This window comes from Pseudomonas sp. Irchel 3A7 (genome assembly GCF_900187565.1).
In the GTDB taxonomy this organism is placed as follows: Bacteria; Pseudomonadota; Gammaproteobacteria; order Pseudomonadales; family Pseudomonadaceae; genus Aquipseudomonas.
On the sequence record NZ_FYED01000021.1, the window covers coordinates 55,877 to 149,739 of the forward strand.

The 93,863-nt window shown below is 61.0% G+C and carries 89 protein-coding genes (1 of these 89 cut by a window edge); 46 read left to right on the forward strand and 43 right to left on the reverse strand.

Annotation, left to right across the window (positions count from 1 at the left end):
* Positions 1-2,597, reverse strand: the 5' portion of a protein-coding gene (locus CKW21_RS28690; protein WP_095197264.1) for a DEAD/DEAH box helicase. 1,708 nt of this gene lie to the left of the window's left edge; 2,597 of the gene's 4,305 nt are visible here — the first part of the coding sequence; its start codon is at positions 2,595-2,597; its stop codon lies off the left edge, out of view.
* A 309-nt stretch (positions 2,598-2,906) separates the two neighbouring features.
* Here CKW21_RS28690 and CKW21_RS28695 point away from each other — a divergent pair, with 309 nt between their 5' ends.
* Both CKW21_RS28695 and CKW21_RS28700 read left to right on the forward strand, forming a co-directional pair.
* Positions 2,907-3,791, forward strand: a complete 885-nt coding sequence (locus CKW21_RS28695; protein WP_095197187.1) for a sugar nucleotide-binding protein — start codon at positions 2,907-2,909, stop codon at positions 3,789-3,791.
* A complete protein-coding gene (locus tag CKW21_RS28700; protein ID WP_095197188.1) occupies positions 3,784-4,713 on the forward strand; it encodes an NAD-dependent epimerase/dehydratase family protein in 930 nt (309 codons plus the stop codon). Before CKW21_RS28695 ends, CKW21_RS28700 begins: the two co-directional genes overlap by 8 nt.
* Before the next feature lie 232 nt (positions 4,714-4,945).
* Here CKW21_RS28700 and CKW21_RS28705 read toward each other — a convergent pair whose 3' ends face one another.
* The 5 genes from CKW21_RS28705 to CKW21_RS28725 all read right to left on the reverse strand — a co-directional run bounded on the left by CKW21_RS28705 (position 4,946) and on the right by CKW21_RS28725 (position 9,101).
* The gene (locus CKW21_RS28705; RefSeq protein WP_095197189.1) at positions 4,946-5,644 is read right to left on the reverse strand and encodes an OmpW family protein; all 699 of its coding nucleotides are present in this window, start codon (positions 5,642-5,644) and stop codon (positions 4,946-4,948) included.
* Positions 5,645-5,867: 223 nt separating this feature from the next.
* A complete protein-coding gene (locus CKW21_RS28710; protein WP_095197190.1) occupies positions 5,868-6,386 on the reverse strand; it encodes a DUF3299 domain-containing protein in 519 nt (172 codons plus the stop codon).
* 11 nt (positions 6,387-6,397) lie between these two features.
* Complete coding sequence (locus tag CKW21_RS28715; protein ID WP_095197191.1) at positions 6,398-7,663, reverse strand: ABC transporter permease; 1,266 nt, start codon at positions 7,661-7,663, stop codon at positions 6,398-6,400.
* 1 nt (position 7,664) lies between these two features.
* Positions 7,665-8,375, reverse strand: coding sequence for an ABC transporter ATP-binding protein (locus tag CKW21_RS28720; protein ID WP_095197192.1), 711 nt, complete (start codon positions 8,373-8,375; stop codon positions 7,665-7,667).
* Positions 8,376-8,510: 135 nt separating this feature from the next.
* Complete coding sequence (locus CKW21_RS28725) at positions 8,511-9,101, reverse strand: DUF2796 domain-containing protein (RefSeq protein WP_095197193.1); 591 nt, start codon at positions 9,099-9,101, stop codon at positions 8,511-8,513.
* Positions 9,102-9,238: 137 nt separating this feature from the next.
* On the opposite strand from CKW21_RS28725, the gene CKW21_RS28730 reads away from it, so the two are divergent.
* Positions 9,239-9,586, forward strand: a complete 348-nt coding sequence (locus tag CKW21_RS28730) for a hypothetical protein (protein WP_095197194.1) — start codon at positions 9,239-9,241, stop codon at positions 9,584-9,586.
* On the opposite strand, the gene trxA is transcribed toward CKW21_RS28730, so the two are convergent.
* From trxA to CKW21_RS28745, 3 genes are all read right to left on the reverse strand, one after another.
* Complete coding sequence (gene trxA / locus CKW21_RS28735) at positions 9,583-10,455, reverse strand: thioredoxin (RefSeq protein WP_095197195.1); 873 nt, start codon at positions 10,453-10,455, stop codon at positions 9,583-9,585. The genes CKW21_RS28730 and trxA overlap by 4 nt on opposite strands.
* A gap of 183 nt (positions 10,456-10,638) precedes the next feature.
* Positions 10,639-11,292: a methyltransferase gene (locus CKW21_RS28740; protein WP_095197196.1), complete on the reverse strand. Its 654-nt coding sequence runs from the start codon at positions 11,290-11,292 to the stop codon at positions 10,639-10,641.
* On the reverse strand, positions 11,289-11,753 hold the full coding sequence (locus CKW21_RS28745) for a YbaY family lipoprotein (protein ID WP_095197197.1): 465 nt from the start codon (positions 11,751-11,753) through the stop codon (positions 11,289-11,291). Before CKW21_RS28745 ends, CKW21_RS28740 begins: the two co-directional genes overlap by 4 nt.
* 117 nt (positions 11,754-11,870) lie before the next feature.
* On the opposite strand from CKW21_RS28745, the gene nrdR reads away from it, so the two are divergent.
* The 12 genes from nrdR to CKW21_RS28805 all read left to right on the forward strand — a co-directional run bounded on the left by nrdR (position 11,871) and on the right by CKW21_RS28805 (position 20,826).
* Positions 11,871-12,335, forward strand: coding sequence for a transcriptional regulator NrdR (nrdR, locus tag CKW21_RS28750; RefSeq protein WP_003228656.1), 465 nt, complete (start codon positions 11,871-11,873; stop codon positions 12,333-12,335).
* A complete protein-coding gene (gene ribD / locus CKW21_RS28755; RefSeq protein ID WP_095197198.1) occupies positions 12,332-13,465 on the forward strand; it encodes a bifunctional diaminohydroxyphosphoribosylaminopyrimidine deaminase/5-amino-6-(5-phosphoribosylamino)uracil reductase RibD in 1,134 nt (377 codons plus the stop codon). Before nrdR ends, ribD begins: the two co-directional genes overlap by 4 nt.
* 47 nt (positions 13,466-13,512) lie before the next feature.
* Positions 13,513-14,178 carry a riboflavin synthase gene (locus CKW21_RS28760; protein ID WP_008059524.1) on the forward strand — a complete coding sequence of 222 codons (666 nt, stop codon included), beginning with the start codon at positions 13,513-13,515 and terminating at the stop codon, positions 14,176-14,178.
* A gap of 31 nt (positions 14,179-14,209) precedes the next feature.
* Positions 14,210-15,301, forward strand: coding sequence for a bifunctional 3,4-dihydroxy-2-butanone-4-phosphate synthase/GTP cyclohydrolase II (ribBA, locus tag CKW21_RS28765; protein WP_095197199.1), 1,092 nt, complete (start codon positions 14,210-14,212; stop codon positions 15,299-15,301).
* A gap of 233 nt (positions 15,302-15,534) precedes the next feature.
* Positions 15,535-16,011 (forward strand): 6,7-dimethyl-8-ribityllumazine synthase, encoded by a 477-nt coding sequence (gene ribE, locus CKW21_RS28770; RefSeq protein ID WP_003228649.1) that lies wholly within the window; start codon positions 15,535-15,537, stop codon positions 16,009-16,011.
* Positions 16,008-16,508 carry a transcription antitermination factor NusB gene (nusB, locus tag CKW21_RS28775; protein ID WP_095197200.1) on the forward strand — a complete coding sequence of 167 codons (501 nt, stop codon included), beginning with the start codon at positions 16,008-16,010 and terminating at the stop codon, positions 16,506-16,508. Before ribE ends, nusB begins: the two co-directional genes overlap by 4 nt.
* 28 nt (positions 16,509-16,536) lie before the next feature.
* Entirely contained in the window at positions 16,537-17,502 is a 966-nt protein-coding gene (gene thiL, locus CKW21_RS28780; protein ID WP_095197201.1) for a thiamine-phosphate kinase, read from the forward strand.
* A complete protein-coding gene (locus CKW21_RS28785; RefSeq protein WP_095197202.1) occupies positions 17,499-18,002 on the forward strand; it encodes a phosphatidylglycerophosphatase A in 504 nt (167 codons plus the stop codon). The genes thiL and CKW21_RS28785 overlap by 4 nt, the downstream gene beginning before the upstream one ends.
* Before the next feature lie 35 nt (positions 18,003-18,037).
* Positions 18,038-18,769 (forward strand): ABC transporter substrate-binding protein, encoded by a 732-nt coding sequence (locus CKW21_RS28790; protein ID WP_095197203.1) that lies wholly within the window; start codon positions 18,038-18,040, stop codon positions 18,767-18,769.
* A gap of 223 nt (positions 18,770-18,992) precedes the next feature.
* Positions 18,993-19,610 (forward strand): GTP cyclohydrolase II, encoded by a 618-nt coding sequence (gene ribA / locus CKW21_RS28795; RefSeq protein ID WP_044465292.1) that lies wholly within the window; start codon positions 18,993-18,995, stop codon positions 19,608-19,610.
* The gene (locus tag CKW21_RS28800) at positions 19,607-20,026 is read left to right on the forward strand and encodes an MFS transporter (protein WP_095197204.1); all 420 of its coding nucleotides are present in this window, start codon (positions 19,607-19,609) and stop codon (positions 20,024-20,026) included. The genes ribA and CKW21_RS28800 overlap by 4 nt, the downstream gene beginning before the upstream one ends.
* Complete coding sequence (locus tag CKW21_RS28805) at positions 20,026-20,826, forward strand: cobalamin-binding protein (RefSeq protein ID WP_095197205.1); 801 nt, start codon at positions 20,026-20,028, stop codon at positions 20,824-20,826. The genes CKW21_RS28800 and CKW21_RS28805 overlap by 1 nt, the downstream gene beginning before the upstream one ends.
* A 110-nt stretch (positions 20,827-20,936) precedes the next feature.
* Here the strand turns inward: CKW21_RS28805 and CKW21_RS28810 are convergent, their stop codons facing one another.
* From CKW21_RS28810 to CKW21_RS28825, 4 genes are all read right to left on the reverse strand, one after another.
* Complete coding sequence (locus CKW21_RS28810; RefSeq protein ID WP_095197206.1) at positions 20,937-22,820, reverse strand: TonB-dependent receptor domain-containing protein; 1,884 nt, start codon at positions 22,818-22,820, stop codon at positions 20,937-20,939.
* Positions 22,821-22,985: 165 nt separating this feature from the next.
* Positions 22,986-24,884, reverse strand: a complete 1,899-nt coding sequence (dxs, locus tag CKW21_RS28815) for a 1-deoxy-D-xylulose-5-phosphate synthase (RefSeq protein ID WP_095197207.1) — start codon at positions 24,882-24,884, stop codon at positions 22,986-22,988.
* 91 nt (positions 24,885-24,975) lie between these two features.
* Positions 24,976-25,863 carry a (2E,6E)-farnesyl diphosphate synthase gene (gene ispA / locus CKW21_RS28820; RefSeq protein ID WP_095197208.1) on the reverse strand — a complete coding sequence of 296 codons (888 nt, stop codon included), beginning with the start codon at positions 25,861-25,863 and terminating at the stop codon, positions 24,976-24,978.
* Positions 25,860-26,102: an exodeoxyribonuclease VII small subunit gene (locus CKW21_RS28825; protein WP_007894317.1), complete on the reverse strand. Its 243-nt coding sequence runs from the start codon at positions 26,100-26,102 to the stop codon at positions 25,860-25,862. The genes ispA and CKW21_RS28825 overlap by 4 nt, the downstream gene beginning before the upstream one ends.
* Positions 26,103-26,584: 482 nt before the next feature.
* Between CKW21_RS28825 and CKW21_RS28830 the strand changes: the two genes are divergently transcribed.
* The 6 genes from CKW21_RS28830 to CKW21_RS28855 are packed head-to-tail and all read left to right on the forward strand — an operon-like array spanning position 26,585 to position 36,752.
* Complete coding sequence (locus tag CKW21_RS28830) at positions 26,585-27,373, forward strand: YfaP family protein (RefSeq protein ID WP_095197209.1); 789 nt, start codon at positions 26,585-26,587, stop codon at positions 27,371-27,373.
* Positions 27,374-27,408: 35 nt separating this feature from the next.
* Complete coding sequence (locus CKW21_RS28835; RefSeq protein WP_095197210.1) at positions 27,409-29,133, forward strand: DUF2138 domain-containing protein; 1,725 nt, start codon at positions 27,409-27,411, stop codon at positions 29,131-29,133.
* Positions 29,103-29,768 carry a DUF1175 domain-containing protein gene (locus tag CKW21_RS28840; protein WP_095197211.1) on the forward strand — a complete coding sequence of 222 codons (666 nt, stop codon included), beginning with the start codon at positions 29,103-29,105 and terminating at the stop codon, positions 29,766-29,768. Before CKW21_RS28835 ends, CKW21_RS28840 begins: the two co-directional genes overlap by 31 nt.
* On the forward strand, positions 29,765-34,321 hold the full coding sequence (locus CKW21_RS28845; RefSeq protein WP_095197212.1) for an alpha-2-macroglobulin: 4,557 nt from the start codon (positions 29,765-29,767) through the stop codon (positions 34,319-34,321). Before CKW21_RS28840 ends, CKW21_RS28845 begins: the two co-directional genes overlap by 4 nt.
* Before the next feature lies 1 nt (position 34,322).
* The gene (locus CKW21_RS28850; protein ID WP_095197213.1) at positions 34,323-35,939 is read left to right on the forward strand and encodes a DUF2300 domain-containing protein; all 1,617 of its coding nucleotides are present in this window, start codon (positions 34,323-34,325) and stop codon (positions 35,937-35,939) included.
* A gap of 3 nt (positions 35,940-35,942) precedes the next feature.
* Entirely contained in the window at positions 35,943-36,752 is an 810-nt protein-coding gene (locus CKW21_RS28855; RefSeq protein WP_095197214.1) for a YfaP family protein, read from the forward strand.
* Between the two features lie 19 nt (positions 36,753-36,771).
* On the opposite strand, the gene CKW21_RS28860 is transcribed toward CKW21_RS28855, so the two are convergent.
* From CKW21_RS28860 to CKW21_RS28915, 11 genes are all read right to left on the reverse strand, one after another.
* Entirely contained in the window at positions 36,772-37,074 is a 303-nt protein-coding gene (locus CKW21_RS28860) for a type II toxin-antitoxin system RelE/ParE family toxin (protein WP_095197215.1), read from the reverse strand.
* Positions 37,064-37,303: a type II toxin-antitoxin system RelB/DinJ family antitoxin gene (locus tag CKW21_RS28865; protein ID WP_095197216.1), complete on the reverse strand. Its 240-nt coding sequence runs from the start codon at positions 37,301-37,303 to the stop codon at positions 37,064-37,066. The genes CKW21_RS28860 and CKW21_RS28865 overlap by 11 nt, the downstream gene beginning before the upstream one ends.
* A 444-nt stretch (positions 37,304-37,747) precedes the next feature.
* Positions 37,748-38,494 carry a S24 family peptidase gene (locus tag CKW21_RS28870; RefSeq protein ID WP_095197217.1) on the reverse strand — a complete coding sequence of 249 codons (747 nt, stop codon included), beginning with the start codon at positions 38,492-38,494 and terminating at the stop codon, positions 37,748-37,750.
* A gap of 222 nt (positions 38,495-38,716) precedes the next feature.
* Entirely contained in the window at positions 38,717-39,244 is a 528-nt protein-coding gene (gene ppa, locus CKW21_RS28875) for an inorganic diphosphatase (RefSeq protein WP_007933577.1), read from the reverse strand.
* A gap of 113 nt (positions 39,245-39,357) precedes the next feature.
* Positions 39,358-40,170, reverse strand: a complete 813-nt coding sequence (locus CKW21_RS28880; protein WP_095197218.1) for a zinc-dependent peptidase — start codon at positions 40,168-40,170, stop codon at positions 39,358-39,360.
* Positions 40,171-40,176: 6 nt separating this feature from the next.
* Positions 40,177-40,833 carry a DedA family protein gene (locus tag CKW21_RS28885; protein WP_095197219.1) on the reverse strand — a complete coding sequence of 219 codons (657 nt, stop codon included), beginning with the start codon at positions 40,831-40,833 and terminating at the stop codon, positions 40,177-40,179.
* Positions 40,834-41,132: 299 nt separating this feature from the next.
* Positions 41,133-41,594 carry an N-acetyltransferase gene (locus CKW21_RS28895; protein ID WP_095197221.1) on the reverse strand — a complete coding sequence of 154 codons (462 nt, stop codon included), beginning with the start codon at positions 41,592-41,594 and terminating at the stop codon, positions 41,133-41,135.
* Between the two features lie 114 nt (positions 41,595-41,708).
* The gene (gene eutC, locus CKW21_RS28900) at positions 41,709-42,533 is read right to left on the reverse strand and encodes an ethanolamine ammonia-lyase subunit EutC (RefSeq protein ID WP_095197222.1); all 825 of its coding nucleotides are present in this window, start codon (positions 42,531-42,533) and stop codon (positions 41,709-41,711) included.
* Between the two features lie 8 nt (positions 42,534-42,541).
* Entirely contained in the window at positions 42,542-43,936 is a 1,395-nt protein-coding gene (locus CKW21_RS28905; RefSeq protein ID WP_095197223.1) for an ethanolamine ammonia-lyase subunit EutB, read from the reverse strand.
* A 198-nt stretch (positions 43,937-44,134) separates the two neighbouring features.
* Positions 44,135-45,505, reverse strand: coding sequence for an ethanolamine permease (gene eat / locus CKW21_RS28910; RefSeq protein WP_095197224.1), 1,371 nt, complete (start codon positions 45,503-45,505; stop codon positions 44,135-44,137).
* Between the two features lie 221 nt (positions 45,506-45,726).
* Entirely contained in the window at positions 45,727-47,247 is a 1,521-nt protein-coding gene (locus CKW21_RS28915) for an aldehyde dehydrogenase family protein (RefSeq protein WP_095197225.1), read from the reverse strand.
* A gap of 300 nt (positions 47,248-47,547) precedes the next feature.
* On the opposite strand from CKW21_RS28915, the gene CKW21_RS28920 reads away from it, so the two are divergent.
* The 4 genes from CKW21_RS28920 to CKW21_RS28935 all read left to right on the forward strand — a co-directional run bounded on the left by CKW21_RS28920 (position 47,548) and on the right by CKW21_RS28935 (position 51,920).
* The gene (locus tag CKW21_RS28920; RefSeq protein WP_095197226.1) at positions 47,548-49,458 is read left to right on the forward strand and encodes a sigma-54-dependent Fis family transcriptional regulator; all 1,911 of its coding nucleotides are present in this window, start codon (positions 47,548-47,550) and stop codon (positions 49,456-49,458) included.
* A gap of 206 nt (positions 49,459-49,664) precedes the next feature.
* A complete protein-coding gene (mpl, locus tag CKW21_RS28925; RefSeq protein ID WP_095197227.1) occupies positions 49,665-51,014 on the forward strand; it encodes a UDP-N-acetylmuramate:L-alanyl-gamma-D-glutamyl-meso-diaminopimelate ligase in 1,350 nt (449 codons plus the stop codon).
* A complete protein-coding gene (ubiX, locus tag CKW21_RS28930) occupies positions 51,011-51,643 on the forward strand; it encodes a flavin prenyltransferase UbiX (protein ID WP_095197228.1) in 633 nt (210 codons plus the stop codon). Before mpl ends, ubiX begins: the two co-directional genes overlap by 4 nt.
* On the forward strand, positions 51,636-51,920 hold the full coding sequence (locus tag CKW21_RS28935; RefSeq protein WP_095197229.1) for a YceK/YidQ family lipoprotein: 285 nt from the start codon (positions 51,636-51,638) through the stop codon (positions 51,918-51,920). The genes ubiX and CKW21_RS28935 overlap by 8 nt, the downstream gene beginning before the upstream one ends.
* Before the next feature lie 47 nt (positions 51,921-51,967).
* Here CKW21_RS28935 and CKW21_RS28940 read toward each other — a convergent pair whose 3' ends face one another.
* The 3 genes from CKW21_RS28940 to CKW21_RS28950 all read right to left on the reverse strand — a co-directional run bounded on the left by CKW21_RS28940 (position 51,968) and on the right by CKW21_RS28950 (position 54,925).
* Positions 51,968-52,609: an oxidoreductase gene (locus tag CKW21_RS28940; protein WP_095197230.1), complete on the reverse strand. Its 642-nt coding sequence runs from the start codon at positions 52,607-52,609 to the stop codon at positions 51,968-51,970.
* A gap of 26 nt (positions 52,610-52,635) precedes the next feature.
* A complete protein-coding gene (locus tag CKW21_RS28945; RefSeq protein ID WP_095197231.1) occupies positions 52,636-54,354 on the reverse strand; it encodes a C13 family peptidase in 1,719 nt (572 codons plus the stop codon).
* 115 nt (positions 54,355-54,469) lie between these two features.
* A complete protein-coding gene (locus tag CKW21_RS28950) occupies positions 54,470-54,925 on the reverse strand; it encodes a MaoC family dehydratase (protein ID WP_095197232.1) in 456 nt (151 codons plus the stop codon).
* Positions 54,926-55,118: 193 nt separating this feature from the next.
* On the opposite strand from CKW21_RS28950, the gene CKW21_RS28955 reads away from it, so the two are divergent.
* The 3 genes from CKW21_RS28955 to CKW21_RS28965 are packed head-to-tail and all read left to right on the forward strand — an operon-like array spanning position 55,119 to position 56,799.
* On the forward strand, positions 55,119-55,484 hold the full coding sequence (locus tag CKW21_RS28955) for a CidA/LrgA family protein (RefSeq protein ID WP_095197233.1): 366 nt from the start codon (positions 55,119-55,121) through the stop codon (positions 55,482-55,484).
* Entirely contained in the window at positions 55,481-56,197 is a 717-nt protein-coding gene (locus CKW21_RS28960) for an LrgB family protein (protein ID WP_095197234.1), read from the forward strand. The genes CKW21_RS28955 and CKW21_RS28960 overlap by 4 nt, the downstream gene beginning before the upstream one ends.
* 11 nt (positions 56,198-56,208) lie before the next feature.
* Positions 56,209-56,799, forward strand: a complete 591-nt coding sequence (locus CKW21_RS28965; RefSeq protein WP_095197235.1) for an LON peptidase substrate-binding domain-containing protein — start codon at positions 56,209-56,211, stop codon at positions 56,797-56,799.
* Positions 56,800-56,834: 35 nt separating this feature from the next.
* Here the strand turns inward: CKW21_RS28965 and CKW21_RS28970 are convergent, their stop codons facing one another.
* Both CKW21_RS28970 and CKW21_RS28975 read right to left on the reverse strand, forming a co-directional pair.
* Entirely contained in the window at positions 56,835-58,151 is a 1,317-nt protein-coding gene (locus CKW21_RS28970; protein ID WP_095197236.1) for a bifunctional DedA family/phosphatase PAP2 family protein, read from the reverse strand.
* A 158-nt stretch (positions 58,152-58,309) separates the two neighbouring features.
* Positions 58,310-59,008 carry a DNA-3-methyladenine glycosylase gene (locus tag CKW21_RS28975; RefSeq protein WP_095197237.1) on the reverse strand — a complete coding sequence of 233 codons (699 nt, stop codon included), beginning with the start codon at positions 59,006-59,008 and terminating at the stop codon, positions 58,310-58,312.
* Between the two features lie 189 nt (positions 59,009-59,197).
* On the opposite strand from CKW21_RS28975, the gene CKW21_RS28980 reads away from it, so the two are divergent.
* From CKW21_RS28980 to CKW21_RS29040, 13 genes are all read left to right on the forward strand, one after another.
* Positions 59,198-60,469 (forward strand): glutamate-5-semialdehyde dehydrogenase, encoded by a 1,272-nt coding sequence (locus CKW21_RS28980; protein ID WP_095197238.1) that lies wholly within the window; start codon positions 59,198-59,200, stop codon positions 60,467-60,469.
* Positions 60,438-61,160: a nicotinate-nucleotide adenylyltransferase gene (gene nadD / locus CKW21_RS28985; RefSeq protein ID WP_095197239.1), complete on the forward strand. Its 723-nt coding sequence runs from the start codon at positions 60,438-60,440 to the stop codon at positions 61,158-61,160. The genes CKW21_RS28980 and nadD overlap by 32 nt, the downstream gene beginning before the upstream one ends.
* 73 nt (positions 61,161-61,233) lie before the next feature.
* Positions 61,234-61,728, forward strand: coding sequence for a ribosome silencing factor (gene rsfS / locus CKW21_RS28990; protein WP_008022922.1), 495 nt, complete (start codon positions 61,234-61,236; stop codon positions 61,726-61,728).
* A gap of 9 nt (positions 61,729-61,737) precedes the next feature.
* The gene (gene rlmH / locus CKW21_RS28995) at positions 61,738-62,205 is read left to right on the forward strand and encodes a 23S rRNA (pseudouridine(1915)-N(3))-methyltransferase RlmH (RefSeq protein ID WP_007937439.1); all 468 of its coding nucleotides are present in this window, start codon (positions 61,738-61,740) and stop codon (positions 62,203-62,205) included.
* Between the two features lie 10 nt (positions 62,206-62,215).
* Positions 62,216-64,111, forward strand: coding sequence for a penicillin-binding protein 2 (gene mrdA / locus CKW21_RS29000; RefSeq protein ID WP_095197240.1), 1,896 nt, complete (start codon positions 62,216-62,218; stop codon positions 64,109-64,111).
* Positions 64,112-64,142: 31 nt separating this feature from the next.
* Positions 64,143-65,246 (forward strand): rod shape-determining protein RodA, encoded by a 1,104-nt coding sequence (gene rodA, locus CKW21_RS29005; protein ID WP_170948762.1) that lies wholly within the window; start codon positions 64,143-64,145, stop codon positions 65,244-65,246.
* Between the two features lie 17 nt (positions 65,247-65,263).
* Positions 65,264-66,274 (forward strand): lytic murein transglycosylase B, encoded by a 1,011-nt coding sequence (gene mltB / locus CKW21_RS29010; protein ID WP_095197242.1) that lies wholly within the window; start codon positions 65,264-65,266, stop codon positions 66,272-66,274.
* Positions 66,274-67,284 carry a septal ring lytic transglycosylase RlpA family protein gene (locus CKW21_RS29015; protein ID WP_095197243.1) on the forward strand — a complete coding sequence of 337 codons (1,011 nt, stop codon included), beginning with the start codon at positions 66,274-66,276 and terminating at the stop codon, positions 67,282-67,284. Before mltB ends, CKW21_RS29015 begins: the two co-directional genes overlap by 1 nt.
* A 184-nt stretch (positions 67,285-67,468) precedes the next feature.
* Entirely contained in the window at positions 67,469-68,626 is a 1,158-nt protein-coding gene (locus tag CKW21_RS29020) for a D-alanyl-D-alanine carboxypeptidase family protein (protein WP_095197244.1), read from the forward strand.
* A gap of 84 nt (positions 68,627-68,710) precedes the next feature.
* The gene (locus tag CKW21_RS29025; RefSeq protein WP_077045559.1) at positions 68,711-68,986 is read left to right on the forward strand and encodes a DUF493 domain-containing protein; all 276 of its coding nucleotides are present in this window, start codon (positions 68,711-68,713) and stop codon (positions 68,984-68,986) included.
* Positions 68,986-69,633, forward strand: a complete 648-nt coding sequence (lipB, locus tag CKW21_RS29030) for a lipoyl(octanoyl) transferase LipB (RefSeq protein WP_095197245.1) — start codon at positions 68,986-68,988, stop codon at positions 69,631-69,633. Before CKW21_RS29025 ends, lipB begins: the two co-directional genes overlap by 1 nt.
* Position 69,634: 1 nt before the next feature.
* The gene (lipA, locus tag CKW21_RS29035; RefSeq protein WP_095197246.1) at positions 69,635-70,657 is read left to right on the forward strand and encodes a lipoyl synthase; all 1,023 of its coding nucleotides are present in this window, start codon (positions 69,635-69,637) and stop codon (positions 70,655-70,657) included.
* Positions 70,658-70,832: 175 nt separating this feature from the next.
* The gene (locus CKW21_RS29040; protein WP_095197247.1) at positions 70,833-71,783 is read left to right on the forward strand and encodes an LD-carboxypeptidase; all 951 of its coding nucleotides are present in this window, start codon (positions 70,833-70,835) and stop codon (positions 71,781-71,783) included.
* Between the two features lie 93 nt (positions 71,784-71,876).
* Here the strand turns inward: CKW21_RS29040 and CKW21_RS29045 are convergent, their stop codons facing one another.
* From CKW21_RS29045 to leuS, 5 genes are all read right to left on the reverse strand, one after another.
* On the reverse strand, positions 71,877-73,199 hold the full coding sequence (locus CKW21_RS29045) for a lytic murein transglycosylase (protein ID WP_095197248.1): 1,323 nt from the start codon (positions 73,197-73,199) through the stop codon (positions 71,877-71,879).
* Between the two features lie 62 nt (positions 73,200-73,261).
* A complete protein-coding gene (gene arfA, locus CKW21_RS29050; RefSeq protein ID WP_065908951.1) occupies positions 73,262-73,426 on the reverse strand; it encodes an alternative ribosome rescue factor ArfA in 165 nt (54 codons plus the stop codon).
* Between the two features lie 209 nt (positions 73,427-73,635).
* The gene (gene holA / locus CKW21_RS29055; RefSeq protein ID WP_095197249.1) at positions 73,636-74,673 is read right to left on the reverse strand and encodes a DNA polymerase III subunit delta; all 1,038 of its coding nucleotides are present in this window, start codon (positions 74,671-74,673) and stop codon (positions 73,636-73,638) included.
* Positions 74,674-74,712: 39 nt separating this feature from the next.
* Positions 74,713-75,318 (reverse strand): LPS assembly lipoprotein LptE, encoded by a 606-nt coding sequence (lptE, locus tag CKW21_RS29060; protein ID WP_095197250.1) that lies wholly within the window; start codon positions 75,316-75,318, stop codon positions 74,713-74,715.
* An 88-nt stretch (positions 75,319-75,406) separates the two neighbouring features.
* Positions 75,407-78,013 carry a leucine--tRNA ligase gene (gene leuS / locus CKW21_RS29065; RefSeq protein WP_095197251.1) on the reverse strand — a complete coding sequence of 869 codons (2,607 nt, stop codon included), beginning with the start codon at positions 78,011-78,013 and terminating at the stop codon, positions 75,407-75,409.
* A 280-nt stretch (positions 78,014-78,293) separates the two neighbouring features.
* Here leuS and CKW21_RS29070 point away from each other — a divergent pair, with 280 nt between their 5' ends.
* Positions 78,294-78,614 carry a hypothetical protein gene (locus CKW21_RS29070; protein ID WP_095197252.1) on the forward strand — a complete coding sequence of 107 codons (321 nt, stop codon included), beginning with the start codon at positions 78,294-78,296 and terminating at the stop codon, positions 78,612-78,614.
* Positions 78,615-78,720: 106 nt separating this feature from the next.
* Positions 78,721-79,482 carry a YdcF family protein gene (locus tag CKW21_RS29075; protein WP_095197253.1) on the forward strand — a complete coding sequence of 254 codons (762 nt, stop codon included), beginning with the start codon at positions 78,721-78,723 and terminating at the stop codon, positions 79,480-79,482.
* Positions 79,483-79,649: 167 nt separating this feature from the next.
* On the opposite strand, the gene lnt is transcribed toward CKW21_RS29075, so the two are convergent.
* From lnt to miaB, 5 genes are all read right to left on the reverse strand, one after another.
* Positions 79,650-81,173, reverse strand: a complete 1,524-nt coding sequence (gene lnt, locus CKW21_RS29080) for an apolipoprotein N-acyltransferase (protein ID WP_095197254.1) — start codon at positions 81,171-81,173, stop codon at positions 79,650-79,652.
* 15 nt (positions 81,174-81,188) lie between these two features.
* Positions 81,189-82,028, reverse strand: a complete 840-nt coding sequence (locus CKW21_RS29085) for an HlyC/CorC family transporter (RefSeq protein WP_095197255.1) — start codon at positions 82,026-82,028, stop codon at positions 81,189-81,191.
* A gap of 5 nt (positions 82,029-82,033) precedes the next feature.
* A complete protein-coding gene (gene ybeY / locus CKW21_RS29090; RefSeq protein WP_095197256.1) occupies positions 82,034-82,528 on the reverse strand; it encodes an rRNA maturation RNase YbeY in 495 nt (164 codons plus the stop codon).
* Complete coding sequence (locus tag CKW21_RS29095; RefSeq protein ID WP_095197265.1) at positions 82,521-83,525, reverse strand: PhoH family protein; 1,005 nt, start codon at positions 83,523-83,525, stop codon at positions 82,521-82,523. Before CKW21_RS29095 ends, ybeY begins: the two co-directional genes overlap by 8 nt.
* A gap of 206 nt (positions 83,526-83,731) precedes the next feature.
* Complete coding sequence (gene miaB / locus CKW21_RS29100) at positions 83,732-85,060, reverse strand: tRNA (N6-isopentenyl adenosine(37)-C2)-methylthiotransferase MiaB (protein WP_095197257.1); 1,329 nt, start codon at positions 85,058-85,060, stop codon at positions 83,732-83,734.
* A gap of 135 nt (positions 85,061-85,195) precedes the next feature.
* Between miaB and CKW21_RS29105 the strand changes: the two genes are divergently transcribed.
* Complete coding sequence (locus CKW21_RS29105) at positions 85,196-85,525, forward strand: DUF1820 family protein (protein WP_003185742.1); 330 nt, start codon at positions 85,196-85,198, stop codon at positions 85,523-85,525.
* A gap of 140 nt (positions 85,526-85,665) precedes the next feature.
* Here the strand turns inward: CKW21_RS29105 and CKW21_RS29110 are convergent, their stop codons facing one another.
* The 4 genes from CKW21_RS29110 to CKW21_RS29125 all read right to left on the reverse strand — a co-directional run bounded on the left by CKW21_RS29110 (position 85,666) and on the right by CKW21_RS29125 (position 89,195).
* Positions 85,666-86,220, reverse strand: a complete 555-nt coding sequence (locus tag CKW21_RS29110) for a tetratricopeptide repeat protein (RefSeq protein ID WP_095197258.1) — start codon at positions 86,218-86,220, stop codon at positions 85,666-85,668.
* Between the two features lie 226 nt (positions 86,221-86,446).
* Positions 86,447-87,730 carry a glutamate-1-semialdehyde 2,1-aminomutase gene (gene hemL, locus CKW21_RS29115; RefSeq protein ID WP_095197259.1) on the reverse strand — a complete coding sequence of 428 codons (1,284 nt, stop codon included), beginning with the start codon at positions 87,728-87,730 and terminating at the stop codon, positions 86,447-86,449.
* A 22-nt stretch (positions 87,731-87,752) separates the two neighbouring features.
* A complete protein-coding gene (thiE, locus tag CKW21_RS29120; protein WP_095197260.1) occupies positions 87,753-88,379 on the reverse strand; it encodes a thiamine phosphate synthase in 627 nt (208 codons plus the stop codon).
* A gap of 18 nt (positions 88,380-88,397) precedes the next feature.
* A complete protein-coding gene (locus tag CKW21_RS29125) occupies positions 88,398-89,195 on the reverse strand; it encodes a hydroxymethylpyrimidine/phosphomethylpyrimidine kinase (RefSeq protein WP_095197261.1) in 798 nt (265 codons plus the stop codon).
* Between the two features lie 417 nt (positions 89,196-89,612).
* Here CKW21_RS29125 and CKW21_RS29135 point away from each other — a divergent pair, with 417 nt between their 5' ends.
* Positions 89,613-91,997, forward strand: a complete 2,385-nt coding sequence (locus tag CKW21_RS29135) for a hybrid sensor histidine kinase/response regulator (RefSeq protein WP_095197262.1) — start codon at positions 89,613-89,615, stop codon at positions 91,995-91,997.
* Between the two features lie 74 nt (positions 91,998-92,071).
* Positions 92,072-93,721: an acyl-CoA dehydrogenase family protein gene (locus tag CKW21_RS29140; protein WP_095197263.1), complete on the forward strand. Its 1,650-nt coding sequence runs from the start codon at positions 92,072-92,074 to the stop codon at positions 93,719-93,721.
* Positions 93,722-93,863 lie beyond the last annotated feature (142 nt).

A 93,863-nucleotide genomic window follows, 5' to 3' on the forward strand; every position in this document is an offset into this window, starting at 1 on the left:
CGATTGAGCACGGCTTGGGTTCGACGCTCTTCCAGCGGTGCATCATCGAGAAAGGTGTAGGGCCTGGCGCTGAGAATTTCCGCAGCCAGGGGCGAAGGCGCGGGCAAGTCGCGGCTGATCAGGCGGATTTCGCCGCGTTCCATGCGCCGCAACAACGCCAGCCAGCCTTCGCTGTCCATGGCCTCATGCAGGCAATCGTCGAGGGTTTGCTCCACCAGCGGATGGTCGGGAATGTCCCGTTCACCGACGAGGTTTTCCACACAGGCGATCTGGTCAGGAAACACACTGGCGATCAGGTCTTCGCTTTTCATCCGCTGGATCTGCGGCGGGACCTTGCGCCCTGCGCTGTAGCTCGGCAACGCCAGGGCCACTGCGGCATTCCAGCGCCAGCGCACACCGAACAACGGCGCATCGAGCACGGCCTGGATCAGCGTGTGTTCGGCACTGTTGCTGTGCAGGTAACGCCAGACGTCGTCCAGTTCAAAACTGTGGCTGGTGGACAATGACAGCACGATGGCGTCTTCACTGGCGGCAGCCTGCAATTCGAAGTTGAAGGTGCGGCAAAAACGCTTGCGCAGAGCCAGACCCCAGGCACGGTTGATGCGGCTGCCGAACGGCGTATGAATGATCAGTTGGGTGCCGCCGGACTCGTCGAAAAATCGCTCCATCAGCAGCGTGTCCTGGGACGGCAGGGCGCCGAGGGTCTGGCGGGCGCGGGCAAGGTATTCGAGCAGTTGCTCGGCGCTGGCGAGATTGAGGTCAAGGGTCTCGGTCAGCCAGTCGAGGGCCGGTTGCAGGTTGCCCGGTGTGGCAGCCAGCAGCTCATCGAGCTGTGCTTGCAGGCGCGCGACGGCCAACGACAGCTCCGCACTGCGTCCCGGCGCTTCACCGAGCCAGAACGGAATCGTCGGCGGTTGCCCCTGGGCATCTTCGACCCGGACCTTGCCGGTTTCGACCCGCAGGATCCGGTACGAGGTATTGCCCAGCTGGAACACGTCGCCGGCGATGCTTTCCACGGCAAAGTCTTCGTTGACGCTGCCGATGTTCAGCCCCTGGGGTTCCAGCAATACGCTGTAGTCGGCGTTGTCGGGAATGGTCCCGCCGCTGGTCACGGCCGTCAGTTTGGCGCCGCGGCGCCCGCGCAGGGTACGGCTCACGGCATCGCGGTGCAGGTAGGCGCTGCGGATGCCCTGACGCCCGTTGTAGCCCTCGGCGAGCATGTGCAGCAGCGCTTGATAGTGTTTTTCGTCGAACGCGGCGTAGGGCCAGGCCAGGCGGAACATTGCCAGCAAAGCGTCCTCTGGCCATTCCTGGCAGCTGACCTCGGCGATGATCTGCTGCGCCAGTACGTCCAGCGGCGCCAAGGGGATTTGCAAGGTGTCCAGTTCACCGCGGCGTACACAATCGAGCAGGGCAGCGCATTCGATCAGGTCGTCACGGGTGGTGGCGAACAAGCGGCCCTTGGGTGTGCCTCCGACCTGGTGTCCGGAGCGGCCGACCCGTTGCAGGAATCCGGCGATCGAGCGTGGCGAAGCAATCTGGCACACCAGGTCGACATCGCCGATGTCGATGCCCAATTCCAGCGAGGCCGTGGCGATCAGCACTTGCAACTCGCCGCGTTTGAGTCGCTGCTCCGCGTCCAGGCGAAACTCCTTGGCCAGGCTGCCATGGTGGGCGGCCACGGCGTCCTTGCCCAGGCGTTCGCTCAGGTGCCGGCTCAAGCGTTCGGCCAGCCGACGGGTGTTGACGAAAATCAGCGTGGTGCGGTGTTCGCGGGCGAGGGCGGCAAGTCGGTCGTAGACCAGTTCCCAGACATCATTGGCCATCACCGCCGACAACGGCACGGGCGGCACTTCGATGTCCAGGTCCCGTGGGCGGGCATGGCCGATGTCGACGATTTCGCAGCCCCGATCGCGGCCGACCAGAAAGCGCGAGACGGCTTCGATAGGTTTTTGCGTGGCCGACAGGCCGATGCGCACCAGCGGTTCGCCACAGAGCGCCTGCAGACGCTCCAGGCTCAGGGCCAGGTGGCTGCCGCGTTTACTGGCGGCGATGGCGTGTATTTCGTCGACGATCACCGTACGCGTGGTGCCGAGCATTTTTCGGCCCGAGTCGGAACCAAGCAGCACGTAGAGCGACTCCGGGGTGGTGACCAGAATATGCGGTGCGCTCTTGCGCATCGCCGAGCGGTCTTTTTGCGGGGTGTCGCCGGTGCGAACGGCGGTGGTGATCTGCAATGGGGGCAGGCCCATCACACGCAGTTGTTCGGTGATGCCGGCCAGTGGCGTTTGCAGGTTGATGCGGATGTCGTTGGACAGCGCCTTGAGCGGCGAGACGTAGACCACCAGGGTTTCGTCAGGCAGGCCGCTGTCGGTGTCCAGCCCACGGTGGACAAGATCGTCGATGACCGCGAGGAACGCGGTCAGGGTTTTGCCGGAGCCGGTGGGCGCGGCGACCAGGGTCGAGCGGCGCTGACGGATCAGCGGCCACGCCCGGGCCTGGGCGGCGGTCACCGTCGCGAAGGTGTTGCTGAACCAGGCGCTAACGGCGGGGTGGAAGCCGTCCAGGGCACTGTCTGCGGGGATGGGCAGGTTCATGGTCTGATTTATGCGGGTGAGACGGGGAAGATGCAAGTACCGCTCAAGATCTTCGTTGGCCATTAAGGCCTCTTCGCGAGCAGGCTCGCTCCCACAGTGAATTGGTGTACGCCGCAGCCCCTTTGTGGGAGCGAGCCTGCTCGCGAAGAGGCCGGCACAGGCGATGCAAATCCCGGGCATCTACACTTTACGGATGACGGTTGCGCACTAAACCCGCAAAATGCAACGATTCCGGCAACTATCGACGGCATCGCCCGCGAGTGCTGTCGATAAAACCATTGTTTCAATCAGACTGGGCCTGCTGACTCTATGCGAATGCGCCTTATGTTACTGGGCGGCGGAAATGCCCTTGGGCAGGCGCTGATTCGCCTCGGTGCGGAGGAAGACATCGGTTTCCTCGCCCCCCGCCCACCACAAGATGGCTGGGACGCCGCGAGCCTGACGCAATTGCTCGACGACACCCGTCCGGACGCGTTGATCAACCTCGCCTACTACTTCGACTGGTTCCAGGCGGAGACGGTCAGCGAGCAGCGTCTGGCCGGGCAGGAGCGGGCGGTCGAGCGCCTGGCCGAACTGTGCCAGCATCACAACATCGTTCTCTTGCAGCCTTCGAGCTATCGCGTGTTCGATGGCTCGCGCGCCACCGCCTACAGCGAAAAAGACGAACCGGTGCCGCTCGGCCTGCGTGGTCAGGCCTTGTGGCGGATCGAACAGAGCGTGCGCGCCACTTGCCCGCAACACGTATTGTTGCGCTTCGGCTGGCTGCTCGATGATAGCCCCGAAGGCACCCTCGGGCGGTTCCTCGACCGGGCCGAACACCCGGAAGAGCTGCTGATGGCCGATGATCGCCGAGGCAATCCAACGCCGGTGGATGACGCCGCCCGTGTGATCATTTCAGTCCTCAAGCAACTCGACTGCGCGGCGCCGCTGTGGGGCACCTACCACTACGCCGGGCACGAAGCGACCACGCCGCTGGCGCTGGGACAAGCTATCCTCAGCGAAGCACGCGCCTTGCACCCGCTGGCCATCGAAGCGCCGACCGCCCAGGCCCACGCCGCGCGGCCGGACGCTGCCGAAGAACCGCAACACGCGGTGCTGGCCTGCAAGAAAATTCTGCACACGTTCGGGATCAAGCCACGCGCCTGGCGCGCCGCTCTCCCGGGCCTACTGGACAGGTTCTATCGCCATGGCTGACGCTCCCGTTCTGATCACCGGCGGTGCCGGTTTCATCGGTTCGCACCTGACTGACGCCTTGCTCGCCAAGGGGTATTCGGTGCGGATTCTCGACGACCTGTCCACCGGCAAGCGCAGCAACCTGCCGCTGGACAATCCCAAGGTCGAACTGATCGTTGGCGACGTCGCCGATGCCGCGCTGGTGGCACGGTCGATGGCCGGTTGCAGTGCAGTCGCGCATCTGGCGGCGGTGGCCTCGGTACAGGCCTCGGTGGACGATCCGGTAAAGACTCACCAGAGTAATTTCATCGGCTCGCTGAATGTCTGCGAAGCCATGCGCCAGTCCGGCGTCAAGCGTGTGCTGTTTGCTTCCAGCGCAGCGGTATATGGCAACAATGGCGAAGGCGAGTCTATCGATGAAGACACGCCCAAGGCGCCGCTGACGCCCTACGCCTCGGACAAATTGGCCAGCGAGCATTACTTCGATTTCTACCGGCGCGAACATGCCCTGGAACCCGTGATTTTCCGCTTCTTCAACATCTTCGGTCCGCGCCAGGATCCATCCTCGCCGTACTCCGGGGTGATCAGCATTTTCAGCGAACGCTCGCAGAAAGGCCTGCCGATCACCGTGTTTGGTGACGGTGAGCAGACGCGGGATTTCGTGTACGTCGAGGATCTGGTCGATCTGCTGGTGCAAGCCATCGAAAAACCGCAGGTGGAAGTCGGTGCGGTCAACGTCGGCTGGAACCAGGCAACCACCCTCAAGCAACTGCTCGAAGCACTGAAAGCGGTGGTCGGTGATTTGCCACCGGTGAACTATGGCCCGGCACGTTCCGGCGATATCCGCCATTCACGGGCTGATAACCGGCGTTTGCTCGAACGTTTTACCCGCCCGCAGCAGACCGCGATGAGCGTCGGACTGGCTCGGTTGCTGGGGCGCTGAGCTGTTCAAACCCACAAAAAAGGCGCCCTTGAGAGGCGCCTTTTTCATGGGCATCGCTTAGAAAATCTGTGGCGAGGGAGCTTGCTCCCGCTCGGCTGCGCAGCAGCCGTAAATCCGGTAAATACGGTTTGTTTGAATCACCGCTGTCGCCGATCCTGGGGCCGCTTCGCAGCCCAGCGGGAGCAAGCTCCCTCGCCACAATTGCCCGCAGTCACCACCACGTGATTGCTCGTTAGAACTTGTAGCCCAGGCCCACCATGTAGACGAACGGATCCGCATCCACGTTCACCCGTGCCCGGGTGCCCGGTGCGACGGCGTTGTTTTCCACGGTCGCGCGGGTGTCGATGTCGATGTAGCGCAACTGGGCGTTGAGCAGGATGTTGTCGGTCAGCATGTAGTCGGCACCGACCTGCCAGGCCACGCCCCAGGAGTTTTTGGTGTTGAAGTTGCTGAAACCATTGGCGCGCGCTTCGCTGCTCAGGTGTTCATCGTACATCCAGGTGTAGTTGACGCCAGCACCGACATAGGGCTGGAACGCGGACTTGGAGTCGAGCGGGTAATACACCAGGCTCAAGGTCGGCGGCAGTTGATTGAAACTGCCGAGCTTGCCGTTGGCTGCACTCAGGGCTGTGCCCTTGAGTTTTACATCATGCTCGAACGGCGTGGCCGCCAGCAATTCGATGCCCAGGTGATCGGTGATCATGTAGGCGAAGTTCAGGCCTAGTTGCGTGTCGCTGCTCAGCGTCGCCTTGCCGCCCAGATCGGCGCCGCTCAATGGGCCCTGATCGACCTTGACGGTGGAACTGTCGGTATTGGGGTCGACGGTGATCGCGCCGGCACGCAAGAGGATGTCACCTTTTTCGTGGGCGTGGGTGAGCGGGGCTGCGAGCGCGAGGGCAAACAGCGTGGCGCCGAGCAGGGGCTTGTTCATGGGGGCTCCAAAGGACGTTAAAAATCTTTGATGTCCAATGGTAAGGCGCCTAACGATTTGGTCTTTTGACTCAGCTCAAAGGAAACGGTGATGGGGTTGGTTTTTGCGGAGGCTTCGATGGCCTCTTCGCGAGCAGGCTCGCTCCCACATTTGGAATGCGTTCCCTGTGGGAGCGAGCCTGCTCGCGAAGACTATTTTTCAGGCGACGGTTAATTGCCGGGATTCACTCCGGCAGTTCATACAGGTAAATCTTGTCTGCCTCCATCTGATACCCGGCATCCGCCAACTCGCTGGAGGACGGTTTGACCTGCATCGCGCCTTCGATCCAGTACGGCTGGTACAACTCGTCGAGCTTCACGCCCACTTCGCTTTTGACGTGCACGATCTGGTTCGATGGCGGTGGCGGTACGTGGATGCAGGCGCCGAAGTACGGCACCAGCAGAAAGTCCGTGGTGCGACCTTCCTCACTCACTTCCAGCGGCACGATGTACCCCGGCAAACGAATGTTCTGGCCATCGAGGGCTTTGACCACCGGTGCGTTGGGCATGTCCTGTTTGGCCGCTGGCGCGGATTCGGCGGACAGCGTATCGCTCATCTTCGACAGATCGTGCAGCGGCGTCATGTTCGGCACTTCCGGCGGGGCGTCCGGCGGGATCATTTCCGACCAGGTGAGCTCTTTCGGCTCGGCCGCCCACAGCGGCAGGGCGACCAGCATCAACAGCGCAAAAACAGCGCGGGGCATTTTCAAGGTCCTCACAAGCGGATCGACAGGCCATCGGCCAAGGATTGGCGATAAGCGCGCCAGGCCGGCACGCTGCCCATCAGCAGCGCGGCGATCAGGATGCCAGCAAGCAGCGTCCATTCATATTCGCTGGGCCATGCCAGTGGCAGAAACAGGCCGTAATTGGCTTGCACGTAACCTTGGGCGGCGGCGATGCCCACATACAGCAGCGCCACGCCGGCGATCACGCCTGCCAGCGCCAGGGCAAACGCTTCCAGCACCAGCAACGTCGCGACGTGCCACGGGCGCGCGCCCACCGAACGCAGAATCGCCATCTCGCGGCGGCGTTCGTTGAGGCTGGTGAGAATCGCCGTGAGCATGCCGATCAGCCCGGTCAGCACCACAAACAGCGAGACCACGAACAGGGCTTTTTCCGCGGTGCTCATCAGGCTCCACAACTCTTGCAGCGCAACGCCGGGGAGGATCGCCAGCATCGGTTCGCCACGGAATTCGTTGATTTCGCGCTGCAAGGCAAAGGTCGAAATCTTGCTGTTCAGGCCCAGCATGAAGGCGGTGATCGCTTGTGGCGTCAGGTCCATGTTACGCGCCTGATCGGCACTGATTCGCCCCTCGCCCCGGGCCGGCACGCCGTTGTGCCAGTCGATGTGAATCGCTTCCATGCCGCCGAGGCTGATGTGCAGCGTGCGGTCCACCGGTGTGCCGGTGCGTTTGAGAATGCCGACCACGGTGAACGGCTTGTCTTCATGTTTGACCAGGCTGATCGCCGCCACGCCGTGGGCCAGCACCAGTTTGTCGCCGAGTTTGTAGTGCAGCGCATCCGCCACTTCGGCACCGAGCACCACTTCGAACGGATCCGTGGCGAAGGCGCGGCCATCGGCCAGTTCCAGGTGTTGCTGACGGCCGTACTGATAATGCTCGAAGTAGGCCTCGGTAGTGCCCATCACCCGATAACCGCGATGGGAATCGCCAAGGGACATCGGGATCGCCCACTTTACTTTCGGGTTGTTGGCGAAGTGTTCGAAGCTGTCCCAACGGATGTTGTTGGTGGCGTTGCCGATGCGGAACACCGAATACAACAACAGGTTCACCGAGCCTGAGCGCGCGCCGACAATCAAATCGGTGCCGCTGATGGTGCTGGCGAAACTGGCCTTGGCCTCGGTGCGCACTCGCTCCACGGCCAGCAGCAGGCACACCGACAGGGCGATGGCGAACGCGGTGAGGATCGCAGTGAAGCGGCGGTTAGCCAGGCTGGTCATGGCTAGACGAAACAAATACATCTCAGACCTCGAAAGACGTGGCGGCGCGATTGAGTTCGGCCAGCGACAGGTGGCGATCGAACAGCGGCGCGAGGCTCTGGTCATGACTGACAAACAACAGGCTCGACCCGGCTTCGCGGCATTCAGCGAACAGCAGGCGAATGAAGTGCTCGCGGGCGTCGTAGTCCAGGGCGGAAGTCGGTTCGTCGGCGATCACCAGTTCCGGTTGGCCGATCAAGGCGCGCGCGGCGGCGACCCGTTGTTGTTGGCCGATGGACAGCGAGTCGGCGCGGCGACTGAGGATGTGTTCATCCTTCAGGCCCAAGTGGGCGAGCAAGGTCGCTGCCGCGTTGTCGACGCTGCCATGGCGCTGTTTCGCCCGTTCGGCGCGCAGCTTCGAGAAATGGCAGGGCAGTTCGACGTTCTCGCGCACCGACAGGAATGGCAGCAGGTTGAACTGCTGGAAAATGTAGCCGGTGTGATCGACACGGAAATGGTCGCGGGCACCGGCCGACAGTTCAGTCAGCTCCTGGCCGAGCAGGCGGATGCTGCCGCGATCAGGCTTTTGCACGCCGCCGAGCAGGCCGAGCAGGGTGGTCTTGCCGCTGCCGCTGGGGCCCTTGAGAAACAGGGTTTCCCCAGGCTCCAGGCGAAACGCCGGGATATCCAGCAGCGGCGGGTGTCCGGGCCAGCTGAAGCCCAGGTCGGACAGTTCGATGAGTGCTTGGGTCATGTGCAACCGGTCAGGTAATGGGTGAACCCTGTGGGAGCGAGCCTGCTCGCGAAGGGGGCGTCAGTCTCAACATCACAGGGACTGTCGCACCGCATTCGCGAGCAGGCTCGCTCTCACAGAAAGAGCTTCGGTGAATCAGAATTTGAGGGCGGCAGTCTTGGCCGTCACTTCAACCCCTTGCTGCCCGCTCGGGCCGATCAGTTGTACCTGAATTTTCTGGGTGGCCGGGAATGTGTTGAAAATATTCGCCAGGTCCAGGGTCTTCAGCGCGCCGGGCGTGGCGCAAGTGAACGTGTAGTGGGCGTGGATTTCGCTGTGGTCGTGGTGATGTTCGTCCTTGGCGTCTTCGTCGTGATTGTCATCGGCATCCGGTTTGTCACCGAACAGCGGGCTTTCCAGTTCCTGACTGGCCACCACGCAACCGGCGGCTTTCGCCAGGTTGAACAGCGGCAAAGGCTTCTCGAGTTGAGCGCGGGCTGCGGCGACCCTGGCTTTGTCAGCATCGGTAGTGGCGGCATGTTCGAAACCCACCAGGTTCATCGCCGGGCTTTGCAGTTCCAGTTCCAGGGTTTGGCCATCCAGCACCGCGTTCAAGCGACCTACGCCGTGTTCGTGGGCGCCGAGGCTACCGTGCTCATGGTCGTGATCATGGTCATGTTCGTCAGCGGCCTGGGCAACAGCCAGTGGCAACAAGGCAAACGGCAAAGCGAGCAGCAGACGGCGCATGGACGGGTCTCCGACAAGTAAAATGAAAAATATGTTATGTAATCTTATAACGTAATTTAGCAGAGTTTGACTGCCTGCTTGGCGTTGCACAAGTCCCATGGGAGCATGCAAGTGAAGAAATGTGCAGGAGCGGACTTATGTTGCGAATTCGCGGAAGCATCGGCGACTGGCCGGTGGATTTGACGCTGGAGATGGATGACGCCGACTGGGCACGGCTTGGTGCGCAGTTGCAGGTGGAAAAAGCTCCGGTCAGTGCAGCGCCGGCCAAACCGTTGAATCAGGATGATGCGTTATGGCAGGTCGCCAGGGACTTGCTGCGAAAGGCGGGGCAGTTGAGCGGGCCGGATCTGTTGGAGCAGTTGGAGGGTTTGACCGGCAGTGCGGCGTCGGGCAAGCGTCTGTTGGTGCGGTTGCGCCATAGCCCGGACGTGAAGGTGGAGAGCGGTGCCGATACACCGCTCTACCGGTGGATCGAGGCGACTTAGTACAACGCAGCAAACAACTTGCGACGGTACGTGGTCACCAGCGGGTGATCGTTGCCCAGCAGTTCGAACACCTGCAGCAAGGTCTTGTGCGGCAAGCCTTCGCTGTAGCTGCGGTTGCGGATGAACAGCTTGAGCAAGCCATCCAGCGCCGCGTCGTACTGCTGGCGGGCCAGTTGCTGAATTGCAAGCTGATAGACCGCTTCATCGTCCTGCGGGTTTTTCGCCAGCCTGGCTTTCAGGTCGGCGGTATCCGGCAGGTCCTTGGCCTGGCCGAGGAACTTGATCTGCGCCTTGGCGCCGGCCAGGGCAGCCTTGTGTTCATCGCTCTTGACTGCGTCGAGTACGGCTTGCGCTTCACCCAGTTCACCGCGCTCGGTGAGGCAGCGGGCATACAGGATCAGTGCCTTGGCATTGGTGTTGTCTTCGCCCAACAGCACCTTGAGGATGGCTTCGGCGTCGGCAAAACGGCTGTCGTCGAACAGCGCCTGGGCCTGGTCGAACGGATCGGCAGCGGCGGGTGGCGGCATCTTCACATGAGGTTCGAGCAGGGTACGAACAGCCGACTCCGGCTGTGCTCCGGCAAAACCATCGACGGGTTGGCCATCCTTGAACAGCACCACGGTCGGCAGGCTGCGGATACCGAAACGAGCGACGATGTCTTGCTCGATGTCGCAGTTGACCTTGGCCAGCAGCAATTCACCCTGATAGCTCTCGGCGATGGTTTCGAGCATCGGCATCAGCACTTTGCACGGCGCACACCATTCGGCCCAGAAATCCACCAGCACCGGTTTGTGGAAAGAGTTCTCGATCACCGACTGGTCGAAATCGGCGGTCGTGGCGTCGAAGATGTACGGCGTTTGCTGACTCATGAGGGATCTCTTGGAAGCGTGAATGGAGCAACTATACGGCTTGGTGGGGGTGGCCGGAAGCGGGGTAGTCTTTGAGAGGTGTATTGCCTGACAGGGCGCTTTCGCGAGCAGGCTCGCTCCCACAGTGGTTTTGCGGCGTTCACAAACTCCCTGTGGGAGCGAGCCTGCTCGCGAAGCTTTTAACTAGCGCCGCGCGTGGTACAGGCTCACATGGCGAAACTCTTCGGGCTCACACAGATCCGGCAAGGTCATGGCTTCGAGCATTTCGATACGCCGATACAACGGATGCCGGAAATCCCGCACCCGCGAATCCGCCACCAGGGCTTCTCGCCCGCGACTGAGAAACTCATCGAGTAGCGGCAGATTCGCCCGGTCGTACAACACATCCGCCACCAGGATCAGATCAAAGCGATCGGCCTCGGCGAAGAAATCCGTCGAGTAAGTGAGCTGTACGTCATTGAGCTGGGCATTCGCCCGACAGGCCGCAATCGCCAGTGGATCGAGGTCGCAGGCCACCACTTCCAGCGCCCCGGCCTTCACCGCGGCAATTCCCGCCACGCCGGAGCCGGCACCAAAATCCAGCACCCGTTTGCCTTTGACCCATTCGGGGAATTGCGCGAGGTAGCGAGCCACGGCCAGGCCGCTGGCCCAGCAGAAACTCCAGTAGGGCGGCTCATGCAGAATGCGTCGGGTCTCTTCCGGACTGAAGGCGCGGTCCATGTTGTCGCCGTCGATCAGCCACAGCTTCAGTTCGGTTTCCGGCAAGTCACAGGCGACCAGGCGTGCATCGCCAAGCAGTTCACCCAATGCCTGTTGCAGGTCAAGCGGTGCATTCATGGTGCTTTGACGAATTGCAGTTGGCCCAGCACCTGGGTGGTGGGTTGCGTGATCCGTTGCGACGGCAGGTGCAGGATCAATTGCCCGGACTGACTGGCGCGGCCCCGCAGTTCAACCCGTGCACCGACCGGAAAGGCATCCGGGTTGAAGCGCAGGTGAAACGGCAGCACCTGGTTGGTGCCGATCAGGCTTGAACTGGCGAGCAATTGTTGCGGGCGGTCTTTTTCGTCGATGACCAGCAACGCCAGTTCGACTTCGGCGCCGGCTGGTACACCTTGCAAGGTGCCGCTCAATTCGCGCTGATACGCTGGCAGCGGGCCGAGCGGGACCGATTCCCTGGCTTTCTTCTGTGCCTGTTCCGGCGCGGGGCCGGGTGTCGGCGGCTGGGGCTTGGGCGCATCGCTGCTGCAGGCCACCAACAGGCTGAAAAGACTGAGTAAAACGAGCGGTCTCAGGGACATTTGTGGCTCCAGCAGGTGTAGTCCATATATAACCAGTCTGTATACCGCAAACCCTATGGCTTGTCTTGCCACGGGGATGCGCTACCATGGCCCTCCCTTTTTTTGTTGCCTGCCACCATGCACTGTCCCTTCTGCGGTGCCAACGACACCAAGGTCATCGACTCGCGTCTGGTCGCCGAGGGCGAACAGGTGCGCCGCCGGCGTGAATGCCTGGCCTGCGGCGAACGTTTCACGACGTTCGAAACCGCTGAACTGGTGTTGCCGCGCCTGATCAAAACCGACGGCAGTCGCCAGCCGTTCGACGAAGAAAAACTCCGCGCCGGCATGCAGCGTGCGCTGGAGAAGCGCCCGGTGAGTGTCGAGCGCCTCGAATCGTCGCTGGTGCACATCAAACACAAACTGCGCGCCACCGGCGAGCGCGAGGTCAAATCCCTCGTGGTCGGTGAGCTGGTGATGGCCGAGCTGCAAAAACTCGACGAAGTCGCCTATATCCGCTTCGCTTCGGTGTATCGCCGTTTCCAGGACCTCAACGAGTTCCGCGAAGAGATCGATCGCCTGGCCCGTGAACCGGTGAAAGAATGACCACGCCCGCCGAACAGGCCATCCTCGACGCCCACTACATGGCCCGCGCGCTGGAACTGGCACGCAAAGGTCATTACACGACGCACCCCAACCCGCGGGTCGGTTGCGTGGTCGTGCGCGACGGGCAAATCGTCGGCGAAGGCTGGCACGAGCGCGCCGGCGAACCCCACGCCGAAGTCCATGCGTTGCGCGCCGCCGGTGAACGGGCCCGGGGCGCTACGGCTTACGTGACCCTCGAACCTTGCAGCCACCACGGTCGCACGCCGCCTTGCGCCGATGCCCTGGTGAATGCCGGGGTAGCGCGGGTCGTGGCAGCGATGCAGGACCCGAACCCGGAAGTCGCCGGTCGTGGCCTGCTACGCCTGGAGCAGGCCGGCATCGCCACTGAAAGCGGTGTGCTGGAAGGCGAGGCGCGCAAGCTCAATCCGGGTTTTCTCAAGCGCATGGAGCACGGCTTGCCGTTCGTACGGGTCAAGCTGGCCATGAGCCTGGACGGTCGCACGGCGATGGAAAGTGGCGAGAGCCAATGGATTACCGGCCCGGCGGCGCGTTCGGCGGTTCAGCGCTTGCGCGCCCAGGCCAGCGTGGTGCTGACCGGCGCCGATACGGTGCTGGCAGACAATGCCCGCTTGACGGTGCGCGCCGATGAGCTGGGGCTGGATGCCGGACAAACCGCACTGGCCATGAGCCGACCGCCGCTGCGGGTACTGGTCGACGGTCGCCTGCGCGTGCCGCTGGATGCGCCGTTCTTCAAGGCCGGCCCGGCGTTGGTCGCCACCTGCGTGGCGGTGGAAGAGCAATACGCCAACGGCCCGGAATGCCTGATCGTGCCCGGCTACGATGGTCAGGTCGATCTGCGCCAGTTGCTGGTCGAGCTTGCCCAACGTGGCGTCAACGAGGTGTTGGTCGAGGCCGGTCCACGGCTGGCCGGTGCTTTCGCTCAACTCGGTTTGGTGGATGAGTTCCAGATTTTCATTGCCGGCAAGTTTTTGGGCTCTTCGGCACGGCCGCTGCTGGATTGGCCGCTCGCGCAAATGAAGGATGCACCCGAGCTTAAAATCACCGAAATTCGCGCGGTGGGCGATGACTGGCGAGTCACCGCCATTCCTTCGCCAGCGGCGAGCGTATAATTCCCGGCCATCGCTATAGCGCTGGCTCTGTTCTCGAGGAGAACCCCATGTTCACCGGCATCATCGAATCCATCGGCAGTATTCGTGCATTGACCCCAAAAGGCGGAGATGTGCGGGTCCATGTAGAAACCGGCAAGCTCGACTTGAGCGACGTCAAACTGGGCGACAGCATCGCGGTCAACGGCGTGTGCCTGACGGCAGTTGAATTGCCGGGCAACGGCTTCGCGGCGGACGTCAGTCGCGAAACCCTCGACTGCACCGCCATGAACGACCTGAAAAGCGGCAGCCCGGTCAACCTGGAAAAAGCCCTGACCCCGACTACACGCCTGGGTGGGCATCTGGTCAGCGGCCACGTCGATGGCGTGGGTGAAGTGGTTGCCCGTACCGAAAACGCGCGCGCCGTGGAATTCCGCATCCGCGCGCCCAAAGAACTGGCCAAGTACATCGCCCATAAAGGTTCGATCACCGTCGACGGCACCAGCCTGACCGTGAACGCGGTCGATGGCGCCGAGTTCCTGCTGACCATCATTCCGCACACCCTGAGCGAAACCATCATGGCGTCCTACCAACCAGGTCGCCGGGTCAATCTGGAAGTCGACTTGCTGGCCCGCTACCTGGAGCGCCTGTTGCTGGGCGACAAGGCCGCAGAGCCAACTGCCGGCAGCACCATTACTGAAAGCTTTCTGGCCGCCAACGGCTATCTCAAATCCTGAAGCTCAAATTTCGAAAAAAAGGGGGTGCCTTGTGGCGCTCAATAGCATCGAAGAACTGGTTGAAGACATCCGCCAAGGCAAGATGGTCATCCTCATGGATGACGAAGACCGCGAGAACGAAGGCGACCTGATCATGGCCGCCGAGTGCTGCCAGGCCGAACACATCAATTTCATGGCCAAGCACGCCCGCGGCCTGATCTGCATGCCGATGAGCCGCGAACGCTGCGAATTGCTCAAGCTGCCGCTGATGGCGCCACGCAACGGTTCCGGTTTCGGCACCAAGTTCACCGTGTCCATCGAAGCGGCCACCGGTGTGACCACCGGCATTTCCGCCGCCGACCGTGCGCGCACCGTGCAAGCGGCCGCTGCCCGTGATGCCAAGGCTGAAGACATCGTCAGTCCGGGCCACATCTTCCCGCTGATGGCCCAGGCCGGCGGCACCCTGGCCCGTGCCGGCCACACCGAAGCGGCCTGCGACCTGGCGCGCATGGCCGGTTTCGAGCCGAGCGGCGTGATCTGCGAAGTGATGAACGACGACGGCACCATGTCCCGTCGCGCCGAACTGGAAGCTTTCGCCGCCGAACACAACATCAAGATCGGCACCATCGCCGACCTGATTCACTACCGGATGATCCACGAACGTACCGTTCAGCGGATTGCCGAGCAGCCGCTGGACAGCGAACTGGGCCAATTCAACCTGGTGACCTATCGTGATTCCGTGGAAGGCGACGTGCACATGGCCCTGACCCTGGGCAATGTCTGCGCCGAAGAACCGACCCTGGTGCGCGTGCACAACATGGACCCGTTGCGCGACCTGCTGATGGTCAAGCAGCCGGGCCGCTGGAGCCTGCGCGCCGCCATGGCCGCGGTGGCCGAGGCCGGCAGCGGTGTGGTGTTGTTGCTCGGTCACCCGCTTGATGGCGATGTGCTGCTGGCGCATATCCGCGAAACCGCCGATCACGCCGTGGCGAAAAAACCGACCACCTACAGCATTGTCGGTGCCGGTTCGCAGATCCTGCGTGACCTTGGCGTGCGCAAAATGCGCCTGATGTCGGCGCCGATGAAATTTAATGCGATATCCGGTTTCGATCTGGAAGTTGTAGAATACGTGCCCTCCGAATAATGACCGGGGATTTCGTATTGCTGGCGTAGATCCATTGTGGCGAGGGGATTTATCCCCGTTGGACTGCGAAGCAGTCCCAAAATAGGGGCCGCTGTGCGGCCCAACGGGGATGAATCCCCTCGCCACTGGGGTGTAATCAACCGGCAATGCGGTTTTTCCGGACATGTATTCGTGGCTAATATCACTGAGGGGCGCGTAGAAGACGCGTCCCGGCTCTTTAAGAGATCTATCGAATGACCCTGAAGACCATCGAAGGTACCTTCATCGCCCCTAAAGGCCGCTACGCTCTGGTAGTGGGCCGTTTCAACAGCTTCGTCGTTGAAAGCCTGGTCAGCGGTGCAGTTGATGCCCTGGTTCGCCATGGCGTGAGCGAAAGCGACATCACCATCATCCGTGCGCCTGGCGCCTTCGAAATCCCGCTGGTTGCGCAGAAAGTCGCTCAGAAGGGCGAGTTCGCGGCAATCATCGCCCTGGGCGCGGTCATTCGTGGCGGTACTCCGCATTTCGAATACGTGGCGGGCGAATGCACCAAGGGCCTGGCCCAGGTGTCCATGGAGTTCGGCGTTCCGGTCGCTTTCGGCGTCCTGACCGTTGATTCCATCGAGCAAGCCATCGAACGTTCCGGCACCAAGGCCGGTAACAAAGGTGCCGAAGCTGCCTTGTCCGCTCTGGAAATGGTCAGCCTGCTGGCGCAGTTGGAGGCCAAGTGATTAGCGACGAAAGCGATCGTTTCAACCCGCGCGATCCAAAGCCTGCGGATGCCGGCAAGCCATCGAAAAGCGCCAAGCGTCGCGAAGCCCGTCAGCTCGCGACCCAGGCACTGTACCAATGGCACATGGCCAAGCAGTCGCTGAACGAGATCGAAGCGCAGTTCCGGGTCGATAACGATTTCACCGATGTCGATGGCGCGTACTTCCGCGAAATCCTGCACGGGGTTCCGCAGTTCAAGACCGAGATCGACACCGCCCTCAAGCCTTGCCTGGACTTGACCATCGAAGAGCTCGACCCGGTTGAACTGGCGGTTTTGCGCCTGTCCACCTGGGAACTGCTCAAGCGTGTCGACGTGCCTTACCGCGTTGTGATCAACGAAGGTATCGAACTGGCCAAGGTCTTCGGTTCCACCGATGGCCACAAGTTCGTCAACGGCGTGCTCGACAAGCTGGCTCCGCGTCTGCGTGAAGCTGAAGTGAAGGCGTTCAAGCGCTGATCGGCGCTTGTAACGTCGGCACGAAGCCATGGGCGAGTTTGAGCTGATCCGCAATTTCTTCGCCGCCGCGCCTTGTGCGCAGGGCGGCGAAGGCGTTGCCCTCGGCATTGGCGATGACTGCGCCTTGCTGGCTGTTCCCCCCGGGGAGCAGTTGGCGATTTCCACCGACACCCTCGTGGCCGGTGTGCATTTCGCAGATCCCTGCGATCCGTTTCTGCTCGGTCAGCGCTCGCTGGCTGTTGCGGTCAGCGACCTGGCCGCCATGGGCGCCACCCCCGTTGCCTTTACCCTTGCCTTGACCTTGCCGGCGGTGACCACCGATTGGCTGCAAGCCTATGCCCGTGGTTTGAACCTCATGGCGCAAAGCTGCGGCGTGGCGCTGGTGGGCGGCGACACCACCCGTGGGCCGCTGAGCCTGACCATGACCGTGTTCGGTCGGGTGCCGGGCGGGTTGGCCTTGACCCGCAGCGGCGCGCAAGCGGGCGACCTGCTGTGCGTGGGGGGCGAATTGGGCAATGCCGCCGGGGCATTGCCGCTGGTGCTGGGCCAGCGCAGCGCCGAGGCGGTCATCGCCGACCCGCTGCTGGCGCATTACTGGTCGCCGCAACCGCAGCTTGGATTGGGCATGGCACTGCGTGGCAAGGCGACTTCGGCGCTGGATATCTCCGATGGCCTGCTCGCCGATTGCGGGCACATCGCCCTGGCGTCGAACGTCGGTCTGCAGCTCGAACGCGAACGGTTGCCGCTGTCGGCGGCGCTGCTCGCTTTCCTTGGTCGATCAGGCGCGGAACGTGCCGCCCTCAGTGGCGGTGACGATTACGTACTGGCCTTCACTCTACCGTCCGTCGAATTGCCTGCCTTGCTGGCCGACGGCTGGCCGATCCATGTGATCGGGCGCGTGGTGAATGGTCAGGGCGTGATGCTGCTGGACGCCGATGGGCAAGACATCACCCCGCAAACCCGGGGTTATCAACATTTTCGGGAGACACCGTGACAGATCATCCCAAACAGGTCCCGGCGGAATTCGTACCGCCATCGGTCTGGCGCAATCCCTGGCATTTCCTGGCGTTCGGCTTCGGCTCGGGCACCCTGCCAAAGGCACCGGGCACCTGGGGGTCGTTGGTTGCGCTACCCTTTATCCCGTTATGGCAAATGTTGCCCGATTGGGGCTACTGGCTGATGTTGGGCATCACCATGCTGTTCGGCTTCTGGCTGTGCGGCAAGGTCGCCGATGATTTGCGGGTGCACGATCACGAAGGCATCGTCTGGGACGAGATGGTCGGAATGTGGATCACCCTGTGGCTGGTGCCGGAAGGCTGGCAGTGGCTGCTGGCGGGTTTTCTGATGTTCCGCTTCTTCGATATCCTCAAACCGTGGCCGATTCACTGGATCGACCGGCATGTTCACGGCGGTGTCGGGATCATGCTCGATGATGTCCTGGCCGGGGTATTCGCATGGTTGGCGATGCAGGGGCTGGTATGGATTTTCGCCTGACCTGAGAGGTTATGAGGCGATTGGGAGAACTAAGGATGGCTCGACGCGGGTTGATGGTGCTGGTGTTCGCCTTGTTTTGCTCACTCGCCCACGCGGGGGAGGCCGCAACGACGCCGTCCGTGATTCACCTGGCCAGCGAAGAGTGGGAAGACTACACCGCCGCCGATGGCCACGGGCTTGGCTGGGACGTGCTGCGGCAGGTCTTTGAACCAGCGGGGGTCAAACTGGACATCCGCACCGAACCTTACCTGCGCTCCATGGGCCTGGCCCAACGCGGCGAAGTGGACGCCTGTGTCGGTTCCTACCGCGACGAGTCGGACGAACTGCTCTATCCGCAGTGGAATTTCGACACCGATCACATCTATGCCCTGGGGCTGGCCAGCAGCCCTGTGCCGACCCCGGAAACCCTGGGCAATTATCGACTGGCCTGGGTCCGCGGTTACGATTATCAGGACTACCTGCCCAACGTACGCCGCTACGATGAAGTGATCCGGCGCACAGGCATCGTCTCGATGCTGACCCACAACCGTGCTGATTTCTACATAGATGCGCTGACTGAGGTCGATTACGTCCTCAATCGGGCCAAGGATCCGTCCCAGTTCCGCCGCACCCATATCGCGGAGTTGCCGTTGTATCTGTGCTTTGCCAAGACGCCACAGGCTCGTACATTAATGGCCCTGTTCGACCAGCGTATGGAAGCGTTGGTAAAAAGCGGCGAACTGAAACCGATCTTCGAGCGCTGGAAGCAGCCTTATCCGTTTGATTAAACCTGTGGGAGCGAGCCTGCTCGCGAAAGCGATCTGTCAGTCACATTTTTCTCGCCTGACAGTCCGCTTGCGCGAGCAGGCTCGCTCCCACAAGGGAACGTGGCAGTCCGGATATCAAACTTTTTGATTGTTATGGCCGATAATTCAGCCTAAGCGTCTGTCGGAACCTGCTGTTACAATGCCGGCCTGCGAATCTTCAGACTTTTAGATCAGGAGCACACCGGTGCCTGTCGTTTTTGTCGCCGCTTCCAAGCTGCCAACGCCTTTTGCGCAATTCACCATGCACGGTTTTCTCGATGAAGCTACCGGGCGCGAGCACGTTGTGCTGAGCCTGGGTGAGATCGCCGACGGTGCTCCGGTACTCGGCCGGTTGCATTCCGAATGCCTGACTGGCGATGCCTTGTTCAGCCAGCGTTGCGACTGCGGCTCGCAACTTGAAGCAGCGCTGCAGGCCATCGCCCGTGAAGGCCGTGGCGTGCTGCTGTACCTGCGGCAGGAAGGCCGCGGCATTGGCTTGCTGAATAAAATCCGCGCCTACGAATTGCAGGATGGCGGTGCCGATACCGTTGAAGCCAACGAGCGCCTGGGCTTCGCGGCCGACCAGCGTGATTACGCCATGTGCCTGCCGATGCTGGAGCACCTGGGGGTGAAATCCCTGCGTCTGATGACCAACAACCCACGCAAGGTCAAAGCCCTGACCGACATGGGCATCGTGGTCGCCGAGCGCGTGCCGCTGCACACCGGCCATAACCCGCACAACAAACTCTACCTGGCGACCAAGGCCAGCAAACTCGACCACATGATGGGTAACGAGCATCAGGGCGAGGTAGACCGGGCGTGACCCGCGGTCAGGTGCGGCGGCGATTGTCCGTCAACTGGTGGCAATACTTTGCGCTGGCCTTGTTGCCGCTGTTGGTGATCAACGGCGTGTTCGGCCAGGGTGAGGCTATCTTGCCGGTGCTGACGATGCCGTTGTTCATCGCCGGTGTCGCTTCGATGTTTGTCAGCCTGAAGTTCTTTGGCAGCTACAAACACGCGTTGATCGCCACCCAGAAAGCCCTCGATACCCCGGATGAACCTGCTGCGTGGATCAGCCTGGCCGCCACGCGGCGCACGGCGTTCCTCGCCGCCAGCCTGCCGGCGTGGATCGCGGCATTGGCGGTATTTGTCGGTCTTGAAGCGGTGCCGCTGATGTTGTTGGCGCTGTCGACCACGGTGCTGTTCTACCTCTACCGTATTCCGCGTCAGCTGGGTTGATGCGTCCTGTCTGGCTGGCATTTCTGTTGCTGGCCGTCAGCGGTTCGTCGATGGCGGCCGAACGGGTGGTCAGTCTGGCGCCGTCGCTCTCGGAAATCGTTGTCGAACTGGGTTCCGCCGACCTGCTGGTGGGTGTGCTGGATGCCGGTGAGCGTCCCGCTGAACTCAAGAACCTGCCTTCCGTTGGCCGCTACGGCCAGTTGGACATGGAGCGGCTGCTCAGCCTGAAGCCCGATTTGCTGCTGCTCTGGCCCGGCAGCGTCGGCCCGGCGCAGCGCGAACAACTCAAGCGCTTGAACATCCCGACCTACGTCGCCGAACCGCACAGCCTTGAGCAGCTCACTGCACAGATCGAGGCAATAGCCACTCAGCTCGGGCGACCTGAGCGTGGAACTGCATGGGCCGCCGATCTGCGTGAGCGGCTCAAGGAACTGCGTCAGCGCTATCGGCGGGATCAACCATTGCGGGTGTTCTACCAGGTCTGGGATCGGCCGCTGTACACCGTGGGCGGCGGGCAGATCATCAGCGATGCGCTTGATGTCTGCGGTGTCCGGAACGTATTTGCCGACCTGACGCTGCCGGCACCGCAAGTCAGCGTCGAGGCGGTGTTGCAGCGCAATCCCGAGGTGATTCTGGCCGCTGATCAGGCTCAGCTGGAGGCGTGGAAGGCGTGGCCACAGGTAGCGGCAGTGGTGAATGGGCAATTGTTGCGGGTGACCGATAAAGGCCTGGAGCGGCCCAGCGGGCAAATGGTCGAAGCGACGGCCAAACTTTGCCAATTGATCGCGCCCGAGCGCTGAGATCGAGGTGCTGCCTTCGCGAGCAGGCTCGCTCCCACATTGGAGCTGTGCCCCCCTGTGGGAGCGAGCCTGCTCGCGAAGAGGTCAATCCAATCACCGCGAATTTCGGTTTAGATCTCCGGCGTCCAGGTCACCCCAAACATCCACGCCCGACCTTCTTCGCGATACCCATACTGGCTGCCTTCATGGCTGTACAACACTCGGCTGTAACCCTTGTCCAGCAGGTTATCCACCTTCAGCTCCAGCTTGATCTCGCGATTGAGTTCCCAGCTACTGCGTAACCCCAGCAAGGCATAGCCGCCCAATGGCTGTTGATTGTTCAAGTCGTCATAGCTGCTGCTGACCGCCTGCCAACTGGCGCCGAGGCCCAATCGATCGAACTGCCGATCCAGGTCCAGGCTCAAGGTGCGTCGCGCACGACGGGCCAGGGTATGTCCGCTATCGCGGTCCCGCGGGTCGATGATTGCCACGCCAAGGTTGCTCTGCCAGCCGAACAGTTCCTGCTTCAACGCCGCCTCAAAGCCGTTGATCCGCGCCGACGCAACGTTTTCCGGTCGTGAGTTGCTGCCGAAGATGATCGCGTCTTTCAGGTCCGTTCGGTACAGCGAGGCTTCCAGGCGACTGTTCTCGGTCAATTGACTGCGCCATTGCAACTCATAGCTTTTCGAGGTTTCGGGCTTGAGGTCCGGGTTGCTGAAGTCCGGGTAATACAGGTCGTTGAAGGTCGGCGCGCGGAAACCTTCGCTGTAGGTCAGCAGCACATCGTTGGCCGGGTTCAACGGCAGGGTAAAGGTACCGCTCCAGCTGTTCTGGCCGCCGAACTGCTGGTTCTGGTCGCGGCGCAGACCCAGTTCGGTGGAGAAGCTGTCGGTGCGGTAGCGATGCTGAATAAACGCAGCACGGTTCCAGCGGCTGTCCTCGTCGAAGGCTGTGCTGCTGTTGATCCGGTCTTCGTACCAGTCGCCGCCGAGGATCAGACTGTTGCGCTCGTTGAGTGTCAGGTCGTTCTGCCAGCTCACCGAGTCTCGGTAAGTGTTGAACACACTGCGCTCATCGCTGAGCTTGTCGAGGGTCTGCTCGCGGTTTTCGCTGTGGCCGAATTCGATACGGGTTTTCCAGCGATCGTTGACCCTCGCGTCGACGTAGCTGCTGACACTGCTCACGTCGAATTCGCTGTAGGGCTGTTGCTGGACCGACTCGAAAGTCTCCAGGTCGAAGCGTCCGAACGGGTTGTCGAATTCACTTTTGCCCCGGTTATCCAGCACATTGGCGCCGATTTCGATGTCGTCGCTGAGGGCATGGCTCAGGCTCAGGCTGAACGCCTGGTTGCGGTACGCGTCATGGTCGCCATCGCTGGGATAGGACTCATGGGTGCGGTTGATCCCGGCGGTTTCATCGAGGCTGGCGCCGAGGTTGAAGCGGGTTTTTTCGTCACCACCGGATAGGCCAACGCTACGTTCCCAGGTTTGATTGCTGCCAACGCCCACATGCATTTGTGGGCGCAAACCGGGTTCGCTGCCACGACGGGTGAAGATCTGGATCACCCCTCCGATCGCGTCGCTGCCATAAATCACCGAGCGGGAGCCGCGCAGCACTTCCACGCGCTCAACCTGTTCGATGTTGATGTGTTGCAGGTTGCTGTCGCCGGACGTCGAGTTGCCGATCCGTTGGCCGTCCACCAGCACCAGGCTTTGCGCCGATTGCGTGCCGCGAATGTAAACCCCCGGCAGGCTGCCGCGTCCGCCGGTTTGTGCGATTTGCACACCGGGTACGCGGCGCAGCAGATCCGTCACGCTGTTTGGCTGCAGGCGATCGATGTCTTCGCGAGTAAATACGGTATTGGCGGCGCTGCTGTCGTTGCGAGCTTCGACCTGGCGGTTGGCGCTGATCAGCACGTCGGGCAGTTTCAAGGCTTGATCGCGCTCGAAGTTATCGGCCAGCAGCGGGGTGGCCGGTAGCAGGGTCAGCGTCAGGGCGAGGGGGGAGAGTTTCATGGCAGTCCGTTGGTGCTTTGGAGCAAACACTGGTTTGAAAGGTACATAAGCAATGTGGGAGCGAGCCTGCTCGCGAAGGCGGTATGTCAGTCAGTTACCAAGTCGACTGACACTCCGCTTTCGCGAGCAGGCTCGCTCCCACAGGTTTTGCATGCATCCAGAGATTTACAGGTTGAGCAGTTGCAGGCGCTCGCGAATCGAAGCTTCGATCCCGGCTTCATCCAGTCCACACTCAGCCAGCATTTGCGCAGGCTTGGCGTGTTCGACGTAGATATCCGGCAAGCCCAGGTGCAGCACCGATTTGAGGATGTTTTCCCGGGCGAGGAATTCGCTGACCGCTCCACCGGCGCCACCCATGATCGCGTTCTCTTCGACGGTCACCAGCAGCTCGTGGCTGGCGGCGATTTCACGCACCAGTGCTTCGTCGAGGGGTTTGACGAAGCGCATGTCGACCACGGTGGCGTCCAGCTTCTCGGCGACTTTCAGCGCCTCGGCCAGTTGCACGCCGAACACCAGCAGGGCGACCCTGCTGCCCTGGCGGCGAACCACGCCTTTGCCGATTTCGATCGGTTCGAGGTCTTTCTCGATGGCCGCGTTCGGGCCATTGCCGCGCGGATAGCGCACCGCCGCCGGGCCTTCGTACAAGTGGCCGGTGGTGAGCATTTTGCGCAGCTCGTTTTCGTCGCTCGGGGTCATCACCAGCATGCCGGGGATGCAACGCAGGAACGACAGGTCGAAACTACCGGCATGGGTCGGGCCGTCCTCGCCCACCAGACCGGCGCGGTCGATGGCGAACAGCACGTCGAGGTTTTGCACCGCCACATCGTGGACAAGCTGGTCGTAACCGCGCTGCAGGAACGTCGAGTAGATCGCCACAACCGGTTTCGCGCCTTCGCAGGCCATGCCGGCGGCGAGGGTCACGGCGTGTTGCTCGGCAATCGCCACGTCGAAGTAGCGCAGCGGGAAGCGTTCGCTGAAGGCCACCAGGTCGGAGCCTTCCTTCATCGCCGGCGTGATCCCGACCAGACGTGGGTCGGCCGCTGCCATGTCGCACAGCCATTCACCGAATACACCGGAGTACTTTGGTCCACTGGCTTTTTTCGGCGCGGCGGCCGGTGCATCCAGCGGCTCAAGTTTGGTGATGGCGTGGTAACCGATCGGGTCGACTTCGGCCGGGGCGAAACCTTTGCCTTTTTTGGTGACGATGTGCAGGAACTGCGGGCCTTTGAGATCGCGCATGTTGCGCAGGGTGGCGATCAGGGTCGGCAGGTCGTGGCCATCGATCGGGCCGATGTAATTCCAGCCCAATTCTTCGAATAGTGTGCCGGGAACCAGCATGCCTTTTGCGTATTCTTCGGTGCGACGGGCAATCTCCCAGGCACCGGGCAGGCGCGACAGCACTTTTTTGCTGCCTTCGCGCATGCTGGCGTAAGTGCGGCTGGAAAGGATCTTCGCCAGATAGTTCGACAAGCCGCCGACGTTGCGCGAGATCGACATGTCATTGTCGTTGAGGATCACCAGCATGTTGGCGTCCACTTCCGGCGCATGGTTCAGCGCTTCGAACGCCATGCCGGCGGTCAGGGCGCCGTCGCCGATCACGGCAATCGCCTTGCGATCACTGTTCTGCAGCCGGGCGGCAATCGCCATGCCCAGCGCGGCACTGATCGAGGTGCTGGAGTGGCCGACGCCAAAGGTGTCGTACTCGCTCTCGGAGCGGCGCGGGAACGCGGCAATGCCGTCCTTCTGGCGCAGGGTGCCCATGCGCTCGCGGCGACCGGTGAGGATCTTGTGCGGATAAGCCTGATGACCCACGTCCCACACCAACCGGTCGTCCGGGGTGTCGAAAACGTAATGCAACGCGATGGTCAGCTCGATCACGCCCAGGCCGGCACCGAAATGCCCGCCGGTCTGACCGACCGTGTAGAGCAATTCCAGGCGCAACTCATCGGCCAGGGTTTCCAGCTCGGCTTCGCCTAACCGGCGCAGGCCGTCCGGCGTGTCGGCACGGTCGAGCAGGGGCGTGGTCGGGCGCTTGCGGGGAATCTCATGAAACGTCGTGGGCATCAGGCGAATCGTTATAGGTATAAAAGATGCGGCAGTTTACCTGATGCATCGGTCCCTGCCCACGCGTTGGTCTTTTTTGGCGGATACGCCGTCAGTTGCGGCGTTCGACGATATAACGGGCCAGGTCGCGCAAGGGCTCGGCTGCCGCGTCAAACGGTCGCAGGGCATGCAGGGCCTGATCGCGCAGTTCCAGGGCGTAGGCCTTGGCGGCGTCGAGACCGAGCAGGGACGGGTAGGTCGGCTTGTCGCGGGCAATGTCGGCGCCCTGGCGTTTGCCCAGGGTTTCGGTATCGCTTTCGACATCGAGGATGTCGTCCTGGACCTGGAACGCCAGGCCGATGGCCTGTGCATAAGTCTGCAGGGATTTGAGTTCGTCCTTCTCGGCACGGCCACTGGCCAGGGCACCGAGTTTGACGCTGACCTCGATCAGCGCGCCGGTCTTGTGCCGGTGCATGTATTCGAGGGCCTTCTGATCGAGTTTCAGGCCGACCGAGCCGAGGTCGATGGCTTGACCGCCGACCATGCCCGCCGGGCCTGCGGCCTGCGCCAGGGCACTGACCATTTGCAGGCGAATCTCGGCGTCGGCGTCGCTCAGGCGCGGGTCGAGCAGGGCGCTGAAGGCCAGGCTCTGCAAACCGTCGCCGGCGAGGATCGCGCAGGCTTCATCGAATTTCTTGTGAGTGGTTGGCTGACCGCGACGCAAATCATCATCGTCCATCGCCGGCAAATCGTCATGCACCAACGAGTAAGCGTGGATCAACTCCACTGCACAGGCCGCGCCATTGGCTTGCTCGGCCTTGCCGCCCAGCGCCTCGCACGCGGCGTAGGCCAACAGTGGACGCACGCGCTTGCCGCCGTTCATCACGCTGTAGCGCATGGCTTCGTACAAACGCGCCAGCTCCGGGCCCGGCGCGGTGAACAGGGTTTCCAGGGCCGCGTTGACACGGGTCTGGCTGGTCGCCGAATACGCTGCAATCATTCCGGTTGATCCGCGTCGAAGGGTTCCTCGGCCAACTCGCCATCGCGCTCGAGCAGCACCTGAACCTTTTGCTCGGCCTGGGCCAGCGCCGCCTGGCAATCGCGGGTCAGCCCGATGCCTTGCTCGAAAGCGGTCAACGAGTCTTCCAGCGACAATTCACCGTTCTCCAGACGCTCCACCAGCGTTTGCAGGTCGGCGAGGGACTGTTCGAAATCCAGTGCAGCTTTTTTGCGGGCCATGGCGGCGATTTCCGGTTGACGTTAAACCGGCGCGACACTAGCAGATAGGGGGTTTATGGGCAAATGAACGGGGGATTTCGGCACTACTGTTTTTGGGGTGGAGCCAATCCTGTGGCGAGGGGATTTATCCCCGTTCGACTGCGCATCAGTCGTAAATCCGGACAACGCATACTGTCGGATCTGACGTTAGGGGCCGCTTCGCAGTCCAACGGGGATAAATCCCCTCGCCACAAACTGAGTGGCGACTCGACTCTACGGTTATTCGGCTCATTTTGTGAGCCGAATAGGAGCCCTAATCGGCTCACCGTGATTCCTCCCGCAAATCCAGACGCATCCGATTGTTAAAAAACACCCGCCCGTCTAACCTTCGTGCCATATCAGACCCTCTATTCCCGGGTCTTTCAGACGAAACGCAGTATTCGCCTCTGTAACGCGCCGAGGATCAGGCGCAAGGTTTCGTCATGCATGGCAGGAGGCGTCACATGCGTTCATTCCTTTTGCTGCTGATCGGGCTGGCCTGCACGCCGGCCTTGGCCGCACCGGGTGCCGAGTTGTCGGAGCCGGTGGGCGGCTGGCGCTTCAATGGCTTGCTGGATCGTACGGAAAACCCGCAAGTCGCCTATCCCACGCCACCCATTGACCGGGGCGTGCAGCGTAACCGCACGATGATCGAAGGCCAGCTCAAGGCCATCGGCACGCAACGCGGTCCCCATACTCTGGCGGTCAATGGCAACCCACTGAATCTGTACACCGACGATCAGGGGCGTTTCGCCCGGCCGTACGCGTTCGGTGCCGGTTCCAACAGCGTCGAAGTGCGTAGCGCCGAAGGCCAGTCGCTCAAGCGCGTTCAATTCTATGAAGCCAACAACCTGCGCACGCCAGCGCGGATTCGCGTGGTGCTGGGTTGGGACGATCCGAAAGCCGAACTCGACCTGCACATCGTTACCCCCGATGGTCAGCATGCGTTCTGGGCTCGTCCGGCGATGAGCAACGGCGGTGGCCTCGACCCGGATGGCGTCGATGGGCCCGGCCCGGAAATGTTCACCATGACCGCGCCGCTGCATGGCACCTATCTGGTTTACGTGAACTATTGGGGCAACTTCGGCAGCGGCGGCTATAACTTCGATGAGGCCGGCAACCAGAACGAGGTGATCACCTCGCAGATCAATCTGGTGCTCAACGAAAACACCGTCGACGAGAAACGCGAGACCTTCATCGTGCCCTTGCGTGCGATCGGTGACCTGCTGCTGGTCAAGACATTCAACTATTGAGCATCCCGCACCACGGATGAATTGGGTTTGTATTCATGAGCGACAGCAATGATTCACCGGCAGCCCCCCCGGCCGCCGAAACACCGAGCGTCAAACCGTCACGCCGTTGGCCGGCCATTGTGGTCGGTGCGTGCCTGGTCGCGGGCGTGGCCGCCGGCATGGGTTGGTTGATGCAAAAAAGCAAAGCCCCGGCCCCGCAACTGGCGGCTGAAAAACTCGGCATGAGCCGCCCTGATGGCTTGCTGGAAACCCGTTCCCTGAGCCAGTTGCCCAAGGACTTGCTGGCAGTGCCGTTCCTCAAGGCAACCCTGACCGAAGATTTCGTCTTCTATTACGAAACCCACGCCGACCGCCTCGGGCTGATCGGCAGTCTGCGGCGGATCATTTACGAACACGACCTGAAGTTGCAGGACACGTTGGTCGAGCAGCTCTTCGATCAGCCGGCCGATGTGGCGCTGTGGCGTGGGGCGGACGGGCGGCTCAGGGATTTCCTGTTGGTGATGGATCGCGGCGGCCTGGCCAAGGTGCTCGAGCCCCTGGCGAAGGTGGCGCTGGATGATTCGCAACTGAGCAAGATCGCTGACGTGAAAGTCGGCGCCGATGACGTAGCGCTTTATCAGCTCACCTACAACGCCAGCAAGGCGCTGCTGTTTGCCTCCCATGGCGACAAACTGGTGGTGATGTCGAATCCGACCAAGCTCTACGATCCACAAAGCGGGGTCACGCAAGAGTCGGGCAGTGTGTCGACCCAAGCCATTGCCGCGCTGCTCAACGGCGACAAATTGTTCCCTGAAGCCTTCGGTCTGCAACGCCGTGCACCGGAGGTCAAGCAGCGGCTATCGGTCAATGCCAGTGTGTTGGCCATGGGCTACCAGCGTTTTATCCCGAACTTTGCCGGCCTGCGGTTCGACATGGACGACAAAGGCTGGCACAGCTTCCTCGCCATGGACGAACTGGACAACCAGCCGGATTTCGATTTCAAACCGATCTGGCAAGCCATGCCCATGGGCGCCAGCGCTTGCGTGGCCTTGCCGCTCGCTGTCGAACACCAGAAGCCGTTGCTGGTGAAACTTGGCGCCGAAGAGAACACAGCCCAGGCGTTGATCGAGCACATGGCGGGTGCCGCGGGCCTGTGCTGGTACGCCGATTCGCGGCTGTACACGCCGTTGCTGGTGGCCAGCCTCAAGGATGAAGGCAGCGCCAGACTCGATGGTGATCTGGGCAAGCTGTTCGGTTCGATGGTGGGCGCTTATGAAGGCAAGGTCGAAGAACATGCGTTCCCGGTCGTCGAGAAACAGGAAGGCACAACCCACCAATGGCAGCGCCAGGTCAGTTCCAATTTCGGCCCGTATGCCGCCAAGGACGCCGAGCAGCCAGACGCAATCAGCGGTAAGGCGTTTATGCGCGTGAGCCTGGCGCGGCATGGTTCGACGTTGCTGTTTTCCCTCGACGACAAGCTGGTGGGCAAGGCGCTCGGCACCCTCGACAAACGCTTCCCGCCCATGGCGGATGTGGTGCCGAAAGACCTGCTGATGCCGGTTTACTTCGGCCCGGATTCCATGGCGCAACTGATGCAGCAGGAAACCCTCGATAGCCTGCCCCAGGACATGGAGCCGGTGTTCTATAACGCCGCGAAAACCTACCTGATCCCCAAACTGCGCACGCTCGGCGGCTACGGCAAGTACGCCCTGACCCTGCCCGAAGGCAGCGAACCCGACGGCCACTGGCAATGGCTGCCGCTGGAGTGGAAAGCGCTGTGACTGGACTGATCCGAAGCTTCGGCCTGTTGGCGCTATTGCTCACGGGGCAGGTATTGGCCACCGAAACGCCGGTGCTGGATGTGCAGCAATCCCAGGTGTTCCGCGCCTGGTTCGTGCGCATCGCTCAGGAGCAACTGACTCAAGGCCCGAGCCCGCGCTGGTATCAGCAAGACTGCGCCGGGCTGGTGCGCTTCGCCGCCAATGAAGCCTTGAAGGTCCACGACGACAAATGGCTGCGCAGCAACGGTCTTTCCAATCGCTACCTGCCGCCGGAGTTGCAACTGAGCGATGCCCAGCGCGGCCTCGCCCAGCAATGGCAACAGGGCGGCGGCAAGGTCGGGCCGTACGTTAACGCGATCAAGCTGATTCAGTTCAACAGTCATCTGGTCGGTCGTGACGTAGCCCAGGCGCGGCCCGGTGACCTGATGTTTTTCGATCAGGGTGACGACCAGCACCTGATGATCTGGATGGGCCGCTACATCGCCTATCACACCGGCACCACGACTCCCACCGATAACGGCATGCGTTCGGCAAGCCTGCAACAACTCATGACATGGAAGGACACCCGATGGATACCCGATGCCGCCAACCCCAACTTCATCGGTGTCTATCGACTGAATTTTCTCTCCCAATGATCGGTGCGCGCATGCTGCGTTTTCTGCCTCTGCTGTTGGTTATGGCGCTGCCTTTTTCGGCGGTGCAGGCCGAAGACACCGTCGAGCCGAGCGGTTATACGCCGGTGGCCGGTGAAAGTTTTTTCCTGCTGGCCGACAGCAGTTTTGCCAGTGACGAACAGGCGATGGTGCGCCTCGAAGCGCCCGGTCGCGACTATCGCCGCTTCCGCATGGAGCCTTACGGCGGTGCGGACATTCGGGTGTACCGGATCGACAAGCCGCTGGACTTCCTCAAGCGCCAGAAGAACCTGCACCGTGTGGTCAGCGATGGCCAGTTCAAGGGCGAAGGCCTGTCGAACACTCTGGCGTACCTGTGGGACAACTGGTATCGCAAATCCCGTCGGGTGATGCAGCGGGCGTTTTCCTACGAGTCGCGGAAACAAGTCACCGAGGAAGTGCCGGAGCTGAAAATGGGCGGCGCCATGGCCGCGCCAACGCCCTACGACGCGCAGCCGCAATTCGCGTTGATTCCTGGCCTGCCGGTGGTCAGTCAATTTCGTTATCCCTTGTGGCAAGCCAAGCCGATCCAGCCTCCGGCCGGTGTGAATCTGGCCGGGTCCTCCAGTGAGTTCGTCAGCGTCGCGCCCGGCAACGTCTATATCCCGCTGGGCAACCTGAAACCGGGTCTGTACCTGGTGGAAGCGCTGATCGGCAAGTACCGCGCGACCACCATGGTCTTCGTCTCCAACACCGTGGCGGTGAGCAAGATTGCCGGCGATGAATTGCTGGTGTGGGCCGCGCGCAAACACGAAGGCAGTTCGGTGCCCAAGGTCAATGTGCTGTGGACCGACGGCCTGGGCGTGATGAGCAGCGGCACCACCGATACCGAGGGATTGTTGCGCCTGAAACACATCAGCCCCGAACGTTCGTTCGTGATCGGTGAGGACGAGGAGGGCGGTGTTTTTGTCTCGGAAAACTTCTACTACGACAGTGAGATCTACGACACCAAACTCTATGCATTCACTGACCGACCGCTGTATCGGCCGGGGGACTGGGTGTCGCTGAAAATCGTCGGCCGCGAGTTCAAGAATGCCCGGGATTCGGTGCAGCCAGCGGCCGCCGACGTCAACTTGACCGTGCTGGATGCGACCGGTACCGCACTGCAAAGCCTGGACTTGAAACTCGATTCCAAGGCCGGCACCCAAGGCCGTTTCCAGTTGCCCGACAATGCCGTGGCCGGTGGATATGAGTTGCGGTTCAACTACAAGGACCAGGCCTACAGCAGCGCCTTCCGCGTGGCGGAATACATCAAGCCGCATTTCGAGATTTCGCTGAACCTGGCCAAGCAGGATTACCGCACCGGCGAACCGGTCAAGGGCAACCTGGTGCTGCTGTACCCGGACGGCAAACCGGTGGCCAGCGCCAAGCTCAGCCTGAGCCTGCGCGCCCAGCAATTGTCGATGGTCGATAACGAACTGCAATACCTGGGGCAATTTCCGGTGGAGCTGACCAGCACCGAATTGACCACCGATGCCAAGGGCAACGCCACCCTCGACCTGCCGGCCGCCGAGAAACCGAGCCGCTACATGCTCACCGTGTTCGCCAGCGATGGCGCGGCGTATCGGGTCAAGACCACGAAGGAAATCCTCATCGATCGCGGTGCAGCGAATTTCCGCTTGAGCGCACCACAGCGCTTCAGTGCAGTGGGCGACAAGGTGGCGTTCAGTTACGCCAATGAAAGTGAGCAAGCCCAATCGGTTGCGCCGAGCAGTTACGGCTGGGTACGACTGGAAGATCAGAGCACCGGCGACGGCAAACTGACGGCCACCGATAAAGGCTTCATCCTGGCCTTCGAGCGTCCGGGCACTTACAACCTGACCCTCAGGGATGACCACGGCCGAACCCTCGGCGCTACCGGGCATTCAGTCACCGGCGACGGTGTCAAAGCGGTACCCGGCACCGTGGAAATCGTCCTCGACAAGCCTGAGTACAAGGCGGGCGATGAAGCGTTGGCGCTGATCACCTTCCCCGAGCCGATCAGCGATGCACTGCTGTCGCTGGAGCGCGACAAGGTCGAGGCCACCGCGTTGCTCTCCAAGGGCGGTGACTGGCTGCAGATGGAAAAACTCAGCGACACCCAATACCGCGCCCGCATCCTGGTGAAGGACAGCTTCACGCCGAACCTGACGTTCTCGGTGCTGTACACCAAGGGCGGTCAGTACAGCTTCCAGAACGCGGGCATCAAGGTGATCGCGCCGCAGATCGACGTGGCCATCGCTACCGACAAGGACACCTATCGGCCCGGCGACACCGTGTCGGTGGATCTGACCACGCAGTTTGCCGGCAAGCCGATCCCGGCGCATTTGACCGTCAGCGTAGTCGACGAAATGGTCTACGCGCTGCAACCGGAAGTGGCGCCGAGCATTGACCAGTTTTTCTACCATCCACGGCGTAACAACGTGCGTACCAGCGCCAGCCTGTCGTTCATCAGCTACGACGTCGCGCTGCCGGGCAGCCCAGGTGCACCGGGCAAGGCCAACCGCAGTGAGCGCGGGGTGAAAGTGCTGGAGCGGCCGCGTCGTGAAGACGTCGATACCGCTGCGTGGCAACCCGAGCTGGTGACCGATGCCAACGGCAAGACCCGGATCACCTTCAAGATGCCCGACTCCCTGACCCGCTGGCGCATCACCGCCCGGGCCATCGCCGATGACGGTCAGGTCGGGCAGAAAAAGCAGTTCGTGCGTTCGGAGAAACCGCTGTACCTGAAGTGGAGCGGGCCGAGTAAATTCCGTACGGGCGACAAGCCGGATCTTGGTGTGTTCGCCTTCAGTCAGGCCGAAAACCCGGTCAAGGCTGAGCTGGTGACTCATTATGCGGGCAGCGAACAACGCGTTCCGGTCACGCTCAATAGCGGCATCAACTACATTGCGCTGCCGGCGTTCGAATGGGCCAGTGGCGAGTGGACCGCCGAACTTGTGCAGGACGGTAAAACCGCCGATGCCCTGGCCGTGCGCCTGACCGCGAGTGGCGAAGGTTGGCAGGTCACGCAAAGCCAAAGCCTGGACGTCGCCAGTGGTGACACACCGCTGATCCTGCCGGCGGATGCCACGGATATCCGCTTGCGTCTGGATGACAGTCCGCAAGCGCTGTTCCGTTCGGCCCTTGATGATCTGCTGAGCTATCCGTACGGCGGCGTCGAGCAGACCGCCAGTCGCCTGCTGCCGCTGAGCATCGCTTATCCAGCCCTGTCGTCGAATCCGCAGATTCGTGATCGCCTGCGCCTGATCATGCAGAACAGCCGCTTGCGACTGGTGCAAATGGCCGGGCCGTCGGCGAGCTTCACCTGGTGGGGCATGGACGGCGAGCCGGACGCGTTCCTCACTGCCTACGCCTATTACGCCGACTGGCACGCCAGCCAAGTGCTGGAACTGAATCTGCCGCCGGAACATTGGCAGCGGGTGCTGGAGGTCTACGCCAAGCAGGCGAAAAACACGCCGCTGTTGCAGCGTGCCTTGATCCTGTCGTTCGCCAGACAAATGCAGTTACCGGTGAGCACCTTGCTCGCCGGCTTGATGGAGGAGCTGGCGCAAGCCGGCGAGGGCAACGCCGCGAACATGATGGATGCGGGAGACGACAGCCTCGTCATGAGCGATCCGGATTCGGCGCTTGGTCTGGCGGCTGCCCGGGTAATGACGGCCTCGCTGGCCAAGCAATCGAAGGTCGCTCTGCCGGACGCTTTCAACCGACAACTGGGCGACGCACAACAGCGATTGGCCGTCAGCTCCCTGCCGTTTGCCGAAGCCTTGAACCTGTCGCTGCAAGCCTTCGATCAGGTCCGCGCGACAGCGTTGCTGCAACGTTTGTTGCCGCAACAATCAACTCTGGAACGGGCACTGGCCCTGACCTGGCTGCAACGTAGCATCGAACAGACTGCACCCGCCGTGGCACTCACTCCGGGTGAAAGCTGGAAGCAGGCGCGAGGTGTGACCGGCGAGGTGTACTGGCAGTGGCAGGGCGCTCAGATACCCACCCTGTTGTCACTGACCGGTGCGCAAGAACGTCCGCTGCGCGCTGCCTTGAGTTTCCGGACCCGGCAACCGCAAGTTGATCCAATGGCCGTGAGCATCACCCGACGCCTGTCGCGACTGGTGCCGGGGGACGAGGCCTTCACCTTCAAGCTCGAACCGGTTGGCACCGCGCCGTTGTCCAGCGACAGCCTGTACCTGGACGAAGTGATCCTCACCAGCAAGGCCGCGAAACCGTTGCGCTATGGCTTGCTCGAAGTGCCGCTGCCACCGGGTGCGGATGTCGAGCGTACGACATGGGGCATCAAACTCATGGGCAAGGCCGGCACCGAACCGACGGCGCTGGAAAAAGCCCGTTTCGAACCGGGGCAGCTGGCCTATGCGGTGCCGGTGGATGCGTTGAGTGGGGAACTGCGTCTGCGGCATTTGGTGCGATTTTCGCAAAAGGGGCAGTTCAACCTGCCGCCCGTGCGTTTCACCCAGGTGTATGCACCGCAGCATCAGGCCCAGGAACAGAAACCGGCGCTCGGTCAGGTCACGGTCCACTGACATGCTCCGGCTTCTGGTCTGTTGGGTGTGTTTGATTCCTGCGCTGACCCTGGCGCAGGACGAACCTTTGCGTCTGGCGTTCAAGGGCGAATTGTTGTCGTTGAACAGGACTCAGCTGCTGTCGCGCGAGCCGTTACCCGATACGTTGCAGACGCCATTGGGCAGTGTTTGGAAGCTGTTTGTGTACGGCTGGCTGGTGGACACCGGCGCACATGAACCGGCGTATGAATGTCGCGGGCAATCCAAAGAGGAAGTGTATTGCTGCACTGCGGGCGGCACGATCGAGCGTGATCAGGCGCTGGTGAAATCCTGTGGCTTGTATTTCGAGCCGGGGCGATTGGGTATTTCTGGCCCGGACTGGCGAGCGTATTGGCAAGCGCAACAGGCACCAGAGTGGCTGCTGAACTTGTCGTTATTACAGCCGGCCACCCGGGTGTCGGTTGCGGAATTGCTGCGCGTGTTGGCGGTGATGCCGGCGCAGGAACAGGCGCGACGAGTGCTGCTCGATGTGGTCTTGAATGCCGCCGACGGCAACGTCGTGGGCGAACTCGGCAGCCGCTTGCGGGTGAAGACCTGGAGCTGGCTGGGGGATCAGGATGCTGCCTCGCGCCAGGGTGGATTCGCTGGCTGGACAACGGACGGCGCGCCGATCTGGGCCGGTGGGCGCGGAACCAGTCAGCGTGTATTGCGTGATTACGCGGAGGCGTTGTCGGCAGTCGTGCCTGTTGGGTGGCCCTCCGATGCGGGGCGTTGCGTTGAAGTCGGCCTGTTCTCCCGCTATCCACTTGAACGGGTACTGTCGGGCAACAGTGAAGTGCGCTCGGGGCAGCTGCTAGGGGATTACCGCGTCGAATTCACCAATGGCAATCAACTCGCTATCCACAGCGACGGCGAGCTGTTTTTACTCAAGGACAAGCTTGTCGCCCGCCTGGACCGCGAAGAGTACGTCGCCCGCGTGCTTCAGCGCGAAGCCACACCCGAACCCGTCGAAGCCGCCAAAGCCCTGGCCGTGGCCATCCGCACCTACCTGCTGCAAAACGCTGCGCGCCATGGCGATTGCCTGAGCATCGACGACAGCAGCCAGCGCCAGCGGGTCGCCCCGCGTCCGGCCTCCGTCGAGTCGCGCAAAATCGCCGCATGGACCAGCGATCTGGTATTGGCCGGGAGTACCGTTACCTACCACTCCGACCAACCCGCCCCGGACAAGTTGTCCTGGCAGCAAGCCGTCGAACAGGCCAACGCCGGCCAGCGTTACGACGCCATCCTTCTGCACGCCTACCCGCGCGCCAGCCTCAGCCGTTGGGACAATCCGGTCGCCTCCTGCGAAGCGTTGCCCGCCGCACAGGACTGGCTGCAGAAGCAGCGGCGCGGCTGGCGCCCGAAACTGGAAAGCGAAACCGGCTACAACGAAGTCAGCACCTTTGCCGTCTGCCGCCTGACCTTCGGCCGGCCTTACGTCGACCGCGAACGCCAGCGTATTTACGTGCGCGGTGTGCTCTCGCTGCAGGACCGCCTCGATCTGACCCACGAATACCTGCACCTGGCCTTCGAAGCACACCCCAATGGCCAGGATGAAACCTACATCGAAGGGCTCGCCCGCCACCTTTTGCTGGAATAGACCATGACACTCCGCTTTCCACAGCTCTTGCTGTTGCTCTGTTCATTGTCGGTTTTGCCGCTGGCAGTGGCGCAAGGCGTCAAACTCGATACCCCTGCAGGTGGCTGGCGAACCGGCGCCCCTGAAGGTGAAGGCGAAAGCTTCCGCCAGGCCGTCAACTATCCGGCCTCTTTAGTCAATACGCCGGCTGGGCAAGCCAACACCGCACGCATCAGTGGCCAGATCAATGCCACACCCAAGAACAACGAACCCGGCCGGCTGATCGTCAACGGCGTCAGCATGCCACTGAAAATCGATCCCGCCGGCCGCTTCGATCGCCCGTTCTCGTTCCCCAACGGCAGCAACAGCGTCGAAGTCCGCAGCCCCGACGGCCAACATCGCCAGCGCACGCAGTTCCTCAACGTCAGTGGCGGGGCGACACCTGCCAAATTGCGCGTGTTGCTGGCCTGGGACAGCGACGGCACCGACCTCGACCTGCACCTCATCACCCCCGACGGCGCCCACATCTGGTACGGCGACCGCGTCGTAGCCAACGGCGCGGCACTCGATGTCGACGTCACCACCGGCTACGGCCCGGAAATCTTCGCCATGCCGGCGCCGATCAAGGGGCAGTATCTGGTGTATGTGAACTACTTCGGTGGAGGCTATCGCAGTGATGAAGAAGGGCGGGAGGATGCGGTGCAACCGCTGACGACCGCTCAGGTGACGGTGATTACTGAAGAAGGGACGCCGAGCGAAAAGATGGAAACGTTCCTGGTGCCGATGCGGGCGGTGGGGGAGTTGACGTTGGTTAAGGGGTTTAGTTATCCGTGAGGGGGGTGATGGAATGCAATCAGTCAGCACCCTGCTGACCGATTCGATCCTGTGCATCTTGGTATGCAGTCTCTCGTTCGCGTTTTCCAATTGCAATCACAAATACCACAACCTCTTGATCAAGCACTTGATAGATCAATCGATAGCCGGCACTGCGCAGCTTTAACTTGTAGCAATCAGGCAAATTACGAAGTCGGTTGGCCTCGATGCGTGGGTTCTCCAACACCTCAGCGAGTTTCTTTTTGAACTGTTGGCGCAGGGAATCGCCCAGTTTGTTCCACTCTTTTAGCGCGCGACGATCAAATTCAAGGCTATAGGTCATCCAGGCTTACTTTCACTCGCTGGGGGGCGGCAAGGCGTTCTGTGACGACTGCAATAAGCGCTTCATCTTCTTCGCTAAGCAATGCAGCTTTGAAAGGCAGTTTTCCTCGCTCCGCGACGTACTGAAGGGTTTGGCGCAAAAGCTCGGAGGGGGTAACACCGAGTTTTTCCAGTTCAGCAAAGGAGCGCTGTTTCAGCTCATCGTCGATGCGGATATTGATAGATGCCATGGTGAAATACCTGTAATGACGTTTGTCGTTACGTTAGCAATTGCTTACCGCTCCGACAACCCTCAAGCAGTGATTTCAGACGATGGGTCTACTTTATTTCGGACATTAAAAAGCCGGCTTGTGGCCGGCTTCTCGGGGACTGGCTTGGTTCATTTTTGGTAAACCGCGCCAGCCTTCAAAACGTACACCCGGATCTTGCGTCCGGCTGTGGGACTTGGCGAGAAAGTCATCTGCCTTGTCGGTGCGATCTGGGCCTCAAGAAAGGGTCGATGCGCAAATGTGGGGCGCAGCATACTGATTTTTTTGAGGAATTCCCAGCTTGGTATGCGGATTAGAGCGTTGGGATTGCTCAGGTCTGACAATCGGATTGGCATTGTCCGGTGAATGTTCCATCGCATTCGCGGGCAAGCCTCGCTCCTACAGCGCGTGGCTTGCTGCTCAGCATCACAGAAACGGCACCGGTGGCCTGCGTTTGTTCAGTGTCGACCACCAGAACACCCAGCCCAATACCCTGATGTTCTGCTCTTCGATTTGCGCCGGCCTGAAGATTTCATCCGGGTGCTCGGCGCGGTTATGGCTGCGCAATCGCAGCGCGTTCCCCGGCATTCGGTGCAAGTATCGGATTCGCAGCATGCCGTCGTGTTCGATGGCATAGATCTCGCCATCCACAATCTGGGTCAGGCCGCGGTCGATGGCCAGGGTCGAGCCGTCTTCTATGCGTTCGGCCATGCTGTTGCCAATCATGTGGATGCAGATCGCATCGACGTGGTTGATTTCCAGGGAGTCGAGGTGGCTGCGGGGCAATCGGATGGATTGGCCAGGGTCTTCGACGACGTGGGTTTTGCTGGAGCCAGGGGCTGTGGGGGTTTCCTTGTAGAGGGGGAGTTCGACGTCGGTGGGCTCGATAACCGTGTAGACGCCGCGAATGGCCTGTGCGTCGAAGGTATTGCCGGAGTCGTCGTGCAGGCGCAGGTGCGCGGCGTCTTTCGGGCCATCGCCTGTTTTCAGCCATTCGCTGTTGACGGACAGCTTTCTGGCGACTTCTTCCATGCAGTGGGCGGGCACACCGCGGGTGTACCAGTTATGGACATTTTGCGGGGCCGTGTTCAGGAATTCGGCAAACCCGGTTGTCGTGATGTTGGCTAATCCAAGGAGTGCTTTGAAGCGAGGGCCGCTAGTGTTCTTTTTCATAAACACGAGTCTACTGGCGCGGCATAAGGCTTTGAATAAACGAGCTGTTCAAATTTCGAGGGAAATTTACGACCGGATGTAAGACGTTCTTGAGGAAAATTAAACAAAAAAACACCAAGGGAAGTCGTTTTAAACGAACCGTTTAAGCGGTGCTTTTCAAGCGCCCACAAAAAACCCCGGATCACCGGGGTTTTTCTTGAGGCGTGAAGCGGGAAGCCGCTCTTAGCCTTTGTAGGCAGCAACCGACTTGGTGATCGCGGCGCGGGCGGCGTCTGCGCCGTCCCAGCCTTCGATCTTCACCCATTTGCCTTTTTCGAGATCTTTGTAGTTCGCGAAGAAGTGCTCGATCTGCTGAATCAGCAGGGCTGGCAGATCGGTGTATTCCTTCACGTCCACGTACAGCTGGGACAGCTTGTCGTGTGGAACAGCGATGACTTTGGCATCGCCGCCGCCGTCGTCGGTCATGTTCAGGATGCCGACCGGACGAGCGCGGATCACGGAACCTGGAGCAACCGGGTAAGGGGTCACGACCAGCACGTCCAGGGGATCACCGTCGTCAGCCAGGGTGTTCGGGATGTAACCGTAGTTGGCCGGGTAGAACATTGGGGTGGCCATGAAACGGTCAACGAACAGGCAATCGCTGTCTTTGTCGATTTCGTATTTGATCGGCGCGTGGTTGGCCGGGATCTCGATCGCGACGTAGATGTCGTTCGGCAGGTCTTTGCCAGCCGGAATCTTGCTGTAGCTCATTGGGCGTTGCCCCCGTTAGTTGACCAAAAACACTTGGCCGGATTGACCAAAAAGTGGCGGCGATTATAGGCATATTCCTGGGTCGACGCCACGTACCAGAGAGGGTGTAGACCTTAGTCGTGTGCCTGATAGACAGGGTTCGTGGCCTGAAGTTGCCTCAGTCGGCCCAACGGATCTTGCCGGTAGAAAAGCTTCAGCTGCGCATACACCTGTGGATAAGCCTCGTGCAGCAAATCCGGGGCGCTGAAAAAATATTCGCTGGTGACGGCAAAGAACTCGGCGGGATTTTCGGCGGCATACGGATCGATGGCGGTTTCGGCGTCCGGATTGCGCTCCAGATGCCGGTCGAGGTCGTCGTAGGCCTCTTGCATGACCTTGGCCCACTCGCTGACGCGCATGTCGGCGTGCAGCGGCGGCAAGCCGTTGGCGTTGCCGTTGAGCATGTCGAGTTTGTGTGCCAGCTCGTGGATCACCAGGTTGTAACCTTCCCAGCCGCCGCTGGCCATGACGCCGGGCCACGCGAGGATAACCGGCCCTTGCTGCCAGGCTTCGCCGCTGTGTTCGCCGTCCCATTCGTGCTCGACACCGCTGGCGTCACGATGACGCTGAGGGCTGAGAAAGTCGTCGGGGTAGAGAATGATTTCGTGAAAACCCTGATACCAGTTCAGATCGCCCAGGTGCAGCAGCGGCAGTTGGGCCTGGGCGGCAAGCAGCAGGCGTTGCTCCTGATGCAGTTCGACACCGGGCAACGCGGTCAGATGTTTGTCTTGCAGGAATAGCACGCAGGCTTCGCGCAGCCACTGGTCTTCGGCGGCGCTGATGCCGTCAAGAAAACTCAGGTGATGGCGCACCCGTTGCCACATATCGTCGGCAATCGGGTGCCGGGCCAGGATGCGCCGGCGACGCCAGGCGCTCAGGGACCACATCGTGAATCAGCGCGGATGGGCTTTTGACGCAGCGTTGCCGAAGCGGCTGCGGATCACGCCGATGATCATCGGCACCAGCGATAGCAGGATGATCCCGACCACCAGCAACGACAGGTTGGATTTGATAAACGGTACGTTACCGAAGAAAAAACCGAGGGTAACCAGGCCACCGACCCAAAGAATCGTGCCCAACACGCTGAAGGCGAAAAACCGTGGGTAAGGCATTTTGGCGACACCCGCGACGAATGGTGCAAAGGTGCGGATGATCGGCAGGAAACGCGCCAGGGTCACGGTTTTACCACCGTGCTTGTCATAGAAATCGTGGGTTTGTTGCAAGTAGTCGCGACGGAAGATCTTCGAGTTCGGATTACTGAACAATCGCTCGCCGGCCGTTCGGCCGATGATGTAGTTGGTGCTGTCGCCGAGAATCGCCGCGAGCATCAGTAAACCGCCGAGCAGTACAGGGTCCATGCCGCCGCCGGCCGCTACGGCGCCAGCGATGAACAACAGCGAGTCGCCCGGCAGGAAGGGCATGACCACCAGGCCGGTTTCACAAAAAATCACCATAAACAGAATGGCGTAGATCCATGGCCCGTAGTTGGTGACCAGCAAATCGAGGTAAACATCGAGATGCAGGACTAGATCGAGCGGGTTGAAATCCATGGAGGGCACCTGTGATGACGGCCCGACTCGGCAGGCCTGTGCGGATGACTGCGCGCAAGGCTACAGACGGGAGTAATTTTTCTTACAAGGAGGAAAGGTCGGCATTATACGATTTGGCAGGTGAAAAGCGCGTCGAGATTGTAGCGGGGGATTTCGAGGGGGGCGACTGTAGGAGCAGCCGGCCGAGGCTCGATTGCTCGCGAAAATAACCAATGGTGCGACTGGGCATCTGATTTGACGCGTTATCGTCCACATTCATCGCGAACAGGCTTGCTCCTACAGTGTTATTAATTGTCGCCCTACAGCTCGTCGCTGATAGGCAATATGTAGTTCTTGAACTCGGTGTCTTCCTTGAATCCGATGGATTCGTAGGTTTTCTGCGCGACTTCGTTGTTGCTGCTGGTGGAGACACGCATGCGCACGGCATTGGTGTCCTTGGCCATTTTCTTCGCGGTGCGAATCAAGTGGTCGGCCACCAATTGGCGACGGGCGTCTTCGGCGACGTAAATGTCGTTGAGGATCCACACGCGTTTTAGCGACAGCGAAGAAAAGCTTGGATAGAGCTGGCAAAAGCCCATCAGTTTGTTGTCGTCCTCATCGGACAGCGCCAGGTAGATCACCGACTCCTTGCGACGCAGGCGTTTCTCGAGAAACGCCCGGGACGAGTCCGGATACGGCAGGGAACCATAAAACTCGCGATATTTGACGAACAACGGGGTCAGCAAATCCAGGTGTTCGAGGGTCGCTTGAATAATCCGCATGGTAGGTCTCGTCTTCAAGTGGCTGTCTTGCTTGCTTTGACGGCGACGGGAAACCCTGGCGGCCGTGCGTCGATCCTGCCTGAAACCGGAACGATAGTGCAATGCGGAAGCGGTTCAGGCATCCGGCGGACCCAGCAGGAAATTTCCTTTCATGTCCGCTCCCGCGTCCGACTCCAGCGTCTGAATCTGCGCTTCGTCCTTCAGATTGACCCCTGAGAGCTGTCGTTTGCAGGCTTCGCGCATCAGATAAAGCAATCGGTGTGCCGCCATACCGTAACTCAAGCCTTCAAGGCGCACGTTGGAGATGCAGTTGCGGTAGGCATCCGTCAGGCCGACCTTTGGATTGTAGGTGAAATATAACCCCAGGCTGTCTGGCGAGCTGAGGCCAGGGCGTTCGCCGATCAGGATCACCGTCATTTTGGCACCCAGCAGCTCGCCGATTTCGTCGGCCACTGCGACACGACCCTGTTCCACCAGGACCACTGGCGCCACCGACCAGTTTTCATTGCGGATCTGTTCTTCCAGTCGCGCCAGCAATGGCAGCGTATGGCGGTGGACAGCCAATGCTGACAAACCATCGGCGACCACAATGACCAGATCGACACCCCCTGGATGGGCCGAGGCATAATCGCGTAACGCATGTGCCGACTCGGTGCTCAACTTTCGCCCCAGATCAGGGCGTTGCAAGTAACTGTTCCGGTCTATCGCCGCGCTATGCAATAAAACACTGTCATGCCCGCGTTCAGCCAATTGCGAGCGCAAAGTCCCATGATCGAATGGCAAATGCACCGCATCGCGCGCCTGGGCGTGAGCGTATTGGAAGTCCAGCTGTGCACGGGTGGGCATGCTGGTGCCGGTACGGCCCAAGGCAATCCGCGCCGGGGTCAGGCGCCTCAGTTCCAGCCATGGGTTGTGCGGATCGAAGGGTAGTTTTTCCATATCAACACTCATCCCAATTGCGCCAGGGCCTGGCGAAAGGCCGGTGGCAGGCTGTTGCCGAAGAGAACCTTGCCGTCCGCCTGGGTAAAGATGCCCATTTTTGCCAGCCACTGTTCGAATTCCGGTGCCGGCTTGAGCCCCAGCGTCTGCCGGGCATAGAGCGCATCGTGGAACGAAGTGGTCTGGTAGTTGAGCATGATGTCGTCGGAGCCGGGAATGCCCATGATGAAGTTGATCCCGGCCACGCTCAGCAGGGTCAGCAAGGTGTCCATGTCGTCCTGGTCGGCCTCGGCATGGTTGGTGTAACAGATGTCGCAGCCCATCGGCACGCCCAGCAGCTTGCCGCAAAAGTGGTCTTCGAGGCCGGCGCGAATGATCTGTTTGCCGTTGTAGAGGTATTCCGGTCCGATGAAGCCTACGACGGTGTTCACCAGGAATGGGTTGAAATGTCGCGCGACGGCGTAGGCCCGGGTTTCGCAGGTCTGTTGGTCGACGCCATGGTGGGCATTGGCCGATAGAGCGCTTCCCTGGCCGGTTTCGAAGTACATCAGGTTCTGTCCGAGTGTGCCGCGATTGAGGCTCAATCCGGCGTCGTATCCCTCTTTGAGTACGTTCAGATTGATACCGAAGCTGGCGTTGGCCGCCTCGGTGCCGGCGATCGACTGGAACACCAGGTCCAGTGGCACACCGCGATTGACCGCTTCAATCGAGGTGGTGACATGGGTCAGCACGCAAGCCTGGGTCGGAATCTCGTAGCGCTGGATGATCGCGTCGAGCATTTCCAGCATGGCGCAGATCGACGCGATGCTGTCGGTGGCCGGATTGATACCGATCATGGCATCGCCGTTACCGTGCAGCAGGCCGTCGAGAATGCTTGCGGCGATACCGGCCGGTTCGTCGGTGGGGTGGTTGGGTTGCAGGCGGGTGGACAGGCGGCCGCGCAGGCCGAGGGTGCCGCGAAACTGCGTGACCACACGAACTTTCTGCGCCACCAGGACCAGATCCTGCACGCGCATGATTTTCGACACGGCGGCCACCATTTCCGGGGTCAGACCGGGGGCGAGCGCGCGCAGGACCTGCTCGTCGGCGGCATCGCTCAACAGCCAGTCGCGAAACCCGCCGACCGTGAGGTGACTGACGACCGCGAAGGCCTGCTTGTCGTGGGTGTCGATGATCAGGCGAGTGACTTCATCGGCTTCATAGGGAATCAGTGCTTCCTGCAGGAAATAGCTCAGGGGAATGTCAGCCAAGGCCATTTGTGCAGCGACGCGCTCGCCATCGTTAAGGGCGGCGACACCGGCCAGAAAATCCCCGGAACGCGCCGGGCTGGCCTTGGCCATCACTTCCTTGAGGCTGTCGAAGCGATAGGTCTGGGCGCCGACGGAATGGGCAAATACGGCCACGCTGTCCTCCTGAATCAATCAATGATTTAAATACGTCGCTGAACCCATGTGGGAGCGAGCCTGCTCGCGAATTCAGTATTTCATTCAATACAGGTGTTGAATGTCAGTCCGTTTTCGCGAGCAGGCTCGCTCCCACATGGGGGCTGCGTGCACTTCAATAAAGCAGGCGCCAGGCTTTCGGCCCGGCGCCGGTGCAACTCATGCACCTTCGAGCATAGCGTCCGCTGGCGCCTCGGAGCGTTGCCGGGCGGTTAATTGGAAATACAGGTAACCGGCGACCATGAAACCGAGGAAGATCAGGCCGATCAAGGTGTTGAACCAGGCCATCGCCACCAGGCACACCAAGGCCAGAAACAGCGCGATCCCCGGCACGATCGGATAGCCCGGGGCGCGGAAGGTGCGTTCCAGGTTCGGCTCGGTCTTACGCAGCTTGAACAGGCTCAGCATACTGATGATGTACATCACGATGGCGCCGAACACCGACATGGTGATCATCGCTGCGGTCAGGCTCATGCCTTGCAGGTTGATCAGGCCATCGCTGTAGATCGCCGCGATGCCAATTACGCCACCCGCCAGAATGGCCCGGTGCGGGGTCTGGAAACGCGAGAGTTTTGCCAGGCCGCGCGGCAGGTAACCGGCGCGGGCCAGGGCGAAGAACTGTCGTGAATAGCCCAGGATGATCCCGTGGAAACTGGCCACCAGGCCGAACAGGCCGATCCAGACCAGCATGTGCATCCAGGTCGAATTGTCACCCACGACCGATTTCATGGCCTGGGGCAGCGGGTCGTTGATGTTGGAGAGCTGACGCCAGTCGCCCACGCCGCCGGCCATCACCATCACGCCAATGGCCAGAAACACCAGGGTCAGAATGCCGCTGACATAGGCCTTGGGAATCGTACGTTTCGGGTCCTTGGCTTCTTCCGCCGCCATGGCCGCGCCTTCAATGGCGAGAAAGAACCAGATCGCGAAGGGAATGGCGGCGAAAATACCGGGAATAGAGCCCATCGTGAATTCGTTGGAACCTGACCAACCGTTGAGTACGAAATTACTGAAGCTGAAGCCCGGCGCCACCACACCCATGAACACCAGCAGTTCGGCGACCGCCAGCACGGTGACCACCAGTTCGAAGGTGGCAGCGATGCTGACCCCCAGAATATTGAGGGTCATGAACACGAAATAGGCGCCTACCGCAGCGATTTTCGGGTCCAGTTCCGGGTATTGCACGTTGAGGTAGGCGCCGATGGCCATGGCGATTGCCGGTGGCGCAAAGACAAATTCGATCAGTGTGGCGATGCCGGCGATCAATCCACCTTTCTCGCCAAAGGCCCGCCGACTGTAGGCAAAGGGCCCGCCAGCGTGGGGAATGGCAGTGGTCAATTCGGTGAAACTGAAGATGAAACAGGTGTACATCGTCGCCACCATCAAGGCGGTGACAAGGAAACCCAGGGTCCCTGCGGTGCCCCAGCCGTAACTCCAGCCAAAGTATTCGCCGGAAATCACCAGGCCGACGGCAATGCCCCATAAATGCAGGGTGCCGAGGGTGGGTTTGAGCTGTGTGGTAGTTGTCATAAGTCCTCGCTGTCTTTTTTATTGTTCGATCTTTTGGACTTTCGGGAACTGCATTTGCGTTTGATGCGGGTACGCAAAGCCCGTGCCAGAGCGGCCAGGCGATGTTGGGTGTGTCATTGAGGATACCTTCGCGAGCAGGGGGCGCGGTGTGAATGTGGGAGCGAGCCTGCTCGCGAAAGCGATGTGAGGGGCGATGCAAAAATATGCATCGCCCCCGGTATTTAGAAGAAGCCCAGCGGATTGATGTCGTAGCTCACCAGCAGGTTTTTGGTCTGCTGATAGTGATCGAGCATCATTTTGTGGGTTTCACGGCCGACACCGGACTTTTTGTAACCGCCGAACGCGGCATGCGCCGGGTACAGGTGGTAGCAGTTGGTCCACACACGACCGGCCTTGATGGCGCGGCCCATGCGGTAGGCGCGGTTGATGTCGCGGGTCCAGAGGCCGGCACCCAGGCCGAACTCGGTGTCGTTGGCGATGGCCAGGGCTTCGGCTTCGTCCTTGAAGGTGGTGATGCTCACCACCGGGCCAAAGATCTCTTCCTGGAACACGCGCATTTTGTTGGTGCCCTTGAGCAAGGTCGGCTGGATGTAATACCCGCTTGCCAGATTGCCTTCGAGTTTTTCCACCTTGCCGCCGGTCAGCAGCTCGGCGCCTTCGCCCTTGGCGATTTCCAGGTACGAAAGGATTTTGTCGAATTGCTGCTCGGATGCCTGGGCGCCGACCATGGTGTCAGTGTCCAGCGGGTCGCCGCGCTTGATCGACAGGACTTTTTTCATCACCTCTATCATGAAGTCGTCGTAGATCGATTCCTGCACCAATGCGCGGGAAGGGCAGGTGCAGACTTCGCCCTGGTTGAAGAATGCCAGCACCAGGCCTTCCGCGGCTTTTTCGATGAAGGACGGTTCGGCTTGCATGATGTCTTCAAAGAAAATGTTCGGCGATTTGCCACCCAGCTCCACGGTGGACGGAATGATGTTTTCGGCCGCGCATTTCATGATGTGCGAGCCAACCGGGGTCGAGCCGGTAAAGGCGATTTTGGCGATGCGCTTGCTGGTGGCCAGGGCTTCGCCGGCTTCTTTACCGAAGCCTTGCACGATGTTCAGCACGCCAGGTGGCAGCAGGTCGCCGATCAGTTCGACCAGGACGGTAATGCCCAGCGGGGTTTGCTCGGCAGGCTTGAGCACCACGCAGTTACCGGCAGCCAGGGCCGGGGCAAGTTTCCAGGCGGCCATCAGGATCGGGAAGTTCCACGGGATGATCTGCCCGACCACGCCCAGCGGTTCATGGATGTGATAGGCCACGGTGTTGCCGTCGATTTCGGCAGCGCTGCCTTCCTGGGCGCGGATGCAACCGGCGAAGTAGCGGAAGTGGTCGGCGGCCAGCGGGATATCGGCGTTGAGGGTTTCCCGCACGGCTTTGCCGTTGTCCCAGGATTCGGTGATTGCCAGCAGTTCGAGGTTTTCTTCGATGCGGTCGGCGATTTTCAGCAGCACCAGCGAGCGAGCCTGGGCGGACGTGGCGCCCCAGGCATCGGCCGCCGCGTGGGCAGCGTCCAGGGCCTTGTCGATGTCTTCGGCCGTGGAACGGGGGAATTCGGCAATCGGTTGGCCATTCACTGGCGAGGTATTGGTGAAGTACTGACCTTTGACAGGCGCGACGAACTCGCCGCCGATGTAGTTACCGTACTTGCTCTTGAACGAAACGATAGCGCCTTCAGTACCGGGGTGAGCGTAACGCATGATGGTTCTCTCCTTGCTTTTGTGCTTATAGGGAGTCGCGCATGTGCGCTTGCTATAAGCGTAGAGCAAAGGCTGGGCCATCGCCCTGCAGGTCAGGCAAATCAAGGCCTTGCGTTATTTTTGTCAGACGGGCGGGCTGCGACTGTGACGCTTTCGGTACAGGCCCCGTGACACTTTGTACCGTTCATGGCACAGGCTGTGACTACCCGGTCTTGCCAGCATTGCATTGCAGGCTAGGCTGGAGGATGCTCGGCATCACCTCATGCACGGGTCGCCGAGCCCCGGGGAGAACAATAAGAAATGCACGACAATCATTTGAGTCGCCATGCCCAACAAGTATTGACCGTGACGCAGGGCAAAACCCACCTGCACGGTCCGGGCAGTGATCCGTCCATCGCCCGCTCGTGGCTGCGCTGTCTTGAGGACTATCACCTGGACCCGGCCCTGACCATCGCACCGACGGTACTGGAGCATGGGCGCGTGCTTGAAAGCCGCGAACGCCTGCAGCAAGTGCTGCACATTGCCGGCAACGAAATGACCAGTCTGCATCAACAGCTCTCCGGTTCCGGGCACGCGGTGCTGCTGACCGACGCGCGTGGCGTGATCCTCAACTGCGTGACGGCCCCTGCCGAGCGGAAGATTTTCGAACGCGCCGGGCTTTGGCTTGGCGCTGACTGGAGCGAGGCCTGCGAAGGCACCAACGGCATCGGTACCTGCCTGGTGGAGCGTCAGGCGCTGACGATCCATCAGGACGAACATTTTCGCGGCCGCCATACCGGCCTGACGTGCTCGGCGAGCCCGGTGTTTGACCCTCATGGTGAGCTGCTGGCGGTGCTTGATGTGTCTTCGGCGCGCCACGACGTATCGCGCCAGAGCCAGTTTCACACCATGGCCCTGGTCAATCTTTCGGCGAAGATGATCGAGAGCTGCTATTTCCTGCGTTATTTCGACAACCAATGGCTGCTGCGTTTTCATCTGCAGGCCGAGTCCGTCGGGCTGTTCAGTGAAGGCTTGTTGGCGTTCGACGGGGAAGGGCGGATCTGCGCGGTCAATCAGAGCGCACTGAACCTTTTGGGGCATGTGCGCGGTGGTTTGCTGGGCAAGCCGGTGGAAGCGTTTTTCGACTGTGCACTCGATGATCTGCTCGGCCGCGCGAGCGTCAATGCCAGTGCCAGTTGGCCGCTGCGTACCCGCGACGGGCGCAGCCTGTTTGCCGTGTTGCGCGGCCAGCCGCGCCGTGTGCCGGTGCCGCTGGTCCCCAGCCCGGTCATTGAAGAGCGTGCACCGCTGTCGGGCATCTGTCTGGGCGATGCCGCGTTGCAAGCGGATTTCCGCAAGGCTCTGCGTGTGTACGAACGCGATGTGCCGCTGCTGATCAACGGTGAAACCGGGTCGGGCAAAGAGGCCTTTGCCAAAGCCGTCCATCAGGCCAGCCAACGGGCTGCGAAAGCCTTCGTCGCCCTCAACTGCGCGGCCATTCCCGAAAGCCTGATCGAGAGCGAACTGTTCGGTTATCGCGGCGGCAGTTTTACCGGTGCGCGCAAGGAAGGCATGCGCGGCAAGTTGCAGCAGGCCGATGGCGGAACCTTGTTCCTCGATGAAATCGGGGACATGCCCCTGGCCTTGCAGACGCGGCTATTGAGGGTGCTCGAAGATCGTCAGGTAGTGCCGATCGGTGGCGAGCCCCAGGCGATCAACGTGCGGATCATCAGCGCCACGCACCGTAACTTGCTGGAGCGGGTGCAGGACGGCAGTTTTCGCGAGGACCTGTATTACCGACTCAACGGCCTGGAAGTGGCGCTGCCGGCATTACGCGATCGCAGTGACAAGTCGCAGTTGCTCGACTTTTTACTGGCCGAAGAGGCGGGCGGGGAAGCGGTGCAGATCGATGGAACGGCCAGGGAGGCGTTGCTCGGGTTTGCCTGGCCGGGCAACGTTCGGCAGTTGCGCAATGTGCTGCGCACGTTGGCGGCGTTGTGTGACGGCGGGCGGATCGGTTTGGAGGATTTGCCGGCGATGATCCGACAGGCACGACCGATGGTCGCGCAGTCAGCTGAAGAGTCCGACCATCCGCTGGAGGATGCCGAGCGGCTGGCGTTGTTGAATGCGCTGGAGCAGACGCGTTGGCATATGACGCATACGGCGCAACAGCTGGGCGTCAGTCGTAACACGCTCTATAGAAAGCTGCGCAAGCACGGGATAGCCCGTTAAACGCGTTTTGTGGCGAGGGAGCTTGCTCCCGTTCGGCTGCAAGGCAGCCGCCTTCAAATGATTCGGTTTGTCAGAACCTTCGTGATTGCAGGTTTTGGGGCCGCTGCGCGACCCAGCGGGAGCAAGCTCCCTCGCCACAGAAAAGCTAAAGGGTGCGATTTTCCCCTCCCTACGCTAACCTGCGGCCATGTTTTACGAGGTCGACTATGCACATTCATATTCTTGGTATCTGCGGCACTTTCATGGGTTCGATGGCGGTTCTGGCCAAAGAGCTGGGCCATCACGTGACGGGCTCCGATGCCAACGTCTACCCGCCCATGAGCACTCAGCTTGAGGCTCAGGGCATCGAGTTGACCCAAGGCTACGACCCGGCCCAACTCGATCCGGCCCCCGACCTGGTGGTGATCGGCAACGCCATGTCGCGCGGCAACCCGGCAGTGGAGTATGTGCTGAACAAAGGCCTGCCTTATGTCTCCGGCCCGCAATGGCTGGCCGACCACGTACTGCAAGGTCGCTGGGTGCTGGCGGTTGCCGGTACACACGGCAAGACCACCACCAGCAGCATGCTTGCCTGGGTACTGGAGCACGCGGGCATGAGCCCGGGCTTCCTGATTGGTGGCGTGCCCCAGAACTTCTCGGTGTCGGCGCGTCTGGGCGGCACACCGTTTTTCGTGATCGAAGCCGACGAATACGACAGCGCCTTTTTCGACAAACGCTCCAAGTTCGTTCACTACCGCCCGCGCACGGCGATCCTGAACAACCTGGAATTCGACCACGCCGATATCTTCCCGGACCTGCCCGCCATCGAGCGCCAATTCCACCATCTGGTGCGGACCATCCCGAGCGAAGGCCTGGTGATTCATCCGACCACCGAACCGGCGTTGCAGCGTGTCATCGAAATGGGTTGCTGGACCCCGGTGCAAACCACCGGTGCTGGCGGTCAGTGGCAGGTCAAGTTGCTCAGTGAAGATGGATCGGCCTTTGAAGTGATGTTCGAAGGGGTTTCCCAAGGCGTGGTCGAGTGGGACATGACTGGCCAGCACAACGTTGCCAACGCACTGGCCACCCTGGCAGCCGCGCGGCATGTCGGCGTGGTGCCGTCCATGGGCATCGCGGCATTGAGTGCTTTCAAAAGCGTGAAGCGGCGGATGGAGAAAGTCGGGGAGGTGCGTGGCATCACCATTTATGACGACTTCGCGCATCACCCGACCGCCATCGCCACCACGCTTGATGGCCTGCGCAAGCGTATCGGCGATGCGCCGTTGATCGCGATCATCGAGCCGCGCTCCAACTCCATGAAGCTCGGCGCGCACCGCGACGGCTTGCCGGAAAGTGTGGTCGATGCCGATCAGGTGATCTGGTACGCACCGGCCAATCTCGGTTGGGACCTGGCAGCCACCGCCGCGCTGTGCACCGTGCCGTCGATTGTCAGCGACTCGCTGGAGGGCATCATCGAGCGCGTGAAAAGCCAGGCGCAACCGGGCACCCACGTGGTGATCATGAGCAACGGCGGTTTCGGCGGCCTGCACGGTAAACTCGCCGAGGCGCTCAAATGAGCAATGGTCCGGATCGCATCACGCTGGCGATGACCGGCGCTTCTGGCGCCCAGTACGGCTTGCGCCTGCTCGACTGCCTGGTGCGCGAAGACCGCGAAGTGCACTTCCTGATTTCCAAGGCCGCGCAACTGGTAATGGCCACTGAAACCGATGTCACGCTGCCGGCCAAACCGCAAATGATGCAGGCCTTCCTCACCGAATACACCGGCGCCGCCGCCGGGCAGATCCGCGTGTATGGCAAGGAAGACTGGATGTCACCGGTGGCCTCGGGCTCCGGTGCGCCGGCGGCGATGGTGGTGGTACCGTGTTCCACCGGGACGCTGTCGGCCATCGCGACCGGTGCCTGCAACAACCTGATCGAACGCGCTGCCGACGTGACATTGAAGGAGCGCCGTCAGCTGATTCTGGTGCCGCGCGAGGCGCCGTATTCGAGCATTCACCTGGAGCACATGCTCAAGTTGTCGAACATGGGCGTGACGATTCTGCCGGCATCGCCGGGCTTCTATCATCAGCCGCAAACCATCGACGATCTGATCGATTTCGTGGTGGCGCGGATTCTCAATCTGCTGGGTATTCCCCAGGACATGCTGCCACGTTGGGGCGAGCACCATCTGAGCAGTGATGAATAAGCTGCTGATTATGTTGCTGGCGTTGCAATTGGTCGGCTGCGCCACGGCCCGTACGCTGGATGCCGCGAAACCGGGGGCGCCGGTGGTGTATGCGGGGACACGGCTGGATCTGTATGCGATGAAGGGTGGCTGTTGCGCGAAGGATCGTTTCGGTGCTGAAGCTCCGAGTTATCCCGGGGTTGATCTGCCGGCCAGTGCGTTGCTCGACACGTTGCTGTTGCCGTTGTCGTTGTTGACGGTGTTGGGTGTGAGCTTTCAGGCGACGGGCGGGTTGTAAGGACATTTGTGGCGAGGGAGCAAGCTCCCTCGCCACAAGTCCGCAGATTACTTGCCCAGCTTTCTCAGCTCATCCGACTCGACAATCCTGATCCCATCCTGCTCTTCCAGCGCCAGGCGCCACATGGCACGGGCCAGTTGGCAGGCTTCGATGCCGCGGTACTTGCCAGGGATCAATCGGGACAACGGTCCGACGAATTGCTCGGCCGCCCGTCGTTCGAGGCGCTCGCCCAGCAGCAGCGAAGGTCGGCAAATGGTCAGCTGTGGCCAGTTCTGTGCCCGCAATGCGTACTCCATCTCGCCTTTAACCCGGTTGTAGAAAATCGGAGATCTGCGGTCGGCCCCCAATGCGCTGATCACGATCAGGTGCCGGGCGCCCATCTCCCTCGCACGTTTGGCGAATGCCACCACCATGTCCAGGTCCACCGCGCGAAATGCCTCCTCCGAGCCGGCTTGCTTGATGGTGGTGCCGAGGCAGCAATAGGCGATGTCGACGCGACCGTTCAACTGCGACAGAAACACCGCCGGGTCGCCGACCGGGTTTTCAAGATGAGGGTGCTCGGCCAGGGGGCGGCGTGAGGGTGCCAGTACCCGTGAAATCGTTGGCTCATTGAGCAGACGATCGAGCAAATGTTCACCGGTCAAACCAGTGGCTCCGGCAAGCAATACGTGCTGAGGCGTCAAGTACATAGTGTTTCTCCCTTGATACTGTCAGCTTAGTTGTTCTTTGTATCCTTGCTGTCAATCGAGACATTTTGCAGCGCTTTGCGTGCCTGCTGTTTACGCAACAATTGCCAGTGTGACAGTACGGTTTTCGGTGCCCAGATCTGCGGCTCGGAGGCCTCGTAGTTATCGGCCAGTTCGCGCTCGGCGACGGTGGCCTTGGCCAGTTTGAAGGCTTGCTCCAGATCGTCTGTCTGGTTCAAGGCCTGGGCAAACAGGGCGTCGCCGAAGTAGGTGAAATTGGCTTCTTCCGAGCAGCCGAACGATACGCGGTCGGCCCGCGAAGCGGTCATGATCAGCGTCCGTTCGTCCTTGAGGGCGGGAATGAAACCGCCGGAGTAGCAGGCTGAAATCACGATGACCTTGTCGCGGTTTTTCAGGGGGGCGAGCACCGCGGCCAGTTCGTCGGCCGGCAGGTCGGCCAGCTCCATGCGTGGCTGGTCGAGTACCAGTTCGTGCTCGCTGGTGCCGTGGCTGGTCAGGTAGATGAATATCAGATCTTCCGGGCCGCTGCGTTCGGCCAGGGTCACGGATGCGCGGCGCAGGTTTTCCCGGGTGGCCATCGGCCGGTCGCCGAGGTGATCGCGATGGTTCACCAGGCGGATCTGGCCAAAGGCACCGAAACGGCTGGTGAGCATGTTGGCCACGTAGTCGGATTCTCGCAGGAACACACTCTGCTTGCCGTCGCCGCCCAGGGTCAGGGTGTACAGCTCGACCGCCGGGGTCGAGGCCGGTACGTTGCTTAATGCATCTTCGAGCAGCCGCCCCTGGGCCAGCAGTCCGAGTTCGAGGGTGTCGGGCAGCAACTTGCCATCGGCGTCGCGCACGCGCTGGCCGTTGATCCAGGTACCGCTGAGCACCGAGCCATCCGTCAGCACCAAGGTGCCGCGACCGGAATAGGTGTCGCTGTCGAACTGGCCGATGTAGAAACTGCCGTCGGCCAGGTTCAAGCGGCCCTGGCCGCTGAAACGCCAGTCGTTGAAGTTACCGATGTAATGGCTGCCGTCGGCGCCGATCAGCTCGCCTTTGCCGTTGAGTGAGCCTTCCTTGAATTGACCCAGCCAGACATCGCCGTCCGCGTTTTCGTAGCGACCCTTGCCGTGCAGTTGATTGTTCTTGAAGCCACCGACGTAGATGTCACCGTCAGCGCTGTTGAATGTCCCGTTGCCTTCCAGTTGGCCGTCGACGAAATGCCCGGTGAACTGATTGCCATTACCGTCGCCGCGCTGGCCTTCGCCGTTGGGTTTACCGTGGGCGAACTGACCCTGGTACGCGCTGCCGTCTTCGAGTTCCAGGCGACCGAGCCCTGAATACTGATCGGCCTTGAACTCGCCACGATAAGTCATGCCGTTTTCTTTGAGGGTGCCTTCGCCGTCGCGCCGGCCTAGCTTGAAACCACCGTTGTAGCTGCTGCCATTCGTTCTCAGGCTACCCTGGCCATCGAACAGGCCTTTGTTGAATTGCCCGCGATAGACCTCGCCGTTGCTGCCGTGCCATTCGCCCTGGCCATGCCATTGTCCCTTGTCAAACTCGCCGGCATACCAGCTGCCGTTCGGGTAATCGATGCGGCCCTGGCCTTGCAACAATCCATCGACCAGGTCACCGCGATAGCGTCCGCCGTCCGGCAGGCGAGCGTCGGGAGGCAGCGGCGATTCGCCGTCGCCGCAAGCGGTGAGCATCAGGGTCAGGGCAAGGAGTGCAAGTAGGCGCATAGCGGGTTCCGGGCAATTAGGCGACCGAGTATGCCGCAGCTATGTGTCCATATACAGGCGGTAGAAAAAAGCAGCAGGTGCGAAACAGCATGAGCTGCTTCGCATCCGGGAAGGTTTACACGAAGCAGAGCGACAAGGATTCAGCGATGTACGCCGGTTTGTCCGAACCTTCGATTTCCAGGGTGGCGATGGCCTTGAGCAGCCATTGGCCAGGTTTCTTCTCGGTGACTTCGGACAGATCGACCTTGAGCCGCACTTTCGAATCGACCTTGACCGGTTGAATGAAACGCACGCTGTCCAGGCCATAATTGACCACCATCTTCACACCTTCTGGAAGGATGAGGATGTCTTCCATCAGTTTCGGGATCAACGACAGCGACAGGAATCCGTGGGCAATGGTGCCGCCAAATGGCGTCTGTGCCGCTTTGACAGGATCGACGTGGATGAACTGATAGTCCCCTGTGGCTTCGGCGAACAGGTTGATGCGCTCCTGATCGATCGTGAGCCATTCGGAACGTCCAAGTTCCTTGCCGACATAATCATTGAGCTCTGCAACTGGAACATAGGGCATTGAGACTCTCCTTGGTGTTCATCGGTTTTATAGTTTTGAGGTGGGGGGATTTGACCTCCCGGATTACCACTTTAGATCAACATGGCAAATTGCTCCGGTCAACCGACCATGCTTTTGGCGAATGCCGATGTATACGGCAGGCGTGCTTATAATGCTCGGCCCGTCATTGCGGGTGGTTTGCGGGAGATGAGGGATGTTGTTACGAGGTTTGACCTGGCTGGTGCTGTTCCAATTGCTTGGCACAGCCATCAACCATTTGTTTTTACCGGTGTTGCCGGGGCCGATCATTGGCCTGCTGCTTCTGCTGGTGTACCTGATCAGCCGGGGTCAGGTGGGTGAGCCCCTGAACCAGGCGGCCGGCAGCCTGCTGCGTTATCTGCCCTTGCTGCTGGTGCCGCCGGCGGTGGGGGTGATGGTGTACGCCAAAGACATCGCCGCCGATTTCTGGGCCATTGTCGGGGCGCTGGTGTTGTCGCTGGTGCTGTCCATGGCGTTCGCGGGTGTGCTGATGCAGCGCCTGATCAAGCGCCACAGCCACCCGCGTGAGGACAACCCATGATCCTTGACTGGGAGGGTGCCTGGACATCGGTGATCCATCATCCGTTGTTCGGCATCGGCATTACCCTTGGCGCCTACCAGCTGGTTCTGGCAGCTTTCGAGAAAACCCGCTGGATCTTTTTGCAGCCTGTGCTGGTCTCCATGTTGCTGGTGATCGGTGTGTTGGTAGGCTGCGGGCTGACGTATGCCGAGTACCGCAAGAGCACCGAGATCCTCAGTATCCTGCTCGGCCCGGCCACCGTCGCACTGGCCGTGCCGCTATACCTCAACCTGCGACGGATTCGGCAGTTGTTCTGGCCGATATTTACTACGCTGGTGGTAGGCGGTGTGGTTGCCACAGGCATGGGCGTATTGCTGGGCTGGTGGTTCGGGGCTGAACATATGATCCTGATGACCATGGCGCCGAAGTCGGTGACTTCGCCTATTGCGATGCTGGTGGCCGAGCAGATCGGTGGTGTTGCGGCGCTGGCGGCGGTGTTCGTATTGATCACTGGCGTGATTGGCGCGATCTTCGGCCCGAGCCTGTTGACCCGGCTCGGGGTTCGCAGCCCCGAGGCCCGAGGCATGGCGTTGGGCATGACGGCCCACGCGGTAGGCACGGCGGTGGCGATGCAGGAAAATGACGAGTGCGGCGCCTTTGCGGCGCTGGCAATGAGTTTGATGGGCGTGGCCACGGCGGTGTTGCTGCCGTTGGCGGTGTCGATGGTGGTGTGAAGGAAATGTCTATGAGTCTGCCGCTTTTTCCGCTGAACACGGTGCTGTTTCCAGGCTGCATCCTCGATCTGCAGATTTTCGAGGCGCGTTACCTGGACATGATCGGTCGCTGCATGAAACAGGGTGGCGGCTTCGGCGTGGTGTGCATTCTTGACGGCGAAGAGGTCGGCATCGCCCCGGCGGGTTACGCATTGGTCGGGTGCGAAGCGCTGATCACCGATTTCAAGCAACAGGACAACGGCCTGCTGGGCATTCGGGTGCAGGGCGGTCGGCGCTTCCATGTGTTGCGCACCGACGTGCAACGCGATCAGTTGATCGTGGCCGAAGTCGAGTGGCTGGACGAAGAGCCCGAGCAACCGTTGCAGGATGAAGACGCTGATCTGGTGGCCCTGCTCAAGGCCCTGGCCGAACACCCGATGGTCGAAGCGTTGAACATGGGCACCGAAGCGACCGGGCAACAGTCGCTGGCCAATCAGTTGGCGTACCTGTTGCCGTTCGCCGAACTGGACAAGATCGACCTGCTGCAACTCGATGATCCGCAGCAGCGGCTGGATGCGATTCAGGCGCTGCTGGATGAGTTGCAGGGTGAGTTGTTTGCTTGACGGTCAAAAGATCGCAGCCGGCGATCTTTTGATCTTCAATAGGCATACCGCAACATCGTATGCGGCAAATGCCGCAATACGAAGAATCCGAACAGCGCCACCAGCGAAGGCAACACCAGCCACCAGATCCTGGGCGGCATGGCGTTGAGTGACGTGCGGCGCTGAATCAGCCACAGGCTTGCTGCGCAGACGCAGGCCGCGAGCATCGCGCCGGCCAGCACATCGGTCGGCCAATGCGCCCCGAGGTACACCCGCGACAGGGCGATCGCCAGTGCCGGCAAGCAACCTACCAGCAGCCAGGTCAAGCGCATCCGTGGCGGTTGTCCACGGCCGGCGAGGACGGCGAGGGTCAGGAACAGTGCGAAGGCGCCCGAGGCATGACCGCTGGGCATGCTGTAACTGGTCAGCGGGTCGCTCAGCACTTCCGGGCGCATACGGGCGAAAAAGTGTTTGGTCGCGGTGTTGCCCAGCGCAGTGAACAACAGCGTGCTGCAAGCGAAGATCGCCTGGCGCCATTGTCGGGCGATCAGCAGCAGCACGACCAGCAAGGCACTGAAGATCAGCATGTTGCGGAATTCACCGATCAGCGTGAAGACCACCGCCACTTCATCGAGCGTCGGGCTGCGATGCTCCTGCACCAGGGTCATCATCCCCTGATCGAGGGCAGTCAGGTGCGCGAAGCCGATAAACAGCCCCGCCAGAATCAGAAAGCTCATCCCGGTAATGAACATCGTCGCCTTGCGGTGCTTGCGCAGGCTGCTGGTAGCGCTCAGTCCGACCATCAGCGCAATGCTGCCGGCGACGATCCCGGCCTGCGGCCAGAAGCCCTCAGGCAATGGCAGGCGAATGGCTGCGCCGGTGGCCCAGCCGGGCAGCAGGTACGCGACTGACCACCCTGCGCCGGCCAGCAGGCTGACGGCAAAAAAACGCGGGAACGGCATGTCGAACATCCCGGCCACCATGGGCAGCATGGGACGCAAAGGGCCGATAAAGCGCCCGACCAGCAAGCTGGCGATGCCATACCGCTGAAAGTACGCCTCGGCCCCGGCGATCCATTCCGGGTGATGGCGCAGGCCTGGCAGGCGCCGGATGTTCTGATGGAAATGACGCCCCAGAAAATAAGAAACCACATCGCCGAGTACGCCGGCGAGGAAACCCAGCAATAACGTTTCGCTCAGTGACAGGGCACCGCTACCTGCCAGTACCGCCACGGCGAACAGCAAAACCGTGCCGGGAACGATCAACCCGGCAATCGCCAGGCATTCGACGAAGGCCACGATGAACACCGCTGCCGCCAGCCATTGCGGGTTGACCGTCAGCCAACCAGTCACGCTATCGAGCCATGGGCCCATAAATACAACTCCATTGAATGTTCAAATGCCTTTTTTGTGGGAGCGAGCCTGCTCGCGAATGCGCACTATCAGTCAACAAAGATGGTGCGTGTGCTGGCCTCTTCGCGAGCAGGCTCGCTCCCACAGGGGATTTCTTTTGCTTCAAGTCCAGGTCAAGGTCAGGACAGCACAAAATAATCGCGACCTTCGACCTGCCCCCTTCGCAGCGGGTTCCGCGTGCACCAGGCCGCGTAGGAGGCGTCGACGAAGCGGTACATCAGGTGTTCGTCGCGCCCATGGGGAATGCCCAGTCGCGTGGCCTGGATGACGTGGGCGGGCGTCTGGCCGACGTCTTCTACCAGCAACACCTCATGATCGAAGCGCTTGGCATCCCACGCCGGTACCTTCAAACCTAGAGATTTGCACAGCAGAGTCTGCCCGGCACACAACTTTTGCGACGGGCGAGGGCGGCCCTGGGCGTCGGGGTTGTTCAACAGCATTTGTGCCAGGCTCGCCGGTCCGCTCAGTTCGTCGACCCACGGATAGGCAGACTTGATCAGTACCGCGTTGCCCGGCCCCTGGGCGCTGAAATTTAGAGAGTCGCCGCCGCGGGCGTAATACATATAGATGTGGCCACCGTCCAGAAACAAAGCCTTACGCTTTTCTGTATAGCCCAGGGAGGCGTGGCTGCCTTTTTCGGCGCAGTAATAGGCTTCGGTCTCGATGATTCGGGCACTGAGCCAGAGGTCGCCGACCCGATGGCGGATGACTTTGCCCAGTAGATCCCGGGCCAGAACTTGCGCGTCGCGGTCGAAAAACGCGTCCGGAAGGCCCTTGGGCAGGCTCGCGGCGGACGCTCGAACAGTCAGGTTGGACATGATGAACGGCGTTTATCAGGGCTGATTGAGTCGTGATGATAACAATTTGCAGCTTAATCCCGGCTGAACGTCGGCAAATTGCCCTCCATTTCGACCATCCGCCCGTCACCGCTGTTAGTCGGGAGACACGACAGCTATAATCTGCCGCTTTACTCTTTACCAAGACCTTATCAAAGACCACTCCAGACCATGACTGAGTCCGTTCTTGACTACATGACCCGCCTGGGTCGCGCTGCCCGCGAAGCTTCCCGCGTCATCGGCCGTGCCAGCACTGCGCAGAAGAACCGCGCACTGCAGGCCGCCGCCAACGCGCTGGACGCTGCCCGCGCCGAGCTGACCGCCGCCAATGAGCTGGACCTGGCAGCCGGCCGCGCCAATGGTCTGGAACCGGCGCTGATTGAACGCCTGGCGCTGACCCCGGCCCGTATCGACGGCATGATCGTGGGGCTGCGTCAGGTAGCTGCGCTGCCGGACCCTGTCGGCGCCATCCGGGACATGAGCTATCGGCCGTCCGGGATTCAGGTCGGCAAGGTGCGCGTGCCGCTGGGTGTGATCGGCATCATCTACGAATCGCGGCCGAACGTGACCATCGACGCCGCCAGCCTGTGCCTGAAGTCCGGCAACGCGACCATCCTGCGCGGCGGCTCCGAAGCCATTCATTCCAACCGTGCCATCGCCGCCTGCATCCAGCGCGGCCTGGCTGAAGCCGATCTGCCGGCTGCCGTGGTGCAAGTGGTCGAAACAACCGACCGTGCCGCCGTTGGTGCGCTGATCAGCATGCCTGAATACGTCGACGTCATCGTGCCCCGGGGCGGTCGCGGTCTGATCGAACGAGTCAGTCGCGATGCCCGGGTGCCCGTGATCAAGCATCTGGACGGCATCTGCCACGTTTACGTCAGTGCCCACGCCGACCTGCCGAAAGCCCAGCGCATTGCGTTCAATGCCAAGACTTACCGCTATGGCATCTGCGGTGCGATGGAAACGCTGCTGGTCGATCAAGTCGTTGCCAAAGATTTCCTGCCGTCGATGGCTGCCCAGTTCCGCGAAAAAGGCGTCGAACTGCGCGGCTGCGAACGCACCCGGGCAATCATCGATGCGCTGCCGGCCACCGAGGAAGACTGGAGCACCGAATACCTGGCGCCGATCCTGTCTATCCGTGTGGTCGACGGACTGGAGCAGGCCATCGAGCACATCAACCATTACGGCTCTCACCACACCGATTCGATCGTCAGCGAACACCAGGGCGACACCCGGCGTTTTGTAGCTGAAGTCGACTCGTCGTCGGTGATGATCAATACCCCGACATGCTTTGCCGATGGCTTTGAATACGGATTGGGTGCCGAGATCGGCATTTCTACTGATAAGCTGCACGCCCGTGGCCCGGTCGGCCTCGAAGGTTTGACCTGCGAGAAGTACGTCGTGGTCGGTGATGGCCAGTTGCGCGGACAGGAGCCGGTCTGACTTGGGCGACCTCGACCCGTCAGCCCCGGTAACCGCCAGCGTGCCTCGACCTCGCCGCATTGGTGTACTGGGCGGGACCTTCGACCCGGTGCACGTCGGCCATTTGCGCGGCGCGCTGGAAGTCGCCGAATCGCTGGCGCTCGATGAGCTGCGTCTGGTGCCCAGTGCCAGGCCGCCCCATCGGGACACGCCGCAAGTTTCGGCAAAGGACCGTTTGGCGATGGTCAAGTGCGCGGTGGCCGGTGTGGCGCCGTTGATGGTGGATGCCCGCGAATTGCAGCGGGACAAACCGTCCTACACCATCGATACCCTGGAACTGATGCGTGCCGAACTGGCCGCGGATGACCAGGTTTTTCTGCTTTTGGGCTGGGACGCGTTTTGCGGCCTGCCCACTTGGCATCGCTGGGAAGAGTTGCTCCAGCATTGCCACATCCTGGTGCTGCAACGCCCGGATGCCGACAGCGAACCGCCGGATGCCTTGCGCAACCTGCTGGCAGCGCGCTCGGTGAGCGACCCGCTGGCCCTCAAGGGGCCGAGCGGACAGATTGCATTCGTCTGGCAGACACCGCTCGCGGTATCCGCCACCCAGATCCGTCAACTGCTGGCCAGCGGTAAGTCGGTACGTTTCCTGGTGCCCGACGCGGTCCTGGCCTACATCGATGCGCACGGACTTTACCGTGCGTCGAACTGAAGAGGAGTGCCTCAAGGCACGTGGCAACAACGTGTATTGAAGCACCCGAACATACGAGCAAAACGAGTTTTATATGACGAACAACGACGTAAACAAAGTTAAGCGCAAAGGCACGTTCAAGAGTGCCCCGCTGCCTGAGAAAGTCCTCGCTGCCGAGCCGCCAAAAGGCGACGAACTGGTCAAGATTGCCGTCGCGGCCCTGGAAGACGTCAAGGCCCAGGACGTGCTGGTCATCGACGTTCGCGACAAGCAGAGCATCACCGACTACATGATCATCGCCACCGGTACCTCCAACCGCCAGATCGGCGCGATGCTGGACAAGGTCCGCGAAGCCGTCAAAGCCCTGGGTATCAAGCCGCTGGGTGAAGAAGGCAAGGGCGACAGCGACTGGGTGTTGCTGGACATGGACGACGTGATCGTTCACATGATGACCTCCAACGCCCGCCAGTTCTACGACCTGGAGCGCCTGTGGAAAGGTGCCGAGCAGAGCCGTGCCGCCGATGGCAAACACCACAGCCCTGAAGTTGGTCACGAGCATTTCAACAAGCTCAACAAAGACCAGGAATAAGGAACGGCTGTGCGACTGCGACTGATCGCCGTCGGTTCACGCATGCCCAAATGGGTGGAAGAAGGCTGGCATGAATATGCCAAGCGTCTTCCGTCCGAGCTGGCGCTGGAACTGGTGGAAATACCGCTCAACACCCGTGGCAAGAATGCCGACGTGGCACGCTTCATCCGTCAGGAAGGCGAAGCCATGCTGGCCAAGGTCGGGCCGAACGAGCGCGTTGTCACCCTCGAAGTCCACGGCAAGCCCTGGAGTACCGAGCAACTGGCGGTCGAGCTCGATCGCTGGCGGCTGGACTCGCGCACAGTGAATTTCATGGTCGGTGGCCCCGAAGGGCTGGCGCCGGAAGTCTGTGCACGCGCCGATCAGCGCTGGTCGCTCTCGCCATTGACGTTGCCGCACCCGCTGGTGCGCATTCTGATCGGCGAACAGCTGTATCGTGCCTGGACCGTGTTGTCCGGCCACCCTTACCACAAGTAATTCTGCCCTCATGTCCCAGCCGATCCGAATCAAGGACCACGAAAAAGACGCCCGTCTGGTGCGTGGCCGCGTCGTGTTCGGGGCAATCGCGGTGGTGGCACTGATCGGGGTGCTGATCGCGCGCCTGTATTATCTGCAGGTGATCCAGTACGAGTACCACTCGACCCTGTCGGAAAACAATCGCGTCCATGTGCAGCCGATTCCGCCGACTCGCGGGTTGATTTTCGACCGTAACGGCGTGGTGATTGCCGACAACCGGCCGAGCTTCAGCCTGAGCATGACCCGCGAGCGTTCCGGCAACTGGCAACAGGTGCTCGACGTGATCGTCGAGGTGCTGGAGCTGACGCCCGAGGACCGGGTGATATTCGAGAAGCGTATGCGTCAGGGACGCCGGCCGTTCGAGCCGGTGCCGATCCTGTTCGAGCTGACCGAAGAGCAGATCGCCCGGATCGCCGTGAACCAGTTCCGGTTGCCGGGGGTGGAAGTGGTCGCGCAACTGGTTCGTCACTATCCACAGGGCGCGCACTTTGCGCACTCGGTGGGGTACATGGGGCGGATCAACGAGAAAGAGCTGAAGTCCCTCGATCCGGTCAATTACAGCGGCACCCACCACATCGGCAAAACCGGCATCGAGCGGTTCTACGAACCGGAGCTGCACGGCCAGGTGGGTTACGAGGAAGTCGAAACCAACGCCCGGGGCCGCGTGCTGCGCGTACTCAAGCGTACCGATCCGATCCCCGGCAAGGACATTGTCCTGAGCCTGGACATCAAATTGCAGGAAGCCGCCGAAGCCGCACTGGGTGGTCGCCGCGGCGCGGTGGTGGCACTGGACCCGAAAACCGGTGAGGTACTGGCGATGGTCAGCCAGCCGAGTTTCGACCCGAACCTGTTTGTCACCGGCATCAGCTTCAAGGCCTATTCCGAACTGCGCGATTCCATCGACCGGCCGCTGTTCAACCGCGTGCTGCGTGGTTTGTACCCGCCGGGCTCGACGATCAAGCCGGCGGTGGCGATTGCCGGACTGGACGCGGGCGTGGTGACAGCCTCGTCCCGGGTGTTCGATCCGGGCTATTACATGCTGCCCAACTACGATCACAAATACCGCAACTGGAACCGTACCGGTGACGGTTTCGTTGATCTCGATACGGCGATCATGCGTTCCAACGATACCTACTTCTATGACCTGGCGCACAAGCTGGGGATCGATCGGTTGTCGGCCTACATGACCAAGTTCGGTATCGGTCAGAAAGTCTCCCTGGACATGTTCGAAGAATCGCCGGGGTTGATGCCGACCCGGGAATGGAAGCGCGCGACGCGTCGTCAGGCGTGGTTCCCGGGGGAGACACTGATTCTCGGGATTGGTCAGGGCTACATGCAGTCAACGCCGTTGCAGTTGGCCCAGGCCACGGCACTGGTGGCCAACAAAGGTATCTGGAATCGTCCGCATCTGGCCAAGACCATTGAAGGCGAGAAACCGGTGGATCAGAACCCGATGCCGGACATCATCCTGCGCGATCCGGCGGACTGGACCCGGGTCAACCATGGCATGCAGCAGGTGATGCATGGCGCCCGTGGTACTGCGCGCAAAGCCTCGATCGGTGCGCAATACCGGATCGCCGGCAAGAGTGGTACGGCCCAGGTGGTCGCGATCAAGCAGGGTGAGAAGTACGACCGCTCCAAGGTGCAGGAACGCCATCGCGACCACGCCTTGTTCGTCGGCTTCGCACCGGCTGATGACCCGAAGATCGTGGTCTCGGTGATGGTCGAGAACGGCGAGTCCGGCTCCGGCGTGGCCGCACCGGTGGTGCGTCAGGTCATGGACGCCTGGTTGCTGGACCAGGATGGCCACCTCAAGGCCGAGTACGCCAACCCTATCAGCGCGGAGGCTACGGCCCGTGAAGAATAATTTCGATCGCATGCTCTCCAGCGAGGATGTGATGCGGCGTCGCGCGACGCTGTTGCAACGAATGCATATCGACGGTGTGTTGCTGATCCTGCTTCTGACACTGGCTGCCGGCAGCCTGTTTGTCTTGTATTCCGCCAGTGGCAAAAGCTGGGATCTGTTGGCCAAACAGGCCACTTCATTCGGCATCGGCCTGGTGTCGATGATCGTCATTGCCCAGTTCGAGCCGCGCTTCATGGCGCGCTGGGTGCCGGTCGGCTATGTCATTGGCGTGCTGTTGCTGGTGGTGGTGGACGTCATGGGCCACAACGCCATGGGCGCCACGCGCTGGATCAACATCCCCGGTGTCATCCGCTTCCAGCCATCGGAGTTCATGAAGATCCTGATGCCGGCGACCATTGCCTGGTACCTCTCCAAGCGTACCTTGCCGCCACAGCTCAAGCATGTGGGCATCAGCCTTATGTTGATTGGCGTGCCGTTCATTCTTATCGTGCGTCAACCGGACCTCGGCACTTCGCTGCTGATCCTGGCCGGGGGCGCGTTCGTGCTGTTCATGGGGGGCCTGCGCTGGCGCTGGATTCTCAGCGTGCTGGCGGCAACGGTCCCGGTGGCGATCGCCATGTGGTATTTCGTCATGCATGACTACCAGAAGCAGCGAGTGCTGACGTTCCTCGACCCTGAAAGCGATCCATTGGGCACCGGCTGGAACATCATTCAGTCCAAGGCTGCCATCGGGTCCGGCGGCGTATTTGGCAAAGGATGGCTGCTGGGTACCCAGTCACACCTGGATTTCCTCCCGGAAAGCCACACCGACTTCATTATTGCGGTCATGGGCGAAGAGTTCGGCCTGGTAGGCATCTGCGCGCTGTTGCTGATCTACCTGCTGTTGATCGGTCGTGGCCTGGTGATTACCGCCCAGGCCCAGACCTTGTTCGGCAAGTTGCTGGCGGGCGCCCTGACCATGACGTTTTTTGTATATGTTTTCGTCAACATCGGTATGGTCAGTGGCCTGTTGCCGGTGGTGGGGGTGCCGTTGCCGTTCATTAGCTACGGAGGAACTTCGCTGGTGACGCTGCTGTCAGCGTTTGGGGTTTTGATGTCGATCCATACCCATCGCAAGTGGATCGCGCAGGTTTGAATAAGGTGAAGAGTTCAATGCAAGTAATGCGTGGCTGGGCGACTCGATACGCGCCGTGGGTCGGCCTGGTAAGCATCCTTGGCACTGCGCAGCAAGCGTTGGCCGGCGATTACGAAGGCTCGCCCCAGGTGGCTGAGTTCGTCGGTGAAATGACCCGCGACTACGGTTTCGCCGGCGAACAGCTGATGGGGGTGTTCCGCGAGGCCGAGCGCAAGCAATCGATTCTGGACGCGATTTCGAAACCCGCCGAACGGGTCAAGCAGTGGAATGAATATCGCCCGATGTTCATCACCGATGCGCGCATCGCCCGTGGCGTGGACTTCTGGCGTCAGCACGAGGCCGTACTGGCCCGCGCCGAGCAGGACTATGGCGTTCCGGCGCAGGTCATCGTCTCGATCATCGGTGTTGAGACCTTTTTCGGCCGAAATACCGGTAATTTCCGTGTGATCGATGCGTTGTCGACCCTCGGTTTCGACTATCCTCCCCGTGCCGAATTTTTCCGCAAGGAGTTGCGCGAGTTCCTGTTGCTGGCCAGGGAAGAGCAGGTCGATCCGTTGACCCTCAAGGGGTCCTACGCCGGCGCCATGGGCTTGCCGCAGTTCATGCCCAGCAGCTTTCGCGCCTATGCGGTGGATTTCGACGGTGACGGCCACATCAATATCTGGAACAACCCGGACGATGCGATCGGAAGCGTTGCCAGTTACTTCAAGCGTCATGGCTGGGTTGCCGGGGAACCGGTGGTCAGCCGCGCCGATGTGCGGGGCGACCAGGTGGATGAAGGTTTGACCACGGGTATCGAGCCGGTCAAGACCGTCGGAGAGTTGCGGGCCTTGGGCTGGTCAAGTCATGATGCGCTGCGCGATGATATGCCGGTTACTGCTTTTCGCCTGGAAGGCGACAATGGCCCCGAGTACTGGATGGGCCTGAAGAATTTTTACGCAATCACGCGTTATAACCGCAGCGTGATGTACGCCATGGCCGTACATCAACTGTCTGAACAGCTGGTCCAAGCACGGGGCGTCAAGTAATGCGGGCATTGCCTATCAATAAACCCCTGAAGCTGATGGCATTTGCCGCGCTGGCAGTGCTGCTCGCCAGTTGTTCGACCAGCCGCGCACCAACACAAAAGTCCTCCACCGCTGTGCGCGCGACGCCGGGGCTGGACATCAACCGTGCCCACAAGGATGGCGCGCCCTGGTGGGACGTCGACGTTTCACGCATCCCGGACGCCACACCAACCCTGCACACCGGCCCGTACAAGGCCGCCCCTTACTCGGTGCTGGGTAAAACCTATTTTCCGTTGCAAGAGTCCAAGACCTACGTGCAGTCGGGCACGGCGTCCTGGTACGGCACCAAGTTCCATGGCCAGAACACCGCCAACGGCGAGGTCTATGACTTGTATGGCATGAGTGCCGCGCACAAGACCTTGCCGCTGCCGAGTTACGTCCGGGTGACCAACCTGGACAACAACAAGACTGTGATCCTGCGGGTAAACGACCGCGGGCCGTTCTATTCGGACCGGATCATCGACCTGTCCTACGCGGCCGCCAAGAAACTCGGCTATGCCGAAACCGGCACCGCGCGCGTCAAGGTCGAAGGTATCGACCCGCAACAGTGGTGGGCCGCCAAAGGCCGTCCGGCGCCTTTAATGCTCAACGAGCCGCAAGTCGCGCAGAATAGCGCGCCGGTGATTACGGCTTCGGCCGGTACCGTCGAGCAATGGACGCCACCGCCGCAGCAACACGCCGCCGCCGTTATTCCCGTACAACTTGCCGATGCAAAAAAAAACGCTTCTGCACCAGCCTCTGGCCAGTATCTGCAGGTGGGCGCGTTCGCCAACCCGGACGCTGCAGAACTCCTGAGGTCGAAGCTCAGCGGGATGGTGAGCGCTCCGGTGTTCATCAGCTCGATCGTGCGCAATCAACAGACGCTGCATCGGGTTCGCCTGGGGCCGATCGGTTCGCCGCGTGAAATCCAGCAAGTGCAGAACAGTGTGCGCCTGGCCAATCTGGGTTCGCCGAGCGTTGTGACTGAGTAATACGTAGGACTTGATTGACGGTTCATCTGCGGTTTTGGGGGATGAACCAGGTTGTTGGCTCGTCTAAGAACAAAAACCCGGCAAGGGTTACAGAGTGAGCAGCTGAACACGCGACAGCCCTTAAGAAGCTGTCTGATTAGTTTTTGCCTTCGGGCAAGTTTCCATTAGCGATTTCGAGAGACGGATGAACATCACCACCTTTGCCAAACGCCTGTGCCTTTTAGTCCCGCTGCTCCTCTCACCTGCCGCGTTCGCGGTCGAGATGATGCCGTCGCCACCGCAACTGGCCGCCAAGGCCTACGTGCTCATGGACGCCAGCAGCGGCAACGTGCTGGTCGAAAACAATGGTGACCAGCGTCTGCCGCCAGCCAGCCTGACCAAGCTGATGACAGCGTACATCGCGACCCTGGAAATCCGTCGTGGCCAGATCGGTGAAAACGATCCGGTGACCGTCAGCGAAAACGCCTGGCGTACCGGCGGTTCGCGGATGTTCATCAAGGTCGGCTCGCAGGTGACTGTCAGCGACTTGCTGCACGGCATCATCATCCAGTCGGGCAACGACGCCAGTGTTGCGCTCGCCGAGCACATCGCCGGCAGCGAAGACGCGTTCGCCGACGTGATGAACAAAACCGTTGCCGACCTGGGCATGACCAACACCCACTTCATGAACCCGACCGGTCTGCCGAACCCTGAGCACTACTCGTCGGCTCACGACATGGCGGTACTGGCACGCGCAATCATCCACGAAGACCCGGCTCACTACGCGATCTACTCGCAGAAAGAGTTCTTCTGGAACGGTATCAAGCAACCGAACCGCAACCTGCTGCTGTGGCGCGACAAGACCGTCGACGGTCTGAAAACCGGTCACACCGACGAAGCGGGCTACTGCATGGTGTCTTCGGCCGTGCGTGATGGCATGCGTCTGATCGCCGTGGTGTTCGGCACCAACAGCGAAGTGGCTCGCGCCGCCGAAACCCAGAAACTGCTGACTTACGGTTTCCGTTTCTTCGAAACCCAGACCTTCTATCAGAAGGGCACCGAACTGGCCCAGGCGCCTGTCTGGAAAGGTTCCACCAACCAGATCAAGGCGGGTCTGGCTCAAGACCTGACCATGACCCTGCCTAAAGGTCAGCTGAAAAAGCTCGCCGCCAGCATGACCATGAACCCGCAACTGATTGCGCCAATCGCCAAGGGCGATGTGATCGGTAAAGTCGAAGTCAAACTGGAGGACAAGGTGGTGCACAGCGCCGACCTGATCGCTCTGGATGGCGTCGAAGAGGGTGGTATCTTCCGTCGCATGTGGGATAGCATCCGTCTATTCTTCTACGGCTTGTTCAACTGATAGTGTGCACCTGCATGGCCCCGCGCTGATCCGGCTCGGGGCTATGCCCGTCGCCACGGCTTACGCTTACGAGGCCGTTACGCCATGACCGATACCGAAGTAAAGGCGCCTAAGATCGAATTCCCTGCCAATGATTACCCGGTTAAGGTGATCAGCGACACGGGTGTGGGCAACAAGGACAAGATCATCGACATCGTCAGAAAACACGCAAAGATCAATGATGAGCGTGTGGACGAGCGTCAAAGCAGTAACGGTAAATACACCACGATTCAGTTGCACATCGTCGCCACCGACCAGGACCAGCTGTACAACATCAACAGCGAACTGCGGGCTACCGGCTTCGTGCATATGGTGCTGTGATGTCTCGCACGCTGGGCTTTCGCGAGCTCGGCCAGATGGCTTACGAGCCGGTCTGGCATGCCATGCAACGTTTCACCAACGAACGCGGCAGCGATGCCGCCGACGAGATCTGGCTGGTCGAACATCCACCGGTCTTCACCCAGGGCCAGGCCGGCAAGGCCGAACACTTGCTGTTGCCGGGAGATATCCCGGTGGTGCAGGTCGATCGCGGTGGCCAGGTGACGTATCACGGCCCCGGGCAACTGGTGGCTTACCTGTTGCTGGACGTGCGCAAGCTGGGTTTTGGCGTGCGTGACCTGGTGACTCGCATGGAGTCGTGCCTGATCGAGCTGCTCGCCAGCTACGGTGTGACGGCGGCGGCCAAGCCCGATGCACCGGGTGTCTATGTCAACGGCGCGAAAATCGCGTCCCTGGGTCTGCGGATCCGCCACGGTTGTTCCTTTCATGGCCTGGCCTTGAACGTGGACATGAACCTGGAACCGTTTCGACGGATTAATCCCTGCGGCTACGCCGGGCTGGCGATGACCCAGCTGAGCGATCACGCAGGATCGATTGAATTTGCCGAGGTAAGTGCCCGGCTGCGCGCGCAGCTCGTCAAACACCTCGACTATGCTGAGCAGACGACCCTGACGGGCGGAATCGACTGATATGACTACTGATGCAGTGCAAACCATGATCCCGACGCTGGATGTCACCGAGCGTCCGGCCCCGCGTGCCAAGGTAGAAGCCGGCGTAAAGCTGCGCGGCGCCGAGAAGGTTGCACGCATCCCGGTAAAGATCATCCCGACCACCGAGCTGCCGAAAAAGCCTGACTGGATTCGTGTGCGCATTCCGGTATCTCCGGAAGTCGACCGCATCAAGGCCCTGTTGCGCAAACACAAGCTGCACAGCGTCTGCGAAGAGGCATCCTGCCCGAACCTGGGCGAATGCTTCTCCGGCGGCACCGCGACTTTCATGATCATGGGCGACATCTGCACCCGTCGCTGCCCGTTCTGCGACGTCGGCCACGGCCGTCCGAAGCCACTGGACGTCAACGAACCGGAAAGCCTGGCCATTGCCATTGCCGACCTGCGCCTGAAGTACGTGGTGATCACCTCGGTAGACCGCGACGACCTGCGCGACGGCGGTGCCCAGCACTTTGCCGACTGCATCCGTGAAATCCGCAAGCTGTCGCCGAACGTGCAGCTCGAAACCCTGGTGCCGGACTACCGTGGCCGCATGGACATCGCGCTGGAAATCACTGCCGCCGAGCCACCGGATGTGTTCAACCACAACCTGGAAACCGTGCCACGCCTGTACAAGGCCGCACGCCCGGGTTCGGACTACCAGTGGTCGCTGACCTTGCTGCAACGCTTCAAGCAGATGATGCCGCACATTCCGACCAAGTCCGGCCTGATGCTGGGTCTGGGCGAGACCGACGACGAGGTCATCGAAGTCATGAAGCGCATGCGCGAGCATGACATCGACATGCTGACCCTGGGCCAGTACCTGCAACCGTCGCGTAGCCACTTGCCGGTACAGCGCTTCGTGCACCCGGACACGTTCGCCTGGTTCGCCGAGGAAGGTTACAAAATGGGCTTCAAGAACGTCGCTTCCGGTCCGCTGGTCCGTTCCTCGTACCATGCCGACGAGCAAGCGAAGCTGGTCAAGGCTGAGCTGATGTCGTCCTGATCGACACCCCCTCATGAAAAATGGCCCGCAAGGCTTTCAGTCTTGCGGGCGTTTTTTTGCCTTGCCTACAGTAATGGCCGCCGTTTCCTGCAACCTGCGGGGCGATGAACCCTCTTCTGTTTGTCCCCGTTCCTGACTACTGTGTGTTGAAGTTTCCACTCAGGGAGATTCATGGATGACCGTTCGACCGACCCACACCCTTTGTCCTCATACCCCGGTACCGGCCTTGCCGTCGCAGGGGGTGATCGGCGTCATTGCGCCGGCCGGTCCTGCACCGTTGGACACCGATAAAGCCGTGCAATGGATGCGCGCCCGAGGCTATTCGCTGAAGATTTTTCCCGGTGTCTACGCGAAGGATGGCTATCTGGCCGGCAGTGACGAGGTGCGGCTCAACGACCTGCATACCGCGTTCGCCGACCCCGAGGTCGATGCCATCATTTGCCTGCGCGGTGGCTACGGTACGCCGAGGTTGCTTGATCGCATCGATTTTGAACTGTTGCGCAACAACGCCAAGCCGTTCATCGGTTACAGCGACATCACCGCACTGCATCTGGCGATCAGTCGTTATGCGGGCTTCGTGACCTTCCATGGCCCGCTGCTCAATGCGGATCTTCTGGGTGACAAGCAAAAGCCCACCGAACCTTCGTTTTTCAACATGCTGCGCGGGCAAGTGAAGGCGGGCAGCGTATTGGCGCACCCCGTGGCCTATCCGTTGACCACGATCGAGCCAGGCATCGCCCACGGGCGCTTGCTGGGGGGCAATCTGTCGATAATCGCCGCGACCATGGGTACGCCTTATGAGATCGATGCCGAGGGAGTCATCCTGTTCATCGAGGACATCAACGAGCCGCTGTATCGCGTCGACAGGCTGCTGACCCACCTGCGACTGGCTGGAACCCTGGGCAAGCTGCGTGGGGTGCTGGTGGGGGATGTGGCGGGGGTCGAGGTGCCTGCGCTGGAGCGCCTGCTCAAGCAGACATTCGAGCCGTTGCGGATTCCGGTGTTGTCCGGGTGGCGCAGCGGGCATTGCGATCCGAACCTGACACTGCCCATGGGGGCGCTGGTCAGGCTGGATGCGGGGTGCAAGGAGTTGGCGTTGGAGCAGGATGTAGTGATCAAGCGATAGATCGTAGGCGCCTGATAGTCAGTCTTCGCGAGCAGGCTCGCTTCCACAGGTATCGCGTGAGCCCTGTGGGGGCGAGCCTGCTCGCGAATGCTTTTAGCGGTTTCGAAGGCCTTCGAGCAACTTGTGCGTCGGATAACCATCCGCCGGCCAGCCAAACGACTGCTGCGCGCTGCGGATCGCCTTGCGGGTATTGGCGCCGATAATCCCGTCCGCGGCGCCCGCGTCGTAATTTTGGGCGCTCAGCAGATTTTGCAGCTCGATCCGCTCGGTGCGGCTGAGCGGTAAATCATCCTTGGGCCACATGCCGCTGATCAGGCCCGCGCCATGGAAACGTTCGGACAACAGGCCCACCGCCAGTGCGTAGGACGACGAGTTGTTGTACTTGAGGATCGCCCGGAAGTTATCGAGCACCAGGAATGCCGGGCCGCGATAACCGGCCGGCAGCAGCAATGCCGCGGACAAGTGCTCGGAACCTGCTGGAACCTGGCCGCCATTGGGCAGCGTGACACCCAGTTGCCGCCATTCGGCGACAGTCTTGCGAATGGCGCCATCGGCCAGCACATAGTTGAAACCGCCCGGCAATTGCACTTCAAAGCCCCACGGCTGGCCTTTCTGCCAGCCGGAGCTTTGCAGGTAGTGCGCAGTCGAGGCCAGGGCATCGGTGGAGCTGCCCCAGATATCGCGACGGCCATCGCCGTCGAAGTCCACGGCGTGGGTGTTGTAGGTGGTCGGGATGAACTGGGTCTGGCCCATGGCGCCTGCCCAGGAACCGAGCATTTTCTCGGGTTCGATATCACCCTGTTGCAGAATCTGCAGTGCGGCGATCAATTGCGCGTGGGCGAAACCCGGGCGCCGGCCTTCGTAGGCCAGGGTGGCCAGCGAGTTGATCACTGACTTGCTGCCCTGGAACTGGCCGAAATTACTTTCCATGCCCCATACGGCGACGAGGGCCTCACGGTCAACGCCGTAGCGCTGTTCGATGCTTTGCAGGATGGCGGCGTTCTCGCTGACCAGCGCCTGACCTCTGCGTACTCGCAGCGGCGACAGGGCGCCGTCGAGGTATTCCCACACCGGTCGGGTGAATTCCGGTTGGCTGCGGTCGGCACGAATCACGCTGGGGTCGACGCTGACATTGGCGAAGGCTCGATCAAACAGATCGGCACGGATACCGGCGGCCAAGGCGTCCCTGCGGAAACCGGCCTGCCATTCGGCGAAGGTCTGGGTCGGCTGGATGTCGAGGTTTTCACCGCTTGGCACCACAGGTGCCATGATCGCCGGGGCAGTGGCGACAGGAAGTGTCTGAAGCGGCTGTGCGTCGGCGGCGGTCGGTTTTTCCGCACAGGCGACGAGCAAAATGAGGCTGGAGGCAGCAATCAATTGGCGCAGGTGCCAACGACGGGAAAGACAAAGGGGCATGCACGGGTCCAGGGAAAACGGATCAGGTGCAGACCTTAACATGTTGAGCGGATGCTTGCCTTTCAGGCCGCCAGAAAGTAAGAAGCCTCCCAGCTATTAGACTGGAAGGCTTCGCGGCGGTAGCTGCCTTTGCCCTTGCCGGCTCGTTCCTGACGGCTGCGGAACAGAGGCTGGGCGATAATGGATTTGGCCTTGTTGGGGCCATGCCTGGATGGCTTTTTGCTCATGATGGGCTCTCGCAAGTGAGTGGATTGTGCGGGGCAAATCATCGTCTCAAGTGAGGCTTCTGTCTAGTCCCTGTGGCGAAGGAGCTTGCTCCCGCTCGGCTGCGCAGCAGTCGCAAATGGGCAAACGAGGCTTTTCTGAAGAAGCGCGATGTGTGGACTGGGGTCGCTTCGCAACCCAGCGGGAGCAAGCTCCCTCGCCACAAAAAGCCTTACTCGGCAGGCAACGACAACCGTTGGCCGGCCATCAACAACGTCAACCGACTCAAGCTCATCCACGGCGACCCTGCCGCCTGGCCTTTGATCTGCGCGTCTATGCGCTGTGCTTCGAGTAGCAGCTGTGCCCAGCGTTGCGCCGAATAGCGCTGCAGGGCTTTGCTCATCAGCGGTTTGCGCTTGTCCCAGACGGGCGGCCGGGCCTGGCTGAAGGCTTTGTCCAGCGGTGTGCCCTGACTGTATTGCAGGGAAATATTGGCCAGCAAGCGCAGCTCCCGGGCCAGGGCCCAGAGAATCACCGGGGGTTCGACACCTTCACCCCGCAACCCTTCAAGCATGCGCAGGGCATGGGCGGCTTCACCGTTGAGAATCGCATCGGTCAGCCCGAAGACATCGAAGCGCGCACTGTCGGCCACCGCAGCCTGCACGGTTTCGATGGTGATTTGACCCTCTTCGGCCATCAGCTTGAGCTTTTCGATTTCCTGGGCGGCGGCCAGCAGGTTGCCCTCGACCCTTGCAGCGATCAGCTCGACGGCGTCCTGGGTGGCCGAGAGTCCGGCCTGGGACAAGCGCTGACGGATCCAGCTCGGCAACTGGCTGACGTCCACCGGCCAGATCTGCACGAACTGGGTCTGCTGTCCCTCGACCAGCGCCTTGCCCCACTTGGTCTTCTGCGCGCTGCCATCGAGCTTCGGCAGGCTGATCAGGAGCACCGTGTCTTCGGCCGGTCGCGAACAGTACTCGATGAGCGCGGCGGCGCCTTTGTCACCGGGTTTGCCGGAGGGCAGACGCAGCTCCAGCAGACGCTTCTCGGCGAACAACGACATGCTGGCCCCGGCCTGCAGCAACGTGCCCCAGTCGAAACTGGCGTCGGCGGCAAAGACCTGGCGTTCGTCGAAACCCTGCTGGCGGGCAGCGGCGCGGATGGCGTCGGCGGCTTCCTGACACAGCAAGGGATCATCGCCACTGATGACGTAGACCGGCGCGAGGGCACCTTGCAGGTGTTTGGCGAGTTGGGCGGGGGCGAGTTTCATAAGAGAGGGCGAACGGGGCGCCTGAACGCCCCGTAAGTCTTACTGCTGCGGCAGTTCGATAGGCGACTGACGCGGCGTTTGCGCTTCAGCCTTCTGCGCCGCTTCCAGTGCCGCGGCTTCTGCCTTGGCTTTTGCTTCGGCGGTCTGTTGCAGCTGTTCCAGCTGAGTGGGCGTGATCTGCTGCAGGCGCAGCATCATGCGTTGCACCAGTTCGCGACGCATGTCCTTGCGCGCATCGTTGGCTTCCTGGTCCGAACCCACCAGGTTGTTGCCGTCGTGGATGAAGACTTTCTGCACTTCCAGCTTGTCAGCCATCAGAGACAGGTTGCCTTGGCTGAGGATGTTGTAGCTGAGTACGGTGCTCAGTTGGTATTCGCCGGTACGACCTGCACCTGCATAGCTGAGAATGCGCTGGGTTTCCTGCTCATCCGTTAGCACAAGCTTGAACGGTGCGCCGGTGTAGACCTTGACGCCGCTGCTATCGAGCACCTGGCGCAGTTGCGTCACGGTTTCGCCATAGGAGTTACGGGCGCTGAGGTCCAGTTCCTTGATCGCCAGTTCGGTGGTGCCGGTGCCGCGCAGCTGGAAACCGCAGGCGCTCAACAGGACCGCAAGGCCCATCACCAGCAAGTTGCGTTTGATCATTGTGTTGCTCCCCTTGAAACCATGTGGGCCGGTCAAGCGACCCGAAAGGTTTTACTCGGCGCCAGGCTTGGCCTGGCGCCTGATCCAATTAGCTGGCGACGATGTTGACCAGTTTCCCGGGCACCACGATCACTTTGCGAATGGTCAGACCGTCGACAAAGCGCAGCACGTTTTCGTTGGCGCGTGCGGCGGCCTCGACTTCTTCGCGGCTGGCGCTGGCCGGCATTTCGATGTGACCACGCAGTTTGCCGTTGACCTGAATCACCAGCTGCAGGCTGTCCTGCACCAGCGCGCTTTCGTCCAGTACCGGCCAGCCGGCGTCGATCACCGGGTCGGCGTGACCCAGGCGATGCCACAGCTCATGGCAGATGTGCGGGGTGATCGGGGCCAGCAGCAGCGTCACGGTTTCCAGACCTTCCTGAACCAGTGCGCGATCCTGTTCGGTGCCTTGCGGGGCTTTTTCCAGCACGTTCATCAGCGTCATCACCTGGGCGATGGCGGTGTTGAATTTGTGGTTCTGGCCGACGTCATGGCTGGCCTGCTTGATGGCCTGGTGGATCGAACGGCGAATGGCTTTTTGCTCGTCGTTCAGGCCGGCGACGTCCAGTTTGCCCGGCAGGCCCTGGGTAACGTGCGCTTGAGCCAGGCGCCAGACGCGCTTGAGGAAGCGGTGCGAACCTTCCACGCCGGAGTCGGACCATTCAGCGCTCATGTCAGGTGGCGAGGCGAACATCATGAACAGGCGGCAGGTGTCTGCGCCGAACTGGTCGATCATCGACTGTGGGTCGACGCCGTTGTTCTTCGACTTGGCCATCTTCTCGGTGCCACCGATTTCCACCGGCAGGCCGTCTGCGATCAGCTTGGCGCTGATGACCTTGGCCTTGCTGTCGCGTTCGAGTTCGACGTCAGCCGGGTTGAACCAGGTGTAGGCACCATTGGCTTCGCGACGATAGTAGGTCTCGGCGATCACCATGCCCTGGGTCAGCAGGTTCTTGAACGGCTCGTTGGAACTCACCAGGCCTTCGTCGCGCATCAGCTTGTGGAAGAAGCGTGCGTAGAGCAGGTGAAGAATCGCGTGTTCGATACCGCCGATGTACTGATCCACCGGCAACCAGTGGTCAGCCGCCGATTTCTCAACCAGGCCACCTTCAAAGTGCGGCGAGGCGTAGCGAGCGTAGTACCACGAGGACTCGACAAAGGTGTCCATGGTGTCGGTTTCACGCTTGGCAGGCTGGCCGCATTTCGGGCAGCTGCATTCGTAGAACTCGGGCATGCGTGCCAGTGGCGACCCGGCGCCGTCGGGTACGACGTCTTCCGGCAGCACGACCGGCAGTTGATCTTCCGGTACCGGCACATCACCGCAGCTATTGCAGTGGATGATCGGGATCGGGCAACCCCAGTAGCGCTGACGGCTGATACCCCAGTCGCGCAGACGGAACTGGGTGCGCGAGGCACCGAGGTTTTTCTTGATCAGCGCCACTTCGATGGCGTCGAAGGCGCCGACGAAATCGAGGCCGTCGAACTCGCCGGAATTGATCAGCGTGCCGTGCTCGCCGTAGGCGTCCTGCCATGGGGCCGGGTTGGTGTCGCCCGAGCTGGTGCGCACCACGGATTTGACCGGCAGGTTGTACTTGTGGGCGAACTCGAAATCACGTTCGTCGTGAGCCGGAACCGCCATCACCGCTCCATCGCCGTAGTGCATCAGCACGTAGTTGGCGACCCATACCGGCAGTTTTTCGCCGGTCAGCGGGTGCTCGACGAACAAGCCGGTCGGCAGGCCTTTTTTCTCCTGGGTGGCGACGTCGGCTTCTGCGACGCTGCCGCCCTTGCATTCGGCGATGAACGCTTGCAGGTCAGGATTGTTCTGCGCGGCCAGGGTGGCCAGGTGGTGTTCGGCGGCCACGGCGACGTAAGTCGCTCCCATCAGGGTGTCCGGGCGGGTGGTGAAGACTTTCAGCGCGCCGGTTTCGCCGATGGAGTCGACGTTGTACGGGAACTGCACTTCCATGCCGCGGGATTTGCCGATCCAGTTGCGCTGCATGGTCTTGACCTGTTCAGGCCAGCCAGTCAGTTCATCGAGGCTCTCCAGCAGCTCATCCGCGTAGGCGGTGATCTTGAAGTAGTACATCGGGATTTCGCGCTTTTCGATCAGCGCGCCGGAACGCCAGCCGCGACCGTCGATCACCTGTTCGTTGGCCAGAACGGTCTGGTCCACCGGGTCCCAGTTCACGGTGCCGCTTTTTTTGTAAATCACGCCTTTTTCGAACAGGCGGGTGAACAGCCATTGTTCCCAGCGGTAGTAGTCCGGCTTGCAGGTGGTCACTTCGCGCGACCAGTCCACCGCCAGGCCCAGGCTGCGCAGCTGGCTTTTCATGTAGGCGATGTTTTCGTAGGTCCATTTGGCGGGCGCTACGTTGTTCTTCATCGCGGCGTTTTCCGCCGGCATGCCGAAGGCGTCCCAGCCCATGGGTTGCAGGACGTTCTTGCCTTGCATGCGCTGATAGCGGGAGATCACGTCGCCGATGGTGTAGTTGCGCACGTGCCCCATGTGTAGCTTGCCGCTGGGGTAAGGGAACATCGACAGGCAGTAGTAGGTCTCCTTGCCTGGCTGTTCACTGACTTCAAAGGACTTTCGCTCGTCCCAGAACGACTGGGCGGCGGCTTCGATTTCACGGGGCTGATATTGTTCGTGCATGGCTACTTTTGAACTGAATAGGGGTGGCCTAATCCTCTTCAATGCAACGCTGGACGATGAATGCGCCAATTCGGCGTTTCGGTGCCCAGGCGAGCTGGAAGTGGAGTTACAGGAAGCGCCGTAGCATACATGACCGCACTCGACCGAGGGAAACCCTGATTACTGCCGCGCGTCTCGTGAAAACGGCTGCGAGGGCCGTTGGTCGCGGCGCTCAGCCGGTTTGTGCATGGAAGCTAAGCTCTAACTGGGGAGTAGGTCTTATCTTCCAATGAGGTGAGGGATGGTTGAGTCACAGCAAAAAGCTACAAAACCGGAGCTGTACGAAAGACTGATCGATCGTCTGGGCATGGCCCTGGAGGCGGCAAAAACCGCTGGTCGGCTGCGCGACGAACGCCCACTGGAACTGGAGTTGCGCGGCTTGAGCCCCGCAGAATTTGCCCTGGTCAAGGCGTATCTGGATCGTAGTGAACGTGAGACACACGGATGCTTGTCCGAGGCAGTCAAGCAACTTGACGCACCACGTTCGGCCAAGATCATCTGGCTCAAGGATAAAGTACCTGGCAGAGACGCGGTAAAGGTCCGGTCACTGCGGTGCAAATAGGGCAACAGAGCCATGCTCCATGATTTTCTGAAGCATAGTCCTTCCGTATTTATTGTCGCATCGCGTCAACCCACTTAGGCTTCGAGCATCTTCATGGAGATGCTCGATGCCTTTTCGTTATTTTGTGAAACAACTTCTCTTGCCCCCCGGCATCCTGTTGCTGCTGCTTTTGCTTGCCTGGTGCTTGCGTCGCTCAAGACCGCGGCTCGCCGGTGTGTGCTTTGCCCTGGGGCTAGGTGGCTTCTGGTTGATGAGCCTGCCGATTGTCGTGCAGTGGAGCGCCGAAATGCTGGAGCGTGAGCCCCCGCTGGCGTTCGAGGCGTGGGCGACACTGAGTCAGCACGCCGATGCGATCGTAATTCTGGGCTCGGGGCGCGAGCGGGGCGATCCAGCGTGGGGAGACGATCAGCCGACCGGTGTTGGTCTTGAGCGCCAACGCTATGCGGCGCGTCTGGCCAAGGCCTCGGGTTTGCCGATTCTGACCAGTGGCGGCCTGCATTACGGCACGCCACCGACCGAAGCCCGATTGATGGCTGATTCATTGCGCGATGACTTTGGCGTGCCTGTTCGCTGGCAGGAAGGGCGTAGCCGTACGACCTGGGAGAACGCGCAGTTCAGCGCACAGGTGCTGTTGCCCGAAGGAATCAAGCGAGTGGTGCTTGTGACTCAGGCCTGGCATATGCCGCGAGCGGTCTGGAGTTTCCAGAAGGCCGGGTTTGAGGTGGTGCCGGCGCCAATGGGCTTTTTAGGTGTGGATAACGCTCGGCCGTTTGGTGGCTGGTTGCCGGAGTTCAAGTCGATCTGGCAAAGCGGGCAATTGATGAATGAGGCGGTGGGGCAGGTCGGGTATTCGCTGTTTTATCGCTGAAGTGAGGAGATAGCGCTAAACCATGTGGCGAGGGAGCTTGCTCCCGTTCGGTCGCGCAGCGACCGTAAACCTGCAGAGGACCTTTTTCTGGGCGTACCACATACGCCGCTTTCAGGGCTGCTTCGCAGCCCAGCGGGAGCAAGCTCCCTCGCCACAATTACTGTTCTTCAGACGGTTTTGGCCATCCGGTTAGCCACCAGCGCCCAGCCAAACAACAACACGCAGACAATGATCAACGGCCACGAGCGCCATTGCAGATAAGGCGTCAGGTTGTGCATCGGCACGACTTCGCCATACAGGATGCCGCGTTCGAACTGCGGGATCTGCACGGTGATCTGGCCGAACGGGTTGATCAGGCCGGTCACGCCATTGTTGGTGGCGCGGATCATCCAGCGACCGGCCTCAAGTGCGCGCATCTGGGCCATCTGCAAGTGTTGCAGCGGACCAATGGACGTGCCGAACCAGGTGTCGTTGCTGATGGTCAGCAGCAGATCGCTTTGGGCGGCCAGGCCGGCGGCGAACTCCGGGTACACCACTTCGTAACAGATGAAGGGCGCAATCTGGTAGCCCTTGGCTTGCAGCATGGCCTGATCGGCAGGGCCACGGGCAAAGTCCGACATCGGCAGGTCGAAGAAGGCGATCAGTCCGCGCAGCACATCTTGCAGTGGAACGTATTCGCCGAAGGGCACCAGTTTCTGCTTGAGGTAAGTGCCATCGCCTTCGCCGACCACTGTGATGCCGTTGAAGTAGCGTTTTTCCTGGTGGACGATTTCACGGATCGGAACACCGGTAATCATCGCCGAGTCCCGCTCCGCCGCGAATTTACCCATCATGTCCAGGTAACCTTGGGCAGACTCCTTGAGCACCGGGATCGCGGTTTCAGGCCAGATCAGCAGGTCGACGCGTTTGGAGGTGAAGCTCATGTCGCGGTACAGCTCCAACTGTGCATTGAGCTGCGCCGGGTCCCACTTCATGTTTTGTTCGATGTTGCCCTGAATCGCTGCAACGCTCAGCGGCGCGCCCGCGGGACTGGTCCAGGCATGATGTTTGAGTGCGATACCAGCCACCCATGGGCCGACCAGCAGCAGGGCGCCCAGCGCGATGAAAGCCTTGCGACCGCCACGGGCCAGGCGCAAGCCGTTGTAGATCAGCGCGGCGGTCAGGGCCAGCGTGAAGGAAATCAGCCACATGCCGCCTACGGGGGCGAGCCCGGCCAGGGGGCCGTCGAGTTGGCTGTAACCGGAATAGAGCCACGGGAAGCCGGTGAGGAACCAGCCGCGAAACGCTTCCTGGCCAACCCACAGTGCCGCGAAAGCCAGGGCATCGGCCAAGGGCGCCTCGTTGCGCCGCAGCCAGCGCGCCCAGATCCACGCCGGCAAGGCGAAGAACCAGGCGATTGCCGCAGTGAAAATCAGCATCAGGAACCCGGCCAGCAGCACGGAGGCGCCACCGAAATGGTGAATGCTGTAATAGATCCAGCTGGTACCGGCGCCAAACAGGCCGAAACCGAAACACCAGCCACGGCCGAGTGCCTGGCGGGGGCTCAGTTCACGCATGCCTGCGTAGAAAAGCCCGACCGCCAGCAGTGCCAGCGGCCAGATATCGAAAGGCGCCAGGGCCAGGGTGGTGATTGCACCGGCCGCCATGGCCAGCAGGTTACCGGGCCAGCCGGGGCGGGTTATCCAGCGCATTTCTATCCTTAGTGTTTACCGAGCAATAGGCGTCAGGCGCAGCAAATGAATCCGACGGCTGTCGGCGTTCAGGATGCGGAAACGATAGGTGCCGATTTCAGTGATTTCGTTGCGTTTCGGCAAGTGCCCGAACGCACTCATCACCAGGCCGCCAACCGTGTCGAACTCGTCGTCGGAGAATTCGCTGTCGAAGAACTCGTTGAAGTTCTCGATCGGTGTCAGGGCCTTGATCAGGAAATCACCGCTGGGCAGCGGCTTGATGTAGCTGTCTTCTTCAACGTCGTGCTCGTCTTCGATGTCGCCGACGATCTGCTCCAGTACGTCTTCGATGGTCACCAGGCCTGCCACGCCGCCGTATTCGTCGATGACGATGGCCATGTGGTTGTGGTTGGCGCGGAATTCGCGCAGCAGCACGTTCAGGCGCTTGGACTCCGGCACGAAGGTGGCCGGGCGCAGCAGATCCTTGATGTTGAAGTGGTCGCCGTTCTCCTTGAGGATCAGCGGCAGCAAGTCCTTGGCCAGCAACACGCCCATCACGTCATCATGGCTTTCGCCGATCACCGGGTAGCGGGAGTGGGCCGAGTCGACCACGGCAGGCAGGAACTCGCGGGGTGTCTGGGTTGCCTTGATGCTGATCATCTGCGAGCGCGGGACCATGATGTCCCGGACCTGCAGGTCAGCTACCTGGATGGCGCCTTCGACGATGGCCAGCGCTTCGCTGTCCAACAGTTTGTTCTGGTGTGCATCGCGCAGCAGTTCCAGCAGCTCCTGGCGGTTCTTCGGCTCGTGGGCAAAAGCCTGGGTGAGCTTACCCAGCCATGACTTCTGCCCGTTGCTCGATCGATCTTCGCTCATAGCGATTACTCTGAATCCTTTGTTGTGACGGTTGGGGATGTTTCGGTTTCGTCGTCCGCGTACGGATCGGGATAGCCCAGTTCTGCAAGCAATGTGCGTTCCAGTGCTTCCATTTCTTCGGCTTCGTCGTCATCTATATGGTCGTAACCGAGCAGATGCAAGCAGCCGTGAATCACCAGATGCGCCCAGTGGGCCTTGAGTGTCTTGCCCTGTTCGGCGGCTTCGCGCTCGACCACGGCGACACAGATCACCAGGTCGCCCAGCAACGGGATGTCGAGGAACTCGTCCGGCACATCGGCCGGGAAAGACAAGACGTTAGTTGCGTAATCCTTTTGCCGCCAGGTGTGGTTCAGCTCGCGGCCTTCGGCTTCGTCGACCAGGCGAATGGTCATTTCGGAGTCGGCAGTGCGCTGGCGCAGGGCCAGTTCGCACCACTGGCGGAATTCGGCTTCGCTGGGGGCGGGGGCTTGGGTCGCGATTTGCAGGTCAAGCTCAAGCATCGCGGCGGTTATCCTTCGATGCTTCATCAGCCACACGATTTTCAAAGCGCTCATAGGCTTCGACGATGCGCTGTACCAGCGGATGCCGCACGACGTCCTTGGGCTGGAAGTGGGTGAAGCTGATGCCCGGCACGTCCTTCAACACTTCGATTACGTGATGCAGCCCGGATTTGGTGCCGCGTGGCAGGTCGACCTGGGTGATATCACCGGTGATGACGGCCGTGGAGCCGAAGCCGATCCGGGTCAGGAACATTTTCATTTGCTCGACGGTGGTGTTCTGGCTTTCGTCGAGGATGATGAAGCTGTTGTTCAGCGTACGGCCACGCATGTAGGCCAGCGGCGCGACTTCGATGACCTGGCGTTCGATCAGCTTGGCGACGTGTTCGAAGCCGAGCATTTCGTAGAGTGCGTCATAGAGCGGGCGCAGGTACGGGTCGATCTTCTGGGACAGATCGCCAGGCAGGAAGCCGAGTTTTTCGCCGGCTTCGACCGCCGGGCGAACCAGCAGGATGCGGCGGATCTGCTCGCGCTCCAGGGCATCCACCGCGCAGGCAACGGCCAGATAGGTCTTGCCGGTACCGGCCGGGCCTATGCCGAAGTTGATGTCGTTACCGAGGATTTCCTTCACGTAACGCTGCTGATTCACGCCGCGAGGGCGAATCATGCCTTTTTTGGTGCGCAGGGCGACGGCGGCGTCGGCGGGCGAGTGGTTGTCCAACTCTTCGACGGCGGACTCCTGCAGGAACAGGTGAACCATGTCCGGCGACAGCTCGGTACCCTTGGTTTCCCGGTACAGGCGGCGCAGAAGGTTTTCCGCGGAGGTGGTGTGTTTGCGCTCGCCGATCAGTTCGAACTGGTTTCCGCGGTTGCGGATCTCGATGGTCAGGCGCTGTTCGATCAAGCGCAGATGCTCGTCGAATTGCCCGCACAGATTGGCGAAGCGACGAGCCTCAAAAGGCTCGAGGATGAAACGATGTGGTTCTATGGGTGCGTTCAAGGTCGTATTTAGCCGCCCTGGGGCAATAGTGATGAAATCAAGGATAACGCCAGTGGCGTGGGTGCGAAAGCTCTTAAATTTCCCGGCGCCAAACATCATTCCTTGTGGGAGCGAGCCTGCTCGCGAAAGCGGCCTGACAGTCGAATCATAAGTTGAATGTCAAACCGTATTCGCGAGCAGGCTCGCTCCCACAGGGGAATGCGGTGTTACTGGATCAGCGAACCCCGCAGCGAATGCGGCTGGGCCGCGTCGATGTGCACATCGGCGAACTGGCCGATCAAGGTCGGATTGTCGCAGCGGAAGTTGACGATACGGTTATTTTCGGTGCGGCCTTGCAGCTCGCCAGGATCTTTTTTCGAATAATCGGTGACCAGGATGCGCTGGATCGAACCGACCATTTGTCGGCTGATTTCGAAACCCTGCTGGTTCAACCGATGTTGCAGGGCATTCAAGCGCTCTTTTTTCAGCGCTTCCGGTGTGTCATCGGGCAGATCGGCGGCCGGTGTGCCGGGACGCTGGCTGTAGACGAACGAGTAGGAGAAGTCGAAACCGACGTCCTGGATCAGCTTCATGGTCTGTTCGAAGTCTTTTTCGGTCTCGCCGGGGAAACCGACGATAAAGTCCGAACTGATACAAATGCCCGGCACGGCGGCCCGCAGCTTGCGCAGTTTGGATTTGTACTCAAGTGCGGTGTGGTTGCGCTTCATCGCGGCCAGGATCCGGTCCGAACCCGATTGCACCGGCAAATGCAGGTGTTTCACCAGCTCCGGTACTTCGGCATGGGCCTGGATCAGACTGTCGGAAAACTCCAGGGGGTGCGAGGTGGTATAGCGGATACGGTCGATGCCATCGACCGCGGCAACCACCCGGATCAATTCGGCCAGATCAGCCAGACGACCGTCATGGGTCGTGCCGCGATAACCGTTGACGTTCTGCCCCAGCAGCGTCACTTCACGCACGCCGTTTTCGGCCAGGTGAATGATCTCGGCGATCACGTCGTCGAACGGGCGGCTGACTTCTTCGCCCCGGGTGTAGGGCACCACGCAGAAGGTGCAGTACTTGCTGCAGCCTTCCATTACCGATACATAAGCACTCGGGCCGTCGATGCGCGGCTCGGGCAAGTGGTCGAACTTTTCGATTTCCGGGAACGAGACGTCGACTTGCGGCAGCTTGCTGATGCGCGCGGCGTCGATCATTTCCGGCAGGCGGTGCAGGGTTTGCGGGCCGAACACCACGTCGACATAGGGCGCGCGATCGCGGATGGCGGCGCCTTCCTGGCTGGCCACGCAACCGCCAACGGCAATCACCATGTCCGGATTGGCCAGTTTCAGTTCGCGCCAGCGGCCGAGCTGCGAGTAGACGCGATCCTGGGCGCGTTCGCGGATCGAGCAGGTGTTGAGCAGGATCACGTCGGCGTCTTCAGCCCGAGCGGTGACTTCCAGGGCCTGGTGTTCGCCCAGCAGATCCACCATGCGCGAGCTGTCGTACTCGTTCATCTGGCAACCGTGGGTTTCGATATAAAGCTTCTTGGCCATGGAAAAGGGTCATCACGTGATTCGAAGAACCGCGCATTATAGGGAACATGTTCCCAGGTTCCTACCGCTGCGCGTCCGGTGGCTATGCTATAGTTCGCGCCCTCTTTTTTATCCCCGATGTGTTACTCACCCACCATGACCAAACGTGAAGCTCCAATCTACAAGGTGATTTTCCTCAACCAGGGCCAGGTGTTCGAAATGTACGCCAAGCAGATCTATCAGAGCGATCTGTGGGGCTTTCTGGAAGTGGAAGAGTTCGTCTTTGGCGAGCGCACGCAAGTGGTCGTCGATCCGAGCGAAGAGAAGCTCAAGGCGCAGTTCGAAGGCGTTGTGCGCAGCTTCGTGCCGATGCACTCGATCGTGCGCATCGATGAAGTCGAGCGGCTGGGTACCCCGAAAATCAGTGAAGCCCGCGGTGCGGTCGGCAATGTGATGCCGTTTCCGATGCCGATGCCTGAGAAGTAAGTCTCAAGACCGAGTCGTTCCCTTCGCGAGCAGGCTCGCTCCCACAATAGATCACCTGTGAACACACAATGTGTGAACAATTGAGATCAACTGTGGGAGCGAGCCTGCTCGCGAAGGGGGCAGCCAGGGCGATATGAAAATCAGGGCAATGGCGAGAAAGGCGTACGCCCGTCGGCACTCTGCAATTCCATCAGGTATTTGCGGAAAATTTGCCCAAGCACCTGAGTGGCGACTTCCAGTTCTTCGCGGGGCATTTTCTCGGTGACTTCGTCGGCGGTGTCCAGTGCGTCTTCAGCGCCGTTGACCGCGGCCATTTTCAGCAGGATGTAAGCCTGAACGTTGTTGGCCGGGACACCTTCGCCGTGGAAGAACATGGAGCCGAGCTTGAATTGCGCCTGGGCGTGGCCTTGCAGCGAGGCCTTTTCGAAGTAGCTCAGGGCTTGATTGAGGTCGCGCGGCGCATTTTTGCCTTCGTAGTAGAACTCACCCAACTCGTATTGCGCTTGCGCATCCCCTTCATCCGACGCTTTCTGGCAGGCGGCCAGCGCCTGTGCCAGGTCTTGCGGCTGGGTATTGAGGGTGCAGCGACCCATCGCTGGGATTAACAACGAGTTACCGCCTGCTTGTGCGAGCGCGAGCAGGGGCTGAAGGAGCAACAGGCAGCCCAGTGAAAGGGCGCGGCCGGTGCGGTTCATGGGAATCGACTTACCTCTGAAGGGCGCGCGGACCCATCGAGGGGATCCAATAAGCGCGCATTATGAAATAAGCAGGGCCAACCTTACAAAGTCTTTACTCGTTTTTCTGCTGCGAGGGAAATATATCGCCCTGTTTGCGGGGGATTAATGGCAGATGAGTAGGAAAAAGCGTTGGAATGTAGGTGAAAGCTGACGCTGGCGATGGCCAACGTCAGCGTTTCGAGCATTACTTCAAGGCAGCAAATGCACGCTCGGCGGCATCCAGCGTCAGTTTCAGCTCGGCTTCGCCGTGGGCGATCGAGGTGAAGCCGGCTTCGAAGGCGCTCGGTGCCAGGTACACACCGCCTTCCAGCATCAGGTGGAAGAAGCGGCCGAACAGGGCGGCATCGCTGGCCATGACGTCATCGAAAGTCACGATGTCGTCGGCACCGCTGAAGTACAGACCGAACATGCCACCGGCCTGGGTGGTCACGAATGGAATGCCCGCCGCATCCGCACGCACTTGCAGGCCATCGAGCAGGCGAGTGGTGTAGTCGGTCAGCTCGGCGTGGAAACCCGGACGGCTGATCAGGCGCAGGGTGGTCAGGCCGGCCGCCATCGCCAGCGGGTTGCCGGACAAGGTGCCGGCCTGGTAAACCGGGCCCAGCGGGGCGATGCGCGACATGATTTCGCGTTTGCCGCCGAAGCAGCCCACCGGCATGCCGCCGCCGATGATCTTGCCGAAGGTGGTCAGGTCCGGCGTTACGCCGTAGTGGGCCTGGGCACCGCCGAGGGCAACGCGGAAACCGGTCATCACTTCGTCGAAGATCAGTACTACGCCGTGCTTGTCGCACAAAGTGCGCAGGCCTTCGAGGAAGCCGGGGGCCGGTGGCACGCAGTTCATGTTGCCGGCTACGGGCTCGACGATGATGCAAGCCACGTCCTGGCCGACCTCGGCGAGCATGGCTTCAACCGCGTCGATGTCGTTGAACGGCAGGGTCAGGGTGTGTTTGGCGAACGCCGCCGGAACACCGGCCGAGCTTGGGACGCCTTGAGTCAGGGCGCCGGAACCGGCCTTGACCAGCAGGCTGTCGGAGTGGCCGTGGTAGCAGCCTTCAAATTTGATGATGCTATCGCGACCGGTGAAACCACGGGCCAGGCGGATCGCGCTCATGGTCGCTTCGGTGCCGGAGCTGACCATGCGCACCATTTCCATCGACGGCACCAGCGAGCAGACCAGATCAGCCATCTGGGTTTCCATCTCGGTCGGGGCACCGTAGGACAGGCCGTGCTCAAGCTGCTTGCGCACGGCGTCCAGCACGTCCGGATGGCTGTGGCCCAGAATCATCGGGCCCCAGGAACCGACGTAATCCACATAGCGTTTGTTGTCCTCGTCGGTGACGTAGGCGCCTTCGGCGTGCTTGAAGAACAGCGGCGTGCCGCCAACACTTTTGAACGCACGAACCGGCGAATTCACACCGCCGGGAATGTGTTTCTGGGCATTGGCAAACAGAGTTTCGGAACGAGACATGATCGGGCTCTCAGACTTTTAGCTAATTAATAGAAAGCAGTTCGTTGAATGCGCGGGCGCGGCGAGTCACTTCAGCCGTGCTCTCGGCGCCGAACAGGCCATGCACCACGGCCAGCAGGTCGACCCCGTGGGCCACCAGCGGGGCCGCATTGTCGAGGGTGATGCCACCAATCGCGCAGATCGGCAGGTGCAACCGCTGGCGGGCCTGATCGAGCAGGTCGAGGCTGCAGGTCGGGGCGCCGGGTTTGGTATTGGAGTTGAAGAAGCGGCCGAAGGCGACATAACTGGCGCCTTCCTTGGCGGCCTGTTCGGCGAGTTCAAGTTGCGCGTGGCAAGTCGAACCGATGATGGCCTTGGAGCCTAGCAGTGCGCGGGCCGGGGTCAGCGGACCGTCGGTCTGCCCCAGGTGCACGCCGACGTTCAGGCGTGCGGCCAGTTCGGCGTCGTCATTGATGATCAGCCGGGTCTTGTAGCGTTCGCACAGTTCACGCAAGGCTTCGGCTTCACGCAGGCGGCGGGCATCATCGTTGCTCTTGTCGCGGTATTGCAGCAGGGTGACGCCGCCTTCCAGCGCTGCCTCCACATACTGAAGCAATCTACCGTCCAGTAGATGGCTGTCGGTAATGGCGTACAGACCACGTAGTTTCATCGGACAGCCCTCATGGCGTTACGAACAGAAGTCCAGTGGCAGGCGGCGCGGCACGAACTGGCCTTTACCCAACTGCTCGGCATCGCGCAGGGTGCGCCACGTGTAGTTAAGCGCGGTCTGCACGGCACTGGCGAGGTTTTCACCTTGGGCCAGACGGCCGGCGAGGGCGCTGGCCAAGGTGCAGCCGGAACCGTGATAGCTGCCGGGCAAGCGCTGGCAGGTATAGGTCTGGCGCAGGCCATCGCGGCTGTAGAGGCGATTGTGGATTTCGGTCTCGTCGCCATGGCCACCGGTGATCAGCAGGTGTTTGACGAACGGCAATAGTTTTTCAGCGCACTCGTCCGCGGTGCCTTCAGGCAGTTCGGCGAGAATTCGGGCTTCGGGGAGGTTGGGGGTGGCGATAATCGACAGGGGCAGCAGGCGTTCGCGCATGGCGTAGCCAACTTCGTCCTTGCCCAGGCGTCCGCCGCCGCCGGCGCGCAACACCGGGTCGCAGACCACTGGCAAATGCGGGTGCGCCGAAAGCAGTTCGACAACGGTGTCGACCATTTCCAGGGAACCGAGCATGCCCAGTTTGACGGCTGCGACTTCGGAGTCGTTGAGCACGGCATTGGCCTGGGCCAACACCCACTCACGGTCGAGGACGCGGAAGTCAGTGACATTGACGGTGTCTTGCACGGTCAGGGCGGTGACGGCCGGAGCCGCATGGCAACCCTGGGCGAGCAGGGCTTCGATATCTGCCTGCAAGCCGGCGCCACCACTTGGGTCGTGGCCGGAGAGACAGAGGACAACGGGGCGAGAGCTGTAGATATTCATGGTGCGCGAGCTTACCACCAAACATCTTTTTTCGGGTGTGGTGTCATCCTGTCCAGCCGATACATTTGTGGCGAGGGAGCTTGCTCCCGTTGGGCTGCGAAGCGGCCCCAAAACATTCTGTCCGTTACACCGTGCCATTGGAATTTGCGACAGCTTCGCAGTCGAGCGGGAGCAAGCTTCCTCGCCACAGAGGTTCGGCATTTCACACGTTGACTGGCGAAACAGCTCTATCTCAATAACCGTCGCTGGAACGCCCGTGCTAGAGCCTTTTCAGGAAAAATTTAGATAGTGCTCAATGGCCATCAACGGCTATGCTAGAGTGGATCCAAACCAATAACAGGTAACACCGGTTTTACGTCTACTCAAAGGGAATGGGGGGCTTCCTGACGGAACCGGAAAGGCCACGCTGGGGCATAAATGCGCTATTTGCTGATGTTGCTGTTGTGTTTGCCCCTCCTGGCGAACGCCGTCGAATTCGATGAGTTCACTCAAAGCCTCCCCCTGGGCCGAACTCTGCAGGTGTTTGAAGATGCCGGTGGTCAGGCGAGCATCGCAGATGTGCGCGCGCTGGCCGCGGCCGGCAACTTCAAACTTCACGACAAGGCCACCCTCAACGCCGGGTATTCGCGTTCGGTGTACTGGCTGAAAATCGACCTGCATTACCGTCCGACCAACCCGACGGCGCAACGGACCTGGCTGCTGGAACTGGCCTATCCGCCCCTCGATCACCTTGACCTGTACCAGCCCGATGCGGTCGGCAACTATCAACGGGTTCGCCAGACCGGCGATGCCTTGCCGTTTTCCAGTCGCGAAATCCGCCAGAACAACTACCTGTTCAATCTGGATTTCACTCCCGACCAAACGCAAACCCTGTATCTGCGCCTGCAAAGCCAGGGCTCGATCCAGGCGCCGGTCACGCTGTGGTCGAGCACCGCCTACCTCGAAGCGCAGCCGGTCAGGCTTTACGTGTTGGGGCTGATCTACGGTGTATTGCTGGGAATGCTGGTCTACAACCTGTTCATCTACCTCAGCGTGCGGGATACCAGCTACCTCTATTACATCTTCTACATCGCCTCGTTCGGCTTGTATCAGCTTTCGGTGAATGGCGCGGCCGTGCAGTATTTCTGGCCGGACAATCCCTGGTGGGCCAACGCGGCGACGCCGTTTTTCATTGGCTGTGCCGGACTGTTCGGCAGCCAGTTCGCCCGCAGTTTCTTGCAGACGGCCACTCACAGTCGCTGGCTTGACCGCTTGTTGCTGGCGTTGGTGGTGTTCAGTGCACTGGTGGTCGGGTTATCGCTGATGACCAGTTATGCCCTGGCCTTGCGCCTGGCGACGGCCCTGGCACTGACCTTCACGGTGGTGATTTTTGCCGCGGGGATTTTCGCATGGCTGCGCGGGCTGCGGGTCGCGCGCTATTTCATCATTGCCTGGTCGGCCTTTTTGCTCGGCGGCATCATCAACACCCTGATGGTCCTGGGTTATCTGCCGAACGTGTTCCTGACCATGTATTCCAGCCAGATCGGCTCGGCCATCGAAGTGGCGCTGCTGTCGCTTGCCCTGGCCGACCGCATCAATGCCATGCGCGAGCAGCAGGCGCAAACCCTGCTCGACGCCGGGCAAAAGCTGGAAGTCCTCAACCAGCAACTGGCCCGCAGTAACCAGCTCAAGGACGAATTCCTCGCGACCCTGACCCATGAGTTGCGCACGCCCATGAACGGCGTGATCGGTTCGCTGGAGCTGATGCAAACCGTCGAAATGGACCCGGAACTGGAGCAATACCAACAAACCGCCGCCGGGTCGGCGCGGGACATGATGCGCATGGTCAATGGCATTCTCACGCTGACCGAGTTGCAGGCCGGCAAGCTCAAGGCTTCCCCGTCGACGTTCAGTCTGCGTAGCGTGGTCGAGGCATTGCGCGTGCAATTTGAAGGTAATGCTTCCAGCAAGTCTCTGGATTTCAAGGTCGATGTGGCGCCGGGCGTACCGGATCGCTTGCACGGCGACAGTGCCAAGTTGGCGCAATGCCTGGAATGCTTGCTGGATAACGCTATCAAGTTCACCCGCGTCGGTGGTCTGGCGCTACGGGTGACCGGGAAAACGGTCAGTTCCGATCGGCTGGCGTTGTCCTTCGCGGTAATCGACACCGGCATCGGCTTTACCGATCTGGGCGAGGCGACGATGTACCAGCGGTTCTTCCAGCTCGATGGTTCAATGACGCGCGAGTACGGTGGTCTGGGCGTGGGTCTGGCGATCTGCCGGCAATTGGTCGAGTTGCTCGGCGGCCGTCTGACGCACCGTTCCGAGCCCGGTCGCGGCAGTCGTTTCCAGCTCGACGTCGAGTTCGAATTCCCGGCGATCGAGGCTCCATCAGTACCCTTCATGACGCGCGACTTCCCGCGTCTGCGGCTACCGCAGGATTGCACCGTGCTGTTGGTGGATGACAACAACATCAATCAATTGGTGATGCGTGGCATGTTGCTCAAGCTCGGGTTCCGGGTGCGGACCGCAGACAACGGCATCGCTGCGCTCGAGTTCCTGCAGTGTGAAACCTTTGATGCGGTGTTGCTCGATAGTCAGGTGCCACCCATGGAGGGTGTGTCCGTCTGCTGCCAGATCCGGGCATTGCCGGGCTGTGCCGAGTTGCCGGTGTTCATGATCGCCCAAGGCGCGGATCGGGAACGTTGCCCGACGGGCGCGCTGATCGACTGCCTGAGCAAGCCGGTAAAATTCGAAGACTTGCAGGCAGCGCTCTATCGCCGGGTGCTCTGTCCGAAACAGGGCGAAAGCGCCGACAGTTAGGCAGATATGACACTTTGTTCGGCCAAAGGGCGGTGCTTAACTGAAATCCCTTGGCTGACCAAAGGAGCCCCGTCATGAACCTGCATCAGTTCGCCGAAACCCACGAAGTCACCAACCAGCCACCGTCACTGGACGGCGCCAACCTGTATCGCATCGATTTGCCGTTGCAGGAGTGGTCGCGGCGTTTCGGGGCCGGCTGGGCCGAGTCGCGGATCGAGGCTTACGGCGCGCTGGCCGGTGGGCCGCTGATGGAAGCGGGATTCCTGGCCAACCAGAACAAACCGGTATTCAACAGTCATGACCGCTATGGCCACCGCATCGATCTGGTGGAGTTTCACCCGGCCTATCACCAACTGATGCGCGCGGCGATCGAACATGGCCTGACCTCATTGCCCTGGGCGCATCCGCAGGACGGCGCTCACGTCGCCCGTGCGTCCATGACGTATCTGCACAGCCAGGCGGAAGCCGGCAGCGGTTGCCCGCTGACCATGACCTTCGCCAGTGTCCCGGCGCTGCGCCTGCAACCGGACCTGGCGGACAAATGGCTGCCCAAGATCCTCGCCACCGAGTACGACCCGCGTAACGTCGGCATGGCCCACAAGGCGGGTGTCACCATCGGCATGGCCATGACCGAAAAACAGGGCGGCACCGATGTCCGGGCCAACACCACCAAGGCCTATCCGGTGGGGGCCAGCGGTCCTGGCCAGGCCTATGAACTGGTGGGGCACAAATGGTTTTGCTCGGCGCCGATGTGCGATGCCTTCCTGACCCTGGCGCAGACCGACAAGGGCCTGACGTGCTTCCTGTTGCCGCGCCATCGCCCGGATGACACGCGTAACCAGTTCTATATCCAGCGCCTGAAAAACAAACTTGGCAACTGCTCCAACGCCTCCAGCGAAGTGGAGTTCCGTGGTGCGCTGGCATGGATGGTCGGCGAAGAAGGCCGGGGCGTTCCGACCATTATCGAAATGGTGGCCATGACCCGATTCGATTGCATGGTCGGCTCAAGTGCCTTGATGCGCCAGGCGCTGACCCAGGCCAGCCATCACTGCGCCCACCGCATGGTCGGCGGCAAGTTGCTCAGTGAACAACCCCTGATGCAAAACGTGCTGGCCGACCTGGCGCTGGAAAGCGAGGCGGCCTTGGCCTTGAGCCTGCGCATGGGTCGGGCGCTGGATCATCTGGATGATTCCCGGGAAGCGAAATTCGCCCGACTGGTGACGGCGGTAGGCAAGTACTGGATCTGTAAACGTGCGCCGGCCATGATCAACGAAGCCGCCGAATGCATGGGCGGTGCCGGTTATGTCGAAGACAGTATCCTGCCGCGTCTTTACCGTGAGGCACCGGTAAATTCGACGTGGGAAGGCTCCGGGAACGTGCAATGCCTCGATGTACTGCGGGCCCTGTCGAAAGAGCCGGGTGTGTTGGATGCATTGTCCAGCGAATTGGGCGACGGCCATGGTGACAAGCGCCTGGCTGCTCACATCACTCAATTGCAGGCGGCGTTCAAGGACACCGACGACATCCAGTATCGCGCCCGGCAACTGACCGAGGACATTGCGTTGGGTCTTCAGGCCAAGTTGTTGCTGGAGGCGGGGAATTCGGCGGTCAGTGATGCATTCATCGCCAGTCGTCTGAATGGGGCTGGCCGGGTTTATGGCGCGTTGCCGCGTGGGCTGGATGTGCAAGCCATCGTCACCCGTTCGACCCCGCAGGGTTTCTGAGACCACACCGGCCCCTGTGGGAGCAACTGTCTTCACCCTGCCATTCGTCACCGCCATTCGGTGCCGTCTCTCAGCATGGCATTCAGCCTGATCAGCAGTACCCGCATGCAGGCGATGAGCGCGACTTTCGCGCTCTTGCCTC

Excerpts from the sequence above, each read along its gene's own strand:
- CKW21_RS28695 (WP_095197187.1), top strand. The coding sequence starts at position 2,907 with ATGCGAATGCGCCTTATGTTACTGGGCGGCGGAAATGCCCTTGGGCAG.
- CKW21_RS28700 (WP_095197188.1), top strand. The coding sequence starts at position 3,784 with ATGGCTGACGCTCCCGTTCTGATCACCGGCGGTGCCGGTTTCATCGGT.
- CKW21_RS28705 (WP_095197189.1), bottom strand. The coding sequence starts at position 5,644 with ATGAACAAGCCCCTGCTCGGCGCCACGCTGTTTGCCCTCGCGCTCGCA.
- CKW21_RS28710 (WP_095197190.1), bottom strand. The coding sequence starts at position 6,386 with ATGCCCCGCGCTGTTTTTGCGCTGTTGATGCTGGTCGCCCTGCCGCTG.
- CKW21_RS28715 (WP_095197191.1), bottom strand. The coding sequence starts at position 7,663 with ATGTATTTGTTTCGTCTAGCCATGACCAGCCTGGCTAACCGCCGCTTC.
- CKW21_RS28720 (WP_095197192.1), bottom strand. The coding sequence starts at position 8,375 with ATGACCCAAGCACTCATCGAACTGTCCGACCTGGGCTTCAGCTGGCCC.
- CKW21_RS28725 (WP_095197193.1), bottom strand. The coding sequence starts at position 9,101 with ATGCGCCGTCTGCTGCTCGCTTTGCCGTTTGCCTTGTTGCCACTGGCT.
- CKW21_RS28730 (WP_095197194.1), top strand. The coding sequence starts at position 9,239 with ATGTTGCGAATTCGCGGAAGCATCGGCGACTGGCCGGTGGATTTGACG.
- trxA (WP_095197195.1), bottom strand. The coding sequence starts at position 10,455 with ATGAGTCAGCAAACGCCGTACATCTTCGACGCCACGACCGCCGATTTC.
- CKW21_RS28740 (WP_095197196.1), bottom strand. The coding sequence starts at position 11,292 with ATGAATGCACCGCTTGACCTGCAACAGGCATTGGGTGAACTGCTTGGC.
- CKW21_RS28745 (WP_095197197.1), bottom strand. The coding sequence starts at position 11,753 with ATGTCCCTGAGACCGCTCGTTTTACTCAGTCTTTTCAGCCTGTTGGTG.
- nrdR (WP_003228656.1), top strand. The coding sequence starts at position 11,871 with ATGCACTGTCCCTTCTGCGGTGCCAACGACACCAAGGTCATCGACTCG.
- ribD (WP_095197198.1), top strand. The coding sequence starts at position 12,332 with ATGACCACGCCCGCCGAACAGGCCATCCTCGACGCCCACTACATGGCC.
- CKW21_RS28760 (WP_008059524.1), top strand. The coding sequence starts at position 13,513 with ATGTTCACCGGCATCATCGAATCCATCGGCAGTATTCGTGCATTGACC.
- ribE (WP_003228649.1), top strand. The coding sequence starts at position 15,535 with ATGACCCTGAAGACCATCGAAGGTACCTTCATCGCCCCTAAAGGCCGC.
- thiL (WP_095197201.1), top strand. The coding sequence starts at position 16,537 with ATGGGCGAGTTTGAGCTGATCCGCAATTTCTTCGCCGCCGCGCCTTGT.
- CKW21_RS28790 (WP_095197203.1), top strand. The coding sequence starts at position 18,038 with ATGGCTCGACGCGGGTTGATGGTGCTGGTGTTCGCCTTGTTTTGCTCA.
- CKW21_RS28805 (WP_095197205.1), top strand. The coding sequence starts at position 20,026 with ATGCGTCCTGTCTGGCTGGCATTTCTGTTGCTGGCCGTCAGCGGTTCG.
- CKW21_RS28810 (WP_095197206.1), bottom strand. The coding sequence starts at position 22,820 with ATGAAACTCTCCCCCCTCGCCCTGACGCTGACCCTGCTACCGGCCACC.
- dxs (WP_095197207.1), bottom strand. The coding sequence starts at position 24,884 with ATGCCCACGACGTTTCATGAGATTCCCCGCAAGCGCCCGACCACGCCC.
- ispA (WP_095197208.1), bottom strand. The coding sequence starts at position 25,863 with ATGATTGCAGCGTATTCGGCGACCAGCCAGACCCGTGTCAACGCGGCC.
- CKW21_RS28825 (WP_007894317.1), bottom strand. The coding sequence starts at position 26,102 with ATGGCCCGCAAAAAAGCTGCACTGGATTTCGAACAGTCCCTCGCCGAC.
- CKW21_RS28830 (WP_095197209.1), top strand. The coding sequence starts at position 26,585 with ATGCGTTCATTCCTTTTGCTGCTGATCGGGCTGGCCTGCACGCCGGCC.
- CKW21_RS28835 (WP_095197210.1), top strand. The coding sequence starts at position 27,409 with ATGAGCGACAGCAATGATTCACCGGCAGCCCCCCCGGCCGCCGAAACA.
- CKW21_RS28840 (WP_095197211.1), top strand. The coding sequence starts at position 29,103 with ATGGCTGCCGCTGGAGTGGAAAGCGCTGTGACTGGACTGATCCGAAGC.
- CKW21_RS28845 (WP_095197212.1), top strand. The coding sequence starts at position 29,765 with ATGATCGGTGCGCGCATGCTGCGTTTTCTGCCTCTGCTGTTGGTTATG.
- CKW21_RS28850 (WP_095197213.1), top strand. The coding sequence starts at position 34,323 with ATGCTCCGGCTTCTGGTCTGTTGGGTGTGTTTGATTCCTGCGCTGACC.
- CKW21_RS28855 (WP_095197214.1), top strand. The coding sequence starts at position 35,943 with ATGACACTCCGCTTTCCACAGCTCTTGCTGTTGCTCTGTTCATTGTCG.
- CKW21_RS28860 (WP_095197215.1), bottom strand. The coding sequence starts at position 37,074 with ATGACCTATAGCCTTGAATTTGATCGTCGCGCGCTAAAAGAGTGGAAC.
- CKW21_RS28865 (WP_095197216.1), bottom strand. The coding sequence starts at position 37,303 with ATGGCATCTATCAATATCCGCATCGACGATGAGCTGAAACAGCGCTCC.
- CKW21_RS28870 (WP_095197217.1), bottom strand. The coding sequence starts at position 38,494 with ATGAAAAAGAACACTAGCGGCCCTCGCTTCAAAGCACTCCTTGGATTA.
- ppa (WP_007933577.1), bottom strand. The coding sequence starts at position 39,244 with ATGAGCTACAGCAAGATTCCGGCTGGCAAAGACCTGCCGAACGACATC.
- CKW21_RS28880 (WP_095197218.1), bottom strand. The coding sequence starts at position 40,170 with ATGTGGTCCCTGAGCGCCTGGCGTCGCCGGCGCATCCTGGCCCGGCAC.
- CKW21_RS28885 (WP_095197219.1), bottom strand. The coding sequence starts at position 40,833 with ATGGATTTCAACCCGCTCGATCTAGTCCTGCATCTCGATGTTTACCTC.
- CKW21_RS28895 (WP_095197221.1), bottom strand. The coding sequence starts at position 41,594 with ATGCGGATTATTCAAGCGACCCTCGAACACCTGGATTTGCTGACCCCG.
- eutC (WP_095197222.1), bottom strand. The coding sequence starts at position 42,533 with ATGGAAAAACTACCCTTCGATCCGCACAACCCATGGCTGGAACTGAGG.
- eat (WP_095197224.1), bottom strand. The coding sequence starts at position 45,505 with ATGACAACTACCACACAGCTCAAACCCACCCTCGGCACCCTGCATTTA.
- CKW21_RS28915 (WP_095197225.1), bottom strand. The coding sequence starts at position 47,247 with ATGCGTTACGCTCACCCCGGTACTGAAGGCGCTATCGTTTCGTTCAAG.
- CKW21_RS28920 (WP_095197226.1), top strand. The coding sequence starts at position 47,548 with ATGCACGACAATCATTTGAGTCGCCATGCCCAACAAGTATTGACCGTG.
- mpl (WP_095197227.1), top strand. The coding sequence starts at position 49,665 with ATGCACATTCATATTCTTGGTATCTGCGGCACTTTCATGGGTTCGATG.
- ubiX (WP_095197228.1), top strand. The coding sequence starts at position 51,011 with ATGAGCAATGGTCCGGATCGCATCACGCTGGCGATGACCGGCGCTTCT.
- CKW21_RS28935 (WP_095197229.1), top strand. The coding sequence starts at position 51,636 with ATGAATAAGCTGCTGATTATGTTGCTGGCGTTGCAATTGGTCGGCTGC.
- CKW21_RS28940 (WP_095197230.1), bottom strand. The coding sequence starts at position 52,609 with ATGTACTTGACGCCTCAGCACGTATTGCTTGCCGGAGCCACTGGTTTG.
- CKW21_RS28945 (WP_095197231.1), bottom strand. The coding sequence starts at position 54,354 with ATGCGCCTACTTGCACTCCTTGCCCTGACCCTGATGCTCACCGCTTGC.
- CKW21_RS28950 (WP_095197232.1), bottom strand. The coding sequence starts at position 54,925 with ATGCCCTATGTTCCAGTTGCAGAGCTCAATGATTATGTCGGCAAGGAA.
- CKW21_RS28955 (WP_095197233.1), top strand. The coding sequence starts at position 55,119 with ATGTTGTTACGAGGTTTGACCTGGCTGGTGCTGTTCCAATTGCTTGGC.
- CKW21_RS28960 (WP_095197234.1), top strand. The coding sequence starts at position 55,481 with ATGATCCTTGACTGGGAGGGTGCCTGGACATCGGTGATCCATCATCCG.
- CKW21_RS28965 (WP_095197235.1), top strand. The coding sequence starts at position 56,209 with ATGAGTCTGCCGCTTTTTCCGCTGAACACGGTGCTGTTTCCAGGCTGC.
- CKW21_RS28970 (WP_095197236.1), bottom strand. The coding sequence starts at position 58,151 with ATGGGCCCATGGCTCGATAGCGTGACTGGTTGGCTGACGGTCAACCCG.
- CKW21_RS28975 (WP_095197237.1), bottom strand. The coding sequence starts at position 59,008 with ATGTCCAACCTGACTGTTCGAGCGTCCGCCGCGAGCCTGCCCAAGGGC.
- CKW21_RS28980 (WP_095197238.1), top strand. The coding sequence starts at position 59,198 with ATGACTGAGTCCGTTCTTGACTACATGACCCGCCTGGGTCGCGCTGCC.
- nadD (WP_095197239.1), top strand. The coding sequence starts at position 60,438 with ATGGCCAGTTGCGCGGACAGGAGCCGGTCTGACTTGGGCGACCTCGAC.
- rsfS (WP_008022922.1), top strand. The coding sequence starts at position 61,234 with ATGACGAACAACGACGTAAACAAAGTTAAGCGCAAAGGCACGTTCAAG.
- mrdA (WP_095197240.1), top strand. The coding sequence starts at position 62,216 with ATGTCCCAGCCGATCCGAATCAAGGACCACGAAAAAGACGCCCGTCTG.
- rodA (WP_170948762.1), top strand. The coding sequence starts at position 64,143 with ATGCGGCGTCGCGCGACGCTGTTGCAACGAATGCATATCGACGGTGTG.
- mltB (WP_095197242.1), top strand. The coding sequence starts at position 65,264 with ATGCAAGTAATGCGTGGCTGGGCGACTCGATACGCGCCGTGGGTCGGC.
- CKW21_RS29015 (WP_095197243.1), top strand. The coding sequence starts at position 66,274 with ATGCGGGCATTGCCTATCAATAAACCCCTGAAGCTGATGGCATTTGCC.
- CKW21_RS29020 (WP_095197244.1), top strand. The coding sequence starts at position 67,469 with ATGAACATCACCACCTTTGCCAAACGCCTGTGCCTTTTAGTCCCGCTG.
- CKW21_RS29025 (WP_077045559.1), top strand. The coding sequence starts at position 68,711 with ATGACCGATACCGAAGTAAAGGCGCCTAAGATCGAATTCCCTGCCAAT.
- lipB (WP_095197245.1), top strand. The coding sequence starts at position 68,986 with ATGTCTCGCACGCTGGGCTTTCGCGAGCTCGGCCAGATGGCTTACGAG.
- lipA (WP_095197246.1), top strand. The coding sequence starts at position 69,635 with ATGACTACTGATGCAGTGCAAACCATGATCCCGACGCTGGATGTCACC.
- CKW21_RS29040 (WP_095197247.1), top strand. The coding sequence starts at position 70,833 with ATGACCGTTCGACCGACCCACACCCTTTGTCCTCATACCCCGGTACCG.
- CKW21_RS29045 (WP_095197248.1), bottom strand. The coding sequence starts at position 73,199 with ATGCCCCTTTGTCTTTCCCGTCGTTGGCACCTGCGCCAATTGATTGCT.
- arfA (WP_065908951.1), bottom strand. The coding sequence starts at position 73,426 with ATGAGCAAAAAGCCATCCAGGCATGGCCCCAACAAGGCCAAATCCATT.
- holA (WP_095197249.1), bottom strand. The coding sequence starts at position 74,673 with ATGAAACTCGCCCCCGCCCAACTCGCCAAACACCTGCAAGGTGCCCTC.
- lptE (WP_095197250.1), bottom strand. The coding sequence starts at position 75,318 with ATGATCAAACGCAACTTGCTGGTGATGGGCCTTGCGGTCCTGTTGAGC.
- leuS (WP_095197251.1), bottom strand. The coding sequence starts at position 78,013 with ATGCACGAACAATATCAGCCCCGTGAAATCGAAGCCGCCGCCCAGTCG.
- CKW21_RS29070 (WP_095197252.1), top strand. The coding sequence starts at position 78,294 with ATGGTTGAGTCACAGCAAAAAGCTACAAAACCGGAGCTGTACGAAAGA.
- CKW21_RS29075 (WP_095197253.1), top strand. The coding sequence starts at position 78,721 with ATGCCTTTTCGTTATTTTGTGAAACAACTTCTCTTGCCCCCCGGCATC.
- lnt (WP_095197254.1), bottom strand. The coding sequence starts at position 81,173 with ATGCGCTGGATAACCCGCCCCGGCTGGCCCGGTAACCTGCTGGCCATG.
- CKW21_RS29085 (WP_095197255.1), bottom strand. The coding sequence starts at position 82,028 with ATGAGCGAAGATCGATCGAGCAACGGGCAGAAGTCATGGCTGGGTAAG.
- ybeY (WP_095197256.1), bottom strand. The coding sequence starts at position 82,528 with ATGCTTGAGCTTGACCTGCAAATCGCGACCCAAGCCCCCGCCCCCAGC.
- miaB (WP_095197257.1), bottom strand. The coding sequence starts at position 85,060 with ATGGCCAAGAAGCTTTATATCGAAACCCACGGTTGCCAGATGAACGAG.
- CKW21_RS29105 (WP_003185742.1), top strand. The coding sequence starts at position 85,196 with ATGACCAAACGTGAAGCTCCAATCTACAAGGTGATTTTCCTCAACCAG.
- CKW21_RS29110 (WP_095197258.1), bottom strand. The coding sequence starts at position 86,220 with ATGAACCGCACCGGCCGCGCCCTTTCACTGGGCTGCCTGTTGCTCCTT.
- hemL (WP_095197259.1), bottom strand. The coding sequence starts at position 87,730 with ATGTCTCGTTCCGAAACTCTGTTTGCCAATGCCCAGAAACACATTCCC.
- thiE (WP_095197260.1), bottom strand. The coding sequence starts at position 88,379 with ATGAAACTACGTGGTCTGTACGCCATTACCGACAGCCATCTACTGGAC.
- CKW21_RS29125 (WP_095197261.1), bottom strand. The coding sequence starts at position 89,195 with ATGAATATCTACAGCTCTCGCCCCGTTGTCCTCTGTCTCTCCGGCCAC.
- CKW21_RS29135 (WP_095197262.1), top strand. The coding sequence starts at position 89,613 with ATGCGCTATTTGCTGATGTTGCTGTTGTGTTTGCCCCTCCTGGCGAAC.
- CKW21_RS29140 (WP_095197263.1), top strand. The coding sequence starts at position 92,072 with ATGAACCTGCATCAGTTCGCCGAAACCCACGAAGTCACCAACCAGCCA.